Source organism: Mesorhizobium sp. EU05-FHT14A09, from assembly GCF_058790995.1.
Genome location: NZ_JBYTDF010000001.1, coordinates 733213 through 845341 on the forward strand (window position 1 = coordinate 733213; position 112129 = coordinate 845341).

General features: G+C 61.2%; 110 protein-coding genes and 1 tRNA gene (2 of these 111 running past the window's edge). 66 read left to right on the plus strand and 45 right to left on the minus strand.

Going from position 1 to position 112129, the window contains the following annotated elements:
* The 12 genes from AC3WTO_RS03275 to AC3WTO_RS03330 all read left to right on the plus strand — a co-directional run.
* Positions 1-412: the 3' portion of a response regulator transcription factor gene (locus AC3WTO_RS03275; RefSeq protein ID WP_129410493.1), read on the plus strand. Its footprint begins 254 nt before the window's first position; the window shows 412 of its 666 coding nt (coding positions 255-666); its start codon lies off the left edge, out of view; its stop codon occupies positions 410-412.
* Positions 396-1838: an ATP-binding protein gene (locus AC3WTO_RS03280; protein ID WP_492459250.1), complete on the plus strand. Its 1443-nt coding sequence runs from the start codon at positions 396-398 to the stop codon at positions 1836-1838. The genes AC3WTO_RS03275 and AC3WTO_RS03280 overlap by 17 nt, the downstream gene beginning before the upstream one ends.
* A 103-nt stretch (positions 1839-1941) precedes the next feature.
* Entirely contained in the window at positions 1942-2376 is a 435-nt protein-coding gene (locus AC3WTO_RS03285; protein ID WP_492459251.1) for an RT0821/Lpp0805 family surface protein, read from the plus strand.
* Positions 2377-2515: 139 nt separating this feature from the next.
* The gene (gene ccmI, locus AC3WTO_RS03290; protein ID WP_492459252.1) at positions 2516-3637 is read left to right on the plus strand and encodes a c-type cytochrome biogenesis protein CcmI; all 1122 of its coding nucleotides are present in this window, start codon (positions 2516-2518) and stop codon (positions 3635-3637) included.
* A gap of 3 nt (positions 3638-3640) precedes the next feature.
* Positions 3641-4084: a cytochrome c maturation protein CcmE gene (gene ccmE, locus AC3WTO_RS03295; protein ID WP_492459253.1), complete on the plus strand. Its 444-nt coding sequence runs from the start codon at positions 3641-3643 to the stop codon at positions 4082-4084.
* A gap of 11 nt (positions 4085-4095) precedes the next feature.
* Positions 4096-6078, plus strand: a complete 1983-nt coding sequence (locus AC3WTO_RS03300) for a heme lyase CcmF/NrfE family subunit (protein WP_492459254.1) — start codon at positions 4096-4098, stop codon at positions 6076-6078.
* A gap of 2 nt (positions 6079-6080) precedes the next feature.
* Positions 6081-6542, plus strand: a complete 462-nt coding sequence (locus tag AC3WTO_RS03305; protein ID WP_492460024.1) for a cytochrome c-type biogenesis protein — start codon at positions 6081-6083, stop codon at positions 6540-6542.
* A gap of 132 nt (positions 6543-6674) precedes the next feature.
* Positions 6675-8198, plus strand: a complete 1524-nt coding sequence (locus tag AC3WTO_RS03310) for a Do family serine endopeptidase (protein WP_492459255.1) — start codon at positions 6675-6677, stop codon at positions 8196-8198.
* A gap of 312 nt (positions 8199-8510) precedes the next feature.
* Positions 8511-9188, plus strand: a complete 678-nt coding sequence (locus tag AC3WTO_RS03315; protein WP_492460025.1) for a response regulator transcription factor — start codon at positions 8511-8513, stop codon at positions 9186-9188.
* A gap of 6 nt (positions 9189-9194) precedes the next feature.
* The gene (locus AC3WTO_RS03320) at positions 9195-10679 is read left to right on the plus strand and encodes a sensor histidine kinase (RefSeq protein ID WP_492459256.1); all 1485 of its coding nucleotides are present in this window, start codon (positions 9195-9197) and stop codon (positions 10677-10679) included.
* Entirely contained in the window at positions 10676-13642 is a 2967-nt protein-coding gene (locus AC3WTO_RS03325; protein WP_492459257.1) for a bifunctional [glutamine synthetase] adenylyltransferase/[glutamine synthetase]-adenylyl-L-tyrosine phosphorylase, read from the plus strand. The genes AC3WTO_RS03320 and AC3WTO_RS03325 overlap by 4 nt, the downstream gene beginning before the upstream one ends.
* 63 nt (positions 13643-13705) lie before the next feature.
* Positions 13706-14161: an EF-hand domain-containing protein gene (locus AC3WTO_RS03330; protein ID WP_492459258.1), complete on the plus strand. Its 456-nt coding sequence runs from the start codon at positions 13706-13708 to the stop codon at positions 14159-14161.
* Between the two features lie 90 nt (positions 14162-14251).
* Here the strand turns inward: AC3WTO_RS03330 and AC3WTO_RS03335 are convergent, their stop codons facing one another.
* Both AC3WTO_RS03335 and pepN read right to left on the minus strand, forming a co-directional pair.
* Entirely contained in the window at positions 14252-16570 is a 2319-nt protein-coding gene (locus tag AC3WTO_RS03335) for a PAS domain-containing sensor histidine kinase (protein ID WP_492459259.1), read from the minus strand.
* A gap of 173 nt (positions 16571-16743) precedes the next feature.
* Positions 16744-19386, minus strand: coding sequence for an aminopeptidase N (gene pepN / locus AC3WTO_RS03340; protein ID WP_492459260.1), 2643 nt, complete (start codon positions 19384-19386; stop codon positions 16744-16746).
* A 154-nt stretch (positions 19387-19540) separates the two neighbouring features.
* Here pepN and AC3WTO_RS03345 point away from each other — a divergent pair, with 154 nt between their 5' ends.
* Positions 19541-21847, plus strand: a complete 2307-nt coding sequence (locus AC3WTO_RS03345) for a xanthine dehydrogenase family protein molybdopterin-binding subunit (RefSeq protein ID WP_492459261.1) — start codon at positions 19541-19543, stop codon at positions 21845-21847.
* Positions 21844-22794: a DMT family transporter gene (locus AC3WTO_RS03350; protein ID WP_492459262.1), complete on the plus strand. Its 951-nt coding sequence runs from the start codon at positions 21844-21846 to the stop codon at positions 22792-22794. The genes AC3WTO_RS03345 and AC3WTO_RS03350 overlap by 4 nt, the downstream gene beginning before the upstream one ends.
* Here AC3WTO_RS03350 and AC3WTO_RS03355 read toward each other — a convergent pair whose 3' ends face one another.
* A complete protein-coding gene (locus tag AC3WTO_RS03355; protein WP_492459263.1) occupies positions 22795-23613 on the minus strand; it encodes a helix-turn-helix domain-containing protein in 819 nt (272 codons plus the stop codon). It abuts the gene before it with no gap.
* 199 nt (positions 23614-23812) lie between these two features.
* On the opposite strand from AC3WTO_RS03355, the gene AC3WTO_RS03360 reads away from it, so the two are divergent.
* A complete protein-coding gene (locus AC3WTO_RS03360) occupies positions 23813-24202 on the plus strand; it encodes a hypothetical protein (RefSeq protein ID WP_492459264.1) in 390 nt (129 codons plus the stop codon).
* 50 nt (positions 24203-24252) lie between these two features.
* Here AC3WTO_RS03360 and AC3WTO_RS03365 read toward each other — a convergent pair whose 3' ends face one another.
* Both AC3WTO_RS03365 and AC3WTO_RS03370 read right to left on the minus strand, forming a co-directional pair.
* A complete protein-coding gene (locus tag AC3WTO_RS03365) occupies positions 24253-25107 on the minus strand; it encodes a uracil-DNA glycosylase (RefSeq protein WP_492459265.1) in 855 nt (284 codons plus the stop codon).
* 122 nt (positions 25108-25229) lie between these two features.
* Positions 25230-25874 carry a hypothetical protein gene (locus tag AC3WTO_RS03370; protein ID WP_492459266.1) on the minus strand — a complete coding sequence of 215 codons (645 nt, stop codon included), beginning with the start codon at positions 25872-25874 and terminating at the stop codon, positions 25230-25232.
* A gap of 225 nt (positions 25875-26099) precedes the next feature.
* Between AC3WTO_RS03370 and AC3WTO_RS03375 the strand changes: the two genes are divergently transcribed.
* The 3 genes from AC3WTO_RS03375 to AC3WTO_RS03385 all read left to right on the plus strand — a co-directional run bounded on the left by AC3WTO_RS03375 (position 26100) and on the right by AC3WTO_RS03385 (position 29298).
* Positions 26100-27779, plus strand: a complete 1680-nt coding sequence (locus AC3WTO_RS03375; RefSeq protein ID WP_492459267.1) for an electron transfer flavoprotein-ubiquinone oxidoreductase — start codon at positions 26100-26102, stop codon at positions 27777-27779.
* A 215-nt stretch (positions 27780-27994) separates the two neighbouring features.
* Positions 27995-28597, plus strand: coding sequence for a DUF922 domain-containing protein (locus tag AC3WTO_RS03380; protein WP_492459268.1), 603 nt, complete (start codon positions 27995-27997; stop codon positions 28595-28597).
* Between the two features lie 92 nt (positions 28598-28689).
* Positions 28690-29298: a DUF922 domain-containing Zn-dependent protease gene (locus AC3WTO_RS03385; protein WP_492459269.1), complete on the plus strand. Its 609-nt coding sequence runs from the start codon at positions 28690-28692 to the stop codon at positions 29296-29298.
* Positions 29299-29325: 27 nt separating this feature from the next.
* Here AC3WTO_RS03385 and AC3WTO_RS03390 read toward each other — a convergent pair whose 3' ends face one another.
* The 4 genes from AC3WTO_RS03390 to AC3WTO_RS03405 all read right to left on the minus strand — a co-directional run bounded on the left by AC3WTO_RS03390 (position 29326) and on the right by AC3WTO_RS03405 (position 31893).
* Positions 29326-30786: an AMP nucleosidase gene (locus tag AC3WTO_RS03390; protein WP_492460026.1), complete on the minus strand. Its 1461-nt coding sequence runs from the start codon at positions 30784-30786 to the stop codon at positions 29326-29328.
* A gap of 134 nt (positions 30787-30920) precedes the next feature.
* Positions 30921-31115: a hypothetical protein gene (locus AC3WTO_RS03395; protein ID WP_492459270.1), complete on the minus strand. Its 195-nt coding sequence runs from the start codon at positions 31113-31115 to the stop codon at positions 30921-30923.
* A 21-nt stretch (positions 31116-31136) separates the two neighbouring features.
* Positions 31137-31295: a hypothetical protein gene (locus tag AC3WTO_RS03400; protein WP_492459271.1), complete on the minus strand. Its 159-nt coding sequence runs from the start codon at positions 31293-31295 to the stop codon at positions 31137-31139.
* A gap of 256 nt (positions 31296-31551) precedes the next feature.
* Complete coding sequence (locus AC3WTO_RS03405) at positions 31552-31893, minus strand: DUF2147 domain-containing protein (protein WP_492459272.1); 342 nt, start codon at positions 31891-31893, stop codon at positions 31552-31554.
* 451 nt (positions 31894-32344) lie between these two features.
* Between AC3WTO_RS03405 and AC3WTO_RS03410 the strand changes: the two genes are divergently transcribed.
* The 3 genes from AC3WTO_RS03410 (at position 32345) to AC3WTO_RS03420 (ending at position 35368) form a co-directional block, all read left to right on the plus strand.
* The gene (locus AC3WTO_RS03410; protein WP_492459273.1) at positions 32345-32611 is read left to right on the plus strand and encodes a sel1 repeat family protein; all 267 of its coding nucleotides are present in this window, start codon (positions 32345-32347) and stop codon (positions 32609-32611) included.
* Positions 32612-32899: 288 nt separating this feature from the next.
* The gene (locus AC3WTO_RS03415) at positions 32900-34021 is read left to right on the plus strand and encodes an ABC transporter substrate-binding protein (protein WP_492459274.1); all 1122 of its coding nucleotides are present in this window, start codon (positions 32900-32902) and stop codon (positions 34019-34021) included.
* Positions 34022-34243: 222 nt separating this feature from the next.
* Positions 34244-35368 carry an ABC transporter substrate-binding protein gene (locus AC3WTO_RS03420; protein ID WP_492459275.1) on the plus strand — a complete coding sequence of 375 codons (1125 nt, stop codon included), beginning with the start codon at positions 34244-34246 and terminating at the stop codon, positions 35366-35368.
* A 79-nt stretch (positions 35369-35447) separates the two neighbouring features.
* On the opposite strand, the gene AC3WTO_RS03425 is transcribed toward AC3WTO_RS03420, so the two are convergent.
* The 8 genes from AC3WTO_RS03425 to olsE all read right to left on the minus strand — a co-directional run bounded on the left by AC3WTO_RS03425 (position 35448) and on the right by olsE (position 44595).
* On the minus strand, positions 35448-37400 hold the full coding sequence (locus tag AC3WTO_RS03425) for an acetyl/propionyl/methylcrotonyl-CoA carboxylase subunit alpha (RefSeq protein WP_492459276.1): 1953 nt from the start codon (positions 37398-37400) through the stop codon (positions 35448-35450).
* Between the two features lie 171 nt (positions 37401-37571).
* A complete protein-coding gene (locus tag AC3WTO_RS03430; RefSeq protein WP_492459277.1) occupies positions 37572-37979 on the minus strand; it encodes a VOC family protein in 408 nt (135 codons plus the stop codon).
* A 127-nt stretch (positions 37980-38106) separates the two neighbouring features.
* The gene (locus AC3WTO_RS03435; RefSeq protein ID WP_492459278.1) at positions 38107-38475 is read right to left on the minus strand and encodes a hypothetical protein; all 369 of its coding nucleotides are present in this window, start codon (positions 38473-38475) and stop codon (positions 38107-38109) included.
* Between the two features lie 131 nt (positions 38476-38606).
* Entirely contained in the window at positions 38607-40214 is a 1608-nt protein-coding gene (locus AC3WTO_RS03440) for a carboxyl transferase domain-containing protein (RefSeq protein ID WP_492459279.1), read from the minus strand.
* Positions 40215-40253: 39 nt separating this feature from the next.
* A complete protein-coding gene (locus tag AC3WTO_RS03445; RefSeq protein WP_492459280.1) occupies positions 40254-41672 on the minus strand; it encodes a hypothetical protein in 1419 nt (472 codons plus the stop codon).
* Between the two features lie 60 nt (positions 41673-41732).
* Positions 41733-42896, minus strand: a complete 1164-nt coding sequence (locus tag AC3WTO_RS03450; RefSeq protein WP_492459281.1) for an isovaleryl-CoA dehydrogenase — start codon at positions 42894-42896, stop codon at positions 41733-41735.
* The gene (locus AC3WTO_RS03455; RefSeq protein ID WP_492459282.1) at positions 42877-43509 is read right to left on the minus strand and encodes a TetR/AcrR family transcriptional regulator; all 633 of its coding nucleotides are present in this window, start codon (positions 43507-43509) and stop codon (positions 42877-42879) included. Before AC3WTO_RS03455 ends, AC3WTO_RS03450 begins: the two co-directional genes overlap by 20 nt.
* Positions 43510-43641: 132 nt before the next feature.
* Positions 43642-44595 carry an ornithine lipid hydroxylase OlsE gene (olsE, locus tag AC3WTO_RS03460; RefSeq protein WP_492459283.1) on the minus strand — a complete coding sequence of 318 codons (954 nt, stop codon included), beginning with the start codon at positions 44593-44595 and terminating at the stop codon, positions 43642-43644.
* 219 nt (positions 44596-44814) lie between these two features.
* Between olsE and AC3WTO_RS03465 the strand changes: the two genes are divergently transcribed.
* Positions 44815-45399: a histidine phosphatase family protein gene (locus AC3WTO_RS03465; RefSeq protein ID WP_492459284.1), complete on the plus strand. Its 585-nt coding sequence runs from the start codon at positions 44815-44817 to the stop codon at positions 45397-45399.
* A 39-nt stretch (positions 45400-45438) separates the two neighbouring features.
* Here AC3WTO_RS03465 and AC3WTO_RS03470 read toward each other — a convergent pair whose 3' ends face one another.
* Both AC3WTO_RS03470 and AC3WTO_RS03475 read right to left on the minus strand, forming a co-directional pair.
* Positions 45439-46551 (minus strand): pyridoxal phosphate-dependent aminotransferase, encoded by a 1113-nt coding sequence (locus tag AC3WTO_RS03470; protein ID WP_492459285.1) that lies wholly within the window; start codon positions 46549-46551, stop codon positions 45439-45441.
* 203 nt (positions 46552-46754) lie between these two features.
* A complete protein-coding gene (locus tag AC3WTO_RS03475) occupies positions 46755-47906 on the minus strand; it encodes a porin (protein ID WP_492459286.1) in 1152 nt (383 codons plus the stop codon).
* A 416-nt stretch (positions 47907-48322) separates the two neighbouring features.
* Here AC3WTO_RS03475 and AC3WTO_RS03480 point away from each other — a divergent pair.
* The 3 genes from AC3WTO_RS03480 to AC3WTO_RS03490 all read left to right on the plus strand — a co-directional run bounded on the left by AC3WTO_RS03480 (position 48323) and on the right by AC3WTO_RS03490 (position 50998).
* Positions 48323-48413, plus strand: a tRNA-Ser gene (locus AC3WTO_RS03480).
* A gap of 203 nt (positions 48414-48616) precedes the next feature.
* Positions 48617-49708: a porin gene (locus AC3WTO_RS03485; protein ID WP_492459287.1), complete on the plus strand. Its 1092-nt coding sequence runs from the start codon at positions 48617-48619 to the stop codon at positions 49706-49708.
* A gap of 246 nt (positions 49709-49954) precedes the next feature.
* The gene (locus tag AC3WTO_RS03490; protein ID WP_492459288.1) at positions 49955-50998 is read left to right on the plus strand and encodes a tyrosine-type recombinase/integrase; all 1044 of its coding nucleotides are present in this window, start codon (positions 49955-49957) and stop codon (positions 50996-50998) included.
* A 37-nt stretch (positions 50999-51035) separates the two neighbouring features.
* On the opposite strand, the gene AC3WTO_RS03495 is transcribed toward AC3WTO_RS03490, so the two are convergent.
* Complete coding sequence (locus AC3WTO_RS03495) at positions 51036-51920, minus strand: alpha/beta fold hydrolase (protein WP_492459290.1); 885 nt, start codon at positions 51918-51920, stop codon at positions 51036-51038.
* 119 nt (positions 51921-52039) lie between these two features.
* Entirely contained in the window at positions 52040-54097 is a 2058-nt protein-coding gene (locus tag AC3WTO_RS03500) for a lytic transglycosylase domain-containing protein (RefSeq protein ID WP_492459291.1), read from the minus strand.
* 269 nt (positions 54098-54366) lie between these two features.
* Between AC3WTO_RS03500 and dapA the strand changes: the two genes are divergently transcribed.
* From dapA to AC3WTO_RS03515, 3 genes are all read left to right on the plus strand, one after another.
* Positions 54367-55248 carry a 4-hydroxy-tetrahydrodipicolinate synthase gene (gene dapA / locus AC3WTO_RS03505; RefSeq protein WP_492459292.1) on the plus strand — a complete coding sequence of 294 codons (882 nt, stop codon included), beginning with the start codon at positions 54367-54369 and terminating at the stop codon, positions 55246-55248.
* A gap of 207 nt (positions 55249-55455) precedes the next feature.
* On the plus strand, positions 55456-55935 hold the full coding sequence (smpB, locus tag AC3WTO_RS03510; RefSeq protein WP_492459293.1) for an SsrA-binding protein SmpB: 480 nt from the start codon (positions 55456-55458) through the stop codon (positions 55933-55935).
* Between the two features lie 54 nt (positions 55936-55989).
* On the plus strand, positions 55990-56691 hold the full coding sequence (locus AC3WTO_RS03515; protein ID WP_492459294.1) for a glycoside hydrolase family 25 protein: 702 nt from the start codon (positions 55990-55992) through the stop codon (positions 56689-56691).
* 4 nt (positions 56692-56695) lie between these two features.
* On the opposite strand, the gene AC3WTO_RS03520 is transcribed toward AC3WTO_RS03515, so the two are convergent.
* Positions 56696-57358 carry a uracil-DNA glycosylase gene (locus AC3WTO_RS03520; RefSeq protein ID WP_492459295.1) on the minus strand — a complete coding sequence of 221 codons (663 nt, stop codon included), beginning with the start codon at positions 57356-57358 and terminating at the stop codon, positions 56696-56698.
* Positions 57359-57405: 47 nt separating this feature from the next.
* Positions 57406-57996 carry a LabA-like NYN domain-containing protein gene (locus AC3WTO_RS03525; RefSeq protein WP_492459296.1) on the minus strand — a complete coding sequence of 197 codons (591 nt, stop codon included), beginning with the start codon at positions 57994-57996 and terminating at the stop codon, positions 57406-57408.
* 258 nt (positions 57997-58254) lie between these two features.
* Between AC3WTO_RS03525 and rpoZ the strand changes: the two genes are divergently transcribed.
* From rpoZ to AC3WTO_RS03570, 9 genes are all read left to right on the plus strand, one after another.
* A complete protein-coding gene (rpoZ, locus tag AC3WTO_RS03530; RefSeq protein ID WP_492459297.1) occupies positions 58255-58656 on the plus strand; it encodes a DNA-directed RNA polymerase subunit omega in 402 nt (133 codons plus the stop codon).
* Positions 58657-58765: 109 nt separating this feature from the next.
* Positions 58766-60997, plus strand: a complete 2232-nt coding sequence (locus AC3WTO_RS03535) for a RelA/SpoT family protein (RefSeq protein ID WP_492459298.1) — start codon at positions 58766-58768, stop codon at positions 60995-60997.
* A 15-nt stretch (positions 60998-61012) separates the two neighbouring features.
* Positions 61013-61591 (plus strand): orotate phosphoribosyltransferase, encoded by a 579-nt coding sequence (pyrE, locus tag AC3WTO_RS03540; protein ID WP_492459299.1) that lies wholly within the window; start codon positions 61013-61015, stop codon positions 61589-61591.
* A 23-nt stretch (positions 61592-61614) separates the two neighbouring features.
* Positions 61615-62205, plus strand: coding sequence for a DUF2062 domain-containing protein (locus AC3WTO_RS03545; RefSeq protein ID WP_492459300.1), 591 nt, complete (start codon positions 61615-61617; stop codon positions 62203-62205).
* On the plus strand, positions 62202-62615 hold the full coding sequence (gene acpS, locus AC3WTO_RS03550) for a holo-ACP synthase (protein ID WP_492459301.1): 414 nt from the start codon (positions 62202-62204) through the stop codon (positions 62613-62615). The genes AC3WTO_RS03545 and acpS overlap by 4 nt, the downstream gene beginning before the upstream one ends.
* Before the next feature lie 197 nt (positions 62616-62812).
* Entirely contained in the window at positions 62813-63562 is a 750-nt protein-coding gene (gene lepB, locus AC3WTO_RS03555; RefSeq protein ID WP_492459302.1) for a signal peptidase I, read from the plus strand.
* Between the two features lie 3 nt (positions 63563-63565).
* On the plus strand, positions 63566-64294 hold the full coding sequence (gene rnc / locus AC3WTO_RS03560; protein WP_492459303.1) for a ribonuclease III: 729 nt from the start codon (positions 63566-63568) through the stop codon (positions 64292-64294).
* Positions 64291-65205 carry a GTPase Era gene (gene era / locus AC3WTO_RS03565; RefSeq protein ID WP_492459304.1) on the plus strand — a complete coding sequence of 305 codons (915 nt, stop codon included), beginning with the start codon at positions 64291-64293 and terminating at the stop codon, positions 65203-65205. Before rnc ends, era begins: the two co-directional genes overlap by 4 nt.
* Positions 65206-65288: 83 nt before the next feature.
* Positions 65289-66071, plus strand: a complete 783-nt coding sequence (locus AC3WTO_RS03570) for an antitoxin Xre/MbcA/ParS-like domain-containing protein (RefSeq protein WP_492459305.1) — start codon at positions 65289-65291, stop codon at positions 66069-66071.
* 180 nt (positions 66072-66251) lie between these two features.
* Here AC3WTO_RS03570 and AC3WTO_RS03575 read toward each other — a convergent pair whose 3' ends face one another.
* Positions 66252-66419 (minus strand): hypothetical protein, encoded by a 168-nt coding sequence (locus tag AC3WTO_RS03575; protein ID WP_492459306.1) that lies wholly within the window; start codon positions 66417-66419, stop codon positions 66252-66254.
* Between AC3WTO_RS03575 and AC3WTO_RS03580 the strand changes: the two genes are divergently transcribed.
* The 7 genes from AC3WTO_RS03580 to AC3WTO_RS03610 all read left to right on the plus strand — a co-directional run bounded on the left by AC3WTO_RS03580 (position 66412) and on the right by AC3WTO_RS03610 (position 74103).
* Positions 66412-67557 carry a porin gene (locus tag AC3WTO_RS03580; protein ID WP_492459307.1) on the plus strand — a complete coding sequence of 382 codons (1146 nt, stop codon included), beginning with the start codon at positions 66412-66414 and terminating at the stop codon, positions 67555-67557. The genes AC3WTO_RS03575 and AC3WTO_RS03580 overlap by 8 nt on opposite strands.
* Positions 67558-67683: 126 nt before the next feature.
* On the plus strand, positions 67684-68445 hold the full coding sequence (gene recO / locus AC3WTO_RS03585) for a DNA repair protein RecO (protein WP_492459308.1): 762 nt from the start codon (positions 67684-67686) through the stop codon (positions 68443-68445).
* Entirely contained in the window at positions 68442-68960 is a 519-nt protein-coding gene (locus tag AC3WTO_RS03590) for a PaaI family thioesterase (RefSeq protein ID WP_492459309.1), read from the plus strand. The genes recO and AC3WTO_RS03590 overlap by 4 nt, the downstream gene beginning before the upstream one ends.
* A 45-nt stretch (positions 68961-69005) precedes the next feature.
* Positions 69006-71714 carry a DUF2339 domain-containing protein gene (locus AC3WTO_RS03595; protein ID WP_492459310.1) on the plus strand — a complete coding sequence of 903 codons (2709 nt, stop codon included), beginning with the start codon at positions 69006-69008 and terminating at the stop codon, positions 71712-71714.
* A gap of 235 nt (positions 71715-71949) precedes the next feature.
* Entirely contained in the window at positions 71950-72573 is a 624-nt protein-coding gene (locus tag AC3WTO_RS03600; protein ID WP_492459311.1) for an outer membrane protein, read from the plus strand.
* A 223-nt stretch (positions 72574-72796) separates the two neighbouring features.
* Positions 72797-73315: a sigma-70 family RNA polymerase sigma factor gene (locus tag AC3WTO_RS03605; protein WP_492459312.1), complete on the plus strand. Its 519-nt coding sequence runs from the start codon at positions 72797-72799 to the stop codon at positions 73313-73315.
* The gene (locus AC3WTO_RS03610) at positions 73312-74103 is read left to right on the plus strand and encodes an anti-sigma factor family protein (protein ID WP_492459313.1); all 792 of its coding nucleotides are present in this window, start codon (positions 73312-73314) and stop codon (positions 74101-74103) included. The genes AC3WTO_RS03605 and AC3WTO_RS03610 overlap by 4 nt, the downstream gene beginning before the upstream one ends.
* 17 nt (positions 74104-74120) lie before the next feature.
* On the opposite strand, the gene AC3WTO_RS03615 is transcribed toward AC3WTO_RS03610, so the two are convergent.
* Entirely contained in the window at positions 74121-74489 is a 369-nt protein-coding gene (locus AC3WTO_RS03615; RefSeq protein ID WP_492459314.1) for a hypothetical protein, read from the minus strand.
* 242 nt (positions 74490-74731) lie between these two features.
* On the opposite strand from AC3WTO_RS03615, the gene AC3WTO_RS03620 reads away from it, so the two are divergent.
* On the plus strand, positions 74732-75838 hold the full coding sequence (locus tag AC3WTO_RS03620; RefSeq protein WP_492459316.1) for a peptidase C39 family protein: 1107 nt from the start codon (positions 74732-74734) through the stop codon (positions 75836-75838).
* Positions 75835-77298, plus strand: a complete 1464-nt coding sequence (locus AC3WTO_RS03625; protein WP_492459317.1) for a RimK family ATP-grasp domain-containing protein — start codon at positions 75835-75837, stop codon at positions 77296-77298. Before AC3WTO_RS03620 ends, AC3WTO_RS03625 begins: the two co-directional genes overlap by 4 nt.
* Here the strand turns inward: AC3WTO_RS03625 and AC3WTO_RS03630 are convergent.
* Entirely contained in the window at positions 77295-77666 is a 372-nt protein-coding gene (locus AC3WTO_RS03630; protein ID WP_492459318.1) for a winged helix-turn-helix transcriptional regulator, read from the minus strand. The genes AC3WTO_RS03625 and AC3WTO_RS03630 overlap by 4 nt on opposite strands.
* A 92-nt stretch (positions 77667-77758) precedes the next feature.
* Here AC3WTO_RS03630 and AC3WTO_RS03635 point away from each other — a divergent pair, with 92 nt between their 5' ends.
* Positions 77759-78076 (plus strand): DMT family transporter, encoded by a 318-nt coding sequence (locus AC3WTO_RS03635; RefSeq protein ID WP_129410434.1) that lies wholly within the window; start codon positions 77759-77761, stop codon positions 78074-78076.
* Between the two features lie 70 nt (positions 78077-78146).
* On the opposite strand, the gene AC3WTO_RS03640 is transcribed toward AC3WTO_RS03635, so the two are convergent.
* Positions 78147-78758, minus strand: a complete 612-nt coding sequence (locus AC3WTO_RS03640; protein ID WP_492460027.1) for an HD domain-containing protein — start codon at positions 78756-78758, stop codon at positions 78147-78149.
* Entirely contained in the window at positions 78755-79639 is an 885-nt protein-coding gene (gene ygfZ / locus AC3WTO_RS03645) for a CAF17-like 4Fe-4S cluster assembly/insertion protein YgfZ (protein WP_492459320.1), read from the minus strand. The genes AC3WTO_RS03640 and ygfZ overlap by 4 nt, the downstream gene beginning before the upstream one ends.
* Positions 79640-79709: 70 nt before the next feature.
* Here ygfZ and AC3WTO_RS03650 point away from each other — a divergent pair, with 70 nt between their 5' ends.
* The 3 genes from AC3WTO_RS03650 (at position 79710) to AC3WTO_RS03660 (ending at position 81755) form a co-directional block, all read left to right on the plus strand.
* Positions 79710-81041, plus strand: a complete 1332-nt coding sequence (locus AC3WTO_RS03650; RefSeq protein ID WP_492459321.1) for a dihydroorotase — start codon at positions 79710-79712, stop codon at positions 81039-81041.
* A gap of 28 nt (positions 81042-81069) precedes the next feature.
* Complete coding sequence (locus AC3WTO_RS03655) at positions 81070-81348, plus strand: hypothetical protein (protein WP_492459323.1); 279 nt, start codon at positions 81070-81072, stop codon at positions 81346-81348.
* A 77-nt stretch (positions 81349-81425) separates the two neighbouring features.
* Positions 81426-81755, plus strand: a complete 330-nt coding sequence (locus AC3WTO_RS03660; protein WP_492459324.1) for a YMGG-like glycine zipper-containing protein — start codon at positions 81426-81428, stop codon at positions 81753-81755.
* A gap of 78 nt (positions 81756-81833) precedes the next feature.
* Here AC3WTO_RS03660 and AC3WTO_RS03665 read toward each other — a convergent pair whose 3' ends face one another.
* From AC3WTO_RS03665 to AC3WTO_RS03680, 4 genes are all read right to left on the minus strand, one after another.
* Positions 81834-82643 carry a hypothetical protein gene (locus AC3WTO_RS03665; RefSeq protein ID WP_492459325.1) on the minus strand — a complete coding sequence of 270 codons (810 nt, stop codon included), beginning with the start codon at positions 82641-82643 and terminating at the stop codon, positions 81834-81836.
* 91 nt (positions 82644-82734) lie between these two features.
* Entirely contained in the window at positions 82735-82992 is a 258-nt protein-coding gene (locus AC3WTO_RS03670) for a hypothetical protein (protein ID WP_101934884.1), read from the minus strand.
* 139 nt (positions 82993-83131) lie between these two features.
* Complete coding sequence (locus AC3WTO_RS03675; protein ID WP_492459326.1) at positions 83132-83509, minus strand: TIGR02301 family protein; 378 nt, start codon at positions 83507-83509, stop codon at positions 83132-83134.
* Positions 83510-83556: 47 nt separating this feature from the next.
* Complete coding sequence (locus tag AC3WTO_RS03680) at positions 83557-83982, minus strand: NUDIX hydrolase (RefSeq protein WP_492459327.1); 426 nt, start codon at positions 83980-83982, stop codon at positions 83557-83559.
* A 130-nt stretch (positions 83983-84112) separates the two neighbouring features.
* Between AC3WTO_RS03680 and AC3WTO_RS03685 the strand changes: the two genes are divergently transcribed.
* A complete protein-coding gene (locus tag AC3WTO_RS03685) occupies positions 84113-84898 on the plus strand; it encodes an SOS response-associated peptidase (RefSeq protein ID WP_492459328.1) in 786 nt (261 codons plus the stop codon).
* Positions 84899-85046: 148 nt separating this feature from the next.
* On the opposite strand, the gene AC3WTO_RS03690 is transcribed toward AC3WTO_RS03685, so the two are convergent.
* The gene (locus tag AC3WTO_RS03690) at positions 85047-85202 is read right to left on the minus strand and encodes a hypothetical protein (RefSeq protein WP_129410428.1); all 156 of its coding nucleotides are present in this window, start codon (positions 85200-85202) and stop codon (positions 85047-85049) included.
* 389 nt (positions 85203-85591) lie between these two features.
* On the opposite strand from AC3WTO_RS03690, the gene cysS reads away from it, so the two are divergent.
* The 8 genes from cysS (at position 85592) to rarD (ending at position 92425) form a co-directional block, all read left to right on the plus strand.
* Complete coding sequence (gene cysS, locus AC3WTO_RS03695; RefSeq protein ID WP_492459329.1) at positions 85592-87028, plus strand: cysteine--tRNA ligase; 1437 nt, start codon at positions 85592-85594, stop codon at positions 87026-87028.
* On the plus strand, positions 87025-87408 hold the full coding sequence (locus AC3WTO_RS03700) for a VOC family protein (RefSeq protein ID WP_492459330.1): 384 nt from the start codon (positions 87025-87027) through the stop codon (positions 87406-87408). The genes cysS and AC3WTO_RS03700 overlap by 4 nt, the downstream gene beginning before the upstream one ends.
* Positions 87408-87908 carry a GFA family protein gene (locus tag AC3WTO_RS03705; RefSeq protein ID WP_492459331.1) on the plus strand — a complete coding sequence of 167 codons (501 nt, stop codon included), beginning with the start codon at positions 87408-87410 and terminating at the stop codon, positions 87906-87908. Before AC3WTO_RS03700 ends, AC3WTO_RS03705 begins: the two co-directional genes overlap by 1 nt.
* Positions 87905-88384: a GFA family protein gene (locus AC3WTO_RS03710; protein ID WP_492459333.1), complete on the plus strand. Its 480-nt coding sequence runs from the start codon at positions 87905-87907 to the stop codon at positions 88382-88384. The genes AC3WTO_RS03705 and AC3WTO_RS03710 overlap by 4 nt, the downstream gene beginning before the upstream one ends.
* The gene (locus AC3WTO_RS03715; RefSeq protein WP_492459334.1) at positions 88381-88857 is read left to right on the plus strand and encodes a GFA family protein; all 477 of its coding nucleotides are present in this window, start codon (positions 88381-88383) and stop codon (positions 88855-88857) included. The genes AC3WTO_RS03710 and AC3WTO_RS03715 overlap by 4 nt, the downstream gene beginning before the upstream one ends.
* Positions 88854-89810: a prolyl aminopeptidase gene (gene pip, locus AC3WTO_RS03720; RefSeq protein ID WP_492459335.1), complete on the plus strand. Its 957-nt coding sequence runs from the start codon at positions 88854-88856 to the stop codon at positions 89808-89810. Before AC3WTO_RS03715 ends, pip begins: the two co-directional genes overlap by 4 nt.
* Complete coding sequence (cimA, locus tag AC3WTO_RS03725) at positions 89807-91429, plus strand: citramalate synthase (RefSeq protein WP_492459336.1); 1623 nt, start codon at positions 89807-89809, stop codon at positions 91427-91429. Before pip ends, cimA begins: the two co-directional genes overlap by 4 nt.
* Before the next feature lie 87 nt (positions 91430-91516).
* Positions 91517-92425: an EamA family transporter RarD gene (gene rarD, locus AC3WTO_RS03730; protein WP_492459337.1), complete on the plus strand. Its 909-nt coding sequence runs from the start codon at positions 91517-91519 to the stop codon at positions 92423-92425.
* A 78-nt stretch (positions 92426-92503) separates the two neighbouring features.
* Here rarD and AC3WTO_RS03735 read toward each other — a convergent pair whose 3' ends face one another.
* Entirely contained in the window at positions 92504-93115 is a 612-nt protein-coding gene (locus AC3WTO_RS03735; protein WP_492459338.1) for an LOG family protein, read from the minus strand.
* 116 nt (positions 93116-93231) lie between these two features.
* Here AC3WTO_RS03735 and AC3WTO_RS03740 point away from each other — a divergent pair, with 116 nt between their 5' ends.
* The 6 genes from AC3WTO_RS03740 (at position 93232) to pssA (ending at position 99034) form a co-directional block, all read left to right on the plus strand.
* Positions 93232-94557: a LysM peptidoglycan-binding domain-containing protein gene (locus tag AC3WTO_RS03740; RefSeq protein WP_492459339.1), complete on the plus strand. Its 1326-nt coding sequence runs from the start codon at positions 93232-93234 to the stop codon at positions 94555-94557.
* Between the two features lie 63 nt (positions 94558-94620).
* On the plus strand, positions 94621-94962 hold the full coding sequence (locus AC3WTO_RS03745; protein WP_492459340.1) for an ArsR/SmtB family transcription factor: 342 nt from the start codon (positions 94621-94623) through the stop codon (positions 94960-94962).
* 10 nt (positions 94963-94972) lie between these two features.
* Positions 94973-96862: an ABCB family ABC transporter ATP-binding protein/permease gene (locus AC3WTO_RS03750; protein ID WP_492459341.1), complete on the plus strand. Its 1890-nt coding sequence runs from the start codon at positions 94973-94975 to the stop codon at positions 96860-96862.
* An 83-nt stretch (positions 96863-96945) separates the two neighbouring features.
* Entirely contained in the window at positions 96946-97335 is a 390-nt protein-coding gene (locus AC3WTO_RS03755) for a YciI family protein (protein ID WP_492459342.1), read from the plus strand.
* 129 nt (positions 97336-97464) lie between these two features.
* Positions 97465-98190: a phosphatidylserine decarboxylase gene (locus AC3WTO_RS03760; protein WP_492460028.1), complete on the plus strand. Its 726-nt coding sequence runs from the start codon at positions 97465-97467 to the stop codon at positions 98188-98190.
* A 10-nt stretch (positions 98191-98200) separates the two neighbouring features.
* Positions 98201-99034, plus strand: coding sequence for a CDP-diacylglycerol--serine O-phosphatidyltransferase (gene pssA / locus AC3WTO_RS03765; RefSeq protein ID WP_492459343.1), 834 nt, complete (start codon positions 98201-98203; stop codon positions 99032-99034).
* 34 nt (positions 99035-99068) lie between these two features.
* Here the strand turns inward: pssA and AC3WTO_RS03770 are convergent, their stop codons facing one another.
* The 6 genes from AC3WTO_RS03770 to AC3WTO_RS03795 all read right to left on the minus strand — a co-directional run bounded on the left by AC3WTO_RS03770 (position 99069) and on the right by AC3WTO_RS03795 (position 105611).
* On the minus strand, positions 99069-101288 hold the full coding sequence (locus AC3WTO_RS03770; protein WP_492459344.1) for an AMP-binding protein: 2220 nt from the start codon (positions 101286-101288) through the stop codon (positions 99069-99071).
* Between the two features lie 276 nt (positions 101289-101564).
* On the minus strand, positions 101565-102473 hold the full coding sequence (locus tag AC3WTO_RS03775; RefSeq protein WP_492459345.1) for a DMT family transporter: 909 nt from the start codon (positions 102471-102473) through the stop codon (positions 101565-101567).
* Positions 102474-102542: 69 nt separating this feature from the next.
* Entirely contained in the window at positions 102543-103433 is an 891-nt protein-coding gene (locus tag AC3WTO_RS03780) for a DMT family transporter (protein ID WP_492459346.1), read from the minus strand.
* A gap of 242 nt (positions 103434-103675) precedes the next feature.
* Complete coding sequence (locus AC3WTO_RS03785) at positions 103676-103927, minus strand: hypothetical protein (protein ID WP_492459347.1); 252 nt, start codon at positions 103925-103927, stop codon at positions 103676-103678.
* A gap of 198 nt (positions 103928-104125) precedes the next feature.
* The gene (locus AC3WTO_RS03790; protein WP_492459348.1) at positions 104126-104755 is read right to left on the minus strand and encodes a hypothetical protein; all 630 of its coding nucleotides are present in this window, start codon (positions 104753-104755) and stop codon (positions 104126-104128) included.
* Between the two features lie 94 nt (positions 104756-104849).
* Positions 104850-105611, minus strand: coding sequence for an SDR family NAD(P)-dependent oxidoreductase (locus tag AC3WTO_RS03795; protein ID WP_492459349.1), 762 nt, complete (start codon positions 105609-105611; stop codon positions 104850-104852).
* A 184-nt stretch (positions 105612-105795) separates the two neighbouring features.
* On the opposite strand from AC3WTO_RS03795, the gene AC3WTO_RS03800 reads away from it, so the two are divergent.
* Entirely contained in the window at positions 105796-106221 is a 426-nt protein-coding gene (locus AC3WTO_RS03800) for a DoxX family protein (RefSeq protein WP_492459350.1), read from the plus strand.
* Between the two features lie 114 nt (positions 106222-106335).
* On the opposite strand, the gene purF is transcribed toward AC3WTO_RS03800, so the two are convergent.
* The 5 genes from purF to AC3WTO_RS03825 all read right to left on the minus strand — a co-directional run.
* Positions 106336-107805: an amidophosphoribosyltransferase gene (gene purF, locus AC3WTO_RS03805; protein WP_492459351.1), complete on the minus strand. Its 1470-nt coding sequence runs from the start codon at positions 107803-107805 to the stop codon at positions 106336-106338.
* Positions 107806-107891: 86 nt separating this feature from the next.
* The gene (locus tag AC3WTO_RS03810; protein WP_492459352.1) at positions 107892-108557 is read right to left on the minus strand and encodes a CvpA family protein; all 666 of its coding nucleotides are present in this window, start codon (positions 108555-108557) and stop codon (positions 107892-107894) included.
* Positions 108558-108583: 26 nt separating this feature from the next.
* Positions 108584-109987 (minus strand): DNA repair protein RadA, encoded by a 1404-nt coding sequence (radA, locus tag AC3WTO_RS03815; protein ID WP_492459353.1) that lies wholly within the window; start codon positions 109985-109987, stop codon positions 108584-108586.
* 39 nt (positions 109988-110026) lie between these two features.
* On the minus strand, positions 110027-111517 hold the full coding sequence (locus AC3WTO_RS03820) for a replicative DNA helicase (protein ID WP_492459354.1): 1491 nt from the start codon (positions 111515-111517) through the stop codon (positions 110027-110029).
* Between the two features lie 196 nt (positions 111518-111713).
* A protein-coding gene (locus AC3WTO_RS03825) for a small ribosomal subunit Rsm22 family protein (protein WP_492459355.1) crosses the window boundary here: on the minus strand, positions 111714-112129 show its 3' end. 574 nt of this gene lie beyond the right edge of the window; the window shows 416 of its 990 coding nt (coding positions 575-990); its start codon lies off the right edge, out of view; the stop codon is at positions 111714-111716.

Genomic DNA, 112129 nt, shown 5'->3' on the forward strand with positions numbered 1-112129 from the left:
CGACAAGGTCTCCGGTATCGACGCCGGTGCCGACGACTATGTGACCAAGCCTTTCCATATCGAAGAAGTGTTGGCGCGAGTGCGCGCGCTCATTCGCCGCGCAGCAGGTCACGCCTCCTCCGAGCTCACCTGCGGCCCGCTGCGCCTGGATACCAAAGCCTCCAAGGCCGATGTCGATGGCGTGCCGCTGAAACTGACGTCGCACGAGTTTCGGCTGCTTGCCTACCTCATGCATCACATGGGCGAGGTGGTGTCGCGCACCGAACTGGTCGAGCATCTGTACGATCAGGATTTCGATCGCGATTCCAACACCATCGAGGTTTTTGTCGGTCGGCTGCGCAAGAAGATGGGTGTCGACATGATCGAGACCGTGCGCGGCATGGGTTACCGCATGCGTGAACCGGAGGCGTAAGGCGGAACCGCTTGCCCCCACCAGAAGCACGAACAAGAGGGCGCCGCTGCGTTTCTGGCTGCGCTCGCTAACCTTTCGTGTCGTCGCCTTCTCGTCGATCTGGGCGGTGCTGACGCTGGTCGTCATCTTCACGCTGATCACCACGCTCTACCGCCAGGCTAGCGAACGTGGTTTCGACAGCCTGCTCTCGGCGCATCTGTTCAATCTGATCGGTTCTGTCGGCATTTCCGACAAAGGTGTGCTGATCGGCGCGCCGGACCTCGGCGATCTGCGGTTCTCGGAGCCCTTTTCCGGCTGGTACTGGTCGGTCGAGCCGGCCTCTGAGGGGGTCAGCGGCCATCTGCGTTCGTCGTCGATGATGGCACAGACGCTGCCTTCGCCGGGTATCAGCGAAGTGCCGTTCAATTCCAGTTTCCAGCGCAGCTACTCGACCAAGGGGCTGAGAGGCGAAGAACTGCAGGTCTTCGAGAGCGAGTTCGTGCTCGACGCGAAGAATCACATCGCCCGTTTCAGGGTGATGGGCAACAAAAGCGAACTGGAGGAGGAGATCCGTTCCTTCCAGGGGCGGTTGCTTACCTATCTCTCGCTGTTCGGCGCCGGCATGATCGCCATCAACGCCATCGCCATTCTGCTTGGTCTGCAGCCCTTGCGAAGGGTCCGGGCGGCGCTCGCCATGGTACGGGAAGGAACGGCGCAGCGTCTGGATGGCCGCTTCCCGGCCGAGATCGAGCCGCTGGCCAATGAAACCAACGCATTGATTGAAAACAACAAACGTATCGTCGAGCGCTCGCGGACACAGGTCGGTAACCTAGCGCATTCGCTGAAGACACCGCTTGCCGTACTCCTGAACGAGGGAAGGGCGCTTGGCGGACAGAAGGGGCAGTTGATCACCGATCAGGCTGCGTCGATGCAGATGCAGGTCGAGCACTATCTGCAACGGGCGCGTATCGCGGCCCAACGCGACAGCGTCGTCTATCGCACGCCGGTCGCGCCGCTGGCTGAGCGGATGGTGCGGGTGATGCAGAAGCTGAACCCGAACGTGACGCTTTCGCTGTCGCTGCCTGCGGAAGGCATCATCTTTGCCGGTGAACGCGAGGATCTTGAAGAGGTCATGGGCAACCTGCTCGAGAATGCCATGAAATGGGCGCGCGGCACGGCAAAGGTCACCGTCAAGCCAGCGGCGGCGGCCGGTGAGAGCGGCGAACAGTTCGAGATCCTGATCGAGGACGACGGCCCAGGCATCCCGGAAGACAAGGCGCGCGAGGCTTTGCAGCGCGGCAAACGGCTCGACGAGACCAAGCCGGGCACCGGGCTTGGGCTCGCCATCGTGGCTGATCTGATCAAGGAATATGGCGGCACGCTTGCACTGGAGCGTTCCTCGCTCGGCGGCCTGAAAGCCATCGTGCGCCTGCGCAGTGTCCAGTGAAGAACGTGTTATGGGGGTGGCACGTAGCCCAATTTCAGCCCAATATCAGGACTATCGCCGCGGCAGTCGCCGATTGCGCGGCGAAGAGGGGAATTTTGACAGCATGACGATTCGCATGGGCCTCGTTGCCGGAATGCTGGCGCTTGCCGGCTGCACCACGACCGGGTCGAACGGAAGCGGCCCCGATATCGCGCCGAAGTCCGGCCAGGACGGCACTTCGATTGCGGCGACCGTGCTTTCCGAGATGGGCGGCGGCCTGATCAGCGGCAGCATCGGCGCGAACCTCACCACGGCCGAAAAGCGCAAGGCGCTGGAGGCCGAATACAAGGCGCTGGAATACACGGCCAGCGGCCAGACCGTGTCCTGGAAGAGCGATCAATCCAGCCGCTATGGCGAAGTTGTCGCAGCCCAGCCCTATCGCGTCGGCTCGCAGGATTGCCGCCAGTATCGCCACACCGTCTATGTCGGCGGCGCTGGCCAGATCGCGCGCGGCACCGCCTGCCGCAACTCCGATGGCAGCTGGACGCCGCTGACCTAACAGGCCGCCCCGGCAAACTTTCCGATACCGCTGCGGTCGGGCATTTGCGCTCGATCAAAGTGTTCTGGCCGCAATTCTGTCAAAGCGTCGCAGGACGCTTGTGTTGGCAGGACGAAGCCGGACCGCTATTGGAAGTTCCATGCTGTTTTGGGTCATAGCTGCGGTACTGACGCTGGGAGCGAGCCTGGCTGTGCTGTTGCCTCTCGCCGGAGGCGCGAAGCGTCCGGATTCCCAGAACGCGCATGATCTCGAAGTCTATCGTGACCAATTGGGTGAGCTCGACGGCGACCTGCAGCGCGGGCTGATCCAGCCGGCCGAGGCCGAGCAGGCGCGCGCCGAAATCGGCCGTCGCATCATCCGCCTGGGCAGCGACGATACCGCTGCACAGGCTTCCCGCTCGGGCACAAACATCGTCCGTCTCCTTTCCGTTGTCGCTGTCCTGGCCGTGCCGCTGCTGAGCTGGGGTGTCTATGCGCGGCTCGGCTCTCCCGATCTGCCGTCGCAGCCTCTGGCGCAGCGTCTCGCAAAGAACCCGGCCGACAGCTCGGTCGACGAACTGGTGGCGCGGGCCGAAGCGCATCTGGTCAAGAACCCGACCGATGGTCGCGGCTGGGACGTTCTCGCCCCGATCTATCTGCGCATCGGCCGGTTCGGCGATGCCGTTACCGCCTACCGCAATGCGATCCGGCTGGCGGGAGACAGTGCCGCTCGGCAGACCGGGCTGGGCGAGGCGATGGTCAACGGCGCAGGAGGCGTCGTCTCGGCCGAAGCGCAGGCTGCTTTCGAGGCAGCGCTGAAGCTCGAGCCGAACGATCCGAAAGCGAATTTCTATTTGGCGCTGGCGCTTTCACAGGAAGGCCGCAAGGCGGAGGCTGTCACCACGCTTCAGAAGCTGCAGGCGACGTTGCCGGCGGACTCCCCGTGGCGAAAGGCTGTCGAACAGGCGCTGTCTAGCCTGGTCAACAACTCCGTTCCAACCGGCCCTACGCAAGATGATGTCACAGCCGCTTCGTCATTGTCGGATGAGCAGCGCGGCGCCATGATCGAGACGATGGTGGCCAGTCTCGACGAGAAGTTGAAACAGAACCCGCGCGACACGGAAGGATGGATGCGCCTCATCCGTTCATATGTGGTGCTGGGCAAGGCCGACGAGGCGCGTGCCGCGTTGCGGCGGAGTATCGCGGTTTTCGGCGCCGATAGTCCGGAAGCCAAGCAGTTCACGGCTTTTGCCGGCACACTCGGCCTTGCGGCAACGGAGTAGGCGATGACGCGCAAGCAGAAGCGACTGTCGGTGATCGTGGCGGGACTGGGCTTCCTGGCGCTGGCCGCAGGCCTGACCTTTTATGCCCTTGGCCAGAAGGCTTCCTATTTCTACATGCCTGGCGATCTCGCAGCCGCCAATGTGGCGCCGGGCCAGCGCATCAGGCTGGGCGGGCTGGTCGAAAAGGGCACCATCGTGCGTGGTCAGGGGACCACAGTAGCTTTTGCGGTAACCGACACGCATGACACGGTGAAGGTCACCTACACGGGCATCCTGCCGGATCTGTTCCGCGAGGAGCAGGGCGTCATCACCGAAGGTTCATTTGGCAGCGACGGCGTTTTCGTCGCCGATAGCGTGCTCGCCAAGCATGACGAGCGCTACATGCCCAAGGAAGTCGCCGACGGGTTGAAGGCCAAGGGTGTCTGGCAGGAAACACAGGTCAAATAGCGGGCGCCGCCATGGTAGAGATCGGTCATTTCGCCCTTATCCTGGCTTTCGCGCTCGCGCTGGTCCAGACCGTCGTTCCACTGGTTGGCGCGCGCATCGGCAACGATCGTATGATGGCCGTGGCCGCCCCGACTGCCATCACCGGTTTCGCGCTGACGGCGCTCTCCTTCGCGGCCTTGATGGTCGCCTATGCCGGTTCCGACTTTTCGGTCGTCAATGTCTGGGAGAATTCGCATTCGCTGCAGCCGATGATCTACAAGCTCACCGGAACCTGGGGCAATCACGAAGGCTCGATGTTGCTGTGGGTGCTGATCCTCGCCTTCTTCGGCGCGCTCGTCGCGGCCTTCGGCGCCAATCTGCCGGCCAGCCTGAAGGCCAACGTGCTGGCCGTGCAGGGGTCGATCGGCGTTGCCTTCCTGCTGTTCATTCTGTCGACGTCCAACCCCTTCACGCGGCTGGTCCCGGCTCCGGTCGAAGGACGTGACCTCAATCCGATCCTGCAGGATCTGGGATTGGCGGTGCACCCGCCGCTGCTCTATCTCGGTTATGTCGGCTTCTCCATCTGCTTTTCCTTCTCGGTGGCGGCCCTGATCGATGGCCGCATCGACGCTGCCTGGGCGCGCTGGGTGCGGCCTTGGACGCTGGTCGCCTGGATTTTCCTCACCGGCGGCATCGCGATGGGATCCTACTGGGCCTATTACGAGCTCGGCTGGGGCGGCTTCTGGTTCTGGGATCCGGTCGAGAACGCTTCCTTCATGCCGTGGCTGGCTGGTACAGCGTTGCTGCACTCGGCCATCGTCATGGAAAAGCGATCCGCGCTGAAAATCTGGACGCTGCTGCTCGCCATCCTCACCTTTTCGCTGTCGTTGCTCGGCACCTTCCTGGTGCGCTCGGGCGTGCTCACCTCCGTCCACGCCTTCGCCACCGACCCGTCGCGTGGTGTCTTCATCCTGTGCATCCTGCTGTTTTTCATCGGCGGGTCGCTGGCGCTGTTTGCACTGCGCGCCTCGTCGCTGACGGCAGGCGGCCTGTTCCAGCCGATCTCGCGTGAAGGCGCGCTTGTGCTGAACAACCTGTTCCTGACCACGGCGACCGCGACGGTGCTGGTCGGTACGCTCTATCCGCTCGCGCTGGAAGCGCTCACGGGTGACAAGATTTCAGTCGGCGAGCCGTTCTTCAACCTGACCTTCGGCCCGTTGATGGTGCCGCTTTTGCTGCTGGTGCCGTTCGGCCCGATGCTTGCGTGGAAGCGCGGCGATGTTCTTGCCGCCGCGCAACGGCTGATGGCGGCGTTTGGGGCAGCCTTGCTGGCCGCGCTGGTGACGCTGTTCCTCGTCGACGGGGGCTCGGTCCTCGCGGCCTTCGGCACGGGGCTTGCGGTCTGGCTGATACTTGGGGCGGTCACCGATCTGGCGATGAAGTCGGGTTTCGGCTCAGTGGCGTTTCCGGTCATGCTGCGTCGCTTCATCGGCTTGCCGCGCTCGGTCTTTGGGACAGCGCTTGCCCATGCCGGGTTGGGGGTGACGGTGATCGGCATGGTCGGCACGCTGAATTTCAGTGAAGAGCACATCCTGACCATGAAGCCGCAACAGACGGTCGAGGTTGCCGGACGAACCGTCCGTTTCGACGGAATTCAGCCGATGAAGGGGCCGAACTTCAATGAGGATCGCGCCCTCTTCGAACTGGTCGACGCCGGCCAGGTCACGGGCACGATCCATTCGTCCAAACGTTTCTATCCGGCTCGCCAGATGCCGACGACCGAGGCCGGCATCAAGACGATCGGCTTCAGCCAGCTCTACATCGCGCTCGGCGACGAATCCGCGGACGGCTCGGTCGTTGCGCGTATCTGGTGGAAACCGCTGGTGACGCTGATCTGGCTCGGCGGCCTGGTCATGATGGTGGGCGGTGCAGTGTCTCTGGCCGACCGGCGTCTGCGCGTCGGGGCACCGGCCAAGCGCAAGAGCAAGCCGGTAACGGTGGCCAGCGCGTCATGAAGATGAGTCGTTTTCTTGCCGGGCTGCTGGTGGGACTGGCCTTGCTGGCATCGGGCAGTGCCTTCGCCGTCAAGCCGGATGAGATGTTGTCCGACCCCGCACTGGAAGCGCGCGCGCGCTCGCTGTCGGCCGGCCTGCGCTGCATGGTTTGCCAGAACCAGTCGATCGACGAATCCGATGCCGATCTGGCGCGCGACCTGCGCGTCCTGGTGCGTGACCGGCTGAAGGCTGGCGACAGTGACACCCAGGTCATCGACTATGTCGTCTCGCGTTATGGCGAGTTCGTGCTTTTGAAGCCGCGTTTCGAATGGCGCAACGCGCTGCTGTGGGGGACACCCGTGTTGCTTCTTCTGGTCGGAGGAGTGTTCATGCTGCGCGCGGCACGCCGGCCGAAAGCAGTGGAAACGGCCGGATTGAACGCGGACGAAAAGGCCAGGCTTGACGCGATCCTGAAGCGCGACTGAGGGGCGCTTTCGCACGCCTGTCCAACATTACCAAAGTTTCATCTACCGGAAATGAAGCGGTAATGTCGGCTTCTCTATCTGTTGTCTCGAAGGATGCCGCTTGAGCGTCCAAGTCTAGAGGATAACGGATCCATGACTGCTACCCCCACTTCTTCCCGCACCCGTTCGCGCCTTGCTGCTGCCGCCGCTTCTCTGGCGATCGCCGGCGGCATCGGCTTCGCTGCGGTGACCACTGGCACCGCCCCCGTGATGGCCGAGGCCGTCAGTGTCCAGGCTCCTCAGGTTCCAGGCTTCGCCGACCTCGTCGAGAAGGTCTCGCCGGCCGTTGTTTCGGTTCAGGTCAAGGCCAAGGTCCAGCCGGCCTCTGATGACGGCAGCATGCCTTTCGACGCTCCTGATTTCTTCCAGGACAACCCGCAGCTCAAGCGCTTCTTCAAGGAGTTCCGTGGCCCCAACGGCCAGGGTGGCCGCAGCTTCCAGCATCGTGACAACCCCAATCGCGAGCCGCGTCCGGTTGCGCAGGGCTCAGGCTTCTTCATTTCCGAGGACGGCTACATCGTCACCAACAACCACGTTGTCGATGGCGGCACCGCCTTCACCGTCGTCATGACCGATGGCAAGGAATTCGACGCCAAGCTCGTCGGTACCGACCAGCGCACCGACCTTGCCGTGCTCAAGGTCGACAACAAGGACCAGAAATTCACCTATGTCGAGTTCGCTGACGACTCCAAGGTCCGTGTCGGCGACTGGGTGGTCGCCGTCGGCAATCCGTTCGGCCTGGGCGGCACTGTTACCTCCGGCATCGTCTCGGCTCGTGGCCGCGACATCGGCGCCGGCCCCTATGACGACTTCATCCAGATCGACGCTCCGGTGAACCGCGGCAACTCCGGTGGCCCGACCTTCAATCAGAGCGGCCAGGTGGTCGGCATCAACACCGCGATCTTCTCGCCTTCGGGCGGCAGCGTCGGCATCGCCTTCGACATTCCGGCTTCCACCGCCAAGCAGGTCGTGGACGTGCTGATGAAGGGTGGCACGATCGAACGCGGCTGGCTCGGTGTCGAAATCCAGCCGGTCACCGCCGATATCGCCGAGTCGCTCGGCCTGAAGGCTGAAAAGGGCGCCCTGGTGTCCGGTGCCCAGGACGAGAGCCCCGCCAAGAAGGCTGGCATTGTCGCTGGTGACGTCATCACCCAGGTCGACGGCAAGGACGTCGCGACCACCAAGGAACTGGCCCGCCTGATCGGCGCCTACCAGCCCGGCAAGTCGGTGGATGTCACCGTCTGGCGCGGTGGCAAGGCAGAGACCATCAAGGTCGACCTCGGCAAGCTGCCGAGTGGCGACAAGATGGCATCGGCCGGCAAGCCATCCGAGCCGTCGGGGGCCAACTCGCTCGCCGACCTTGGCCTGACGGTCACGAAGTCCGACAACGGCAAGGGCGTGGTCGTGACCGACGTCGATCCCGACAGCGATGCCGCCGATCGTGGCATCCAGGCTGGCGACATCATCACCGCGATCAACAGCCAGGAAGTAGCCGGCGCCTCCGACATCTCCAACGCGATGAAGGAAGCGCAGAAGGCTGGCCGCAAGCAGGTGCTGGTGCAGATCAGCCGCGAAGACACCAATCGCTTCGTGACGTTGCCGGTCGCCAAAGGCTGATCGATCGCCGCTGGCAAGGGATTGCGCCGCTAACGCCTGGGCAGTGGGGGCACTGACCCAGGCGAGCCGGACAATCCCGTGCCCGTCGGTGTCTTTCGGTTGTCGGTCACTCCGGTGGTCCTGCAACCGGAAACTTTGCTTCCAGAACGGCGGTGTCGCACCCCCGGATCGTCGCGAAGGAAGCATGGTCGGCGTGTCAGTCAGTAGTGTCCGACCTCAGCGGCAGCGGGGCTCTCGTCCCGCTGCCGCAAAATCACAGGATGTCCAGAGATGTCTGCCGCAACGGCTTCGGAAATTGCGTATAACGGCTCCATGAAGATTCTGATCATCGAAGACGATCGGGAAGCCGCCGACTATCTGGAAAAGGCCTTCACCGAGGCAGGTCATACCGCCCATGTCGCCGGCGATGGCGAGGTCGGTTTCGCCTTGGCCGACAGCGGTGAATACGACGTCATGGTCGTCGACCGGATGTTGCCGCGACGTGATGGGCTTTCAGTGATCGCGGCGCTGCGCTCACGTGGCAATACCACGCCTGTGCTCATCCTTTCCGCTCTGGGCGAGGTCGATGACCGCGTCACCGGACTGCGCGCGGGCGGAGACGACTACCTGACCAAGCCTTATGCGTTCTCCGAGCTGTTGGCGCGTGTCGAGGTCTTGAACCGCCGCGCCGGCGTGAAGGAGAGCGAGACGGTCTACAGGAGCGGCGATCTTGAGCTCGATCGGCTTTCCCACTCGGTCAAGCGTGCCGGCAAGGAGATCGTGCTGCAGCCGCGCGAGTTCCGTCTGCTCGAATATCTGATGCGTCACGCCGGCCAGGTGGTGACACGAACCATGCTGCTCGAGAACGTCTGGGACTATCATTTCGATCCCCAGACCAACGTCATCGATGTGCACGTGTCGCGGCTGCGCGGCAAGATCGAAAAGGGCTTCGAAAAGCCGATCCTGCACACCATTCGCGGTGCCGGCTATATGCTGAAGAGCGGCGGTTAGGTCTCGATGGCTCTGACCGTGCCAGCCATCATGAAGACGACGGCGGCGCGCCTTTCCGCGCTGTACCTTCTGCTGTTCGCGATCTGTGCGATGCTGTTGGTCTTCTACATGACTTCACTGTCGGCGCGCATGCTGACGGCGCAGACGCAGGAAACCATCAACGAAGAAGTGGCCGATCTCGCTCGTTCCTACCAGCGCGGCGGCCTGCCGTTTCTCGTGCGCACCATGGAGCGGCGCTCGCGTGCGCCGGGCGCGAACCTCTATATGATCGCTGATCCCAATGGCGAAGTCCTGGCCGGTAACGTCCAGAGCATCGAGCCAGGGGTGATCGCCCGCGAAGGCTGGACGGAGATCCCGTTTTCCTACGAACGCTACGGCGAGAGTGGCGGCGAACAGGCGCAGGGCGCCAACGATGCCAATAAGCCGTCTGGACCGCTGCAACCACAGGTCCGGCGCAACAAGGGCCATGACGCCATTGCGCTTGTGGTGCGGCTGCCCAACCAGATGATCCTGCTTGTAGGTCGCGACCTTGGCGAGCCGGAACGGTTTCGCAGTGTCGTGCGCCGGGCACTGACCCTGACGCTTGGCATGATGGGACTGGGCGCATTGCTGATCTGGTTCCTAGTCGGCCGTACAGCCCTCAAGCGCATCGACAATGTTTCGGAAGCAAGCCGCCGCATCATGGGTGGCGATCTGACCGGGCGGCTTCCGGTTACCGGAACCGGCGATGAATTTGATCGGCTTTCGGAAAATCTCAACGCCATGCTGGCGCGCATCGCCACCTTGAATGAAGGCCTGAAGCAGGTTTCGGACAACATCGCCCATGATCTCAAGACGCCGCTGACCAGGCTGCGCAACCGCGCCGAGGCTGTTCTGTCGGGCAAGCACAGCGCCGCCGACTACAAGGCCGCGCTTGAAGGCACGATCACGGAGTCCGACCAGCTCATCAAGACCTTCAATGCCATCTTGATGATCTCGCGCCTGGAGGCGGGCTATTCTTCCGAGAATGTGACGCAGGTCGATCTGGCCGCCACCGTGCGTGATGTCGTCGAGCTTTACGAGCCTGTTGCGGAGGAGGCCGGCGTGGGGCTGGAGACCAATGTGACTGGGCCGTTCCTGATCGACGGCAATCGCGAGCTGGTTGGCCAGGCACTTTCCAACATCGTCGACAATGCGATCAAATATTCGATCGACGCGACGGCCAGCCCCATGGTCAAGGTCACGCTCGAACGGATCGCAGGCGAGATCAGGCTGACTGTGGCTGACAATGGCCAGGGCATTCCGGACGATGCCGATCGCGCGCGCGTCACCGAGAGATTCGTTCGCTTGGAGAAGAGCCGTTCGCAGCCGGGATCTGGACTTGGGCTCAGCCTCGCCAAGGCAATCATGAAATTCCACAAGGGTACCCTTGATCTGCGCCCCGCCGATCCTGGACTATGCGTCGTCATGAGCTTTCCGGCGCGGGAAGCGATGTCGGGGAGAAACGGATGACGGCAAGTGCGGCGGCTGAACGAGGGAAGGTCGGGTGGCGGCTGCAGCCGAAGATGAAACTTGCGCCGGTGGATGACGGCCATTCGCGCGAAGAACTGGCTGACATCGCTGCTGCTGCCAAGGAAGACGAACTCCCGCGCCTGGCGAAATTCCTGGCGGATCGTGGAGGAGCACAGGATTTCCTGGCGGCAGTCTTCGATCTTTCTCCATTCCTGCGCGATGTCGCGAGACGGCGGCCACAGATACTGGACGCCTTGTTTGACGAAACGGTCGAACAGCGTCTTGCTGCTGCCAGCGAGGCGATGGCGGCAGCGGCGCGCGCCGAAAATGTCTCCGAGCAGAGCCTGATGATGGAGTTGCGCCGCCTCAAGGCTGAGGCCCATTTCCTGATCGCGCTCGATGATCTCGCCGGCGTTGCCGAAACTGCTTTGACGGTACGCAGGCTTTCCGACCTGGCCGACGCTTCGATCCGTGCTGCGGTCGATTTTCTGCTGCGTGACGCGCACGAGCAAGGCAAGCTGAAGCTGGTCGATCCGAAGAACCCGACACTGAAATCCGGCTGGATCCTGCTTGGCATGGGCAAGCTCGGCGCGCATGAGCTGAACTTCTCGTCCGACATCGACCTCGTCGTCTTCTTCGAACCGGAAGCGCCCGCGGTGCTCGATCCGCTCGACGCCACCGAGCTGTTCTCACGGTTGACCCGCCGCCTGGTTCGCATCCTGCAGGATCGTACCGAGCACGGTTATGTCTTTCGTACCGATCTCAGACTGAGGCCCGACCCAGGCTCGACGCCGTTGGCCATTCCGGTGGAAGCAGCACTGACCTACTACGAGGGCAGGGGCCAGAACTGGGAACGTGCCGCGATGATCAAGGCACGGCCGGTTGCCGGCGACATCGCCGCCGGCAAGGCTTTCCTCAAGGAACTTCAGCCGTATGTCTGGCGCAAATACATGGACTATGCGGCGATCGCCGATGTCCATTCCATCAAGCGCCAGATCCATGCCCACAAGGGGCATGGTGAAGTCGCGGTCAAGGGCCACAACGTCAAACTCGGCCGTGGCGGCATCCGCGAGATCGAATTCTTCGTTCAAACCCAGCAACTGATTGCCGGGGGCCGCTTCCCGGAATTGCGCGGGCGTGAGACGGTTCCGATGCTGGCTGAGCTTGCAGAGCGCAGCTGGATCACGCCCGAAGCGCGCGACGTGCTGGCCAATCAGTACTGGTTCCTGCGTCGTGTCGAACACGCCATCCAGATGGTGGCGGATGAACAGACCCACATGCTGCCGGAAGACGACGAGGGGCTTGAGCGCATCGCTCACATGCTGGGCTACAAGGATGCCGAAATCTTCGCGGCTACGCTGCGCGCCGCCTTGCAGCAGGTGGAAGGCCACTATGCAGCGTTGTTCGAAGCGGCCCCCGAATTGTCGGCCGGCGTCGGCAATCTGGTCTTCACGGGCGACGTCGACGATCCCGATACCTTGCAGACCCTGCTTGGGCTGGGTTTCCAACGGCCAAGCGACATCTGCCGTGTCATCCGCACCTGGCATTTCGGCCGCTACAAAGTGACACGCTCGGCAGAAGCGCGCGAGCGGCTGACCGAGCTGACGCCTGCGCTGCTGGAAGCTTTCGGCAAGACACGCCGCGCCGACGAGGCGCTGATGCGCTTCGACGAGTTCCTGTCGGGCTTGCCGGCAGGCATCCAGCTGTTCTCGCTGCTGCAGTCCAATCCGGGATTGCTCCGGCTGATGGCAACCATCATGGGTGCTGCGCCGCGGCTGGCGGCGATCATTACCCGCCGCCCGCATGTGTTCGATGGCTTGCTCGATCCCGCGCTGCTCGCCGAACTGCCGAACCGCGCCTATCTCTCGGCGCGGCTGGCTGCTTTCATCGACGGTGACCGCGCCTATGAAGAAGTGCTCGACCGCCTGCGCATCTTCGCAGCCGAGCAGAAGTTCCTGATCGGGGTGCGGCTGCTCGCCGGCTCCATCGATGCGGCGCGCGCAGGCCGGGCCTTTTCCGATCTCGCCGACCTGACCATCGGCGCGGCACTGGAAGCGGTGGTCGACGAGTTCGCACAGCGTCACGGTCGGATTCCGGGAGGCCGGATCGCGCTTCTGGGGATGGGCAAGCTGGGCAGCCGCGAACTGACGGCTGGCTCGGATGTCGATCTTATCCTGCTTTATGATCACGACGAGCAGGCAGAGGAGTCCGACGGCGAGAAGCCGCTGGCGCCCTCGCACTATTTCGCCCGCCTGACACAGCGCCTGATCGCGGCCGTTTCAGCGCCGACCGCCGAAGGCGTGCTCTACGAACTCGATCTGAGGTTGCGGCCATCAGGCAACAAGGGGCCGGTGGCAACACATGTCGACGCGTTCCGCAAATATCAGCGCCAGGAAGCCTGGACCTGGGAACAGATGGCGCTGACGCGGGCGAGGGCCGTTGCCGGCGACAGTGCTCTGTGCGCCGAGATTGAGCAGGAGGTGGAAAACATTCTCGGCCAGCCGCGCGACCGCGCCAAGGTGGCGGCGGAGGCCATCGAGATGCGCAAGCTGATCGAAGAGGAGAAGCCACCGCACGATCTTTGGGACATCAAGCTCATCCCCGGCGGTCTGATCGACCTGGAGTTTATCGCCCAGGTCGCGACCATCACGGGTCAGCTCGAAGGCGATACGCGCACACCCGGCACCGCACAGACTTTGGCGAGATTGGCACCGAATTTTGCTGATCCTGAGATACGGCACGCGCTTTCCGACGCATATTCGCTGTATTTGTCGGCTACCCAGATGATCAGGCTGTGCCTGACCAGCACGTTTGAACGTGATGACGTCCCGCCGGGGCTGGTCGATCTTCTATTGGCAGCAACCGATCTGCCGGATTTCACGGTGCTGGAAGCGCACCTCAAAGAAACGTCGCGAAAGGTCCGAAAGGATTTCGACCTTTTGCTGCGTGGGAAACGCTCGTGAGGAACTGACGCCTCAAGAGTGATTTCCCAAGCATCGGGGGTGACGATGCAACAGGAGAAACCGATGAAAAAGTCGACGAAACTTGCCTTCGCCTTCGCAACCCTTGCTGGCCTCGTTGGAACGGCAGCCTATGCCGAACAGCATAAGGGCGGCGACATGCGTGATGGCACGCGCTGGCGCCTCCAGAAGGCTCTGAAGGATAACGACGGCGGCATCACCTTCGATCAGTTCTCGGAGGCGATGAACCCCGAGCTGAAGAAAATCCTTGCGGACAATGGCGGTAAGGTCACCGTCGAACAACTGGCTGCGGCGCTCGAAAAGGCGCGGTTCGAACGCATGGCGAAGCGCATGATCGAACGCTACGACAGCAAGGGCGAAGGCGTTCTGACCCAGGAAGATGTCGCCGCGCATCAGAAGAAGATGTTCGCTCTGTTCGACAAGAACAATGACGGCAAGATCGAAAAGACCGAATTGCCGAAGCATGGCGGTCGCGATCATCGCCAGAGCGAGGTCGAGTAATCCTCGCCAGGGCAATTCTAGCAAAAGTGCGTCCGGGGAATTACGCCAAAATAAAAGACATCCGGCGGCAATTGCCGCCGGGAGTCCCTTTTAGGCGGCGGCCTTTACCGGCTGCGGTGCCCTTCGCAATGGGATGCGCACCGACACGATGGTACCCGAGCCCTCGGTGGAGCGGATCTTCAACGCGCCGCCATGGAGTTCGGCCAGGGACCGCGAAATGGCCAGGCCGAGCCCCGAGCCGGTGTGGTTCTTCGAGAACTGGTTCTGCACCTGCTCGAACGGTCGGCCGAGCTTGCCGAGTGCCGCCTTCGGAATGCCGCAGCCATTGTCCTCGATGGTCAGCGTGAGTGCGCCCGACGCATTTCGTGCCTTCACCACGATATGCCCACCCTGGCCGGTGAATTTCACCGCATTGGAAAGCAGGTTGATGACGATCTGCTTGACGGCGCGGCGGTCGGCAACCAGCGACAGGCTGTCGGCAATGCGTGTTTCCACGGTGATCGCCTTCTGGGCCGCCTGGAGCGAGACTACCCGGACGGTTTCGGAAATCAGCGGCCCAAGATCGATCTGTTCGCGGTCGATCGAGAACTGGCCGGCTTCGATCTTCGACATGTCGAGAATGTCGTTGATAACGCCAAGCAGGTATTTGCCGGACGAATTGATGTCGGTGGCATACTCTTCATAGCGTCCCGAGCCCAGTGGCCCGAACAATCTCTGTTCCATCAATTCCGAGAAGCCGATGATCGCGTTGAGCGGCGTGCGCAGCTCGTGCGACATGTTGGCGAGGAATTCCGACTTCGCCTGGTTAGCGGCTTCGGCGCGATCCTTCTCGCGGATGTATTTGCGGTTCAGTTCGACCAGTTCGCGCGTGCGTTCTTCCTCGGCGCGGCGGGCCAGGCTGAGATCATGAATGGTGGCCATCAGGCGTCGCTCGCTGTCCATGAGCTTGTCCTGATGCTGCTTGATCTGGGTGATGTCGGATCCGACCGAGACAGTGCCGCCGTCGCGCGTCTTCAGCTCGTTCACCTGCAGCCAGCGGCCATCGCCCAGCTGACGCTCGATGGTGATGCCGCTGTTCGGACCGTTGGTGTTGGCCAGGCGGCGTTCGGCGGCGAAAGCCAGCATGCGCTCTTCGATTTCGTAACGCGCCGTGCCGGGCATGACGCTGCGGTCGGAGAGGCCGTTGTCGTGCTGGAATTTGGAATTGCACATCACCAGCCGTTCCGACGCATCCCACAGCACGAAGGATTCGTTGATGTTCTCGATTGCCGTGCGCAGCCTGAGATCGGCGGCTTCGGACCGCAATGCCAGATGCCGCTGTTCGGTGACGTCGACGGCGATGCCGATGAGCTGGATCTCCGGCGCATCAGGATCCATCACCTGCGCCCTGGCGCGCATCCAGACCCATTGTCCGTCGGCGTGGCGCATGCGGAACACCTGGTCGATCTGGTCGATCTCTCGCGCCACGATACGCTCGGCCAGCTCGAACAGATTGCCGTCTTCGGGATGGATGATCTCATCGACCTCGCCGAAGGACAGCATCGTGTCGCAAGGCTCATAGCCGAGCATGTCGTACATGGAGCGCGACCAGTACATCTTGCCGCGGACCATGTCCCAGTCCCAGAGGCCGCAGCGGCCCCTCACAAGCGCCATGTCGATGCGCTGCAGGGAATCCCCCAGGATCCGGTCGGCGCTCTTGGCGCGCGATACCTGGCAGAAATACGCGTAGAGCACGATCAGCAGCACGCCGGCGGTGAGAACGAACAGCGTTACGTTCAACGAGACGGATTTGCGCCACTCGGCAAACACTGCTTCCTGCGGAACGAGGACGGCTGCTGCACCTTTACCATCCGGACGCAGGTCGACGGCGGCATACCATTCGGTTTCGCCGATGCGCACGCTGAGCACGCCAGCGCGCTCGCCGAACAGGAACAGCGGCTGTCCTCCGGAGATGACGCTGTCGAGTGCACGCCCTTGCCAGCGGGTTGACTTCGGCGACACGGCGAGCACCGTGAATGCCTTGTCGGTTATCGCCAGCACGTGATCCGTGCCGAGAGAACCCTGACGCACGGCATCTTCGAGCAGTTCCTGCGCGTCGGTCGCAGGCGCGGCAGCGCCAGCCTTGGCGAGTTCGCCTGCGGAAAGCGTGAGGATCGTCTTGGCATTGCGCTCGATGTCGTCATGCCAGCTCATCATAGACAGGAAGCGCAGGCAGGCTACGACGATCAGGAAAAGGATGATCAGCGAGGGGATAAGGCGGCGCAGCACCGGTTCCGCGGCCAGCAGCTTGCCATAGGCAGGGCCCGCGATCAGGCGCGCGTTGCCGATCAGGGCGTTGCTGCGGCGCGGACGGCTGCGCCACTCAAAAGCTGTCCGTCCGGGCGCGCGCAACGCGTCCGCCTTGGCCATGGAATGGCTCTCCCCGAAATTTTCCCCGATGATGATCCGGCAACACCGTACTTCCGAATCGCCATTAAAGAATCAAACGTGATTCGCCTTGTCCAGTGGGTGAGGAGAAAAAAGATTGAAGATTCAGTAAATCGGCCGGCGTTTTGCGCATCGGCCGATTGTTCAGGGCCCGGCTAAGCCAAAGTGCGTTCGACGATGTCTTTCAGGTCCGCCGACAGCTTTTCGTGGCCGAGGATCGACACAAGGGCTTCGCGCGCCTTGCCTTGCCGCACCGGCTCCAGAGAGCGCCATGACCGCATTGCCGTCGCAAGCCGGGCGGCGACCTGCGGGTTGCGCTTTTCGACCTCCAGGACGATGTCGGCAAAGAAGCGGTAGCTTTCCCCATCCGCACGGTGGAAGCCGGTCTGGTTGGCACCCGCAAAGGTTCCGATCAGCGCACGCACGCGATTGGGGTTGGCAATCGAAAAGGCAGGATGTCTGGTGAGTGCCCGGACTGTTTCCAGCGCCCTCTGCCCCGGCACTCCGGCCTGGATGATGAACCATTTGTCCATCACCAATGCATCGTCCGAATACTGTTTTTCGAACTGTTTCAAGGCTTTGTCGGCCTGGGCGGAATCAGTGTGACGGTTGGCGAGAACAGCGAGGGCTGCCGCCCTGTCCGTCATGTTGGTGGCATTCTCGAAATGCTTGGCAGCGAGGTCGGCGCCACCAGGCAATAGCGCGAGGTAATCGAGAAGTACGTTGCGCAAGGCGCGGCGGCCCGCGCCGTCTGCGTCTGGCTGGAACGGCCCGTCGTCGCGCAAGTTTTCGTAGAGATGCCGGAAACCTTGTTCATTGGCCGCTGCGATCAGCAGGGCACAGGCATGGCGCGCTGCCAGGATCGAGTCCGGGTCGATCCCCTTGCCGATCTCGCGCGCGATGTCGGCTTCACCTGGCAAGGTCAGCGCCAGCGCGCGAAATGCCGACTCCAGTGAGACGTCTGTCGCGATGCGCCCGGCCAGGGTCGGGAGATGCTCGCCGACCCCCGGCTTCTTGCTGCCCAGGACATTGCGGAAACCCGCGATCAGCGCATCGGTGAGCAGTGTGTTGAAGGCTTGCCAGCGCGAAAAGGCATCGCTGTCGTTGCCGGCCAGAAAGATCAGGTCTTCCGGCTTCTGCTCGATCGAGAGCGTTACAGGTGCGGAGAAACCCCGATTGAAGGAGAGCACGGGTCGCTCGCTGATGCCGTTGAAACGCACCGACTGGTGCCGCTTGCGCAGGTGGATGATACCATGTTCGACCGTCGCGCCTTCGGCCCCGCTGTAGGACAGGTCCTTACCGTCGGCCCCGACAAGACCGAAGGCGAGCGGAATATGCATCAGCCGTTTGCGGCTCTCCGACGGGGTCGGAGCAAGCGACTGCTCGATCTCGAGCGTGAAGGTGCGGGCAGCCTGATCATAGCTGGAACTGACAGTCACATGCGGCGTGCCGGCCTGATGGTACCACAGCGCGAATTGCGAAAGATCGCGGCCTGAAACGTCCTCGAACACCTTGAGGAAATCGTCGATGGTGGCGGCCTCGCCATCATGGCGTTCGAAGTAGAGATCCATGCCGGCACGGAAGGTTTCCGTGCCCAGGATGGTGCGGATCATGCGCACCACCTCGGAGCCCTTCTCATAGACGGTGGCCGTATAGAAGTTGTTGATCTCGCGGTAGCGGCGCGGCCGCACCGGATGCGCCAGCGGACCCTGGTCTTCCGGGAACTGGTGGGCGCGCAGCGTGCGAACTTCGGCAATGCGCTTGACCGGTCGCGAGCGTTCGTCCGCCGAGAATTCGTGGTCGCGATAGACCGTCAGGCCTTCCTTCAGACAAAGCTGGAACCAGTCGCGACAAGTGATTCTGTTTCCTGTCCAATTGTGGAAATACTCATGCGCGATGATCGCCTCGATGTTGGCGAAGTCGACATCCGTGGCGGTCTGCTCGTCAGCCAGCACATATTTGTCGTTGAAGATGTTGAGTCCTTTGTTCTCCATCGCCCCCATGTTGAAATCGGAGACGGCGACGATGTTGAAGACATCGAGATCGTATTCGCGACCGAATTTTTCCTCGTCCCATCGCATCGAGCGCTTGAGAGCATCCATGGCGTATCCCGCCAGCGCTGCCTTGCCGTGCTCGACATAGATGCCGAGATCGACCTTGCGCCCCGACAGGGTCGTGAATTCATCGGCCACTTTACCAAGGTCGCCGGCGACAAGTGCGAACAGATAGCTGGGTTTCGGGAACGGATCGTGCCAGACGGCAAAGTGTCTTCCGCCGTCGAGATCACCTTGCTCGACCGGGTTGCCGTTGGAGAGCAGCAGCGGCGCTTCGCTTCGGTCAGCCTCGATGCGCACGGTGTAGACCGACAGGATGTCGGGCCGGTCGAGAAAATAGGTGATGCGGCGAAAGCCTTCGGCCTCGCATTGCGTGCAGTAGACGCCGCTGGAGCGATAGAGCCCCATCAGCGTGCTGTTCGTCGATGGGTTGACATCGGTTTCGATGGTCAGCCGGAAGGCTCTGGCAGGTGGTGTGAAGATGGTGAGCTGGTCGGCCGTCACTGCGTAGTCGGGCGCGGCAAGCGGCCTGCCGTCGATCGAGACACCGATAAAGCTCAGTTCATCGCCATCGAGTACCAGCGGATTTCCTGCCGCCACACCTTGCCGCAGCTCGATGGTGAGGTTGGCGGTAATGCGGGTATTTTCCTTGGAGAGCGAGAAGGTCAGCTCGGTCTTCGGGATCAGGTAGTCGCTGGGACGATAGTCTTCGAGCCTGAAGACCTGGCCGGTGTCTGTACGCATCCGTCGATTTTTCCTGATAAATTCGGCGTAGCCAGCATTTGCTGGGGCAAGATAAAAGGGGTTGCGGCTCTTTACACGAAACCATCCCTCGACAAAACTGTCGGTACACGTCTCGCAAGGCTTCGAGCCTTCTCCGATCCCCCGTGAGGTTGCCATGACTGTCGTCACACCCAAATTCGGGATGGGCGCTTCGGTCCGTCGGGTCGAGGACAATGCCTTCATCCTTGGACAAGGACGCTATACCGACGACATCAGCCCGGACGGCGTGCTGCATGGCTATGTCGTGCGTTCTCCCGTCGCCAAGGCGCTGTTTTCGATTGTCTCCACAGAAGCGGTGCTGACCGCCCCTGGCGTGCACCTGGTGCTCACCGGAGCCGATCTCAGTCATCTGCGTGATCTGCGATCCGGTGTGATGCAACTGCAGCCAGACGGCACACGTGCGCCGACGCGCGACATTCCGATCCTTTGCCGCGACGAGGTGAATTATGTCGGCGACGCCATCGCGTTCATTGTGGCCGACAGCCGCGAGCAGGCGCAGGACGCCGCCGAGTTGATCGAACTCGATTTCGAGACGCAGAATGCCGCCGCTGTGACGGCCACGGCGCTCGACGAGGAAACGCCGCTGGTCTGGCCGGAACTCGGGTCGAATCGGGCCTACTCCTATCATATCGGCGATACGGCCAGGACGGATGCGGCCTTTGCGAGGGCCGCCAAGGTCACGCGCATCGACTTCGTCAACAACCGGCTGGTCTGCAACTACATGGAAGCGCGGGCTGCCATCGGCGAGTGGAAGGAGCAGGAAGGGCGCTTCGTACTCACCACCGGCTCGCAAGGCGTACATTCGATGCAGAAGATCATCAGCGGCGCGTTGGGCGTTACAAAGGATGAACTACGGGTTGTCACGCCGGATGTCGGTGGTGGATTCGGGCCGAAGACCTTCGTCTATCGCGAACACCTGCTGGTTCTGGAAGCGGCCAAGCGGCTTGGCCGGCCGGTGAAGTGGACCGGGGACCGTACCGAGCATTTCCTGACCGACGCACATGGTCGCGACAATGTCACGACTGCGGAAATGGCAATGGACAAGGAAGGACGTTTTCTCGGCCTGCGCGTCAAACTGGTTGCCAATATGGGTGCCTACATTTCGCAATACGGTCCATTCATCCCCGTCGTCGGGGTTTCGATGTCGACCGGTGTCTACGACATCCAGGCACTCGATGTTTCCGTAACTGCCGTCTACACCAACACCACGCCGGTCGACGCCTATCGTGGCGCAGGCCGCCCGGAGGCCGCTCTCCTGATCGAAAAGCTGGTAGACGCCTGCGCACGCGACATGAAACTTTCGGCCGACGAGATAAGACGCCGCAACTTCATCCGGCCAGAACAGATGCCTTATCGCACGCAGACTGGCCGTCTCTACGACACGGGTGAATTCGAAGGCCACATGAACCAGGCCATGCAACGGGCTGAGTGGACTCAGTTTTCCGCACGGCTCGAGGAGGCGAAAGCGCGCGGGAAAATCCGCGGCATCGGCATGGCGACCTATGTCGAAGCCTGTGCTTTCGCCGGTTCCGAGCCGGCGCATGTCGAACTGAACCGGGACGGGACGGTCACGCTGAAGATCGGTACACAGACCAATGGCCAGGGCCATGCCACGGCCTATGCGCAGCTCCTGGCCGAAAAACTCAATCTGCTGATCGAACAGGTGCATGTCCGGCAGGGCGACACCGACGAACTGAAGGCTGGCGGTGGCACCGGCGGGTCACGCTCCATCCCGCTCGGCGGGGTTTCGGCAGCGCGCGCCGGCGAGGACCTTGCTGAAAAGATCAAGCGTATCGCAGCCGACGAAATGGAGGCCTCGAGTGCCGACATCGAACTCGAAGAAGGCATTGCGCGCATCGTCGGTACCGACCGTGCAATCGACTTTGCGGCCATCGCCAAGGCTGCGAAGCAGCCGGAAGACCTCAAGGGTTTCGGTGAGTTCGTGCAGGACGAGGCCACCTATCCGAACGGCACCCATATCTGCGAGGTCGAGATCGATCCAGACACCGGCACCACCGAGATCGTGCGCTACACCATCGTCGACGATTTCGGCGCGACGGTGAACCCGCTGCTTCTCGCAGGCCAGGTGCATGGCGGCGTCGTCCAGGGCATTGGCCAGGCGTTGACGGAAGATACGGTCTACGACGAAGACGGCCAGCTGTTGTCCGCCAGCTTCATGGACTATGCCATGCCGCGCGCCGACAGCGTGCCGTTCTTCCATTTCGAGACCCGCAACGTGCCGTCGACTACCAATGCGCTCGGCATCAAGGGTGCAGGGGAGGCCGGGACGATCGGCGCCACGCCGGCGGCACTCAATGCCGTGACCGATGCGCTTTACCGTGCCTGCGGCATCAGGCATATCGACATGCCGGCGACACCGTCGCGCATCTGGGGGGCGATACGGGACGCCGGCATGCAGTGACGTCAGATACACCTTCTATCCAGCCGCGTACGCTGGTCGGCATCACGCTGAAGATCCTGTCGGTTTCCGTTTTCGTGGCGATGTCATCGCTGATCAAGGCGGCCGGCGAACTGCCTGCCGGCCAGATCGTCTTCTACCGATCCTTCTTCGCGATCTTCCCGATCCTGATCTTTCTCGGTTTCCGGCGCGAACTGCGCACGGCCTTCTCCACCAAGCGTCCGCTGAATCACATCGCGCGGGGCGTGGTGGGCGTCTGCGCGATGGGCTTCGGTTTCTTCGCTTTGACCCGCCTGCCGCTCCCTGAGGCCATAACGCTCAACTATGCGCAGCCCCTGCTGGTCGTGGTGTTCAGTGCCATCTTCCTGGGCGAGACCATTCGTATCTATCGCTGGGGAGCGGTCATCGTCGGGCTCGTCGGTGTCGTCATCATTTCCTGGCCGACGCTCACCTTGCTGCGCTCCGGCGCGGCGCTGGGCGACCAGGAAGTGCTGGGTGTGATCGCGGCGTTCATCGCCGCGGCGATCTCGGCGGTCGCCATGATCCTGGTGCGAAGCCTGGTGCACAGTGAACGCACGGCAACCATCGTTTTGTGGTTTTCGCTGACGGCGAGCATCCTTGCCCTGCTGACCATTCCGTTTGGCTGGCAGGTGCTGGCGACCAGACAGGTCGTGCTGCTCATCCTGGCCGGCTTTTGCGGGGGGCTCGGGCAGATCCTGATGACCTCGGCCTATCGCCATGCCGAGGCCTCGGTGGTGGCCCCGTTCGAATACACCTCGATGCTGCTCAGCATCGTGGTCGGTTATCTTGCCTTCGGCGATGTGCCGACCTTGCACATGCTGGTGGGAGGCGCGATCGTCGTGGTCGCCGGTCTCTTCATCATCTGGCGCGAGCAGCGGCTCGGCCTCGAGCGGGCGTCGGCGCGGAAGGCATCGCAGCCGCCCGGTTGATCAGGCTTGCCCCGCCGCTTTCGTCCGCTCGAGCGCAAGGCGGGTCAAAGCCTGCCGTGTTTCTTCGTCGGCAGGAAAGAAGGTTTCGATCGCAAGTTCCGAAAGCGTCACGTCGAGCGGTGTACCGAAAACCGTGGTCGTGCTGATGAAGGACAAGACCGTGTCGCCGAGCCGCATCCGCAGGGGATGAACGATCGCGTTGGTCTCCGGCTTCGGCGGTCTTGTGTTTGAATGGATGGGATAAGCGCGCAATTCCTCTTCAAGCGCTTCGAGAACAGGGTCGCCGGAGGCTTCGACCTGCTGCTTCAGTCGTTCCAGGAGATGTGCGCGCCATTCGGCGAGATTGGCGATGTTGGGTGCGACGCCCTTCGGATGCAGGCTGAGCCGCAACACATTCACTGGCGCCTGCAGGAGAGACGCGTCGCTGACGCCCGCAAGCATGGGGGCAAGGGCGTCATTGGCGGCAACGAGATTCCAGTGTCGGTCGACGGCGAGGGCGGGAAAGGGTTCATGCCCCTTGAGCACGAGTTTCACGGCCTCCTTTGCCGGAGCCAGGTCGGGGTCGTTCAGCGAGCGCTCGCCGAAGGAAGGGGCGAAGCCGGCGGCGAGAAGGATCTGATTGCGCTGCCGGAGCGGGACCGAGAGCTGCTCGGAAAGCCGCAGCACCATTTCGCGCGACGGCATGGCCCGCCCACTTTCCACGAAGCTCAGGTGCCGTTGCGAGATTTCGGCTTCCATGGCGAGGTCGAGCTGGCTCATGCGCCGACGGGTACGCCATTCGCGAATGAGGGAGCCAGCGGAGGTATGGGGCGTGCTCATCGATATCCTGCGTGTCGAAATGAGGTGGTGGCTGCTGTCGCCCATCAGGGACGATACCTGTCGGGATAGCCGCAAATCTATGGTGGCGGAAAATTCATTTCCATTACCTGGCGCGTAATCGCCGTCGCTGGGGCGGCCTGCCAACCTTTACCCATCAGATGCCGGACGGTCCGCAGCATCACGAGCCTGGAGAAAGATCATGCAGATTTCCGTTTCCCCGTTCCTGCGCAATGTGCTGCTGCTCGACGCGCTGGCCAGCGGTGCGACTGCCATCATCCTGCTTGGCGGAGCTCACATGCTGGGCCCGTTGCTGGAGATCCCTCAGGATCTGTTGTTCTGGGCGGGTGTGGTGTTGGTGCCTTTTGTGCTGATGGTGCTCGCGGTGTCGCGGCGGGAGAGTGTGTCGCGCATCATGCTGCTCGAAATCATCGCGATCAATGCGTTGTGGGTCGTCGCCAGTTTTGGCCTGTTGGTGTCAGGCGTCGTCGCGCCGAACCTGCTCGGTATCGCCTTCGTCGGGGCTCAGGCTATTGCGGTGGCCTTGTTCGCGGAGCTGCAATATGTCGGGTTGCGCCGCCTGGCGGCTTGAGAAAAGCCTGGGCCGCAAGGACTATCGTCTGCCCGGATCCCGGGCAGATCTCACGAGAGCGAGCGCAGTTTCATCTTCACTTCGACGAAATCGCGCCAGGCCAGCCGTTTGTGCGCCGGTGTGCGCAACAGATAGGCAGGATGCAATGTCGGCATCGCCGGAATGACGGTGCCGCCGGCCGTGGTATGCGCACGCCAATTGCCGCGCAGCCGCAGGATACCTTCGGTGGTGTTGAGCAGCGTCTTTGCCGAGGGGCCACCGAGATTGACCAGCACCTTCGGATTGACCAGTTCGATCTGCCGCTCGATGAACGGCCGGCAGATTTCCGTCTCGTGGGGGGTCGGCGTGCGGTTGCCAGGTGGCCGCCATGGAATGACGTTGGCGATATAGGCCGAGGTGCGGTCAAGACCGATCGCCGTCAGCATCCGGTCGAGCAGCCGGCCGGAGCGGCCGACAAAAGGCAACCCCTCCAGATCCTCGTCTCGGCCTGGCGCTTCGCCAACCAGCATGAGAGAGGCAGTCGGACTGCCATCGGCGAAGACGAGATTCTTTGCGGTGAATTTCAGGTTGCAGCCGTCGAACCCGGCCATGGCTTCGCGCAATTCGTCCAGGTTGGACGCCTGGCTGGCGAGTTGGCGTGCGAGCTGCACCTGCGCTTCGTCCGGCACCGCCGCAGTGGCGGGCGCGCGTTGAGGGATCAGCGCAGCCGGGCTGCTTTCCATGGTCCGCGCGTTGCGACGATCCTGGGTCTGTTCCGGAGCGGAACTTGCAGCGCTTCGGGCTTGCGCCATCTCGGCGAAACGATCCACCGGATCTTCGGCCAAGGCGTCGTCGACACCGGCTTCCATATAGAAAGCCAGCAGCTCGTAGAGCTCCGGTCGGTCTTGAGGTGAGGGGGCAATCATGGCCGCACCATCTTCCGATGGCGCGGGATTTTCAAGCCTTGGGCGCAATTTGTCCGGTGCATGACGGGCGGTGGATATCGCCCTTCACTGTCTGAAAAGCGGGGCTTTGTTCAGGATTGTCCCTAGCTTGACGGGATGCGTGGCTCCTGCATCAGGTAGAAGGTCCAGCGTGGCGTGTAGTCGGTGATCAGGAATTCGAATTCAGCTGTTTCCAGCGGATCCACCTTGCCCTTGGTGAACAGCAACCGGTCGTAGGGCTCGAAATTGCGGTCGAAGGTCGCAAAATTCGACGAGGCGATGTTTTCGGGCGTCTTGTTGCGTTGATCGAAGGAAAGGCCATCGCCGAACACGCTCGGCTGGTCGAGAATTTCCTGTAGTTCGAACTGAAACTCAATCCAGGCATGGCCGGTGCCGTTGAGGGCGTTGATGCGCATGTAGATGATGCCGCTGGCATAGTCGCCTGTGCTGTCGAAAGGCTGGATCGGCTTGATGGTGCGGATTGTCAGCGTCACCGGCGCCGCCGAATTGAATTCCTCGTCAATGACGATCGGATCGGCGCGCGTGCCCTTGCCGGAAACACCCCTGATGTGAAAGCCGCCGAGTTCGTCGGAAAAGGAATAGGCTCCGCTTTCCCAAACCTTTTGCTTCTTTTGAGCGAGGCCCGGAGAGGCTAGCAGGAGAAAACAGAGGACAGCCGCTGGCCACAATGAGCCTGAGGCGGAACGGAGGCGCGACGTTGCTAAGCCGGCTGGCCCATGAATGCGCATGAACAGGACTATGACCGATAACCGCTGCCTCGAAAAGCGACAGTTTTCAGGTGGAACCTATAATTGACGTTTACGTGAACGTAAAATATTCTGCAGAAGGTGGCTGCTTTGCCTGTTGTGGATGCGACGCCGTCGCTCCATGCCGGTTTCGCGTCGCGGAATGATGCGCTATGGAGCGCATGAGCCAGCAATATGCCGGAACGGCGAGCCAGTGCGGAGGGACCTATGAGCGAGATCGAACGCGAGAGCATGGAATTCGACGTGGTGATCGTCGGAGCCGGGCCGGCGGGGCTCGCCGCAGCGATCCGGCTCAAGCAGCTCAATCCCGATCTTTCCGTGGTCGTGCTGGAAAAGGGCGGCGAAGCGGGCGCGCACATCCTCTCGGGCGCTGTCGTCGATCCGATCGGCATTGATCGCCTGCTGCCGGGTTGGCGCGAGGACGGGGATCATCCCTTCAAGACGCCTGTCACGGCCGACCATTTCTTGGTGCTTGGGCCAGCTGGCTCTTTCCGGCTGCCGAACGTCCTCATGCCGCCGCTGATGAACAATCACGGCAACTATATTGTTTCGCTCGGCAATGTCTGCCGTTGGCTCGCTGGCAAGGCGGAGGCTCTTGGCGTCGAGATTTATCCGGGCTTTGCCGCAGCCGGCCTTCTCTACAACGATGAAGGTGCGGTTACCGGTGTTTACACCGGCGACATGGGCGTGGAGAAGGACGGTACGCATGGGCCGAATTTCGCTCCCGGCATGGCGCTGATGGGCAAATATGTGCTGATCGGCGAGGGCGCGCGCGGCTCGCTCACCAAACAGCTTATCGCGAAGTACCGGCTCGATGCGGGCCGCGAACCGGCCAAGTTCGGCATCGGGCTCAAGGAGCTCTGGCAGATCAAGCCGGAAAACCACAAGCCTGGCCTTGTCCAGCACTCCTTTGGCTGGCCGCTCGATCTGAAGACCGGCGGCGGCTCCTTCCTCTATCATCTCGAGGACAACCAGGTGGCGGTTGGGTTCGTTGTGCACCTGAACTACAAGAACCCGTATCTGTCTCCGTTCGAGGAATTCCAGCGCTTCAAGACACATCCGGCGATCGCGCCGACTTTTGCCGGCGCCAAGCGTCTCGGCTATGGCGCACGTGCGATCACCGAAGGCGGTTATCAATCCGTGCCGAAGATGTCCTTCCCGGGCGGCGTTCTGATGGGCTGCGCCGCTGGCCTCGTCAATGTGCCGCGTATCAAGGGTTCGCACAACGCCGTCCTGTCCGGCATGCTGGCGGCGGAACACGTCGTGGAGGCTGTTGCCGGAGGTCGCGCCAATGACGAACTGGTCTCTTACGAGGAAGCCTGGCGTGACAGCGATATCGGCAAGGACCTCAGGAAGGTACGCAACGTCAAGCCGCTGTGGTCACGCTTCGGTACGCTCGCCGGGGTCGGTCTTGGCGCTCTCGACATGTGGCTGAACACGCTGTTCGGCTTCTCGCCTTTCGGTACGCTCAAGCACGGCAAGACCGACGCCGCATCGCTCGAGCCGGCCTCCAAGCATCAGAAGATCGTCTATCCGAAACCGGATGGCGTGCTGACGTTCGACCGCCTGTCTTCGGTCTTCCTGTCCGGCACCAACCATGAGGAGGATCAGCCGGTCCATCTCCAGGTCAAGGATGCCGCGCTGCAGGTCAGCTCGGAGCACGATGTGTTCGCAGGTCCGTCGACGCGCTACTGCCCGGCCGGCGTCTATGAATGGGTGGACGCTGAAGGCAATGCTGCGGCCGATCCATCGGCCAAGGACGTGCGTTTTGTCATCAACGCGCAGAACTGCGTGCACTGCAAGACATGCGACATCAAGGACCCCAACCAGAACATCAACTGGGTGCCACCGCAGGGCGGCGAGGGGCCTGTCTACCAGAACATGTAGTCTCGGGTTGTGTACAACGGCCTGAAATGGGGATCGATTCCGAAAACGCGGTGCGTATCCGGGACGTATCGCAACGACTTTCGCGCGTTTGCTAGGCGCGTGCTCTAAGGCGCTAAAAGGATCCTAAGGGCCTTAATTTGACCGTATGGCAGCGTCTATGATCCTATGCTCGCACCCGAAGAGCGATAAGCTGGGCGAGCGTGGGAGGATATTTGATGGGTCGGTCTGTTTTCTGCGGTCTCGCCTTGCTGGCAGCGGTAGTCGCGCCGGGTGTTGCGACGGCCGGGGCTAAAGTCGTTACCCATACAAGCACCTACGATATTGCCGGCGAGAGTGGCCGGGCGCTGATCGCCGCCATGGACAAGAGTGGTCCCAAGCAGGGCCTTCTCACACGTGCGATCGCCCGGACCTCGTATCCCGCCGTGGACTGGGATTTCGACCTCAAGGCCAAGGCGGGCGTCTGCCATCTCAGGGCTGCCAATGCCAAGCTGGACATTACCTACATGTATCCACGCGTGACATCGCCCATGTCTCCGGCATTGAGCAAGCGCTGGCAACGTTTCCTTGCCGGGATCCGGACGCATGAGGAGACACATGGCCGTATCGTCAGGCAGGGGGTTGCCGCTGGTGAGCGCGCCGTTGCCGATCTTGCCGTGGCCGGCGATCCTCACTGTATCAAGACGCGGCGTGAAGCGCAGCGTCGGGTGGAAACGGCCTACGAAGAATATGAAGTCAAACAGGTCGCATTCGACCGGCGTGAGCATAGGCCAGGTGGCAGGGTCGCGACCCTGGTCGCCAACCTCGTGCGCGAGCGCTGAGATTTAGCGGTCTACAATCTCGGTTTCCATTTTGATCATCGCAAGCTCGGTCTCTATGGTACGCGCGCAATGGCACCATGGCGGCGGACGGCATGATTTCGAAAACTGGGTTTGGCTTGCGGGCTCTGATTGCGTCAGCGGCAGCATTTCTTGTGGTTGCTGCTGCCGTGGCCAAGACCATCGAGCAGGAAAAACCCTACGTCATCACTGGCACCACCGGCGCTGAACTCTACGCATCAATCGGCCAGAACGGCCCGGAAGTGGGAAGAAGCGGCGGGCGCGTCATCGCGCACACCTTCTTCAAGCTCACCTGGAGACGCAACTATGAGCCCGAAAATGGTGGCTGTACGCTGAAGTCGGCAACCCCGACGCTCATCATCACCTACACGCTGCCAAAGCCCGCGAATCCATTGCCGCCTTCGGTGCAGAAGCGCTGGGATGTCTTCATCGACGGGCTTCGTCGCCACGAGAAGGTCCATGGCGACCATATCAAGGCGATGCTGGCACAGATCGAACGGACCACAATCGGCGTAACCGTGGCCAACGATCCCGGTTGCCAGAAGATCCGCCAGCAAATCCAGAAACCGCTTTCCGATGCTTCCATCATGCAGCGCCAGCAAAGCCGCGATTTCGACCGCGTCGAGATGGGGAACGGTGGCGCCATCCAGCGGCTGGTTCTCGAACTGGTGAACGGCAACTGAAGTCGCAGGCCGATCGGTGTCTATTTCTTATTGGAATGCTGTTTCCGAGAAGGAACGCAGCTTGCGGGAATGCAGGCGCTCCATCGGCATCTCGGCCAGCTTCTGCATGGCGCGGATGCCAATGGTGAGATGCTGCGACACTTGTCGCTTGTAGAACTCGGTCGCCATACCCGGCAGTTTCAATTCGCCATGCAACGGCTTGTCGGAAACGCACAGCAGCGTGCCGTAAGGCACGCGGAAGCGGAAGCCATTGGCCGCGATTGTTGCCGATTCCATATCCAGCGCGATCGCGCGGGACTGCGACAGCCGCTGCACCGGGCCACGCTGGTCGCGCAGCTCCCAGTTGCGGTTGTCGATGGTGGCAACGGTGCCCGTGCGCATCACGCGCTTCAGATCATAGCCCGAAAGCCCGGTCACTTCGGCGACGGCTTCCTCCAACGCCACCTGGACCTCGGCCAGTGCCGGTACAGGCACCCATACCGGCAGGTCGTCGTCCAGCACGTGGTCCTCGCGCACATAAGCATGTGCCAGCACATAGTCGCCCAGCGCCTGCGTGTTGCGCAGGCCGGCGCAATGGCCAAGCATGAGCCAGGCATGTGGGCGCAGCACAGCGACATGGTCGGTGATGGTCTTGGCGTTGGAAGGGCCAACACCGATATTGATCATGGTGATGCCGCCGTGGTCGCCACGCTTCAGATGATAGGCCGGCATCTGTGGCAGGCGTGGTGGCGCAGTTCCGTCACTCGGCGTGGCGGCGCCGGGCTTCGTAACGACATTGCCGGGCTCGACAAATTCCGTATAGCCCTCGCCACCCTTCGCCATCAGGTCGCGCGCCATGGCGCAGAATTCATCGATGTAGAACTGATAGTTTGTGAACAGCACGAAGTTCTGGAAATGCTGCGGGCTCGTCGCTGTGTAGTGGGTAAGCCGGTGCAGTGAGTAGTCGATGCGCTGCGCGGTGAACGGCGCCAGCGGACGTGGATCGCCCAGCGCCACTTCGAACGTGCCATTGGCGATCTGGTCGTCGGTGCCATCGAGATCCGGCACATCGAACAGGTCGCGGATCGGCCGGCGGATACGCTCCGCAGCGGCGCTGTCGACATAGGTTCCTTCCAGGAACGCGAAATGCACCGGGATCGGCGTCTCCGATTCCGAGACGATCACCGGGACGCCATGGTTGCGCATGATCAGTCGCAACTGCTCGGTAAGATAGCTCTGGAACAGGTCCGGCCGGGTGATCGTGGTCGAGAACTGGCCAGGCGTCGGCAAATGCCCATAGGCCTGACGCGAATCCACCTGGGTGAAGGAATTCGTGACCACGCTCACCTCTGGATAGAAGGCGCGGTAGCGTTTGTCGTTGTCGCCACCGGCGGCCAGTGCCGAGAAGGAGTCGCGCAGGAATTTGGTGTTGCGTTCATAGAGCGCACGCAGCGCCTCGACGGCCTTGCCGGCATCGTCGAAGGATTGCCGGGCATAGGGCTCCGGCATGACCACGGTTTCAATGGCTTGTGGGTAGATTCGCTTTTCCATGACCCATTATAGAGATGGAAAATGACAGTTGGGAGGGGGCTCCACGGACGGTTCGCGATTTGCATGTTTGGATGCATCGCGAGCTTGGGAATTCAGGCGCGTCGCAGGCTTACTAGCAGAACCAGGCCAAGCCCCTTCTTCTGGAGTGCTGGTGCTTCGATGGTCGAACCGGCATCGGCACGCATCGTCGGTACGGCAAGAACCGGTGCTGCCAGCAGCATCAGGATCAGCGTCGCACGCGGCAGAAGCTTCAGGACGGCGATGGCGTTTTGGGCGAACGGGGTCATGGCGATTTCGTCTGTTGTCGATCAATCGGAGGCAGATGACGTGGAGCAGGCGATGCCGCATCGAAGGCCGATCTGGCTCCAGCCATGGTCCAGGCGGGCATTCTCTGCGACGATGATGGCAAAACCCATTCCGAACAGCGCCGTCAGCAGGCATACGATGGTGAAGCGGCGCGCGAGCATTGGGGGTCCCACTCTTTGCTGGAGAATGATCCTTTTCGAAAACCGGTTCAGGATCACACTCTGATGCCGTGAGAATGCATCGACGCGGCTGAACCTCTTCTGAGGTTGCCGTTCATCCAGGGTTCAAAATGATTGACGGGAATTAGAACGGCATGCCCTTCGCGCGGGCAGGAGAGCCGCTATGGTCGGCTGCACAAGAAAAAGGCGCTTCCGCGTGGCGGAAGCGCCTTGCCGTTATTCATTCGAGGCTGATCGACTACAGCTTGGTCCAGGTCTGGCTCTTGCAGATCAGACCGCCCAGCACGCAACCGCTCATCTTGAGCGAGCTGCCGGAGAGCGAAGCCTTGCCATTGTAGGTCTTGTCGGTGTCCGGGTCCGTGATCGTGCCGGCATATTTGCCGTCGCCGGCAGCCTTGAAAGAGCCGATCGTCTTGCCGGCATGCTTGCCGGTCTTCAGCGTGATGGAGAACGAGCCACCGCCCGAGATCGCCGCGGTGGCGCCGGATGCCGTCTTCCAATTGCCTTCGATCGGGTCGGCGAGCGCCACACCCGACATGATCAATGTGGCAGCGAGTGCCAGGCTCACTTTGCGAAACATCGAGTTCCTCCCTTTGCGCTACTACTGGACGCCGGGTCCAGCCTCTCCATCCCTTACGCTCAGGTAAGCTAATCCAGTCCCCGATAAAACAAAAGCCGTGCCGCTGGGGAAGGAAAGCGGGTTTTATTTTTGACCTTTGGGAGACCTTCAAACTGCAGGATTTCGATTTCTTACCAAAATGGAAGCTTCGCCGTGGTTAGCGAAACCTTGTTTTTTGAACCGAGAATTTTCATCGAATTTGAGCGGAAACCCAGCAATCGGGCGCTTCCTATCCTTAACGGTTTCTCACGTTTACTTCTTGTTTTAGCTTTGTTTTCCTCAAATTAAGCAAGCCATTTAACGGCAGATTCAAGCGTCCCCGGCATCCTTCGAAGCATCGGAAGAGCGCACGTCCACACCAAGAACGGACGGCGGCTTTCAGGAGCAACAGGGTCAAGCAAGGGGATTTCAAATGGCACGTTTCGAGATGCTTGAAGCAGGGGTCGGCACGATGGGCGCTACCGCGCAGTCCGACATTCTCTTCGAACTGGGTGTGATGTATGCGACCGGTCGCGATTGCGAGACCGACGTCGTCGCTGCCCACAAGTGGTTCAACATTGCCGCTATCAAGGGTTCGCTGCGCGCCGCCGAATGGCGCTCTGAACTCTCGTCCTCCATGTCCAAGGGCGAGATTGCCCAGGCACTGCGCGACGCTCGCGAATGGATGACCACGCACTGATTTCTGTCCCGGCAGGGATGGTGACGCCGCTCCAACGGCGACGACCAAAGAAGGCGACCGGTTAGCCGGATTGTCCAGACAACAGGGAAGAAAGCCTCCACCAAGCCAGGCGCGGAAGGAGGTAACGAGAAAAACCGCGACCGGTCACAACAAGACCGGCGCGGTTTTCGTTTTTCTGCACGAATGGACCATACATTGCTGTATGGTTGGGCTTGACGAGCGGGTTCTTTTTCTCCCAATTCCGGTTCTGCGCCATCAAGCAGAGCGCAACAAAGGGGAGAGTTCGACTTGAAAACAAGATTCCTGGGTGCGGCCCTGTTTGCCACCGCCCTTAGTGCTTCAGCGGCCTACGCCGAAGACATTTCTATTGCCGTCATTGGCCCAATGACCGGACAGCTCGCCACGATCGGCGATCAATTCAAGCAAGGCGCGCAAGCCGCGGCTGAAGCCATCAACGCCGCGGGCGGCGTGGATGGGCGTCAGATCAAGCTCGATATCGAGGACGATCAGTGTGATCCGAAGCAGGCGGTTTCGGTCGCCAACCGCGTTGTCGGCAACGGTGTGAAGTTCATCGATGGCCACGCATGCTCGGGTTCGAGCATTCCCGCTTCCGCCGTCTATGCGGAAGCCGGCGCCCTGATGATGAGCCCCGCCTCGTCCAATCCTGTAATGACCGACGATGCGGCCAAGAAGGGCTGGTCGACGATCATGCGCCTCTATACCCGCGACGACGCTCAGGGGGCCTTTATCGGTCCCTGGATCGCGAAGAAGTACGCCGGCAAGAATGTTGTCGTCCTGCACGACAAGAGCGCTTACGGCCAGGGTGTCGCCGACGCCGTGCGGAAAACCATGAATGAGGCGGGTCTGAAGGATGTCCTTTACGAAGGCATCAACGCCGGCGACAAGGATTATTCGGCACTCGTCACCAAGCTGAAGGAACTGAAGGCCGACGTCGTCTACTTTGGCGGCTATCACCCTGAAGGCGGCCTGATCCTGCGTCAGGCAGCCGAACAGAACGTGAAGTTCCAGCTCATCATGCCGGATTCGATCGCCAGCCCGGAATTCTGGCAGGTTGCCGGTCCGGCGGGCGAAGGCACGATGTTCGTGTTCCCGTCTGACCCGCAGGCGCGGCCGGAAGCCAAGGAAGCCGTCGAGAAGATCAAGGCCAAGGGTTTCGCACCGGAGGGCTTCACACTGTTCTCCTACGCAACGATCCAGGCCTTCGCCGAGGGCGTCAAGCGGGCAGGCAGCGATGATCCGGCCAAGGTTGCCGCCGCGCTGAAGGACGGCAAGCCGATCAACACCGTCGTGGGCGAGGTGGTGTTCGACGAGAAGGGTGACCTGAAGAACGCCAAGTACGACATCAACCAGTGGCATGACGGCAAGTACGCGCCGATCAAGCAGGACTGATTTCTCCGAAAGGCAGTTGTTTGCTCAGAATGGCCGGGTAGTTCCGGCCATTCGATACTTCGGTGAGACGGGGATGGCTGGTTTAGATCACAGGAATTGATCGTTGCATTAACCGGACACATGCAATGCCGCCCTGATGGGCTTGACGAAAAGCAAATTTTTGCGCCCATTGCACGCAAGCGCAGCCGGGAGGGCTTGCGCAAAGCAATGGGAGGCTTTGAGTTGAAATCAGCAAAATTCCTGGGCGCAGCCCTGTTCGCCACGGCGCTCAGCGCGTCGGCGGCCTACGCTGAAGATATTTCCATCGCGGTGGTCGGTCCGATGACCGGCCAACTCGCTCCGATCGGCGATCAGTTCAAGCAGGGCGCCAACGCCGCTGCCGCGGCAATCAACGAAAAGGGTGGCATCGGCGGCAAGAAGATCAAGATCGTCGTGGAGGACGACGCTTGTGATCCCAAACAGGCCGTCTCGGTCGCCAACCGCATCGCTGCTGCCGGCATCAAGTTCGTTGACGGTCACGCCTGTTCGGGTTCCACCATTCCGGCGTCCGCCATCTATGCCGAGAACGGCATCGTCATGATCACGCCGGCTTCCTCCAATCCGGAACTGACGGAAGCTGCCTTCAAGAAGGGTTGGCCGACGATCCTGCGCCTCTACATCCGTGACGACGCCGGCGGCAACTTCGTCGGTCCTTGGATCGCCAAGAAATATGCCGGCAAGAATGTCGTCCTGCTGCACGACAAGAGCGCCTACGGCCAGGGCGCTGCGGACGCGGTCAAGAAGACCATGAACGAGGGTGGCCTGAAGGAGATCGCCTACGAAGGCATCAATGCCGGCGAGAAGGACTATTCGGCGCTGGTCACAAAGCTCAAGGAACTGAAGGCCGATGTCGTCTATTTCGGCGGTTATCATCCGGAAGGTGGTTTGATCAAACGTCAGGCCAAGGAACAAAACTTCGATTTCCAGCTGATCATGCCCGACAGCCTTTCCAATCCGGAGTTCTGGCAGATCGCCGGCCCGGCTGGCGAAGGCACGATGTTCGTGTTCCCATCCGATCCGCAGGCCAAGCCTGAAGCCAAGGAAGCCGTCGAAAAGATCAAGGCCGGCGGTTTCTCGCCGGAAGGCTTCACGCTGTTCTCTTACGGCGTCATCCAGGCGGTTGCCCAGGGCATCGAGCGCGCCGGTTCGGAAGATCCGGCCAAGGTGGCGGCGGCTCTGAAGGATGGCAAGCCGATCAATACGGTGGTTGGTGAAATCACCCTGGACGAGAAGGGTGACATCAAGGATCCGAAGTTCGACATCAACCAGTGGCACGACGGCAAATACGCGCCGATCAAGCTGGACTAAGCTCTACGAGCCGATCTCAAAAAAATGGCCGGGCTTGTCCCGGCCATTCTTTTTGTGAGGGCTTGTTGGGTGCTGCCGCTCAGGCGTCGGCTTCGACGAACTTCACAAGCACGGTGCCATCGGTGACCTGCGCACCCTCGGCAGCGATCTCTGCGATGATGCCGTCATGGGGAGCGGCGATCGTGTGCTCCATCTTCATGGCCTCCAGGATCAGCAGCGGCTGTCCTTTGACCACGGCTTCGCCGGCGCCAGCGCGGACCACCTTGACCAGGCCGGGCATCGGAGCGCGCAGATTGCCGGCGCCTGCGCCGGCATCGTCGGCTTTGGCCAGCGGGTCCGGCACGCCGAAATTGTAGCCGGCGGCACCGGAGAAGACGGTGACATGCTCCGGCCAGCGCGCAAGCCGTTTGCCGCCACCGGCGCGAAGCGCGTGGGTGCCGTGCTCCGTCGCCACGTCAAAACCGCCATCCGAACGCGCCGTGATCCGGGCCGTGATGGTGTTTTCGCCTGACTTCAATGCGATGTTGCGGGCACCGGCATGGAAATGGGCATAGCCGATAAGCGATGCCCACGGGTTGGATGGATCCCGGTTCTCCGCCACATCGGCGGCGGCAAGTGCCGCTGTCGCGACAATCTCGTCGCCGGCGACCGGAATGGTGGTCAGGGCTTCCTGCTTGCGACCGATCAGGCCGGTATCGACGTCACCGGCGGCAAAGTCCGGATCGGCGGCAAGGGTGGCCAGAAAGGCCGTGTTGGTGACCGAACCGGCGATTTCCGTTTCCGTCAGCATCGCTTCCAGCGCGGAAAGTGCCGTTGCGCGGTCGTTTCCGTGCACGACGAGCTTGGCGATCATCGGGTCGTAGTAGGGCGAGATGGCATCGCCTTGGCGCACGCCTGTCTCGATGCGCATTGTGGTTCCCGCGGGCGCCCGTTGCGGGAAGCGGAGATGGTGCAGTGTGCCGATTGCGGGCAGGAAGCCTTTGGTGGCGTCTTCCGCATAGAGCCTTGCCTCGAAGGCGTGTCCTGAAAGCGCGATCTCGTCCTGTGTCTTCGGCAATTTCTCGCCAGCGGCCACGCGCAACTGCCATTCGACGAGATCGACACCAGTGATCATTTCCGTCACCGGATGTTCCACCTGCAGGCGCGTGTTCATCTCCATGAACCAGAAGCGATCGGCCTTGAGTCCTTGTGACGCGTCGACGATGAACTCGATGGTGCCGGCGCCGGAGTATCGGATTGCCTTGGCGGCCTTGACCGCAGCCTCCGTCATCGCCTTGCGCAAGGCGGGTGTCATTCCAGGAGCAGGCGCCTCCTCGATAACCTTCTGGTGACGGCGCTGCGCGGAGCAGTCGCGTTCATAGAGATGCACCGCGTTGCCGAAATTGTCGCCGAATACCTGCACTTCGATGTGGCGCGGCTTGTCGACATACTTCTCCACCAGCACGCGATCGTCACCGAAGGCCGCCTTGGCCTCCCGCCGGGCGCCGGAAAGCGCTTCCGAGAAGTCGTCGGGATTGTCGACGCGACGCATGCCCTTGCCGCCGCCGCCGGCGCGCGCCTTGATCAGCACGGGATAACCGATCTCGCGCGCCTTGGTGGCGAGCAGCACGATGTCCTGTGCCTCGCCGTGATAGCCGGGTACCACAGGCACGCCAGCCTTTTCCATCAGCCGCTTGGCGGCATCCTTGAGGCCCATGGCGCGAATGGAATCGGCCGATGGGCCGATGAAGATCAGGCCGGCGGCGGTCACCTGGTCGACGAAGCCAGGGTTTTCCGAGAGGAAGCCGTAGCCCGGGTGGATGGCCTGGGCGCCGGTCCGTTTTGCCGCCGCGATGATGCGATCTGCTTTGAGGTAGCTTTCGCCGACTGGAGAAGCGCCGATATGCACGGCCTCGTCCGCCATGGCGACATGCAGCGAGGCCGCGTCAGCATCGGAATAGACCGCAACGGTGGTCACCCCCAGCCGACGCGCCGTTCGGATGACGCGGCATGCGATCTCGCCACGGTTGGCGATCAGAATCTTTGAGAACATCAGGGCCTCCATCGGCGAAAAAACGGCTCAACCGTTCTTCGCGAACTCCACCAGCAACGAATTGAACCCTTGTGGTTTTCGCGAAGCACCGGCGTGCGCTTGCACAAAGCTGTCCCTTACGAAATCCGTCTCGACGAAACCTGTCTTGGGCATTTCTGCTTCCACTCGCATCTACTTCGGCGTGATCACCACAGAGGACGCGGAACGCTCGAACGGGCCATGGAAGACCGCCTCGATGTTGTTGCCGTCCGGATCAAAAAGGAAGGCGGCGTAGTAGCCCGGATGATAGCTGCGTTCACCCGGACCGCCATTGTTCTTGCCTCCGGCTGCCAGCCCGGCCTCGTGGAACTTGGCCACGGTTTCCCGGTCCGGGACCTGGAAGGCGAGATGCACACGGGATGTCTGCCCGCTCGCGGCATCGATCCACAATTCGTCGGCTGAAAAGAATGTATCGCCCTCATGAATGGAATCGGTCCGACCGATGGCGGCGAGAACCGCGCGATAAAAGCGCTTCGTCACCTCGAGGTCGGCTGCCCTCAGGTGGATATGGTCAATCAGGCGGCCGCGATGGAATTGCATGATTTCCTCCGCTGTTTCGCGACTGGGGTGGAATGTGGCCGAATAAGAATGCGCCAGCCACTCTGCGATGACGAAGCCAGCGCAGAGCCGAATGTTTTTCCGTTAGAGATTGGTTTGTCGGAACCGCTTATTTCGAGGCAGCGATTTCGCAGCGGCCACCGTTCCTGACCTTGTAGTGTTCGCGCGTGCGGACGCAGGATTCCAGGGCCTTTTTTTCTGCGACTTCCTGTGTCTTCGCATTCAGTGAGGTGCCGCAGATCATGTAGAGATCTACCACCCTCGAATAGGGCGTGGTGGCGTAGGCCGAATGACCACTGGCTGCCACATAGCCGTTCCAGGCCTTGGTACAGGGATCTTTCGCATTGCCCGACATCGTCGGTGGAAAGCGTTTGTCTCCTTCGCTTCCGGTCAATGATCCGGCGGTTGTTATGTTTGCTGAAGCAGCAAGAAGTGCAAATGCGAGAGAGGATATATTCAAGAGATGAAGCTGTTTCAATTTTTCCCCCACGTATCCTGTATGGAACGAGGGAATGAGTAGATGAAATTATTCTTTTCGGCCAACTGAATTCTTTGATCCAGTAGACGATCTTTGTGTGTGTCAGCCTTGTATAGAGTAACGGCACAGCGTCACATCCTGAACACGCCGAACTTGGTATCATCGATCGGCGCGTTGAGTGCGGCCGACAGGGACAGCGCCAACACTTCGCGTGACCTTGCAGGATCGATGATGCCGTCGTCCCACAGGCGGGCAGAGGAATAGAGTGGGTGGCCTTCGCGTTCGTATTTTTCGAGCGTTGGGCGCTTGAATTCGGCCTCTTCGGCCGCCGACCATGTGCCGCCTTTGCGCTCGATATTTTCGCGCCGCACCAGTGCCAGCACCATTGCGGCCTGCTCGCCACCCATCACCGAGATGCGCGCATTCGGCCACATCCACAGGAAGCGGGGTGAGTAGGCACGGCCACACATGCCGTAGTTACCGGCACCGAACGAACCGCCGATGATCATCGTCACCTTCGGCACCTGCGCGGTTGCCACGGCTGTCACCAGCTTGGCGCCGTCCTTGGCGATGCCGCCGGCCTCGTATTTCTTTCCGACCATGAAGCCGGTGATGTTCTGCAGGAACACCAGCGGGATCTTGCGCTGGCAGCAGAGTTCAATGAAATGCGCGCCCTTCACCGCACTTTCCGAAAACAGCACACCGTTGTTAGCGATGATGCCGACGGGCATGCCGTGGAGATGGGCGAAGCCGGTGACCAGCGTGGTACCGTAGTTCTGCTTGAATTCGTCGAGTTCCGAGCCGTCGACAATGCGCGCGATGACCTCACGCACGTCATAGGGCTGGCGCAGATCCGCCGGCACGATGCCGTGGATCTCGCGAGGATCGTGGAGCGGGGCGATCGGCGTGCGCAGGTCGAGGCCGATCTGCTTCTTGCGGTTGAGGTTGCGCACGATGCGGCGGCAGATCGCCAGCGCGTGTTCATCGTCCATGGCGTAGTGGTCGGCCACGCCGCTTTCGCGCGTGTGCAGGTCGGCGCCACCAAGTTCTTCGGCGCTGACATCTTCGCCGGTTGCCGCCTTCACCAATGGCGGACCGCCGAGGAAGATGGTGGCCTGTTTGCGCACCATGATCGATTCATCCGCCATTGCCGGCACATAGGCGCCGCCGGCGGTGCAGGAGCCCATGACGCAGGCGATCTGCGGAATGCCTGCAGCACTCATATTGGCCTGGTTGTAGAAGATGCGGCCGAAGTGCTCACGGTCGGGAAACACCTCGTCCTGGTTCGGCAGGTTGGCACCGCCCGAATCGACCAGGTAGACGCAAGGCAATCTGTTCTGCAGGGCGATCTCCTGCGCCCGCAGATGTTTCTTCACGGTCAGCGGATAGTAGGTGCCGCCTTTGACGGTGGCATCGTTCACAACCACCATCACCTCGCGGCCTTCGACGCGGCCGATGCCGGCGATCATTCCGGCGGCTGAGATCGCATCGTCATACATGTCCCAGGCTGCAAACTGTCCAATCTCCAGGAAGGGCGAGCCCGTATCCAGCAACTGCGCCAGCCGGTCGCGCGGCAACAGTTTTCCGCGCGCTGTGTGGCGGGCGCGCGCCTCTTCCGAGCCACCGCGCTGCACCGTTGCGGCCTTTTCCGACATGTCTGCGACCAGCGTCTGCATGCGTTCGGCATTGGCACGGAAGCTTTCGGAGGAGGTCGAGATAGAAGACTGGATGATCGGCATCTGGCTGTTGTTCTCTTTGGCTGGCGGCGGCCCGAGTGGCTAGTTTTCGAAGCGAAAGATGCTCTCTTGTGCAGGTTGTGTTGGTCGCAAGAAGTGCTGACAGCGTCGATCAAGACGACGCATGAGGTCATGGGCAATTGCCCGAGCTTGCTTTTGATCAGTGGCGGACTGTAATTCTTCAAGCGAGCGTATGGGCTTACTGGCATCTTCCAGCAATTGAGCGGCGACTATTTTATCTTCTGGCGCAATTGGCTCGGCTTTGCGTAACTTCACCGCGATCCGGCTCCAGCGAGCCCAGTCGAAATCGGGAGCGAGTTCCGCTGGGCGCTCTGGTACAGAATCGGTTTTTCCCAAGGCAATTGGCGATAGCGCATTGCGCGCGACGGCCTGATTCAGAAGAGTGATGCCATCCAGCCGAGAACCGGGAATGCCACTTACCAGCTTGGTATTTGCCAGGCGCACATCCCGTCCCCATAGCGCATCGAGCTTGCGAATCATGCTCGCCACTGCTTCGTCTGGAGACATCGCCGGGTTCAGGTTTCCGGACGAGAGGTCGGCGTCCAAGCTTAGCAGAACTTTCCCAGCCAAGCGGATATCGCCTGTCCCATTGAGCAATGCCAAAACAAGATAAGCCTCGGGGATTCTGTAGATAACCGCACCTGCTGGCCGCATCAGAGTGCGAAACGGCTGCTTGCCAAAAAGTGCTTGAACAACGGCAGGTTGCCTCGAGACATCCAGTGGCTGTATGCGCATGCTGCTTGCACCGACTGCGCGCTCAATTCGGATCTTTCGCTGTTCTTCATTGGAACGAATTCCGATTTGTAACTTCTCTGGCGGCACGCGATCGACGAGGCTTACATAGTCAGCAAGATTGGATTTCATCATGCTGAATCCGAGTGCAAACTCCCAAAGGTTTTTTTGCTCGGCTTTGTCGGCCAGCCTGCCCAGGATATCGTCGCCAACATCTGCGACAGAGGAGATAGCACTGTCGAAGTAAGTCCCATACCAATCCTGATGCGACAACTTTTGAAATAGCCATTCACCGTTATCATCGAGCATTAAGGCTCGCAGTCCGGATGGGCCAATTGAGACCAGTGCTTGTTTAAAACCGCCTGTCTTTTCGAGTTCCTGCACTCGAGCTCGCCGTTCCGGGCCGTCGAGTTGAGCAACATTTAGTTCCTCGATCCGTTGCGGTGGGTGTTGTCTTTGAGCAAGTGAATTGATCAGTGCATGGGCTTCGGTTGTGTCCAAGGGGGCGTATCGGATCTTCAGATACGCTGCGTCATCACTTTCGACGTCACGCCAGAAACGAGGAGCCTCTGTAGGGGGGGTGAGCAAATAGTCGGCGGTCGCCAAAATCGTTGGTGCTGACTCGCACTCAGGTGCTTCCTGCGCCATAGCTGCGCCAAAACTCAACCCGAAAAGGATGGCAGCAACACAAGGAGCTGTTGGATACATTTTTCCACTCCGCATGCTTCGCAGCGTAACGCGAAAAACCCATTCGCGCATGTGGGCTTGCTACATGCCTTCTGCCATCATTTCGCGACCGATCAGCCAGCGGCGGATTTCACTGGTGCCGGCGCCGATCTCGTAGAGTTTGGCATCACGTAGCAGGCGTCCGGTCGAATAGTCGTTGATGTAGCCATTGCCGCCCAGCAACTGGATGGCGTCAAGCGCCATCAAGGTGGCTTTCTCTGCGGCGAACAGGATGCAGCCGGCAGCATCCTTGCGCGTGGTCTCCTTGCGATCACAGGCCGCGGCCACTGCGTAGACATACGCGCGGCAGGCGTTCATTGTCGTATACATGTCGGCCAGCTTGCCCTGGACGAGCTGGAACGTGCCGATCGGCTGGCCGAACTGCTTGCGCTCATGCACATAGGGCAGGACGACATCCATGCAGGCAGCCATGATGCCGAGCGGGCCGCCGGCAAGCACGGTTCGCTCATAGTCGAGACCGGACATCAGCACTTCAACACCGCGTCCTTCTTCGTGCAGTACGTTCTCGAAGGGCACTTCAACATCTTCGAACACCAGCTCGCCGGTGTTAGAGCCGCGCATGCCAAGCTTGTCGAGTTTCTGCGCTACCGAGAAGCCCTTGAAGCCGCGCTCGATGAGGAAGGCAGTGATGCCGCGGGAATGTCGCTCCGGATCGGTCTTGGCATAGACCACCATGGTCTCCGCGTCGGGGCCGTTGGTGATCCACATCTTGGTGCCGTTCAGCACGTAGCGGTCGTTTTTCTTTTCGGCGCGCAGACGCAGCGATACCACGTCCGAGCCCGAGCCGGATTCTGACATGGCCAGTGCGCCGACATGTTCGCCCGAACAGAGCTGGGGCAGGTACTTCTCCTTTTGCGCGGATGTCGCCCAACGGTTGATCTGGTTGACACAAAGATTGGAGTGGGCGCCATAGGAAAGGCCGACCGAGGCAGAAGCGCGGCTGATTTCTTCCATCGCCACCACATGCGCCAGGTAGCCCATGCCGGACCCGCCATAGTCCGGGTCGGCCGTCATGCCGAGCAGGCCGAGCGCACCCAGCTCCGGCCAGAGCTGCGGCGGAAACTCGTTGCTCGTATCGATCTCCGCCGCCAGCGGCGCGATTCTGTCCTGGGCGAAGCGTCGCGTGAGATCGCGCAGCGCTTCAATGTCTTCGCCGAGCCCGAAATTAAGCGTGTTCGTGTACATGCCTTTGCTCCCCAGCAGGCTGTGGCGCGCCGACAAGGCGCATGGTCATGGCTAGATAGGTTTCGGTCACGCCGCGGATCGACAGGCGTTCGCCGGGCCGATACCAGACGATGACGCCGGTCATCATTTGGATCAGCGCCATCGCGCTAAGGCCAATGTCGTCGACGGAAAAGATGCCTGTTTCGGCTCCGTCGCGCAGGATGGCGCGCAACTCTTTTTCGTAAGCCGTGCGCAGCTTCAGGATGTGGGTCAGCCGCTCCGGCGCCAGGCTGCGCAGCTCCATGTTGGAAACATGCGTCGAAGCCCGGCGCTCGATGTGGAAGGCGATGTGGTTTTCGACATAGGCGGCGAGACGCGTCGCCGGCTCCGCGGTTTCGGGGCGCGAACTCTGCCAGGCCGCCAGAAGCCCCGTCATATGATCTTGCATCAGTGTGTAGAGCAGGTCTTCCTTGGTCGGGAAGTAGCGATAGAGCGCTGCAGCCTGCACTCCCACTTCGGCGGCCAGCTGGCGCATCGAAACCGCCTCGTAGCCATGGCGTGCGATCAATACCAGCGCCGCTTCGCGGATCGCCGCTTCTGTTCTCTCGCCATCCGAGCCCGTCGTTCTGGCCATCGCCTTCTCCCGATAGTCAAAATAATAAAACGAACGTTCAATTAATTCAAGGGTACGGGCTTTCATTCGAAGCAAATTGGACGAAAGACGTATGAAGCGCCGGGCGGTGGCCGATGGCGAAGCCGGGCCCGGTTAGGTTTCCTGGCGTCCAGTCTTGTCCTGGCCTGCCTGCCGCGGAGCCTTGCCGAGGATGCGCCGGACACCAGCCTTGGAAAAAGGCTGCACGATCTGGCCGAGGAAGCTTCTGTCGATCGTGCCGCTGATACCGATGTCAGTCGAAGAAGGACGGGCAGGGTTGTGATAGGTGCCGAACACCTGATCCCAGATAACGATGTTCTCGCAGTAATTGGTGTTGCCTTCGCGCAGGTCCCGCGAATGGTGCCAGCGATGGATGCATGGCGTGGTGAAGATCCGGTCGAGCAGGCCCGTGCGCATGTCGATGTTGCAATGGGTCAGGAGACCGATGAACACCGACGCGGCGCCGAGCCACAGGAACACCGGCAGCGGTGCCCCGAGCAGATAAAGCGGCAACTGGCCAAGCAGCATCTTGATCAGTGAATCGACGAAGTGGAAACGCCCGGTGTTGAGCACCCAGAGCCGCTCGACGCTGTGATGCAGGGCATGAAAACGCCAAAGCAGCAGGCGTTCGTGGCTGAGGCGATGCGCGAAGTAGAGTCCGAATTCGGCGATGACGAGGCCGAGAACTGCCTGAACGAACATCGGTGCTTCGCTCGGCCAAAATGAATAGGAATGTTGCAGTGCGGGCTGCGCGAAAGTTGCAAACAACATCGGGAACGAGGTCGTCACCGCCGCTGCTATCTGTGTCAGGCCCTTGGTGACCAGAGTGTGCGCGACATTGTTGAAGGTCTCGCCGTCGGGCTCCAGCCAGCTTCTCTCATAAGGCATGATACGTTCGAAAAAGGCGATCACAGCGATGGTCGCCAGATAGACGACATTGAACCAGAGGATGGGATGACCGCTGTCGAATGCGAAATGGCTGCCGATCATGCTGCCGGCAAAAATCAACGGCCACAGGGCGATCGACAAAATCCTATAGAGCACGCTTTCACGGTTGAACGCCTGCATGCGGTCTCTTTCCAGTCCGTTTGTCTGTAGCTGCAGGCGCACTATGCCTGAGAGATTGCGTCAGCGTTGCATTCTATTGTGATTCTGCGACGAAAATTTCAGCCGACGCTAAGCTAGCCCATCGTCGTCCTTTCAATGTATCTGCAACCTCGCCGATCTGTTTCGACCAGCGCCTGAACGACATCTGCAACACTTGATTGGCATATGAGGTCATCCCGCATGCTCGTTCGTCTCACCATGATCTGCTGCGGTATGACTGCAGCCAGCCGGCGTGGCTTTTTTCCTGCGGACGAGCCGCTCGAAGGCAAGGCACGTGTCGGCCTGTCTGCGTTGGCGGCACGGTTGGATTCGGCCGACCGGGTCTGGACAAGCCCGGCGCTTCGGGCCCGCCAGACAGCCGAGGCCCTTGGATTGTCGGCGATCGATAGGCCTCTGCTGCGAGACCAGGGCTTCGGTAGCTGGAGCGGCAGGGCTTTCGATGATGTCCATCACGTGCAGGCAGATGAAGCGCGCGCCTGGCTGGTCGACCCTGAAGCAGCACCACCGAATGGCGAGACCTTCAAAGGTGTTGCCGAGCGAGTCGCCTTTGTGTTCGGCGAGCTTGGCACTGAAGGCGGCCACACGATCGCGTTTACTCACCCTGCCGTCATCAGGGCGGCGATTCTGCATGTCCTGCAGGCGCCGCTCACCGGGTTCCGCTTCATCGATGTCGAGCCGCTCAGTCTGACGGATTTCCGTAGCGACGGCGCCCGCTGGCAACTGCGGGCAACCGGGGTGACGGAACCGAAAGCCCGGAGTCGTTAAGCGTTTGCGTCAGGCCGCGAAGCACCCCGGTACGCGGTCTCAATTGCCCTTGGCCGCGGCAACGGCACCTGGCAATTCTTCCGCCAGGATATCGAGTTCGTGATCGAGACCGACGCTGATACGGATGCAGCGGTCCAGTCCTGCTGCCATCGGTTTGCGGATGAACACGTCACGCGACAACAGTGACTGCAGGATCCTGGCGGCAAAAGCGCCGTCGCGGCCGCAATCGACGGTGACGAAATTGGTTGCAGAGGGCAGGGGAGTTAGCCCGTTGTCGCGGGCGATCGTTGCGATTCGCTGGCGCCCTGCCTCGACCTTGGTCACGACTTCCTGCAGCCAGCGCTGATCGGAAAGTGCCACGACGCCCGCCTCCTGTGCCATGCGGCTCACGCCATAGTGGTTGCGGATCTTTTCGAAGTCGCTGATGACCTGTTTTTCGCCAAAGGCATAGCCCAGCCGAATGCCGGCCAGCCCGTAGGCCTTGGAGAAGGTGCGCATGCGGATAAGATTAGGCCGCTTCACATCGACGACTGGCGATGCCGAGGCTGGCCCGAGTTCGCCATAGGCTTCGTCCAGGATCAGCATCGTGGTTTCGGGGAGAGCTTCCGCGAATCGATTGACTTCATCCGCTTCCCACCAGCTTCCCATCGGGTTGTCCGGATTGGAGAGGTAGACCAATGGCGCGTTTTCGCGTCTTACCGCCGCAAGAAGGCCGTCGAGGTTTTCGTGGTCATTCTCATACGGCACTGTCACCAGCCGGCCACCGGTGCCGGCGACGTGGAAGTTGAAGGTTGGATAAGCGCCGAGCGAGGTCACCACAGGATCGTTCGGCCCGACATACATGCGTGCGAGCAAGCCAAGCAGGCCGTCTATGCCTTCGCCGACCACGACATTGTCGGCCGAAATGCCGAGATGTGCAGCCGCGGCCAGCCTGAGGTCGTGATTGTCGGGATCGCAATACATCCACATGTCGCCGGCAATGGCCTGCATGCGTTCGACCACACGCGGGGAGGGGCCAAAGCTGCTTTCATTGGCACCCAGGCGAGCGCGGAACGGCTTGCCGCGATCGCGCTCCTGCGCTTCGGGGCCGACAAAGGGTACGGTGGCCGGCAGTGCCGCGACAATTGGCGAAAGCGGTGGGAGTTTTGGCATGGACGAGCCCCGGATTGCGTTCCGGTTCTGGCTACAGCGGTGGGCGTAACCACGCAAGCATGGAGATTGCCTGAAGCGTATGTCGCCTTCACCCTCTTTGGAAACGGTAGCTTCCGTGTTGGCGGCTTGTCTGATGCCTGCACGCCATAAATGAAAAAAACCCGGCGGTTTCCCGCCGGGTTTTTCCAAAAGTCTATTAAGACTTAGAAGTCGCGCTGGAAGCGGAGCAGGCCACCGACGCTGCTCTTGTCCGTAGCGCCAGTCCAGCCGCCCATGTAGTTGGCTTTGCCGTAATCACCTTCGTTGACGTAATCAACTTCGGCCGTGACGGTGAAGCCCGGAACCAACTGGTGAGCGACGTTGACGGCAACACCGAGGGTGCTGGCGTCGTCATACGAAACCTGCGCGTTCAAAGAGGTCTTCTCGTTGAACTTGTAGGTGCCGCCGCCCCAGATCGCCCAGTTGCCGCCCCATGGCTTGTAGAAGCTGCGAGCGACATTGTCGTCGGTGCCGTAGCCGCCCATGACGAACAGCGAGATCTGGTCGGTAGCGTTCACGTCCAAGCGAACCTTGCCAGCCCACTCTTCCCACGACGAGTCGTAAGCGACGACGCCGGTGATGCCACCCCAGCCAGCGGTGTACTTCACGCCGCCAACGACGTTCGGAACGTAGCTGTCGATCGTGTTGTTGGTCGTAGCAGCAACCCAGTTGCCAGCGCCGTCCTTAACGAAGGTGTTGTAGCCACCCGAACCCTGTTCGAGCGACACGATCGCCGAGAAGCCGTTGCCGGCATCGAAGGTGTAGCTGATCAGGTTGGTGTCGAATTCGCCGTAAGGAACCAGAGTATCCTGGATGACGTTGCCGGCGTAGCCCGAGAAGGTGTCGTAAGCCGACTCGTCCTTACCGACGCGCAGACCACCGAGCTGAATCCAGGCGAAGTTCAGCGAGCTGCTGTTCTTGGCAACTGCGCCACCGTCACCGTTGCCGAAGTTGAAGCGGGTCTCGGTGTAGGTCTTCAGGGTGCCGAGCTCGGTTTCCTGACCGGTCCAGGTCTTGAGCGCGAAACGGCCCTGCTTCTTCCAGGTGTCCTGCGACTTGCCATTGAGACGGTCGTTTGCACGAGCGCCATCCAGCGAAGCAACGTCACCGAAGCCAGCGTCGTAACGGATGTAACCGCCGATGCGCAGGCAGGTCTCGGTGCCCGGGATGTAGAAGTAGCCAGCGCCGTAGACGTCGCAGATCTTGACGTATTCAGCGGGTTCCGGCTCGGCGACGACGACAGCGTCGGCGGCGCGCGCACCGGAAACTGCGAGCAGTGCCGCAGCCGAGCCGAGGAGAAGGCTCTTAATGTTCATTTTCTGACCTCCAGTCAAAAGTTTAAAAACGGGTCTGGGTATTTTTTGCTGAAGGACAGCGTTCCCTGCCCCATCCCCTTGCTGAAAAAGATGCGCTGCGCGCCGCTTCTTCGATGTCGACATTACCCATCGGGCTGTCCGGTTCAACAAGGAACGTATCGGTGAAAGCGATGCCTGGGCGCTATCGGATAGCGTTGTTGCACAAATGACACGATTTTGCCCATGGCCGAAAGCTCTCGTTAACCATGAGCCCGCGATCGTCTCTTGCGGACAGCATTTTTCGCCGGATTCGCGCAGAATCACGACCTAGGCGACGCCGAGATGCGCGGTCATATCTTTATTGGTCATTTTTTATGGGCTCTACGTGTGCTGGCTTATTGATTGTGCCGGCCCTTTTCTTTATCCAGCGCCGCAACGGAGAGGTGGCCGAGTGGTCGAAGGCGCTCCCCTGCTAAGGGAGTAGACCTCAAAAGGGTCTCGTGGGTTCGAATCCCATCCTCTCCGCCACCCCCACCAAATTTCTTCTTTTAACAGCCGTTGTGACGAGCGTTTCCGACGTTTTCTCGTCGCTATTCTCACGCTGATGGGCGCGCTGCTGCCGCTGTGATGCAGGCTCCCATCCGATTAAAATATAATAATAACAATGTGTTGACTGTCGAAAGAGCCATATTTTTCAAAAATCGTATTCGATTCTGACTGGAGGTCAGAAAATGAACATTAAGAGCCTTCTCCTCGGCTCGGCTGCGGCACTGCTCGCAGTTTCCGGTGCGCGCGCCGCCGACGCTGTCGTCGTCGCCGAGCCGGAACCCGCTGAATACGTCAAGATCTGCGACGTCTACGGCGCTGGCTACTTCTACATCCCGGGCACCGAGACCTGCCTGCGCATCGGCGGTTACATCCGTTACGACATCGGCCTCGGTGATCGTGAAGGCACCACGAATGTTCGTGACGTGCAGACCGGCAAGCTGCAGGACACCTATTGGAAGCGTGGTCGTTTCGCGCTGAAGACCTGGACCGGTCAGGAAACCGAACTCGGCACCCTGAAGACCTACACCGAGACCCGCTTCGATTTCGCCAATGAGTCTGGCAATCAGGCTGGCCTTGCAAACGCTGCCGTCAACAAGGGCGTTTCGCTGAACTTCGCCTGGATCCAGCTCGGCGGTCTGCGCGTCGGTAAGGACGAATCGGCTTTCAACACCTTCATCGGTTATGCCGGTAACGTCATCGACGATACGCTCGTCGGTTATGGTCGCTTCGACACCAACCTGATCAGCTACACCTTCGACGCCGGCAACGGTTTCTCGGCGATCGTCGCGCTGGAACAGGGTGACAAGGCCTACACCATCGACAGCTACGTGCCGCATATCGTTGGCGGCGTGAAGTACACCGCTGGCTGGGGTGACATCATTGGTGTTGTCGCTTACGACAGCAATTACGAAAAGGTCGCCGGTAAGGTTCGCCTCGACGTTAAGGCCACCGACCAGATCGATCTCTGGGTGATGGGCGCCTACGGCGACGAAGACTTCGCGCAGAATGGCGGTCTCACCTACTACAAGCAGTGGAATGGCAACTGGGCCGTCTTCGGCGGTGGTACCTACAAGTTCAACGAGAAGACCTCGTTCAACGTCCAGGCATCGTATGACGAAGGCAAGACCTTCGGTCTGGCCGCCAACATCGCTCACCAGCTGGTTCCGGGCTTCACCATCACGGCTGAAGTTGACTACTACAACGTCGGCAACAGCAAGTATCACGCCAAGACCGACGGTGTCGGCGGTATCCTGCGCTTCCAGCGCGACTTCTAAAGAGATGCGTTCTCTTTAGACATCTATCGAACCCGGGCGTTACGCGCCCGGGTTCTTTTTGTTTAGCGTCGGGCTTGGGAACTAAAGAAGGTAACAGGGGGTGGAACGGTAACTGGAAGCAGGTTTGTGGACGTTTTCGAAGGGATTCCGGTCATGCCGGAATGAGATTGTTGCAAACTGCTCTCTTGAAAGGATGTCTCCTTGTGGTTAAGCCTTAGCGCATCCACAGGGGGGTGTGGCAAAAAGATGTCTCAAGACGCGCTGCAGGAGGGCATGCTCTCCGATCGATTCGCTGCATTTACGTCTCAAAATGTCCGGATAAAATACAGTACCGGCAATATACGAGAGGTAAAGTCCTATCGTATCAGTGAACTGTTCTCAGCCTATCGCGATATATTGTGGGATGACGGACGGCATAAATACAATGTCAGTTCGTTCATCGGCGAGATAGACGAGATTCTGCTTGGCGAACGCTTCAGCGCTTTCGACGAGAGCACCCTGGACAACCTGATCGGTACCCTGCGCCAACGCGGCAACAGCAACGCAACCATCAATCGCAAGATGGCTGCACTGAGCAAATTGCTGCGCAAGGCTCATAAGATGGGGGATATCCACAGCTTGCCCGAATTCCGCCGCCAGAAGGAGCGGGCAGGGCGCATTCGTTTCCTCGAGAAAGACGAGGAGGCACGGCTGTTTGCTGCCATTCGCAGCCGCAGCGAGGATGCCTACCGGCTTTCCGTTTTTCTGGTCGACACCGGCTGCCGCCTCGGCGAAGCGCTTGGCTTGATCTGGAACGACCTGCAGCCGACACGCGTGAGTTTCTGGATCACCAAATCCGGCCGCAGCCGCACCATCCCGCTGACGTTGCGTGCGCGGGAAGTCGTCGCGTTTTCAGGCGAGGGGCGCCGGCCGAAAGGTCCGTTCGCCATGCTCAACCAGCCGCAGTTCCGCCAGATCTGGAATGAAGCGAAAATGGAAGTCGGCCTTGGTGCTGACGAACAGGTGGTGCCGCACATCCTGCGTCATACCTGTGCTTCCAGACTGGTCCAGGGCGGCATAGACATCCGGCGCGTGCAGATGTGGCTCGGCCACCAAACCTTGCAGATGACGATGCGCTACGCCCATCTTGCAACCAACGATCTCGACAGCTGCGTCGTGGTGCTGGAAACCAGGCCTGCCGGTTTTGCCGACGGTGCTGGTCTGTCGCCCTTGGACAGCGCTGCAGCCAAGCCGCGCAAGCCTCGGGCGAAAAAGACCTCAGTAAAGACCGAGGACAAGAAGCGCGCCTGACCACGCACGACCTGTTCCGATCTTGGGTAGGGCGCGCTTATAGTCGCGATCGCTCAGCGGTTTCGATAAAGCCAGCGATGATCTCGGGCAGGTTGCCGGTTTCCAGGAATGGCGCGTGACCCTGGTCTGCTACGGTCATAGCCTGCAGCTTGGCGTGGCGGCGCGCCATTTCCTGCAAAGTCTCCTCTGACAACAACCTTGAGTTGGCACCTCGAATTGCCAGCGTCGGCACATTGGCGAGTGCTTCGAACTGTGGCCAAAGGGTGGGGAGGGGTTTCGACAGGTCCAGCCCCGCCAGCGTCTCGACGAGGCTCGGGTCGAAGTCCGGGGCGAGTCTGCCATCTTTTTCCCGGTAGATCGCGCCGACCATGCGTTCCCAGTCAGCAAGCGTCAGGGCCGGGAAGTCCGGGCCATGAGCCGCTTTCTGCGCTTCGACCGATTCAGCAAGGTTCTTCGGTGTTTGCGCCTTTTCGAGATAGGACTTGATGTGTGCCAATCCCGCGATTTCGAGCGCAGGACCGACATCGTTGAGCACGATCGCTTTCAGGATCGCAGGCCTCAGCACACCCAGAACGTGAATGATCAGGCCGCCGCGGGAGGTTCCGATGAACACCGCTTCCTTGATGCCCAACTGATCGAGACCGGCCAGAACGTCGTTGGCTTCAACGCCCACCGTGTAGTTGGCGATGTTGGTATCGTAGGCCGATTCCCCGCGTCCGCGATAATCGAAGCATGCAACTTTTCGTTGTATATGCGCGCTTGTCGATAGATGGATTGCGAGTTCGTGGAAGTCGCGCGCATTTCGCGTCAAACCCGGCAGGCAGATGACCGGCAATCCATCGTTCTCTTCGCCATAGAGTCTGGCATGCAGCTTCAAACCATCAGCGGAAGAGTAGAAAAAATCCGAAAAGCCTGCTGCCACGCTGAGCACCTCTGCCGTGATCGTCTTTCAACAGGGCTACAGTCGGGAGAGGACTGCGTCAAATCGGCTTCGTCACAGATAGCAAACCGATAGTCGCAAACCAGGACAGGCCTTGCTGTTCACTTCCGTCCGTTGACGAGATCGCCGACGATGTCGAATTCACCCGAGATCCGCATCTTGTAGACCTCGTAATTTTCCATCACGCGCTGGATGTAGCTTCTCGTCTCGGCGTAGGGGATCCGTTCGATCCAGTCGACAACCGTATCGATGTCCTTGCCGCGCGGGTCGCCGTAGCGTTTGATCCATTGGTCAGCCCGACGCGGCCCGGCATTGTAGCCAGCAAAAGTCAGTACATAGGAGCCATTGTAGCGGTCCAACTGCTGGCCGAGAAAAGCTGCGCCCAGCGTGGCGTTGTAGCCCGGGTCGGTGGTGAGTTTGGTTTGCGAGAACGCCATGCCGGCTTTTTTCGCCAGCTGTTCGGCAGTGCCCGGCATCAATTGCAACAATCCAAGCGCGCCAACCCGGGACACCGCACTGATGTTGAATTCGCTTTCCTGGCGGGCAATGGCGTAAGCCAGTGCTTTGCCGGATCCTGAGATGTTCGCGGTTTCGGGAATCACCCCAATGGGATGCGACAACGCCCCGACATTGACACCATTGGCCGCCGCGATCTTGCCAATCCTCAGCGCGAGGAAATGGTTGCCTTGTTTCTCGGCCATTCCGGCAAGCAGAGCCACTTCGCCGGGACTGGTCAACTGGCCGGCCAGGTCGACATAGAGCGTGTTTGCGTAGCGCTCATATCCGGCCTCCTGCAGCCGGCCAATCGCGGACACCGCTTCCCGTTTTGAGAAACTCTGTTGGTCGACGTCACTGGGTTGCGGAGCGGCGATGTTCAGCGTGCGGTTGCCGACTCGCTCGCCCGCCAGCTGGCCGTAGAAAGTCGTGCCGAATGCCGAAGCTTTCGTGAAATACTCCTTCGAATCACCTGGTCCGCCGGCTTCAGCTGCGCGGCCCAGCCAGTAGTAGGCGCGCGACAGGGAAAGGCTGCCCTGAGCGAGATTGGCGATACGGGAGAAATGTTCAGCGGCCTTGGCGGGATCTTTCAAGCCGCGCAAGGCATACCAGCCGGCATGGAATTCGGCGTCGACGGCATTGGTCGGACTTTCCGCCATATGCGCCGCAACGATTCGATAGGCCGTCTTCATGTCGCCCTTGTCGACCAGTTCGCGCGAAAGCACGCGCCGTTCGACCCACCAGGCGTCGGGATCGACGAGCGCGGCACGATCGGTGGGAACCTTCAGGATCAACGCAGCCGCGTCGCCGAATTTCTTGCGTTTGCGCAGATATTCGGCCTCAGCGAACAGATAGCCGGCGGAGCGTTGCTCGGTCGGAACGGCTGCCAGCAGCTTCGGCGTGTTCTTGTCGCCTTGCGAGGCGGCTGCCCAGGCGTCGGCCAGTTCCTTCGCTCCGGCCAGCATGGCGACGCGCTCTGCCGAGCCAACCCGGTCGGCATAGAACATGCGCTCCATGCGATAGCGATGATCCGCCGTCGGAATGATCGGGCCGAACTCGTTGATGATTGCTGTCTCGTCCCTGGCTTCCAGCTTTTCGGTGCGCCAGAACGGTGAAAGCACGGATTGCGCGGCTTTTGTGTCACCCTTGGTGACATAGGCGCGCGCGAGAGCAATGATGCCTTCCGGCGTCTGTGGTTGACTGCCGTCAAAAGCTTTGATGACAACGTCGGAGGTCGGGTTTTCCCGAGCGAGTGCGCGTTCGCTGTTCCGACGCAATGTCGCCACGCCAGGCCAGCCGGGCAGCAGTTCGGAAGCGGCGGCGATTTCACCGGACGGCACGCGGTCGCCGCCATAAAGCGCGATGGCCCAGGCCAGGATGTGATGGTCGAGCGAGGAAACGGGCAGGCTGTCGCGGGCCGCGCGTGCGCCATCGAAATCCTTGGTGGCAAGCGCGTCGAGACCGAGCTTCAGCTGCCCAATCTTAGGCTGCCCAATCTTAGGCTGCATTGAGTTGAAAGCCGGCAGGTCTTGCTTGCTTGGTGCAGGAAACATCGGCAACGCACCCGACAGCCGTTTGTCGATGCCGCTCCCGATCGCGATTGCCGGCACCAGCACCACAACCGCTCCGAGGATAGCAAAACGATAGAGCCGTCTGGCGGTCATGATTCCAGTCTGTTCAAGGTGTCGACGCGCTACAGATAGGCTGGGATTGTGAGGACCCCCAGCAGTCGCCTGCGCAAAGCCGATAAAAGAAAGGTTACCGGTTCCGTTTCCTGTGCCGTCTTCAGCGCCGGCTCTACTTGCTCCAGAACAGTGTCGAGACTATGGTGCCCGGCCTTTCGATGGGCTAGAGCCGTTCAGGATCGGCTCGGTTCGATCGATACCCTGAAAAAGAAGCTTGGAAACCGCTGGGTTCCGTGGAGTTTGAAGACATGCTGAGAGGCTCGCTGACTGCGCTCGTGACACCGTTCGAAAAGAACGGGCGCTTCGACGAGAAAGCCTTTCGCGCGCTCGTTGCCTGGCAGATTGAAGAAGGCACCCGGGGACTGGTGCCGGTGGGCACCACCGGTGAGTCGCCGACGCTGTCGCATGAAGAGCATCGCCATGTGGTGAAGACCTGTATCGAGGTCGCCAAGGGCCGCGTGCCTGTGGTGGCCGGCGCCGGGTCCAACAACACCGAAGAAGCGGTAGGGCTGGTGCAGTTCGCCGAACAGGCCGGTGCCGACGCGGCTCTGGTCGTGACGCCCTACTACAACAGGCCGACCCAGCGCGGCCTTTACCAGCACTTCGCAGCGGTCGCGAAGGCGACCAAGCTGCCGATCATCATCTACAACATCCCGCCGCGCTCGGTCATCGACATGATGCCGGAGACGATGGGCCAGTTGGCCAATGATTTCAAGAACATCGTCGGTGTGAAGGATGCCACCGGCAAGATCGAGCGTGTGTCCGAACAGCGCGCCAGCTGCGGCAAGGATTTCATCCAGTTGTCCGGCGAGGATGCAACGGCGCTCGGCTTCAATGCGCATGGCGGGGTCGGCTGCATCTCGGTTACGTCCAATGTTGCGCCGCGCCTGTGTTCCGAGTTCCAGGAAGCCACGCTTGCCAATGACAAGGAACGCGCTTTGGAACTGCAGGATCGGTTGCTGCCCCTGCACAAAGCGATCTTCATCGAGCCGGGCGTTTCGGGTGCAAAATACGCGCTTTCCCGGCTTGGTCGCGTCGAGAACGCAGTGCGCTCACCGCTTATGACGGTCGAGGAAAGCACCGCTGCCAAGATCGACGCGGCGATGAAATTCGCGGGTCTGTTGAACTAGCCGTTATCGCACCGGAGCGTTTCACGGAAACGTGGAAACGCTCTAACTCTTTGTTTTTTAGCAATTCCGGACGAAAGCCGCTGCACACCTTTCCCGGAATTGCTCTTGCGGAATTCGGCTCGCATTGCCATTTGATGGCTTCTTTTCCGATGCGCCTGGGCGGCAATGCTACCCACGACGCCTCGGCAGTTGATTGAATTGAATGCCATGAACCAGGTGAAGAAAGCCGACCCCAACAACAAGACCGCCGCGGAAAACCGCAAGGCGCGGTTTTCCTATGAGGTGCTCGACACGGTCGAGGCCGGCCTGGTGCTGACCGGCACCGAGGTGAAGTCCCTGCGTCAGGGCCAGGCGAACATCCAGGAATCGTATGCTTCGGTGGAAGATGGCGGCATCTGGCTGATCAATTCCTATCTGCCGGAATATCTGCAGGGCAATCGTTTCAACCACGAGCCACGGCGGCGGCGCAAATTGCTGCTCAACAAGCGCGAAATCGCCAAATTGGGACAGGGTGTCTCGCGCGACGGCATGACATTGGTGCCCTTGAAAATCTACTTCAACGACAAGGGCAGGGCGAAGCTTCTGCTCGGCCTGGCACGCGGCAAGAAGCTGCATGATAAGCGCGAGACGGAAAAGCAGCGCGACTGGGCTCGCGAAAAGGGCAGGTTGCTGAAGGAAAGGGGATGAGCCGACAGCGCCAGTCCCAACCACGAGGGGCCGCCACCGTGCGGCGAAGCTGACATGGCAGGTCGCCTGCTGCGCTGGGTTGCTGCTGGCTTGATCATCTCAGGCGCCTCTGCTGCCGCAGGCTATTGGTATTTCACAGCTTTCTCTCCTGACCGGCAGAAATACCCCGTGCGCGGAATCGATGTTTCCCACCATCAGGGAAAGATCGATTGGCGTCGTGTCGCTGCAGACGATGTGGCCTTTGCCGTCATAAAGGCGACGGAAGGCGGCGATCATGTCGATGATACCTTTGCGACCAATCTGAATGAGGCCCGTGCCGCCGGCCTTGTCGTTGGCGCCTATCACTTTTTCACCTTCTGTCGCCCCGGAGCGGATCAGGCCCAGAATTTCCTGACCGTTGTCCCACGCGGCCAGCCGATGCTGCCGCCCGTGGTCGACATCGAGTTTGGTGGAAATTGCCCACGCCGCCTGACCCCGGACGAACTGCGCTCGGAGCTCGATGCATTTTTGCAACCGGTCGAGGCTCAATTCGGCAAACCGGCGATCATCTACCTGATCGGCGAGGCGGTGGACCTCTACGACGCGGTCATGCCGGCGCGCGAACGCTGGGTGCGGTCACTGGTGCTTCACCCGGGTCATGAGACGTGGGTTTATTGGCAGTACCACAATCGCGGCAGCGTAGACGGCATCGAAGGTCCGGTTGATCTCAATGTGTTGCAAGGGCCGCACGCCCGTTTGATCGAACTGGCGCGATAGCAGCTTACTTGTCGAGGAATTCGGCGATATTTCCGAATACCTTAACGAACATCTCCGTCGTGAGCACGCCGGTGTTCGTGTTGTAGCGTGAGCAATGGTAGCTGGAGAACAGCTGGAACTTGCCCGCGTCGTAGCTGGTGCCGTGCTTGAACGGAAAGGCCGCAACACGCAGTCCGAGCGCCCGAACGGTTGATTGATGTGCGATCGCTCCAAGCGTCAAAATGGCACGCAGATTGGGGAAGCGCTCTATCGTCGGGACCAGAAAAGTCCTGCAGGTGGAAATTTCCGGACCTGTCGGCTTGTTTTCCGGTGGCACGCACCGCACCGCGTTGACGATGGCCGTGTCCACCAGTTCCAGGCTGTCGTCGGGCCGTGCTTCGAAGTGACCGCGAGCGAAACCATGGGCAATCAGCGTTGAGTAGAGCAAGTCGCCGGCATAGTCGCCCGTAAACGGCCGCCCTGTGCGGTTGGCCCCCCGCAAGCCGGGCGCCAGGCCAACGATCAGCAGGCGCACATCGTCTTCGCGACCCGACATATTGCCTTTGGGCAGGAACGCCGGGACAGGACCGTTGAACCAGCCTGGCTCGCGTTCACGCCAACCGGCGATGAAATCGTGCAGGCGCGGGCAAAGCGGACAGTCGTGACTTGGTTCGGCTGAGGCGAGCATGCTCGGGTGCTACCACCAGCCGGCCCCCGTCATCAATACCAACCCGATCAATACTGGTCGTCTTCCTCGTCCTGGGCCGCCGCCGGTTCGGGGCGCCGGACAGGGCGTTCGGCGGGGTCGCGACCGACTTCGTTCTTGAGCGTCATCAGGTCGATGAAATGATCGGCCTGGCGGCGCAGGTCATCGGAGATCATCGGCGGTTGTGAGGCCATGGTCGAAACGATCGAGACCTTGCGGCCGCGCCTCTGCAAGGCTTCCACAAGGGTGCGGAAATCGCCATCGCCGGAAAAGAGGACATAGTGGTCGACGACATCGGCAAGTTCCAGCGCGTCTACCGTCAATTCTATGTCCATGTTGCCCTTGATCTTGCGGCGACCAGCCGCGTCGGTGAATTCCTTGGCTGGCTTGGTCACGACCTTGAAGCCATTATAATCGAGCCAGTCGATTAGAGGTCGGATCGACGAGTATTCCTGGTCCTCCACCAAGGCCGTGTAGTAGTAAGCGCGCAGGAGGTAGCCGCGCTTCTGGAAGCTGGCCAGAAGTTTGCGGTAGTCGATGTCGAAGCCGAGGGAACGGGAAGTGGCGTAAAGATTGGCGCCGTCGATGAAAAGAGCGATCTTTTCGCGTGGGTCGAACATGGCAATATCCTTCTTGAAAATAGGCAATGCGATAAGTACGTCTGGCAAGGTTTTTTAAGAAAACCGCCAAGCCCTTATTCTTTCGGAAATAACGCCGGGATGATGGCATTCCAAGGGTAGGCCGGGATTGAGCAAGAAATTGTGATCGACAAAGGCCCGTGCGGGTGCTTGAGATGCGCCGTGCTTGTATTCCGGGCTGGTTCGGGCTATGGAGCCCGCCAGATTTCCAATAGATCAAGAGCATGAAAGGGGCATCGAATGGCCCGCGTAACCGTTGAAGATTGCATCGACAAGGTCGACAACCGCTTCGAGCTGGTGCTGTTGGCTGGTCATCGCGCCCGCCAGATCAGCCAGGGTGCGATGATCACCGTGCCGCGTGATAACGACAAGAACCCTGTCGTGGCGCTGCGCGAGATCGCCGATGAGACGCTCTCGCCAGGCGATCTCAAGGAAGATCTGATCCATTCGCTGCAAAAGCATGTCGAGGTCGATGAGCCGGAAGCGCCGGAAGCCGAGGCGATCACCGACCAGACCGGAGCGGCTGTTGCGGCCGATGCCGATGAGCCGGAAGAGGCCATCACCTTCGACCGTATGTCGGAAGAGGATTTGCTGGCTGGTATCGAAGGGCTGGTGGCTCCGGAAAAGAACGACGATTATTGATAGCCGGTGGGGCTTAAGCCCTTTCGCGCCTTAGTTTTCGTGGCTATTTGTGACATGCGTCGCCTGCTTGGCGGCGCATGATTCATTTCAGCGTTGCGAGAATCCGCCCATGATGCGTCAGTATGAGCTTGTCGAGCGCGTCCAGCGCTACAAGCCGGACGTCAACGAGGCGCTGCTCAACAAGGCCTATGTCTATGCCATGCAGAAGCATGGCCACCAGAAGCGCGCTTCCGGCGATCCTTACTTCTCGCATCCGCTCGAAGTCGCCGCCATCCTCACCGACATGCATCTCGACGAGGCGACCATAGCCGTTGCCCTGCTGCACGACACAATCGAGGACACCACGGCCACGCGCGCCGAGATCGACGAGTTGTTCGGACCCGATATGGGCAAGCTGGTCGAGGGGCTGACCAAGCTCAAGAAGCTCGATCTCGTCTCCAAGAAGGCCGAGCAGGCGGAAAACCTGCGCAAGCTCCTGCTGGCGATTTCCGAGGATGTACGCGTTCTCCTCGTCAAGCTCGCCGATCGTCTGCACAACATGCGCACGCTCGACCATATGCGTGAGGACAAGCGCCTGCGCATTGCCGAGGAGACAATGGAGATCTATGCGCCGCTGGCCGGGCGCATGGGCATGCAAGGCATGCGCGAGGAACTTGAGGAGATCGCGTTCCGCTATATCAATCCGGAGGCTTACCGCACGGTGACCGCAAGGCTCGCCGAAATCTCGGAACGCAACAAGGGAGTGCTGACCGAGATCGAGAATGCGCTTTCGGCATTGTTCGAGAAGCATGCCATGAAGGCCAGTGTCAAAAGCCGCCAGAAGAAGCCATGGTCGGTGTTCCGCAAGATGGAAGCCAAGGCGCTGTCCTTCGAACAATTGTCGGACATCTTCGGCTTTCGTGTCGTCATGGACACGGTCGAAGACTGCTACCGCGCGCTTGGCCTCATCCATACCACCTGGTCTATGGTTCCCGGCCGCTTCAAGGATTACATTTCGACGCCGAAGCAGAACGATTACCGGTCGATTCACACCACGATCGTCGGCCCCTCGCGGCAGCGTGTCGAGCTGCAGATCCGCACACGCGAAATGAACAAGATCGCTGAATATGGCGTCGCCGCCCATTCGATCTACAAGGACGCCGCCGGCAAGACCAATGGCGGCACTCACATCATTTCCAAGGAAACCAACGCCTATGCCTGGTTGCGTCGCACCATCGAGCAACTGGCCGAAGGCGACAATCCGGAAGATTTCCTGGAGAACACCAAACTGGAATTGTTCCAGGACCAGGTGTTCTGTTTTACCCCAAAGGGTATGCTGATCGCGCTGCCGCGTGGCGCCACGCCGATCGATTTCGCCTATGCCGTTCACACCGATGTCGGCGACACCTGCGTCGGCGCCAAGGTCAACGGGCGTGTCATGCCGCTGATGACCGAACTGAAGAACGGCGACGAGGTCGAGATCATCCGCTCCAAGGCACAGGTGCCGCCGGCAGCCTGGGAATCGATCGTGGTCACCGGCAAGGCGCGCGCCGCCATTCGCCGCGCCACCAAGAATGCCATCCGCAAGCAATATTCGGGGCTTGGCCTGCGCATCCTCGAACGCGCCTTCGAACGTGGCGGCAAAACCTTCTCGAAGGAAAACCTCAAGTCGGTGCTACACCGGCTGGCGCGCAAGGATATCGAGGACGTCCTGGCTGCCGTCGGGCGTGGCGAGCTCGCGTCGGCGGATGTCTTGAAGGCCGTGTTTCCCGACTACAAGGACGAGCGTGTCACTGTCGCGCCGCCGAAGCAGCGTGAGGAAGGCTGGTCGCGAATCCGCAACGCTGCCGGCATGCTGTTTCAAATGCCGGGGCGAGCCGCGCGCCGCGACAAGACACAGCCGCGGGACGATGCGGCGGTGCCGATCCGTGGCGTGCGCGGCGACCTGCCTGTGCGCTTCGCCCCGGAAGGCGCGGTCCCTGGAGATCGCATCGTCGGTATCATGCAACCTGGCTCCGGCATCACCATCTACCCGATCCAGTCGCCGTCGCTGACCGCTTTCGACGATCAGCCGGAGCGTTGGATCGACGTTCGTTGGGACATCGACGAAAACAACCGCGAGCGCTTCCCGGCGCGCATTTCTGTCACGGCCATCAATGCGCCGGGTTCTCTTGCCGATATTGCGCAGGTAGTGGCCTCCAATGATGCCAACATCCATACACTCTCGATGGTGCGCACGGCGCCCGACTTCACGGAAATGCTGGTCGACCTGGAAGTCTGGGACCTGAAGCACTTGAACCGGCTGCTGTCGCAGCTCAAGGAAAACTCGAGCGTCAGCGATGCGCGGCGTGTCAACGGATGATGGGAACGGCAAGGCATGAACACGGCTGAAGTGCTTGATATCTTCCGCTCGGCGGGCGCAGTGCTTGAAGGGCATTTCATTCTCACCTCCGGCTTGCGCAGTCCGACTTTCCTGCAGAAGGCGCGGGTTTTCATGCATGCCGACAAGACCGAGCGCCTGTGCAAGGCACTGGCCGAAAAAATCCGCGCCGAGGTGAAAGGCCCGATCGATTACGTCGTGGGCCCTGCCGTAGGTGGTCTGATCCCGGCCTATGAGACGTCGCGCCATCTTGGCGTGCCGGCGATCTGGGTCGAGCGCGAGCAAGGCGTGTTCAGGCTGCGCCGTTTCGAGATCGAGAAGGGCGCGCGTGTCGTCATCGTCGAGGACATTGTCACCACCGGTCTTTCGATCCGCGAGACCATCGAATGCCTGCGTGATCTCGGTGCCGAAGTGCTGGCGGCTGCCTGCATCATCGACCGTTCCGCGGGCAAGAGCGATGTCGGCGTGCCGCTGATTGCGCTCGCGCAGTATGAGGTTCCGGCGTATCCTGCCGACCAGTTGCCGCCCGAACTTGCCGCTATTCCGCCGGTGAAGCCCGGCAGCCGTACACTCTGAGCGGCCCGGGTGGCCTGATCGTTATGCTGTTCAAGCGCAGAAAAGAAGAAAGTTTTGGCGAGCGCCTGCGGGGTTGGCTTTGGCCACGCCGCTCGCTGTCGCGTTCGCTGCGCTACTATGCCAAGCGGATCGCGCGGCTGAAAGCGACCCCGCACGCTGTCGCCGCGGGGGTGGCGGCAGGTGTGTTTGCGTCTTTCTTCCCGCTTGGCCTGCATTTCGTTGTTGCCGCAGCCGTATGCTGGCTGGTTGCAGGCAACCTGGTGGCTGCAGCTATCGGCACCGCGCTCGGAAATCCTCTGACCATGCCATTTCTTTGGGGCGCGTCCTGGGAGACCGGCAAACTGATTCTGCATGAGCACCTGCCGCGCAAAGGCGCTCCGGAGCATCTCGGTGCGATGATGGAGCATTTGAGCCTGTCGCAGCTTTGGGAACCGGTGCTGAAGCCGATGACGATCGGCGCTGTCCCGCTCGGTCTTTTGGCCGGCATTGTCGCTTACGGGCTGACGCGCTGGGGGATGACGGTGTTTAATGAGCGCCGGCGTCGGCGACTTGCCGAACGTGCTGCGCATCACCGGGTCTCCAGCCCAGATGCATTGGGTTCGGCGACACAATGATCATCGGCATCGGTTCGGACCTGATTGACATCCGTCGCATCGAGAAGTCGCTGGAGCGGCATGGCGAACGGTTCATTGCGCGCGTCTACACCGACGTCGAGCAGGCGCGCTCCGAGGGACGCAGGAGCCGGGCTGCCTCCTATGCCAAGCGTTTTGCCGCAAAGGAGGCCTGCGCCAAGGCATTGGGAACGGGTATTGCACAAGGCGTCTACTGGCGTGACATGGGCGTCGCCAACCTGCCAAGTGGCAAGCCTACGATGGTTTTGACCGGCGGTGCGGCAGCACAGCTTGAGAAGCTTCTGCCGGCAGGGCACCAGGCGATGATCCATCTCACGATCACTGACGATTTTCCACTCGCTCAAGCCTTTGTGATTATCGAGGCAATGCCGGTCGCAGAAGCGCCACAGTGATGGAGGCTGGAGGGGTTTGGCGTTGTCTGGCAAGACAACGGCGTTGCCCGGCGGACAGTGACCCCGTATATGAACCCGCGAGACAGCACATTGGCTTGAAAATCAGAATCGATTTTTGGCAAGCATGATGTGTAGATAAAGTTTTAGAGCGTCCCTTGCGCGTCCGAATAAACGCGCGGTGCTCTTGTGAGGATGAGATGAGCGTGGCTGACAAATCCGAGAAGAAAAGCGGCGGACTTGGCGAGACCGTAAGCGTTATCGTGCAGGCGCTGCTTCTGGCGCTCGTTATCCGCACATTGTTCTTCCAGCCTTTTTCGATTCCTTCCGGTTCGATGCGGCCGACTTTGCTGGAAGGCGACTATCTCTTTGTCACCAAGTGGGCCTACGGTTACTCGCGCTATTCGCTGCCATTTGGGCCCGATCTGTTTTCGGGCCGCATCTGGGGTTCGGAACCCAACCGCGGCGATGTGGTCGTCTTCAAGTTCCCGCCGGATCCCTCCGTCGATTACATCAAGCGTGTCGTCGGCCTTCCCGGTGACAAGATCCAGATGAAAGGTGGTCAGCTCTTCATCAACGGCGTCGGCGTGCCGCGCGTCAAGGTTGGTCAGATCGACAATCCCGACATCACCGAGCAGAACAGGCCTGTCGATGTTTATCGCGAGACGTTGCCGAATGGCGTGAGCTACGACACGCTCGACCTGACCCCAAATGGCATTGGCGATGACACTCGCGAATTCGTGGTGCCTGAAGGCCACTATTTCATGATGGGCGATAACCGCGACAACTCCAGCGACAGCCGCTTCAGCGTCGGTTACGTGCCCGCGGACAATCTTGTCGGTCGCGCCAACATCATCTTCTTCTCGATCTCCGGTGGCGCCAGCCCGCTCGAAATCTGGAAATGGCCGTCCGAGATGCGTCCGTCGCGCCTCTTCACCTTTGTTCACTGACCGATGACGGCGCCAAAACGCTTAACGCCCGAGGCACTGGCCGCCGTCCTCGAAAGCCGAACCGGTCATAGCTTTCGCGACCCAAAGCGTCTGCAGCGTGCGCTGACACATGCCAGCGCGCGCGGCAGCCATGCCGGTGTCGATTATGAACGTTTTGAATTTCTGGGTGACCGCGTCCTCGGTCTCGCTGTCGCGGACATGCTGCTCGCCGATTTTCCAGATGCGCCGGAGGGAGAGCTTTCGGTGCGGCTGAATGCTCTGGTCAATGCCGAGACGCTGGCGCAGATTGCCGACGAGATCGGCCTGGCCGACCTGATCCGCGCGGGCAGCGAGGTGAGGAATCTGGCCGAGCGCAAGCGGGTCAATCTGCGCGCCGACGCGCTGGAGTCGCTGATTGCCGTCATCTATCTCGACGATGGCCTGGATGCCGCCCGGCGTTTCATCCACACCTACTGGAGGCCGCGCGCCAAAGCCGTTGGCGCGGCCAGGCGTGACCCCAAGACCGAACTGCAGGAGTGGGCGCATCAGGTGGCCGCGGCCACTCCGGAATATCGCATCGACAGCAGGGAAGGGCCCGATCACGACCCGCTGTTCACCGTGACCGTGAGCATCACCTCCAAGGAGCCGGCGACAGGCACCGGCCGCTCCAAGCGCGAAGCGGAACAGGCTGCCGCCACGTCGCTTCTGGTCCGCGAGGGCATATGGGCCGTCGAAGGAGACAATGCACAATGACGGCTGACACGAACGCAGAGACGACGCATTCCGGGTTTGTCGCGCTGATCGGCGCGCCCAACGCAGGCAAGTCGACACTCATCAACCAGCTCGTCGGCACCAAAGTGTCGATCGTCACCCACAAGGTGCAGACAACCCGTGCTCTCGTGCGCGGGATTGCCACCCATGGAGCCGCACAGATCGTGCTGGTCGATACACCGGGCATCTTCAAGCCGAAGCGGCGGCTCGACACGGCGATGGTCACGACCGCCTGGGGCGGTGCCAAGGATGCCGATATGGTTCTGGTGCTGATCGATGCCGAACGCGGTATCAGAGGCGATGCCGACGCGATCCTCGACAGGCTGGCCGATGTGCGCCAGCCGAAGATACTGGTTCTGAACAAGGTCGATCGCGTGAAACCCGAAACGCTGCTGACGCTGACGAAAGCTGCCAACGAACGCGTTGCGTTCGAGCGCACCTTCATGGTTTCTGCGTTGACCGGTTCCGGTTGCAAGGATCTGCTCGACTATCTCAGCGAAGCTCTGCCGGTCGGTCCCTGGTTCTATCCGGAAGATCAGATCTCCGACCTGCCGATGCGCCAGCTCGCCGCCGAGATCACGCGCGAGAAACTGTACCTGCGCCTGCATCAGGAGCTGCCTTACTCCTCCCATGTCGAAACCGAGAAATGGGAGGAAAAGAAGGACGGTTCGGTGCGAATCGAACAGGTGATCTATGTCGAGCGCGACAGCCAGAAAAGGATCGTGCTGGGCCACAAGGGCGAGACCATCCGCGCGATCGGCGAAGCCGCGCGCAAGGAGATCGGCGAAATCCTGGAGCAGAAGGCCCATCTCTTCCTGTTTGTGAAAGTGCGCGAGAACTGGGGGGACGACCCCGAGCGTTACCGCCAGATGGGACTGGATTTCCCGCATTGAACCGGGCTGTCCACCTGCCGCATAACTGTCATCGGTTCGTCATGTAACTGTCATGTGTCGCACCTATAGCCATCGGTGCCCCGATGGCGTTCGTTCTGCGCCGGGGCTACGGCGGAATGATGCGCATGAATGGACATACCCCTACCACGGGCGGCTTGTCTCGGCTTGACCTCGAGCGCGCTACGGTAGCTGAGCTTGAGCGTGTCTTGCGGAGCGGCGTTGATCCCTCCAGTGAGGATGCTATTGGAGCTGCCGCATTTGTCGGTGGCAGCATCGCCACCGCTATCGTCAATCTCTCTCCGCGCCAGCACCGGGCACTTGACCGATGGCTCAAGGACCAATCCAAGCTTGCCGCCAAGATTGTCAAAATCTTGCTGGTTGATGCCGCTCAGGCATCGGAAGGGACGCTGCAGACACAAGGTGGCGCTTCCTTGCTGGGAAGCCCGCTGTCTGAACCAGCTTCAGAGCTTATTACGCCGCAACGCAACGGTCTGACGTCCGTTCTGGTTGAAGAATGGGCAGGCCCGGTGGCGGGTTCGACATATCTCGAAGAAACGCTTCGCATTCCACGCTCGACCTTGCACCGTTGGCAGCGGCGGGAAGAGGTGATTGCCCTGCGCACCGGGGGCAGAAAACACGTCTTTCCGCTCGCGCAATTCGTTGACGGTCGGCCTGTGCCAGGGATTCGTGAAGTGCTCGGACGTATCGGCCATCCCAGAACCGCATGGTCGTGGCTGATCCGGCCGGCATCGGAGTTTGGCGGTGAAGCTCCGCTTACCCTGCTGATCAGAGATCAGGCGCACGATGTCATCCGCGCCGCCGAGGCCCTCGCGGCAGGTCCTGGCCAGCCCAACGAAGCCGCCTGATGGCCCTTTTCGTTTCGGGTTCCGTTTTTCGATTTTTGATTGGTCGGCGAAAAGTTATTCGACGAATGATCGGTCTTTTGTGACAGATTTCTGTCGATGTGCCGTATGTGCCAAAAATCTTTATTTATCAATAAGTTAGTTGTAAATATACAACAAGCTGACGGCGATTGCCCCAGCGGTTCATTGTGCGATGCAATATTCGTTGAAAGTGAGGCTTTGATGGGTAATGTCCTGATCAGAAAGGGGCGCTCGGGCGTCGCCTTTCGAGTGGCGGTTGGTGGTTACGGCCTTCAGCCAGAAATCTGAAAACACATTTTGAAAATTGACTGGAGAGGTCAAAATGAACATCAAGAGCCTCCTTCTCGGCTCGGCTGCGGCACTGCTCGCAGTTTCCGGTGCGCGCGCCGCCGACGCTGTTGTGGTCGCCGAGCCGGAACCCGCTGAATACGTCAAGATCTGCGACGTCTACGGCGCCGGCTATTTCTACATCCCGGGCACCGAGACCTGCCTGCGCGTTGGCGGTTACATCCGTTATGACGCCGGCTTCGGCGATATCGGCACGTTCGATGGCTCGACCGCTACCGACCGTCTGGATGGCGACCGCAACCACACCTACGCCAAGAACGCTCGTTTCGCGCTCAGGACCTGGACCGGCCAGGAAACCGAACTCGGCACTTTGAAGACCTTCACCGAGACCCGTTTCCAGTTCGGCAACACCCCGACTGCCAGCGAAGCGATCAACAAGAACGTGTCGCTGAACTTCGCCTGGATCCAGCTCGGTGGCCTGCGCGTCGGTAAGGACGAAACGGCATTCGATTCGTTCATCGGCTACGCCGGCAACGTCATCCAGGACACGCTGATTCCTTACGGTGGCAAGGACACCAACCTGATCAGCTACACCTTCGACGCCGGCAACGGCTTCTCGGGTATCGTGTCGCTGGAACAGGGTTCGGGCAGCTACTCGCGTACCAAGCGCGTCGGTGACACCTGGACTGCCGACAACAACACCATCGACAGCTACGTTCCGCATGTGGTCGGTGGTCTGAAGTACAAGGGCGACTGGGGTTCGGTCACCGGTGTTGCCGCGTACAACAGCGCTTACGAAGAATGGGCTGGCAAGATTCGCTTGGACGTCAACGCCACCAGCGACCTCACTCTCTTCGTCATGGCTGGCTACGGCTCGGACGACAACATCGACCGCAATCAGTACAAGCCTTGGGGCGGCAACTGGGCCGTCTGGGGTGGTGGTACCTACAAGTTCGACTCCAAGACCAAGTTCAACGCCCAAGTTTCGTATGACGACAACCATAGCCTCGCTATCGCGGCCAACGTTGCCTACGAAATCGTTCCTGGCTTCGTGATCACGCCTGAAGTCGACTTCGTCAATGAAGGCCGTTACGGCAAGGCCGGTTACCTCGGCAGCTGGACCAAGGCCGACAAGAAGAACAGCTTCGGCGGCATCATCCGCTTCCAGCGCAACTTCTAATCGACCTCCAGTCGATCTCTTGCGGCCCGCAGCATTCGCTGCGGGCCGTTTGTTTTTGGCGGGAGGTTTTGTCGGCCTTTCCGCCCGCTTCTTGATTTCGTCGCCGAAGCCGTCAAATCTCCCGCCATGGAATGGCGCGACGAGGGAATCATACTCGGCACCCGCAAGCATGGCGAAACCAGCGCCATTCTCGAGGTGATGACGCGTGCGCACGGCCGGCATCTTGGTCTGGTGCGCGGCGGTCGTGCGCGCAAGATGCAGCCGGTGCTGCAGGCTGGAAACCGCGTCGACCTCATCTGGCACGCCCGGCTCGACGAGCACCTCGGAACCTTTCAGGCCGAAGCCATCGAAATGAACGCGGCACGGCTGATGGACAGCGCGGTCGCCGTATATGGCTTGCAGCTGCTGGCCGCGAATCTCCGGCTCCTGCCGGAGCGCGACCCGCACGATGCGCTTTATGAAACGCTTGCCCTCATCATCGCGCATCTGGAGGATGCCGAGGTCGCCGGCGGCCTGGTCGCGCGATTTGAGCTGATGATCCTCGACGAGCTCGGTTTCGGCCTCGACCTTTCGCAATGTGCTGCGACCGGGACCAGGGAGGACCTCGCCTATGTCTCTCCGAAATCGGGCAGGGCGGTGTCGCGCGAAGCCGGCGCACCCTGGCATGACAAGATGTTGGCGCTGCCCATGTTCCTGCAGCGCGGTGCCGGGCTGGACGCGGATCTGCACGCTGTGGAACAGGCTTTCCGACTGACTTCGTTCTTTTTCACCCGTCACGTCTACGAGCCGCGCGGCGTCGAGCCACCGGACGCTCGATCCGGCTTCATTGCCGCTTTGCGCAAGCACCATGCTCATCATGGTGCTGCGAAAGGAGATAATGCCGCATGAGTGCCGTTGAACTTTATCCGGGCCGGATATCGCCTATGGGCGTCGGTACCATTCCACATGCCGACATGCTGACCTATTCAGGTTTGGAACTGCTGCAGCGTGTCATTGATGGCGGTTACCCGGCACCACCCATGGCCTATCAATTGAGTTTCGCTCTCACCGAGGCGGAAGAGGGGCGAGTCGTCTTCCGCGGCATGCCCAACGAGAAGCATCTCAATCCCATGGGTGGGGTGCATGGCGGTTGGGCCGCGACACTGCTCGATTCAGCACTCGGCTGCGTGGTGCAGACTTTGCTGGCCAAGGGGGAGGCTTATGCGACGGCCGAATTCAAGGTGAACCTGATGCGTCCCATCACGCCAAAGACCGGTGAGGTGGTGTGCGAGGGCAAGATCATGCACAAGGGCCGTACGCTTGCCGTATCGGAAGCGACTTTGAAGGATAGCGAAGGCAGGCTGCTGGCTTTCGGCACCGAAACCTGTTCGATCTTTTCGGTGGCCAATTTGGCGACTCGGTAGACGAACAGTCGACCGAGTGGGACGCGGCTTCAGGGGGACGCCACGGTGGATGTTTTCAGTCTTGTCGGTTTTGTCGTGCTGCTTGTTATCGTGGCGCGTCAGCGCTCGCAGCTTGCCAGGATCGACCGCGAACTCGGTGAGTTGCGCAAGCTGGTCGTGCCCGGAGCACTGACGGCCGCTCAAACGCCAGCGGAGGCCTCCGTAGCCGGGCCATTGGCCTCGGATAACAGCTTGATCGAAGGCAGTCCGGGTAGCGTCGCCGAGCCGTCGGAGCCGGAAGAAGCAACACAATCTGGTCCCTGGGGGAACGCGGCTGCGGCTCGGGAAGAAGAAACGATTTCCGAACCGGTCGGCGAAGGCGAAGCCGCGAAACCACAACCGAAGAAACCCGACATCGAAACCGCGCTCGGTACGCGGTGGGCGGTATGGGTGGGTGGCATCGCGCTTGCCCTGGGGGGTCTTTTCCTGGTCCGCTACAGCATCGAGGCGGGTATCTTCGGACCGGGGGTACGGCTCGCCATGGCTGCCATCCTCGGCATCGTTTTGACCGGTGGCGGCGAATTCATTCGGCGTACCGGCTTCAAGGTGCCGGTAGAAGGCGCTGCCGCAGCCTACATTCCCGCGATTCTCACTGCCGCTGGTGCCTTCACATTGTTCGGTACTGTTTATGCCGCGCATGGCATCTACGGTTTCATTGGTCCTGCGGTGGCTTTCATATTGCTCGGGTTGATCGGGATCGCGACGATTGCTGCGGCACTGGTGCATGGCCAGGCGCTTGCCGGTGTCGGACTGCTCGGCGCCTTGGCGACGCCGATGCTGGTCGCTTCCCAATCGCCCAATCCGTGGGCGTTGTTCGGTTATCTGGCGGTTGTGCTCACGGCGACCGGCTTCATTGGACGTATCCGCCATTGGTCGGTTCTGATGGCCGCCGCCTTCGCCGGCGTCGGCTTGTGGATCGTGCTCTATATGGTCGAAGCGCCGATGCCCGGCTTTGGCGTCCTCGTCTTCATCAATCTCGTCGTGCTGGCAGTTCTCGGGTTTGTCTGGCTCGGCGGAGAGCTTCGCCCGATCGAGGCACGAGCGGGTTTCGACCTGAGCTCGATCGCTCCGGCGATCTTCGTGGCTGCCGCAACACTGTTGTTATTTGCAGAGCCGCGGTTCGCCGCCGAGGGCGGTGGCTGGCCCGCGGCTTTGATCGTGGCGGCGATGATCGGGACCGTGGTGTTTCGACCACAAGCCTTGCCTGTCCTGTACGGTGCCGCGCTGGCAACCGTCTTTGCCTACCTCCGAATCACACCGCTGGCCGAGACGTCCGTCGATCTTTCAGGCTACGCGACGATAGACACCATGCCTGTGACCGTCGTTGCTGATACCGCGATGGTCCGCATCGGCATTGTTCTCGGTTTGCTGTTCCTGGGCACGGGTCTGTGGAGTGCCAGGCGGCATGTCGGGACGAGCCTTGCTCAATCGGCCTCCTGGGCTGCATGGGGCACGGCTGTGCCCCTCGTGATCGTGCTGTCGCTTTGGGTGACTTTCGGCGACATCGATCGGGATTTCGTCTATGCAGCCGTTACCTTGATGTTGCTCGCTGTCCTGGTGGCTAGCGGGGAATGGATCGCGCGGGCCGAAGAGCCTCCGCTAACCGGTGGCCTCGCCGTTTCCTTCGTGCTGGCCAGTGCGGGGCTGGCGGCGGTGCTGATGCTGCATATGGCGTTCGGCTCCGGCCTAACCACGGTGCTGTTGGGCGCCGCTGCCGCGTTGCCGGCTCTGGCGACCCGTTGGCGCAGCTATCCTGTACTTGGTTGGCTCGCAGTCGGCGCTGTCGTGGCTGTTCTTGCTCGGATCGCCTTCGATCCAACCATTGTCGGCGCCGAATTCCTGTCCACGACACCCGTCTTCAACTGGCTGTTGCCTGGTTACGGGGTGCCGACGCTCGCATTTGGCTTTGCTGCGTGGCAGTTGGCGCGCACCACCAATGGCCGTCCGCGTCTGGCAATGGAGGCTGGAGCAGCGCTGTTCGCGCTGCTCGGCGTTGCCATGCTGGTGCGGCACGCCATGCATGGCGGTGTCATCGATGACGGGCATGTCTCGCTCGCCGAGCAGGCGATCTACACGCTCATCGCGCTTGGTGCCGGTGGCATTCTGATCAGCATCGACATGCGCTCGCCAAGTTCAGTGTTGCGTTACGGCTCATTGATCATCGGTGTCATGTCGGCGCTTGCCATCGTCGGCCAGCATTTTGTCATCCTCAACCCGCTCTTCACCGATGAGTCCACGGGCCGGATACCGGTCTTCAATCTGCTTTTCCTGGCTTATCTGTTGCCAGCCGTCGCGGCCGGGGCGCTGGCCTACTACGCGCGCGGCAAGCGTCCGAAATGGTATTCTGCCATGCTTGCCCTGATCGGAGCCTTGCTGGCCTTTGCCTATGCAACCCTGTCCGTGCGGCGCTTCTTCAAGGGCGAGTTCATCGGCCTGTGGAGCGGCATGGAGCAGATCGAGACCTACAGCTACTCTGCCCTGTGGTTGCTGCTCGGCGTCGTGCTGCTCGTGGTCGGCGTTCGCCTCAGTTCTTATGTCTTGCGCATCGCCTCGGCTGCGTTGATTGCGATCGCCGTGCTGAAAGTCTTCCTGTTCGACATGTCGGAGCTGGAAGGCGTGCTGCGGGCGCTCTCCTTCATCGGCCTGGGTGCCGTGCTCATCGGTATCGGCCTGTTCTACCAGCGGCTGCTGTCACGGGCACCGAAACAGGGGTAACATTCAGAAACGCTTAAGAAATCTTACTGAAACATTACCCGTAAATATTTGTTTTCACTAAACTTTGCGCAATGTTGGCGTAATCCACCCCGGTCATTGTCTTCATGCAACCAGCGCGCTGGTGCACGGGGCCCTGCCGGCGGATTGCTTCCCCAGTCGCCGACCGGTCGCCAGCCCCGTCAACGGGCTGCGGAGCTAAATGCTCCGCAGCTCAATCATTTTCGGAGCTAAAACCATGTCCAAGCGAAATCTGTTTCTCGTCATGTTCGCTGGCCTTGCACCTCTCGCCGTGCCGGCCATGGCGGCCGACTTCGTATCCGAGCAGCCCTATTCCGATCCTGCCTACAACTGGTCCGGCAGCTACATCGGTGGCCAGTTGGGTACGTCTTCCTCGGGCTTCCCCAACCCGTTCTCCAGCAAGAGCGGCTGGCAGTTCGGTGGCCAGGTCGGCACCAACTTCCAGAGCGGCGCATTCGTCTATGGTGCGGAACTTGACGGTGCTTATTCCAAGGGAACCAAACACAAGCTGGACGACGGCGCTGAACTGAAGCGCACCTGGACAGGTGCGGCCAAGGTTCGTGCCGGCGTCTCCTTCGACAAGACGCTCGTCTACGGCACCGCCGGCTATTCGATGACGAAGGTCAAGCCGGGCGGCACTGTCGCCTCGGGCGGCAAGTGGGAAGGCGGCTATCTGTTCGGCGGCGGTATCGAGCAGGCATTCGCTGGCAACATCTCGGCCAAGGTCGAGTACAACTATGTCAACTATGGTGACGTCGACTACACGTTGCGCAATGGCTCAAAGCGCTCCGAGGATCTGAAGAGCCATACCGTCAAGATGGGCGTCAACTACCGCTTCTGATATTGGTTGTAGCGTCTCTCAAACGCCGTCGGCTCCATGAGCCGGCGGCGTTGTTTTTTGCACTATCCGCCATTGTGTTGGGAATAATTGTTGCGCTGGCCTCGTTCTGTTCGTGAAGGCAACAACGGGCATTTTCGGGGTCATGCGCCAGCACGGCTTGCGCCGGCCCGCGAAGGCGCGTTCAATCGCCGGGGCAACGGGAAAGATTGGCGAACCGCCACCCATGGACGACAGGAAGGCCGCGATCCTTGGCGAGATTCCGCGCCTGCGCCGCTATGCGCGCGCGCTGTTGCGCGACCGCGATTCCGCGGACGACCTTGTCCAGGATTGCCTTGAGCGCGCTTTGGCTAGGCTGGACAACTGGCAAACCGGCGAGAGCCCGAGGAAATGGCTGTTTACGATCATGCACCATCTTTTCATCGATCAGATGCGCAAGGTGAGCCGCCGCGGGGAAATGGCAATGCTGCCGCTGGATGGCGACGAGGCGCTGGCGGTGCCATCGGTTCAGCTCGAAAACATCGCATCCCGGGAAATCCTGGATGCCTTGCAGGCGATCGCTCCCGAGCGTCGCGCGGCGATCGTGACCGTTGCCATCGAGGGTTTCTCCTATGCCGAGGCGGCCAATATTCTGGACATCCCCGCAGGCACGCTGATGTCGCGGATCTCACGCGGCCGTGAGGACCTGCGTGCACTGCTCGACGATCGGGCGCGGCGCCGTTCGCTGAAGGTGGTCGAGAAATGACTGCGCGCGATTTCACCGAACGGGACATCCATCTGGCGCTCGACGGCGAACTACCCCACGAGGAACGTGGCGCCTTCGAGACATGGCTCGACGCCAATCCGGAGATGAAGGCCAGAAACAACCGCTTCAGTTCCGATCGCGATGCGTTGCGCAGCGCCTTGTCGGCGACCCTCGATGAGCCGGTTCCTGTACGCTTCACCAGCTTGGTCGCGGGCGAGGGTGGCTCCCGGTCACCATCGCGGTCCCGCTGGTGGCAGGCTGCTGCGGCGGCGTTGCTGCTGGCGACGGGAGGCGCAGGAGGTTACGTTGTCGGCTCCCGCGGCATTGGCGTTGAAGACCCTTCGGCGGACAGATTCGCCGAGGAGGCGGTTGCAGCATACCTCGTCTATGCCGCCGAGAAACGTCATGCCGTCGAGGTGCCCGCCTCGGACGGGGAGCATATGCGCAATTGGTTGTCGGCGCGGATCGGTTTGCGGCTGGTAACCCCGGATCTCACGGCCGATGGATTCCAACTGGTCGGTGGCCGGCTTTTGCCGGCCGGCGCTGGCAAGGCGGCGATGCTGCTTTATGAAGATGCCGAGGGCAATCGCATCTCGCTGTTCGTGACTTCGGAATCAGGCAGCTATGCCAAGGGCACCTACGTCGAGAAAAACGGTCCGATAGCGGTCTATTGGCTCGACAAGGGCTATGGTTGCGCCGTTGTCGGCTCCTTGCCGCAGGAACGGCTCGCTACCGTGGCCCGCAACGCCTACCGCCAGTTGATCGAAGGCGCAGAAAGCAAGGTCTGAGCAAATTGCTCGGCAGCCTATCGACAGGATTCGGCATCGCGCTCCAGATACGCCTGTTCCTTGATGCCGGTGGCCGTATTGGCCACAATCAACACACAGGCAAGTGTGCAGATGACTGCACAGACTTGGTTGAGCCGGTCACGACGATAGCGGCCATTCATGATCGCGCCGGCCCCGTAGACCAGCAGGGCAGGGACCGCATACAGATAGACCGAGATCGGCCCATCGCAATCGACCGCATTCACGCCCCAGGCCTTGTATTCATTCGCGGGTATCGTCATCGCGGCCAGTGCCAACGGGCTTGCCGCAACCAGAATGGCAATGCCGAACCAGCCGAGCCATTTCGGCCAAGGGCGGGAAGGCTGGTGTCGTGCGCCATCGATCATGCCCTTTGGTTGCATGGCTCCGATCGGTAGCAAAGCCCGGGGTTCGATATTTTTCCCGAAGGCCGCTGCCCAGCGGCGCCCGGCGAACGAAGTTGTTCGACGTCTTGGCAAGCAAGCCGAATCTGTCACAATTCAGCCGAAATCGAAGCGCGAAACGCTGAGCATGCGTCGGCTTTCCGGTCGGCGTTGTCACGTTTCGACAGACCTCTTTCCTGCCACGCACCGAGGTTCTTCAAGCCTTCATGCCTGCCGAAGTCCGCACGGCCCGCGCTTCCGACGTCGATGCTCTCGCCGCCATCGAGAATGCCGTCTTTGCAACCGACCGCATTTCGCGCCGTTCCTTCCGCCAACTCATAGAGCGCGAAACAGCCGAGACGCTGATCGCCGAGAGCGGCGGTCGGATAGCAGGTTATGCGATCATCTTGTTTCGCAAGGGCAGCCGGGTGGCACGGCTTTATTCGCTGGCCACCGGCCCGGATTTCGGTGGTCAGGGTATTGGCCGTCAACTGCTGGAAGCAGCGGAAGACACGGCCTTCGAACACGATCGTATGATGTTGCGCCTGGAGGTGCGAGAAGACAATTCCCGCGCCATCCGCATCTATGAGCACTCCGGTTATCGCAAGATCGGTCGCGAGAACGACTACTACGAAGATGGCGCGCCTGCGCTGCGGTACGAGAAGATGCTGCGCGGCCATGTACCCGTCGTTACCTCTGTGCCGTTCTATGAGCAGACCTGTGATTTCACCTGCGGGCCTTGCTGCCTGATGATGACGATGGCGCATTTCGATGCCGGGTTCAGGCCGGATCCGGTCATGGAAGTGCGGCTGTGGCGCGAGGCGACCACCGTTTTCATGATGTCGGGTCCTGGCGGCTGTGAGCCGTTCGGACTGGCGGTCGCTGCCTACGAATACGGCCTTTCGGCCGAGATTTTCGTTTCGTTCGACGGGCCGCTGTTCCTGCAGTCAGTGCGCAGCGTCGAGAAGCGCCGTGTCATGGAGCTGGCGCAGATCGATTTTCAGCGTCGCGCCAGGGAATATGGCATTCCGGTGCGCTACAACGCCTTTTCCATCGACGACATCCGTGCGGCAATCGCCACCGGCAAGCTGGTCGTGGTCTTGATCAGCGGCTTCCTGATGTTCGGAAAGAAAGTACCGCACTGGGTTCTGGCGATCGGTGACGATGGCGACCATATCCTCATTCACGATCCATGGGTCGAGGACGAGCAGGAAGAAACCCAGGTGGATGCCGCCAACATTCCAGTGCCGTACGACATCTTCATTTCCATGGCGCAGTTCGGCCGCGACGGACTGCGTGCTGCCATCATTCTTGGAGCGCGCGCGAAACAATGACCTGGGTCATCCTAACCGGCAGGCAGAACGATCTCGACCAGGTGGCAACACCGCACAAAGTGATTACCAATCGCGACTATCTGGCCCATCCGGGCCTGTTTCGCGGCCAACGCCCGAAGGTGATCAACCTTTCCAACCGCTATGACTATCAGAGCCGTGGCTACTATGCCTCGCTGCTGGCGAGTTCGCGTGGCCACAAGGTTATTCCTACCGTCGAGACCATGATCGACCTCTCCGAGCGCAAGCTCTACGAGCATGCATTGCCGGAACTGGAACTGGCGTTGAACAAGTGCCGCAAGGATCTCGGCGGCGCCTTCCCAGCCAAGGTTCACATCTTCTTCGGTATCGGTCCCGGCAAGGCCTGGGATCGTTTCGCCAAACTCCTGTTCGACTGGTTCCGTGCACCGGCGCTGGAAGTGGCTATAACCGACGCCGGCGAATGGGCGGCGATCCGCAAGATAGGCTTCTATCCGTTGGCGCGGATGAGCGAGGTGGAGGAAAAGCGCTTTCTCGAGTGCCTCGACGTTTACACCGGCCGGGAATGGCGCGACAGCAAGGCGCGCACCCCGGCACGCTACACGTTTGCAACGCTGGTCGATCCGCATGAGCAATTGCCGCCTTCGGCGATATCTTCGCTGCGCTATTGGGCGCGCATAGCCGAGAAAATGGGCGTCGAGGTCGAGCCGATTACCAGGAAAGACCTGGCCAGGGTTGCCAACTACGACGCGTTGTTCATCCGCGAGACGACCTCGATTTCCAACCATACCTATCGGTTTGCCCGCCGTGCCCAGCAGGAAGGCATGCCGGTGATCGACGATCCGCTGTCGATGATCCGCTGCACCAACAAGGTCTATCTGAACGAATTGATGGCTTTCAACGACGTACCGGTGCCGCCCACCGTCATGATCGCCGGTCCCTCCGACCTGGAAGTGGCGGCCGACACGCTCGGCTTCCCGCTGGTTCTCAAGATCCCCGACAGTGCGTTTTCGCGCGGGGTCAAGAAGTGCAAGGATTTCGGCGAGTTGAAGAAGCTGGCGACCGAATGGCTGGAGGATTCCGACCTGCTCGTCGCGCAGAAGTTCATCCCGACCGACTATGACTGGCGCATCGGCGTGCTGGGCGGCGAGCCGCTGTTCGCGGTGCAGTATCTCATGGCCAAGCAGCACTGGCAGATCGTCAACCACGATCGCGCCGGGAAGCCCGACGAGGGCGGTTTCAAGACTTTCACCTTGAAGGATGCGCCCACACATGCGGTGCAGACAGCCGTCAAGGCTGCCCGTTGCATCGGCGATGGCCTCTACGGCGTCGACCTGAAGGAAACCAAGGACGGCGTTTTCGTTATCGAGGTCAACGACAATCCGAACCTCGACCACGGCTGTGAGGATACAGGCGAGAAAGACGAGGTCTGGGTCCGGTTGACGCAGTGGTTCCTGGATCGTTTGGAGCGCCAGGGGCGCTAATCAAGAGACTTCTGGTCAGCGTCGAAGCGCTCGCGGGCGGCGTCGAGATCTCCCGAATGATGTTCCGCCCAGCGGTCGAGCGTGATCAGCGCTTCGCTGAGCGAACTGCCGAGCGCGCTAAGCCTGTATTCGACATGCGGCGGCACCGTCTGCATGTCCTGGCGGATCACCACCCCGTTACGCTCCAGGTCTTTCAGCGTCTGTGTGAGCATCTTCTGCGAGATGCCACCGATTTTCCTGAGCAGCGCGCTGTTGCGCATTGGCCCTCCAGATAGGGCCGGCAGGATCAGCATCGCCCATTTGGACGCGATAAGTTCCAATGCATCCCGTGCGGAACAGGCGGAATCATAGACGTTTGGCGCGGCCATCGAAAACCCATAGGCACCAAAAGGTGCGTAATTGCCCTTTGGTTCCTGTTATCACACATGAGCCTGCATCAGAATATCAAAGGAGGGCCGGGATGGCTTGGTTGCTGCTTCTTGTCGCGAGTGTCATCGAGATCGCGATGGGCGTTTCGCTGAAATACGCCGAGGGCTGGACGCGATTCTGGCCGAGTGTCGGCGGAATTTTCTTTGCGCTGCTCAGCGTCTTCGTGCTGACATTCGCCATGCGCCACCTGCCGGCCGGCACCGCCTATGCCGTGTGGACGGGTATCGGCGCGGTTGGCATCGCCACGCTGGGTATCGTGTTGTTCGGCGATCCGGCGACGCCGCTCAGGCTCGGCTGCATCGCCCTGATCATTGTCGGCGTCGTCGGCCTGCGTTTCGTTGAGGGTTGAACGAAGTCTGGGGCGTGACGGAAACGCCCGATCAAACCCGAAATCGCTACGCAGCCTGGCTGGAGTTGCTCTACCGCAATCCGGCTTCGATCTGATGGAAGCGGGCCGTAAAGGCCTTTTCCACATGCTTGGCAGGTCTGGGCGTGAGATCAAACTGATCGGTGGATAGGCCGCGCGGGCGACCGAAGAACTCTGCCGCCTCCGCCAGCCCGAAACCGGCCAGCACCGTCGCCTCGAAATAGGCTGCGATCTGGTCGGCGCGCTTGATATCCTTTTTCAGGCTTTGGCTCGTCGAAGCGGGCAATCCGTAGCGCAGGTGAATGGCATGCTGCAGCCGTTCCTCGCACGACTTGTAGCCGCCACCGACCACCGATTTGAAGGGTGAGATCATGTCGCCGATGACATATTCCGGCGCATCGTGCAGCAAAGCCGTCAGCTGTGCTGCAGGCGATGCCGACGGCACGATGGCGCGGAAGATCTCTTCGACCAGCAACGAGTGCTGCGCCACCGAAAAGGCATGGTCACCAGACGTCTGGCCATTCCAGCGCGCGACGCGGGCAAGGCCGTGCGCGATGTCGCCGATCTCGATGTCGAGCGGAGATGGATCGAGCAGGTCGAGACGGCGTCCCGACAGCATGCGCTGCCAGGCTCGCGGTGGTGCGCCGACCCTGTCCGCCATCAGGCATCTTCCGAATTGGCGGCCTCAGGAAAGGTGAAGCGCGCCCAATTTGGGATGGTCAGCGATACGGCAATGCCTCCGGCGCTGATTTCCTGGCCGGCATCCATTGCCGCCTTGACGCGGTCGATGCGGGCAATGGCCAGTCCGTGCGTGCCTGAAACCGAGCCCAGCGCGCCGACCGGGCGATCATTGACGGTCAGTTCGGTACCCGAAGCGGGCAGGGCGTCGGCGGCTTCCACCAGCAGCACGCGCCGGCGCGCGGTGCCGCGATGCTGCATGCGCGACACCACTTCCTGCCCAATGAAGCAGCCTTTCGTGAAGCCGATACCGTCCAGCTGGTCGAGCAGAACGTCGTGCGGGAAGGCGTCATTCAAGGTGTAGTCGGGACCGCTTTCGGCAACGCCATGGGAAAGGCGGAAGGCATCCCATTCGGCTGGCGTGGCGTCTGCCGCGGGCAGCGGCGTTTGGTAGAAGCGCATGACCGGCACGGAGAAGCGGCGGTCGCGCACGCCTGCTGCTGATTCACTGGTTGAGGTTGCGGAATCATTTTGCGAGGGGTTTGAATCGGACCGCCACCAAACAGCCACAACATCCTGTTCCTGCTTGGAAATATCGACCTTCGCGCGCAGCCGGTAGAACATCAGCCGCTTGATGAAATCATCGGCGATGTCGGAACGGCACTCCAGTCGAAGGGCATTGTCGCTGATGCGCGAGACCAGGAAGTCGAACAGGATCTTGCCTTGCGGTGCCAGCAGAGCACCCGGTTTGGCTTCGCCTTGGCCAAGCGGGTCGAGATCGACGGTCAGGATATTCTGCAGGAAGTGTTCGGCCTCTGGGCCGGAAACGGAGATAACAGCACGGTCGGCGAGAATGACTGTCGGCATGGACCTGATCTTGCATTTCGAAGAGCCATTACGTAAGCCGCAGGCAATTCCCACACAAGGGCCGGATCGGATGGCAGTGACCTACGACCTCATCCTCAAGGGCGGCATCGTCGTCAATCACGATGGCATTGGCCAGCGCGACGTTGGCGTGCTGGACGGAAGGATTGCCGCAATCGGGGATCTCGGCGCCGCTTCTGCCGGAGAAACCATCGACTGCCTTGGCCTGCACGTGCTGCCTGGCGTCGTCGACAGCCAGGTGCATTTCCGCGAGCCGGGCCTCGAGCACAAGGAAGATCTCGAGACCGGGTCCCGTGCCGCCGTGCTGGGCGGCGTCACCGCGGTCTTTGAAATGCCCAACACCAATCCACTCACCACCAGTGAAGCGACGCTGGCCGACAAGGTTGCACGCGCTACCGGGCGCATGCATTGCGATTTCGCTTTCTGGGTCGGTGGAACGCGTGACAATGCCGGGGATGTCGCTGAACTGGAGCGCTTGCCGGGGGCTGCCGGGATCAAGGTGTTCATGGGCTCGTCGACCGGCGACCTGCTGGTGGAAGACGATGAAGGCGTCGCTTCCATCCTGCGCAACATCCGCCGCCGTGCAGCGTTTCATTCGGAAGACGAATTCCGCCTGCGTGATCGTCTTGGCCTGCGGGTCGAGAACGACCCGTCTTCGCATCCGGTGTGGCGCGACGAGATCGCGGCACTTCAGTGCACGGAGCGCCTTGTGCGCATCGCGCGCCAGACCCGCGCGCGCATCCATGTGCTGCATATCTCGACGACCGAGGAAATCAGCTTTCTCCAGCAGCACAAGGATGTCGCGACCTGCGAGGCGACGCCCCATCACCTGACCATGAGCGCCGACGACTATGCCCGTCTTGGCGCGCTCCTGCAGATGAACCCGCCGGTGCGTGCTGCCCGCCATCGTGACGGCATCTGGCAAGGCATCGACCAGGGCATCGTCGATGTGCTCGGTTCCGACCATGCTCCGCACACGCTGGCCGAGAAGGCGAAACCCTACCCGGCTTCGCCGTCTGGCATGACGGGTGTGCAAACACTGGTCCCGATCATGCTGGATCACGTCAATGCCGGCCGGCTTACGCTGGAACGCTTCGTCGACCTCTCCAGCCACGGTCCGAACCGCATCTTCGGCATGGCGCGCAAAGGACGCATCGCTGCCGGTTATGACGCCGATTTCACCGTCGTGGACATGAAGCGGCGTGAAACCATCACCAACGCGCAGGCGGGATCGCGGGCCGGCTGGACGCCTTATGACGGCAAGGAAGTCACCGGCTGGCCGGTCGGCACCATCGTGCGCGGCACCCGCGTCATGTGGGAAGGCGAGATCGTCAGGCCATCGCAGGGCAGGGCGGTCGAATTCTCGGAAGCTGTCGTCGGCTAGTCGAGTTGGCGATGATCGGCCATGTTGCATGATTGAAGCCGCGATCTTGTGCGCCGTCGCTTCCGGCGGTTTGGCCGCTGTTCTCCACAAGATCGGCTGCAACAATGTCGGCGCTGTCTTCGTGACCGCCGTTGCCGCCTGCGTCGTATTCTATTGGCTGCTTGAGATTGAACTTTCCCGCAGCACCAACGGCAATGCCTTTGTCGTCTGGCCGGTTTTGCTGATGATCTATCTGGTTATCGTCGTGGTTTTCGCGACGCTGGGTGTCGTGATTGCCAACAAATTAGGGGCCAGCAAGCTTCGCTGAGATTTAGACAGGCTGCGTTCATGTTGGATCCGTAAGGTCGCGCCAACGTCCGCACGGACCAAACGGAGACTGTCCTGATGAATCTGATGAAACTCGCCACTGCCACGACCTTGCTGATGACGCTGGGCATCGCTGCTTGCTCGCAGACGGCCCAGCAGCAGCGTGCGACCGGTGGCGCTGCCCTGGGCGCGGCTGGTGGTGCGTTGGTTGGCCAGGCGATTGGCGGCAACACCGAAAGCACGCTGATCGGCGCCGGCGCCGGGGCGCTGCTGGGTGCCGTTCTGGCAACCTCGGGTGGCCCGCAGCCACGTGACCGTGGTCGCGAGTTGTGCCGCTATCAGGATCGTTACGGCCGCGTCTTCACCGCACCTTGTGACGAGCGCTACTACCGTCGCCGCGGCTACTGACGGTTTTGCCTGGCGAGGCGTTTTGTCTCGTCAGGCGCATCTTTGCGGATGAGGGCCTTGTCTTGAGGCGGCTTCGGTTCAATCGCCGGCGACGAAGAAGGTCCAGCGGCCCTGCGGCGTGATGCCGACACGATAGAAAATGTAAGTGCCGTACTGCTTCATGTCTTCGTAATCGCCTGCGGTGACGATCTTGAAGAGTTCCACCCGCTGCTTGGCGTCGAGCTTGGCCAGCGGATAAGCAAAGAAATAGGGCCAGACATAGAGCTCCTGCGGTGTGCCGGGGTCGAGCTGCACATAACCCGCGTCGAGAACTTCCTGCAGGATGGCGAGGATTTCCTGGCCCTCGGTATCGCCGGACAGTCCCTTGAGGAAGGCGATAGGATCGCCTTCTATATCGGTCAATGAAAGCTGCGTCAGCGAATCGCCAACCCCGATCAGGGGGCGGAGTTTTTCGATATCGCCGCTCTTGCAGGCGTCGATGATCAGATCGCGCATGCGCCGCACCGGTTCCGGCAGTTTGGCAAGGTCATATTGCACCGGCGGCAACGACGCTGTGGGATCGATCTGCGGTCGGGCGAGATTGCCGCTACCCTCTCCGGGCTTGGCGGGCTCGACCTGTTCGGGCTCGTCCTGGCCCGGCGGCGTTGTCTTCTGGGGTGGCGGAACGGTCTGGATGGGATCCGGCAGTGGTACGATACCGGGCTTGGGCGCTTCCGGTCCCATTTGCTGACGCTTGCCGGGGACCTGCACGTCGTCATGCTTGATTTCGCTGAGCGCGATGGCCGGCCGGGCTGTTGTGAGCAGAACCGAAGGTGTCGTGAGTGTCAGCGCGAGGAAACCAGCGCCAAACGCCAGGCCGCGGGGTCTGTCGAAGGACGAAAATTTCAACGGCCGCCTCTCCATGCTGCCGGGCAACACCCGGTCGGTATGCCGCCGCGCGGCGGAAAGGCTATTCCGCCGGTCGGCGCCGGGCGTCAGTTCAGTGCCGCACTTGGTCGGGCTCGAACGCTCCGGCAATCACCTTTTCACGCATCCTGTCGAGCAGGGCAAGGGCTGCTGTCTCGCCATTGGCGCGCAGCATCTCGCAAAACGCTGTTTCCAACGCCGCCTCGGCGATGATATCCGGCTCGATACCAGCGGAAAGCCCTTCCGCCCACGCTTCGCTATGGCTCTCGACGGCGGTCAGGCGCTTTTCTTCCCTGACGAGGGCATCGATATCGTTGGCTGTGTGTCCCATACGCAACTACCACCCTTGTTCAAGCGGCGATCCTTCAAATGAGGATCAAACTTGACCCGTCCCTTTAATGTCCCATTAAGGTTCCTACCACAGGACTTTGGTGCTGTGCTGCCACAATGGTGAAAAAGTTAACAGCTCGCTAATTGCCATAGCGCGACGCGATGTCGCGCGAGAGCTTCTCGCCCTCTCTCATGTAACGGTTGATCGCTTCGCTGGCCGAAGACGTACATTGCGTATAGGTGCTGCCGAACGAACGATAGCCCCGGTTGAATGCCGCGATGAAGCGTGCGCGCCGTTCAGGATCGGGGTTTTCGGACTCCAGCAGTTTCTCCATCTCGCCGCGCCACTGGTCACCCTTTTCACCGCAGAGATTGCGCAGGAAATGCAGGGATCCCAGAACTTCGGCCAGCCGCATCAGCCCCGGCTCGAACGGCGCCTCGGTCGCGGCCGCAGGGCGCGCCGAAACTCCCGCCAATATGGCGAGACTAAGTAGGGAAAGAACGAATGCACGGATCATAAGCCTTTGTGAAGAAACAATTTGTCCGCTGCAAGGCGTTGCGGGGCTTAGCCCAACGGCTTTTTGTCCGGCTGCAGCAGATCCTGGGCAACGGAAAGGACGGAACCGGCCAGAGGCATCGTTTCCATGTCGCCCAGCGTGTAGAAGGCGGCTGTCTCGGCATCGTCGTCGGCCTGGGCTTCGCCCCCGATGTAGCGGGCGCCGAACACAGTCAGGCGATAGTCCGAAGGATGGCCTTCGACGGAGCCATCGATGAAGATCTCGATCAGCGGCCGCAGGTCGGCGGCCGCGAGGCCGGTTTCTTCCAGAAGCTCCCGTTTCGCCGCAGCTTCCAGGCTCTCGCCGGCTTCGACCTTGCCGCCCGGAAAGGCGTAGACACCCTGGGAGGGCGGCCTGGCGCGCTTCACCAGAAGCACTGTATCGCCACGCACGACAGCTACGGAAACCGACGGTATGGTTCGCCTAGGGGGCATTTCTCAGCATCTTCCCATGTCTGTTGGACCGAACGATGACTGTGGATCGCGGCACCAAACCGAGCTTTAGCGGTTGCGGCGACGCCCTTCCACCACCACTTTCGGGGCCAGACGAAGATGAGATTACGCCATGTGCGGACGTTTTGCCCTGACCGCGACGCCGGACCAGACCACAACCTTCCTCGGCCTGGACGATATCGAGCCATTTCCGGCGCGCTACAACATCGCGCCGACCCAGCCCATCACGATGGTGCTTGCCGGTGCTCCGAAAGCACCTGGTTCGAATCGCTCCGATAGAACCTCTATGCTGGTTCGCTGGGGGCTGATACCGACCTGGGTCAAGGATACGCGACAGTTTCCGCTCCTCATCAACGCGCGCTCCGAGAGCGCGGCCGAGAAAGCCTCTTTTCGTACCGCCATGCGCCATCGGCGCACATTGGTGCCGGCCAGCGGGTTCTATGAATGGCGCCAGGCAGGCAGCAGGAAAGGGCAGGCCTACTGGGTGCGGCCGAAAGACGGCGGCATCGTCGCCTTTGCCGGATTGATGGAGACCTATGCTGAACCGGGCGGCTCCGAGATGGATACCGGCGCCATCATGACCACGTCGGCAAATGCCGACATCGCCCATATCCACGACCGTATGCCGGTCGTGATTCATCCCGGGGATTTTTCGCGCTGGCTGGATTGCCGGAGCCAGGAACCGCGTGCGGTCGCGGATCTTTTGCGCCCCGTCGATGAAGGGTTCTTCGAGGCGATCCCGGTTTCCGACCTCGTCAATAAGGTCGCCAATTCGGGGCCGGAAATCCAGGAGAGGTTCGTCGCGCCGGCTGAAGATCCAGCGGGTCGGCAAGAGCCGGCAAAACCGACGCGCAAGAAACCTGGCGGCGACGATTCTGATCAGATGTCGCTATTCTAGTCTCTGCCGCAATTCCAGGAAAAGTGTGTAGCGGTTTTCCGTCCGGAATTGCGTAAAAACAAAGTCAGAGCGTTCCGCGTTTCCGTGAAAAACGGAAACGCTCTGCCGCTGAGCGAGCATCGGCTCGTCAGCGACCACAGACCGTTTTTCAGGCCGCGCGTGGCGAGGTGATCTTGTGCGCGGGCTTTTTCTTCTTAGCCGTGTGGAGCAGAGCCGCCACCACTGCCGCCGGGCCGATTGCCCGATATTGGCTGGCGAGTGTCGGTTGCTTGGCTCGACTGGCTTCCTGTTTGCTGCGTGGCATTTCGACTTCCCCAAGGTCAAGGGTCACTGGAAGGCGCTGCAGATGATGGCCGATTCCGACCAAATCGTGGCGTTTTCCACGTGAGCCGACGAATATTATAGCACTGAACGCACATGCTTAAGAAAATGTTTCTTCAAATGGTTTACGCCTGTCAGAGCGCCCGGTCTGTGAAAGTTGCGACTTGACGGCAACACGGGCGAGCGCGATAAAGCCGCGCATGAGAACGTCTTTCGCCATTTGTGGCATCTGCATTATTGGCTAGCGCTCGCGCTGGTCTGGACGTTTTCGCCTCAACTTTCTCTCTGAGTGGACAACGCCCCGGCCAGCAGGCTGGGGTTGGATTGTGCGCGAAAATGCGCTGCGGCCGGGATCGGTCGGGAAGGGGATGAATGTCTGAGGGCTCGAAAGGCTTGCGCCTCTACAACACGCTGAACAGGGCGAAGGAGGATTTTGTCCCCATCGATCCCGACAATGTGCGTATGTATGTCTGCGGCCCGACGGTCTACGACCTCGCCCATATCGGCAATGCCAGGCCGGTGATCGTGTTCGATGTGCTGTTCAGGCTGCTACGCCATGTCTACGGTTCCGAACACGTCACCTATGCGAGAAACATCACCGACCTCGATGACAAGATCAACGCGCGCGCGTTGCGCGATTTTGGCGATGACATCGCTTCTGGAAAATTGTCGCTCAATCAGGCGATCCGGCGGGTAACCGAGAAGACCGCGGACCAGTTCCAGAAGGACGTCGCCGCGCTGGGCTGCCTTGAGCCGACGCATGAGCCGCGTGCCACGGAATTCGTCGAGCCGCGCGCCGACGGCAAGACCGACATGATCGGTCTGATCCACCAACTAATCGACCGCGGCCACGCCTATGCTGCGGAAGGCGAGGTTCTGTTCGATACCGCCTCGATGCCGGACTATGGCGAACTCTCCAAGCGCCCGCTGGACGAACAACAGGCCGGCGTGCGCATTGCCGTCGATGCGCACAAGAAGAACCCGGGCGATTTCGTCCTGTGGAAGCTCTCAACCGCGGAAGAGCCGGGCTGGCAAAGCCCATGGGGTAGGGGACGGCCCGGTTGGCACATCGAGTGCTCGGCCATGAGCGCCGCCTATCTCGGCGAGGTCTTCGACATTCATGGCGGCGGTCTGGACCTGATCTTTCCGCACCATGAGAACGAGATCGCGCAGTCGCGCTGCGCTCACGGCACCGACGTGATGGCCAATGTCTGGATGCACAACGGGTTCCTGCAGGTCGAAGGCCAGAAGATGTCCAAGAGCCTGGGCAATTTCTATTCGATCAACGAACTGCTGGAGACGGAGACATTCGGCGGCCGCAAATGGCCGGGCGAGGTGCTGCGCCTGGCCATGCTGATGACGCATTATCGCGAGCCGATCGATTTTTCGGTCCGCAAGCTGGAGGAAGCCGAGAACACGCTGCGCAAATGGAAGCGTGGCGCGGACCTGGCGACCGGTGAGGCTGGCGATGTCCCACTGGCCGTCATCGAGGCGCTGGCGGATGATCTCGGCACCTATCAGGCCTTCCAGGTGCTGACGCAGCTGGCATCGGACGCCGATCAAGGAAACGACGCGGCGGCAAGCCTGAAGGCCGCGCTGCAGTTCCTTGGTTTCAGCCTTGCGACCGCGGCGATTGACGAGCAGGCTGTTTCGAAGACCATAGCCGAGCGCCTTGCCTTCATTGCGGCCAAGAACTGGGCCGAGGCGGATCGTGTCCGTGACGCATTGCTGGCGCAAGGTATCCAGCTGAAAGATGGCAAGGATCCGGCAACGGGCGAACGCGTGACGACCTGGGAGGTGAAGAGATGATCGACCACACCGGCATTTCCGTCGTCGATTTCGAGGCGGCGAAAACATTCTACGACAAGGCAATGGCACCGCTTGGCGCTTCGCTGCTCTACATGGTGCCGGAGCAGTATACGGGCGGCGCCAAGGTTGGTGGTTACGGCCGCGACCGGCCGGTGTTCTGGCTGCATGAGACGAGGACGTCGGCGCCCGGCCGCCACTATGCTTTCACGGCCAACAGCCGGGCTGATGTCGATGCCTTCCACGCGGCGGCGCTGGTCGCGGGCGGCAGGGACAACGGGGCTCCGGGGCTGCGCCCGCACTACCACGAGCACTATTACGCGGCTTTCGCCTTCGACCCCGACGGCAACAACATCGAAGCCGTCTACCACGGGCCGGCGTGATGAGCCTCGACAACAAACCCACCTATACCGGCGGATGCCAGTGTGGCGCGGTGCGTTTTCGCGTCGAAGGCGTTCTGGGGGAAGCCTCGATCTGCCATTGCCGGATGTGCCAGAAGGCGAGCGGCAATTTTTACCAGCCGTTGGTCTCCGTCGCCGCCGCAAGGCTGACATGGACGCGCGCAGAGCCGAAGCTTTTTCAGTCGTCCAGTTTCGCCACGCGCGGTTTTTGCCCGGAATGCGGCACGCCGCTGACCTTTGGCGATCCTCATGGCATCGCGCTGGCCATCGCGGCCTTCGATCATCCGGAAGAAATTCCGCCGACGGTACAGTGGGGTATCGAGGCGAAGCTGCCCTATGTGGATGCGATTCCCTCATTGCCTGGCGGCATAACAGAGGACGATCCCGTCTCCGTCCCGTTCATCGCCTCGATGGTGAACCACCAGCACCCCGATCATGAAACCGAGGTCTGGCCGCCGGTCGACAAGGAAACGCACGCATGAGAGGGGAAGCCTCGACCGGAGGCTGCCAGTGCGGCTCGGTGCGCTACCGCATCGATGGCGCTCTCGAGAATGCGCATGTCTGCCATTGCCGCATGTGCCAGAAGGCATCGGGCAATTATTTCATGCCGCTTGCGCGCGTGCCGAAGTCGAAATTTACGATGACGCGCGGCGAAGTGGGTTGGTTTCACTCATCCGATCTCGTGCGTCGCGGATTCTGCCGGGATTGTGGAACGCCGCTGCTTTTCGACGTGCTGGACCGCAATACGATCAACGTCGTGCTCGGCGCACTCGACGAGCCGGCAGCCGTGAAACCCGCTTTTCAATGCGGATTGCACGCGAAGATGCCGTGGTTCGATGAGATCGGCTCCTCCGAGCCCTCTTCCGACGAATCTGAATGGTACGCTGCGATTGTGCCGTCCGCCCGGCAGCACCCCGATCACGACACCGCAACCTGGCCCCCGGAGGACAGACCATGACCGATGCCATCAGAACCGGCGGCTGCCAGTGCGGAGCCGTGCGCTTCCGCATACAGGGCAAGCTCGGGCGTCCGTCGATCTGCCATTGCCGCATGTGCCAGAAGCAGTTCGGTTCGTTCTTCGGCGCTTTCGTCACGGTGCCGTCGGACGGTGTCGAATGGGTGCATGAGGAACCGAGCTACTTCCAGTCGTCCGTCAACATTGCGCGCGGCTTCTGCAAACGGTGCGGTACGCCGATGACTTATAAGAGCCCCGATGCGCTGGAGATTTCGATCGGCAGTTTTGATGATCGTTCCGACTTGGCGCCGACGCATCAGGTCAACCACGCATCGCGTCTGCCCTGGGTCGAGAAGATCTTCGAGGCGCCGGTGCATCAGGACCTCGACTATTATGCGCGGCAGGAGCACATCATCTCCTTCCAGCATCCCGACCGCGAAACCGAGAATTGGCCTGAGAAAGGGCTGAAACTGTGAGTCTGGAATTGCGTACGCTTTATCCCGAGATCGAACCCTTCGCGAGCGGTATGCTGGATGTGGGCGATGGTCACCAGGTCTATTGGGAGCGGGTTGGCACCAAAGGCGCCAAACCTGCCGTCTTCCTGCATGGCGGACCGGGCGGCGCCATTTCACCGAGCCATCGCCGGCTGTTCGATCCGAAGCTCTACGATGTCATCCTGTTCGACCAGCGCGGCTGCGGCAAGTCGACGCCCAACGCTTCTCTGGAGGCCAACACGACCTGGCATCTGGTCGCCGATATCGAGCGCTTGCGTGATCTGGCCGGCTTCGACAAGTGGCTGGTCTTCGGCGGGTCGTGGGGCTCCACGCTTGCGTTGGCCTATGCCGAAACACATCCCAGCCGCGTCAGCGAACTGGTGGTGCGCGGCATCTACACGCTCACCCGTGCCGAACTCGACTGGTATTATCAGTTCGGTGTTTCGGAAATGTACCCAGACAAGTGGGAACGGTTCCTGGCGCCGATCCCCGAGGATGAGCGCGGCGACATGATGGGAGCCTACCGCAAGCGGCTGGTTGGCAGCGACCGCCAGAAGCAGGTCGAGGCGGCCAAGGCCTGGTCGATCTGGGAAGGCGAGACCATCACGCTGCTTCCGGAACCGGCGACCAGCGATCCCTTTGCGCAGGATGACTATGCCCTCGCTTTCGCTCGCATCGAAAACCACTATTTTGCCCATGCCGGCTGGCTCGAAGAGGGGCAGATCCTTCGCAATGCCTACAAGTTGAAGGATATTCCGGGCGCCATCATCCATGGCCGTTATGACATGCCGTGCCCGGCAAAATATGCCTGGCAGCTGCACAAGGCCTGGCCGAAGGCCGATTTCCACCTCATCGAAGGTGCCGGACATGCCTATTCCGAACCCGGTATCCTCGACAGCCTGATCCGCGCCACGGACAAATTCGCCGGTAAATGACCATGCAACGCGACCGCCTCTACCTCTTCGACACGACATTGCGTGACGGCCAGCAGACGCCGGGCATCGACTTTTCGGTCGAGGACAAGATTGCGATCGCCGGCATGCTGGACGAGTTCGGCATGGATTATGTCGAGGGCGGCTATCCCGGCGCCAACCCGACCGACACCGAATTCTTCACCAGAAAACGCACGGCGCGCTCCAGCTTCGTTGCCTTCGGCATGACCAAGCGCGCCGGCGTTTCGGCTTCGAACGACCCAGGTCTTGCCGCTTTGGTGCAGGCGCGTTCGGATGCCATCTGCTTCGTCGCCAAGAGCTGGGACTACCACGTCCGCGTCGCGTTGGGCTGCAGCAACGAAGAGAACCTGGAGGCAATCCGCGCCTCCGTCGCCGCCGCCATTGCCGCCGGTCGCGAGGCGATGGTCGATTGCGAGCACTTCTTCGACGGTTTCAAGGCCAATCCTGACTATGCGCTGGCCTGCGTCAGGACCGCCTATGAAGCCGGCGCACGTTGGGTGGTGCTGTGTGACACCAACGGCGGCACCCAGCCGTCCGAGGTCCACGTCATCGTCGAAAAGGCGATCGCAGCCGGCATCCCGGGCGATCATCTCGGCATCCATGCCCATGACGACACCGGCCAGGCCGTGGCCAATTCGCTGGCCGCAGTCGAAGCCGGCGTGCGGCAGATCCAGGGCACCTTGAACGGCATCGGCGAGCGCTGCGGCAACGCCAATCTGGTGACGCTGATCCCCACGCTGATGCTGAAACCAGCCTACAAGGACCGTTTCGAGACCGGGGTCTCGGCGGAACAGCTTGCCGGCATTTCACGCCTTTCCCGTGCATTCGACGAGTTGTTGAACCGCGCTCCGGAAGCGCAGGCGCCCTATGTCGGCTCCTCCGCCTTCGCCACCAAGGCTGGAATTCACGCCTCGGCTCTGGTCAAGGAGCCGCAGACCTATGAACATGTACCGCCGGAAGCCGTCGGCAACCGTCGACGCGTCATGGTCTCCGACCAGGGCGGCAAGGCGAACTTTCTCGCCGAGCTGAAGCGGCGCGGCATCGACGTGCCGAAGGACGACGCGCGTCTCGACGCCCTCATCGCCGTCGTCAAGGAACGCGAGGCTGAAGGCTACGCCTATGAGGGCGCCGACGCTTCCTTTGAACTGCTGGCGCGCAAGATGTTGTCCGGCCTGCCGGAATTCTTCGCCGTTACCTCGTTTCGCTGCATGGTCGAGCGCAGGTTCGATGCCAACGGCCAGCTGAAGACTGTCTCGGAAGCCATTGTGAAGGTGATGGTGGACAATGAGGAGAAGATGTCGGTGGCCGAGGGCCATGGTCCGGTCAACGCGCTCGATCTCGCGCTGCGCAAGGATCTCGGCAAGTACCAGAACGAGATTGTCGATCTCGAACTTGCCGACTTCAAGGTGCGTATCCTCAATGGCGGCACCGAGGCGATCACCCGCGTGCTGATCGAATCGCACGATTCCACCGGCGCGCGCTGGTGGACGGTCGGTGTGTCGGAGAACATCATCGATGCCTCGTTCCAGGCTCTGATGGATTCCATCATCTACAAGCTGATGAAGAATCGCGAGATGGCGGGGCTGGTTGCGGCCGAATAGCACCCTGCAAATCCATCAGCGAAAATCCACAATGCATCAGAATTTGTTGATGGTCTTGGCGCGTTCGCTGGCGCATAGCTTTGGGCCATGACCACCCAGACTGTACCAATCGAAACCGAAGCAGGCGCCCGTCGTGGCTTTTTCCTGGCTCTGGGCGCCTATCTCCTGTGGGGGCTGTTGCCCTTCTACATGAAGGCCGTAGCCCATCTGCCGCTGGCCGAGGTCATCGCACATCGCATCATCTGGTCCGTGCCGATCGCGGCGATCGTACTGATCTGGCTTGGCCGCACCGCCGACTTCAAAATTGCGCTGCGTTCGCCGCGCATGTTGGCGATGGCTGCGCTGACGGCGACGTTGATCACGGTCAACTGGAGCATCTACGTCTGGGCGATCGCCGTTGATCGCACGGTAGAGACCGCGCTCGGCTATTACATCAATCCGCTCGTCAATGTTTTGGTTGGCGCGCTGCTGCTTGGGGAACGGCTGAACCGCCTGCAGATCGTGGCAGTGGCGCTGGCGGCAATCGCTGTGATTGTGCTGACCGTTGAAAGCGGGACTTTGCCCTGGGTTTCGCTGGCCCTGGCCTTCTCCTTTGCGGCCTACGGGTTCTTTCGCAAGACGCTGCCGATCGGCCCGAGCCAGGGTTTCCTGCTGGAAGTGCTGCTCCTCTCCATTCCGTCGCTGGCCTATATCGTCTGGCTGGCGTTGAAGGGGGAAGGGCATTTCGCGACCGGCAACACGACGGACACGCTGCTGTTCATGGGCAGTGGCATCGTCACCGCCGTCCCGCTGCTGCTCTTTGCCTTCGGCGCCAAGCTGCTTCGGCTCTCGACCATCGGCATCATGCAATACATCGCGCCGACCATCGTCTTCCTGATCGCCGTCTTTATTTTCGGCGAGCCGTTCGACACGACGAAAGCCGTGGCCTTCGGCCTCATCTGGGCTGCGCTGGCCATCTACACATGGTCGATGCTGGCTGCCAGCCGGCGCGGCTGATCCACTTCGGGAAAGAGCAGGGGTGTTTCCGCGTTTCCGTCGAAAACGGAAACGCTCCGGCAGTCAGCCGCGGCCCACTTACATCTTGTCGATGACGGAAGCGACGCCGCTTGTTGGCGCGTCGACGGCAGCGCCCGTCGCTAGAATGGTCGCGACAATCTTGTCGGGATCCTCCACAACCAGAGGCTTCACATTATGAGCCGTGTGGATGAAGCCCTCAGCCGCCATATGGTCGATCAAGGCCAGCATCGGGTCCCAGAAGCCCTTGATGTTGGCGAACACGATCGGCTTGCGATGATGACCGAGCTGCGCCCAGGTCATGATCTCGACGATTTCCTCGACCGTGCCGATTCCACCTGGCAGCGCCACGAACGCGTCGGATTCTTCGAACATCCTGTGCTTGCGCTGGTGCATGTTCTCGGTGACGACCAGCTCATGCAGCCGGTCGAGCGCGCTTTCCGTCGCCTCCCTGTTCATCAGGAAGCGCGGAATGATGCCCATGACCTTGCCGCCAGAACGCATGGTGCCTTCGGCAACCGCGCCCATGATGCCCTTGGTTCCGCCGCCGTAAACCAGGCGCAGGCCTGAACGGGCAAGGGATTGGCCGAGCTGACGGCCGGCTTCGAGATAGATGCCATCGCGACCGGTTGACGAGCCGCAATAAACACAGACGGATCGAATCGTGTTCATGATTGGATTGGTGATGCCGTCTGCAGGTCCGGTCAAGCCTTGAGGTGGGCTTTTTCTTGTCGATTCCGCCAAAAGCAGTTAGACCGATTGTAGGTGGCTAAGGGGGCTATAAGGATATGACAACGGCGCTTGTCAGGGCATTGCTATTTGCAGGAGGTGGCGCGGCGGCGGTGGCTGGTGTGGCCTATGTTTCCGGCGCGCTCGACCCGTACCTGAAAACCACGCCGCCGGCTCAGATCGCAGCTGTTCAGCCGCCTGCGGCACAGCAGCCCGCAAACCAGCCAGCAACGATACAACAGCCCGCGGCGCAGCAGCCCGCTGAACAGCAGGCCGCGGTGGCACCGGCGCCTGATAAGCCGGCCGAACCTGCGCCGGCGGCGACCGGCCCTGTTGCGCCCACTTTTGATGTGGTGCGCGCCGAAGGTGACGGCTCTGTCGTTGTTGCCGGCAAGGCCGCTCCGAACGCCAAGGTCGACGTCGTGCAAGGCGCCACCGTATTCGGAACCACCAAGGCAGGACCGGATGGCGACTTCGCAATCGTCCTGAACGACCCGCTGAAGCCTGGGAACTACCAGCTGCAGTTGCGCTCGACCTCGCCGTCCAACATCGTCGTTCCGTCCGCACAGACCGCCGTCGTTGCGATCCCCGAGAAAGCGAATGGGCAGGTCCTCGCGCTTGTCGAGGAGCCGGGCAAAGCCGCAACCCTGCTGGCCGTGCCAAAGCCTGAAGAGAAATCCGGCGGTGAAGCCACCGGCCAGCAGGCAGCATCCGCTCCGGCAACGACTCCGCAGGCAACGGCTTCCGCTGCGACCGAGTCGGCAGCCCAGCCGGCGCCGGGTGCAGCGAAGGTCGCAGTCGGGGCCGTCGAGATCGACGGCGGCAATGTCTTCGTCGCGGGCACTGCCGATCCGGGCCGCAAGGTTCGCGCCTACGCCAACGAAATTCTTCTCGGTGAGGCCGTCGTCTCTGAAAAGGGACAGTACCTGGTCGAGGCGACGCGCGACCTGCCGGTCGGAGACTACACCGTTCGGGTCGATCTCTTGGATGCCGACGGTTCAAAGGTGATCGCCCGGGCTACAGTGCCGTTCCAGCGCGAGCCCGGCGAAGCTGTCGCTGCTGTCGCTCCTTCTGCCTCGGAGACATCGGCAGCGCCGCAGCAGGACACGGCATCGGCCGACAGGGCTCCGACCACCGTTGCGCCGAAGCTTGAGCAGGTCGACCACGCCGTCATCATCCGTCGTGGCGATTCACTCTGGCGCATCTCGCGTCGGGTCTACGGGCACGGCGTGCGCTATTCGACCATCTACCTCGCCAATCAGCAGCAGATCAGCAATCCGGACCGCATCTGGCCGGGGCAGGTTTTCAAGGTGCCGCAGAAGTCGAAGGAAGGCGAAACTGCCGACATGAAGACATTGGGCGACCAGGCAACCGTCGCCGAATAGAATTCGTTTCGTCCATCTGGCCAGGTTGCGCAAAATTGGTCCATCGTCTATCGACGATGAACTATGGAATCTCCGCTTGAACTTTGTGGCTTAGGCCATCCCGTCGATACGCGCGCCGTCGCCGCAAAATTTGCGGCGCTGTCGCATCCTGCGCGGATCGAAATCCTGAAGTGCCTGTCCGCCAGCCACTCCTGTTGTTGCGGCGAGGTGGTTGATCATCTCGACCTCGCGCAGTCGACCGTTTCCCAACATCTGAAGATCCTCGTCGAGGCAGGGCTGGTTCGCTTCACGCCCGACCGGCAGCGTTCGCGCTATGAGGTCGACCACAAGGCGCTGGCCCACGTCTCGGCATCCGTCACCGCGCTGGTCGAAGCCTGTCGCCGTACAGCCGAATCGATTTCATAAGGCAAGAACAGTGGCCGAAAAGACCGTTTCCGCCGCCGATACCGGCACCACCTTCCAGACGCTGCGCAATCTGTGGCCCTACATGTACCCGGCCGACCGGCCCGACTTGCGTTGGCGTGTCACCTGGGCCACCTTGCTGTTGGTCATTGCCAAGCTGGTGCTGGTTGCAGGTCCTTATTTCTTCAAATGGGCCACCGACGCCCTGGCCGGCACCGGACAATACAACCCGCCGCTGCCGGCGATCCTGCTCGCGCCGATTGCTCTTGTCATCGCCTACAATTTCCTGCGCCTGGTGCAGCTCGGGTTCAACCAGTTGCGCGACGCCCTGTTTGCGCGCGTCGGCCAGCACGCCGTGCGCCAGCTTGCTTTCCGCACGTTCGTACACATGCATCAGCTGTCGCTGCGTTTCCATCTGGAGCGGCGCACCGGTGGGCTGTCGCGCATCATCGAACGCGGCACGAAGGGCATCGAGACCATTGTGCGCTTCATCATGCTCAACACGGCGCCGACCGTGCTCGAGTTCGCGCTGACGGCCGCCATCTTCGCCTTCACCTATGGCTGGAAATATGTCGCCGTCGTTGCCGTCACCGTCGCGCTTTATGTCTGGTTCACGGTGCGGGCCAGTGACTGGCGCATCGGTATTCGCCGAGACATGAACGACAGCGACACCGATGCCAACACCAAGGCAATCGACTCGCTGCTCAATTTCGAGACGGTCAAATATTTCGGCAATGAGGCGATGGAAGCCCAGCGCTTCGATCGCTCGATGGCGCGCTACGAGACCGCCGCCACCCGCATCTGGACATCGCTTGGCTGGCTGAACTTCGGCCAGGGCGTCATCTATGGCCTGGGCACCACGGTCGTCATGTGCATGTCGGCCTATGAGGTGATGAACAAGACGCAGACCATCGGCGACTTCGTGTTCATCAACGCCATGCTGATCCAGCTCTCTGTACCGCTCAATTTCATCGGTTTCATCTATCGCGAAATCCGCCAGGGACTGACCGATATCGAACACATGTTCGACCTGCTCGGTGTCAAGCAGGAGGTGGTGGACAAGCCAGACGCCAGGCCGCTCGCCATCGGCAGCGGGAGCGTCGAATTCCGTGATGTGCAGTTCTCCTACGATCCCAACCGCAAGATACTGAAAGGCGTCAGCTTCGAGGTGCCGGCGGGCAAGACGGTCGCCATTGTCGGGCCGTCCGGCGCCGGCAAGTCGACGATTTCGCGGCTGTTGTTCCGGTTCTATGACGTGCAGTCGGGCGCTGTGCTGATTGACGGCCAGGACGTGCGCGACGTTACCCAGGAAAGCCTGCGCTCTGCCATTGGCATGGTGCCGCAGGACACCGTGCTCTTCAACGATACCGTTGCCTACAACATCCGCTACGGCCGCATGGATGCCAGCGAGGATGAGGTCCGCCGCGCAGCGGAGCTGGCCCAGATCGGCCCCTTCATTGAACGCCTGCCGGACGGTTATGCCACCATGGTCGGCGAACGCGGGCTGAAGCTCTCGGGTGGTGAGAAACAGCGTGTCGCGATCGCCCGTACCATCCTCAAGGCACCGCCGATCCTCATTCTCGACGAGGCGACATCCGCCCTGGACAGCCATACCGAACAGGAAATCCAGGCTGCGCTCGACCTGGTCTCCAAGGATCGCACCACCATCGTCATCGCGCATCGTCTCTCGACCGTGATTTCGGCGGACGAGATCATCGTGTTGAAGGATGGCCAGATCGCCGAACGCGGCAGGCATGCCGATCTGCTCAGGCAGAATGGCCTCTACGCTTCGATGTGGGATCGCCAGCGCGAAGCCACGGAGGCGGAAGAACGTCTGCGCATCGCCCGCGAGACGGACGATCTCGGCGTCGTCGTGCGCAGGCGCACGGAAGAAGTGTCGTAGGAAAGATATCCGCGCTATACCTGTAGAAGGCCCGGGTGCGCATCGATAGCGGGCATGTACACCGCGAAAAATCTGGGGAACCGATGCTTTACGCCATTCTCGCTTACCACGCTTCGGGCGTGGTCGAATCCTGGACACCGGACGAGGACGCTGTCGTGATGGCGGATCTCGCCGTTGTGCGTGACAGACTGCTTGCGGAGGGCAAACTGGGCCCAGCCGCACGGCTCGGGCCTACGGAAGGTGCCTTCACCTTGCGTGGACCGGGAGCGGGCATGGTCATCGATGGACCATTCGCCGAGACCAAGGAACAGTTGCTTGGATTCTATGTCATCAACTGTGCGACCCGCGAGGAAGCCGTCGAAGCCGCCCGCAGCCTTCGCAGCGCCAATCCGACTGCGGTCTATGAGATCCGGCCCGTTCCGGTCTATTTGCCGGGTGTTCCATTCCCGGTTACGCAAGCCGAAGAAAATTAGAGGGATCTCAATCCTTTAGCCTGATGAGCTGAGGGACATCGGAGCGTTCGCAGCTGCATTTCAGTGGCGGCTGTGGCCCGCGCGGCTTTGGCGCGTTGCGATGACAGGCGCTTTCCGGTAGAGAGGCGCATCCGAAACGGAGCCGCCCCCAGCCCGATGAATCTTGTCGACACGGTCAAGAACGCGTTCGTTCCGATCCATCGCGAAGGCTACCCGTTCATCGCGGGTTTTGCTGCGGCCACGCTGCTGCTTGGCTATTTTTCTTCGACGCTGTTCTGGATCGGCCTGATCCTGACCGCCTGGTGCACCTATTTCTTCCGCGATCCGGAGCGTGTGACGCCGGTCGATGACCGCCTTGTCGTCAGCCCGGCCGATGGTGTCGTCTCGGCGGTCGGGCCAGCCGTGCCGCCGCGTGAACTTGGCCTCGGTACAACCGAAATGACACGCATTTCGGTGTTCATGGATGTGTTTTCCTGCCATGTGAACCGTGCTCCCGTGCGCGGCCGCGTTACGCGTATCGAGCATCGGCCGGGGAAGTTCCTCAACGCCGAACTCGACAAGGCGAGCCAGGAGAACGAGCGCAACGGTCTCGTCATCGAAAGCCCGAACGGTACAGTGGCTGCGGTGCAGATCGCCGGCCTGGTGGCACGACGTATCGTCTGCTGGGCCGATGCCGGCGGTACGCTGGCTGTTGGTGAGCGTTTCGGGCTGATCCGTTTCGGCTCGCGGGTTGATGTCTTCCTGCCTGCCAATGCCGCGCCGCGCGTCGCCGTTGGCCAGACCGCGGTTGCCGGAGAAACCATCATTGCCGAATTCGGCGGCGCACAGGCGGCGCCGCTGGTGCGCATCTCGTAAGGACGGCGCGATGGGCGCTCCCTTCAAGAAGTTCGAACCGCATGGTCACGGTGGACCGCGTATCACCGAGATCCCGCTGCGCATGGTCCTGCCGAACCTGGTGACCGTTCTGGCGATCTGCGCCGGTCTTTCGGGCATTCGTTTCGCTTTCGAAAACCGTTTCGAGACCGCGGTGGTCATGGTGCTGATCGCCGCCTTTCTCGACGGCATCGACGGTCGCCTGGCGCGATTGCTGAAGGCGACGTCGAAGTTCGGTGCGCAGATGGATTCGCTGGCAGACATCGTCAATTTCGGTGTCGCGCCGGCTTTGGTCCTCTATGCCTATCTGCTCGACAGGGCAGGTTCGCCGGGCTGGATTGCCGCACTGCTGTTTGCCATCGCCTGCGGCATGCGGCTGGCGCGTTTCAACGTGCTCGACGAGCAGACCGACCGGCCAGCCTGGCAGGCTGATTATTTTGTCGGCGTGCCGGCGCCGGCGGGGGCTGTGCTTGTCTTGTTGCCCCTTTACCTGTCGTTCCTGGGCATGCAGCCGACACGGCCGATCGCCTTCGCGGGCGTCGCTTTCACCGTGTTGATCGCCTTCCTGCTGGTCAGCCGACTGCCGGTCTATTCCGGCAAGAGCCTCAAGATTCCGGGCGATCGCGTGCTGCCGGTGATCCTGGCCGTCGTGCTCTATGTGCTGCTGCTGGTCAGCTACCCGTGGCACACGCTGACGGCATCGGTTGCGGCCTATCTGGTTTTCCTGCCCTTCAGCGTGCTGGCCTATTCGCGCCGCGCCAAGAAGGAAGGCGAGGCCATCCTGCCGCCGGATGTGGATCACAAGGGGATTGAGGGCGAAGGCTGAGCCGCAATCGTCAGCTCGGAGAACCCAGGAAGCGTCACACGGCAAGCCCCAGTTGCTCCATCGCCAGCTTTCGCGCGGCGACATAATCGGTCTTGCCGGATCCCAGGACCGGCAGGGCGTCGACCTTGACGATGTCGTGCGGCACCATAAGTTCGGCCGCGCCGTGCTGTTTGCTGAATTTGCGCAGATCCTCAGGGTCAGCATCGTCGGCGGTGGTCACCAGCACGATACGTTCGCCCCGCCGCTTGTCTGGCACGGCCACGGCGGCATGGTTGTCTTCCGGCCAGAGCGACCGCACAAGCATCTCGACAGCCCCCAACGACACCATCTCTCCGGCGATCTTGGCAAAACGCTTGGCGCGCCCGCGGATGGTGATGAAGCCATCCCGGTCGACGGAGACGATGTCGCCGGTGTCGTGCCAATTCTCCAGCTTCTGCAACTCCCCCGGCCGGTCCGCGGTCATGTAGCCCATCATCATGTTCGGTCCGGCCAGCCACAGCCTGCCGCCATCCTTGACGCCCTCGACAGCGTCGAGGCGCATGCGAATGGCTGGCAGCAGCCTGCCGACCGTGCCGTCACGGCTGTGGATGGCGGTGTTGACCGCGACGACGGGGGCAGCCTCCGTCAGGCCAAAACCCTCGACGATCTCGGCCTGGAAGCGGTCGCGATAGGTACGGCGTGTCTCCGGCTTCACCGGTTCGGCGCCTGCCACGATGAAACGCAGGCTGGAGAAGTCACCGTCACCGGCGTGGCGTGCATAGTTTGCCAGGAAGGTGTCCGTGCCGAGCATTGCGGTAGGATGCTTCTTGCCAGCGATTTCGGGGATGATCTTGTAGTGCAGCGGCGAGGGATAGAGGAACGTCCTCATGCCGCTCAGCAGCGGCAGGATGACGCCGCAGGTCAGGCCGAACGAATGGAAGGCCGGCAATACGTTGAGCAGCATGTCCTTTGGCGAAAGCGAAAGGCGCGCCTCGGCCTGCATCGCGTTGGCCACCAGGTTGCTGTTGGAGAGCACGACGGCTTTCGGCTGCCCTTCCGAGCCGGATGTGAACAGGATCACTGCCGGCTTTTGGGCATCCTGTGGCTGCAGCGGCCACCGCCAGAGGGCGGCTGCGGCAAGCTTTTCGACGCTGGACGTGGTTTCGCGAATGTCCTCGAGCCACAGGAATTTGGCACCGCCTTCTTCGGCGGCAGCGACAACGTCGGCAAGGGATGCCTTTTCGATGAACGCGCGCGAGGAGACCACGGTGTGGATCATCGCGGTGCGCACCGCCGACGTCACATTGGCCGGACCCGCCGTGTAGTTGATCATCGCAGCCACCCGGCCAGACGACCACATTCCCAGCAGCGAGATCACCATGGCGTTCGTGTTGGGCAGCAGAAGGCCCACGGCCTCGCCGGGCGCGGTGCGAGCCTCGACGCGCTGACCGAAGACGCGGGCGCCGGCAAAGAGTGTCCGGTAGCCGAGCGTTCCACCGACCACGTCTTCGATGACCGGATGGGAGGTGCCGAAGCGGTCGGCAGCATCGCGCGCCGCTTGAAACAGGCTGCGGTTGAGATCGGTGGCGCCGAAACGCGCTTCTGCGACGTAGTCGAACAAGGCGTTGCCGCGATTTCGCGCGGGCTCTCCATCGCGTGCCGCCAGCTGCTCAAGTGTCATGGGCGGCATGACGCTGATCGTGAGCTTTGGAAAGAGGCTGCGCGGAGCCTGTTCGGCAGGCGTGAATGAATTGGGTAGCCAGCGCGCGCCACCGATGAAGATCGGCACGATACGGGCGTCGGCCTGAAGGGCGATGCGCGATACCGCGCGGTAGAGCCGGAAAGATTTCACATCGGGTTCGATGGCGTCCGGAAAATAGACGGCGAGGCGACCGCGTCCCTTCAGGACCCTCACCAGGCGCCGGCTGACAAAGACATGCTCGGCATTGAAGGCGATGGTACGGGCGAGTTCGCGCCAGGGTTCCAGCCAGAACGAGCGCGCGGAGGTTTCATCGAGGATATGCAGCGTGTTCTCTGGCAACAATGACAGCATCAAGGCCGGATCAAGCTTCGACTGATGCACGATCGCATAGATCACAGGAGCGTCGGCGCCGTGGGCGATCCTGAGTTTGTGATCGCTGATGCGGTAAGCAAGCTTGAACGGTGTGTAGAGAAACGCCTGGGCGAAGCTCAGCCGCAGGCGGACTTTTTCGATGGTTGCGATGATCAGCCAAGCGGCCGCGAGAGCTGCGAAAAGGGCAACAGCCAAAATCATACCGCGTCACTCCCAACACAGTTCAGGGTGTCGCGCGCCCGTTCGGACGCTCCATGCGATCCGGTTGCCGTCCGCACCGCGCAGACCCTATCGAAAGTGGCATCAAGGTCAATGCGAAACGGGAAGCCAGGGCGAAACGGGACGGCGAAGTCTTGCCCAAGAAAAAGCCGACCATAAGGTCGGCTGGAGGGGGACGGGCCGAGGGGTTGGGGGGACTAGAGCATGGCCCGCTCATCGATAATGCTTGGGCTCCATGATGGTTCCATGACAACGCAACTATTTTACAGCCTTACCTGTGGAAAGCTGTGCCAGGCGTTGCGCGACACTCCAGTCATGCCAGCCATGGGCGAGGACAGCGGCGAGCACGATCGCACCGCCGATGAGGCTGGCATAGGGTGGTATCTCGGATAGGAAAAGCCAGGCGAACAGGACGGCCGATGGGATCTCAGCGGCACCGAGCAGCGCCGATTCCGGAGCGGGGATCAATCTGCTGCCTTCGGTCCACAGCACCGAGGCCAACGCAAAGGCCGCACCGAAAACGACAAGCAGGAGAGCATCCTGGCGGCTGACGGCCAGGGGATCGGTAACCAGCCAGCCGAACAGGAACAGCAGCAGCGACGAAACGGCACCGGCCCAGACAACGGGTGTATCGCGGAAACCGCGAACCATGATCATGTAGAGTGAACTGCCGATTGTCATCAACAGCGCCAGCCCATCTCCGAAAACCTTGCCGGTGCCGAGGCCGGAATGCACCATGAGCGCAACACCGGCCAGCGACAGGACAGCTGCAGCCATGGTCGGCAGCCGGAACGGTTCCCGCACCAGGGCCCAGGCGAGCAGGGCGGTCACGAACGGCGCCGTCGCATAGATCACAGCGACATTGGCGACATAGGTGAATTTGAAGGCCGAGATGAAGGCGATGCTGGCGGCGGCGCCTTCGATGGCCAACAGCCAGCCCCGCCAGCCAAGCCGCATGTCGGGACGCCGGCCGGCCTGCCCGGGTCGCCAGCGCACATAGGCTCCGATCAGCAGGAAACCGACAAACCCGCGCCAGCAGGTCACCGTCAGCGCGTCGGCGGCGATCGATTTGGTCAGCACGCCGCTGAGGCCGAACACGATTGCAGAGCCGGCCACCAGCAGGATCCCCAGTGCGCGCTTCCCGTCAGCCTCGTTCGCTTGCACCATGTCGATTCTCTCCCGCGCTGATCATGTTAGCGCCGGGCTCCTGACAGCCTTCTGACAGGAATGTCGTCGTCAAGCGGCCGGTTTGCGGAAGCGTTCGCTGGCGACGACGACGAGACCGGCAAGCACGATGATGGCTGCTCCAACAAACACGGCGTCACGCGGTACGTCGCCCCAGATCAGGAACCCAAGTGCGAAGGCCCAGAGCAGGGCCGTGTATTCGAATGGAGCGATGATGGAGATCGGTGCCCGCTTCATGCCCTCGAACAGGAAATATTGGCCAAGCCCGCCAAGCGCGCCGACGGCGATCATCAGGAGGAGTTCCTGCCAGCCGGGTGTCTGCCAGGTCCAAAGCATAGGCACGCCGGCAATCACCAGGAAGAAGGCATTGTTGAGGACGAGCTGCACCGTCGTGCGCTCCTGTGTGGCAACCTTGCTGAGCAGCACGATTGAGAGTCCCCAGAACCCTGCCGCCGCCAGCACCAGCAGTACGGGCAGCGAAAAGCCGAGGCTGGCAGGGTCACAGGCGACGAAAACCCCACCGAAGCCCATCAGCACTGCCGTCCAACGCAGCAGCGGGACTTTTTCCTTCAGGATTACGATCGACAGCGCGGTCACGATGATTGGTGCGGCGAAATAGATGGTGGTGAGTTCGGCGAGCTGCAGGTCTTTCGCAGCCGTGTAGTAGCAAAGCCATGCCGCGAGGATGAGGAAGCTGCGCAGGAGCATGGATTTGAGGATCGGCGAACGCGCCGAATCGACGACCAATCGGCTGCCGCCTGCTGCAAGACAGCCCACGAGGATCGTGGCGCTGCGGATGAACAGGATCTGCCAGACCGTGGCGGTCGTCACCAGCAATTTGATCGAGGCGTCCTGCAGCGAAAACAGCAGATAGGCTAGGCTGGTCAGCAGAATGCCGGCCAGCACCTTGTCGCGCGTGTCGGAGAGAACGACGTCTGTCATTGTGAGCTCGGTTGCGGAATGCGCGGCCGAGCCAGGATCGTCATTGGTCCAGGCCCCTCCGTAGCCGCTAGGCTACACGAGAGGCTGGTTCAGCGCTGCTGAGCCAGACATATGCTTGCGTTGGCGCAGTCTTGGAGCGTTTCCGTTTTTCACGGAAACGCTCCAATTTTTGTCTAGGCAATTCCGGACGGAAAACCGGTACACTTTTCCTGAAATTGCTGCAGCGCCGAAGCCTGCTTAGATTATTGCGCGGGGGCCGCCGGCTGCTGGGGCTGCTGCTCGGCGCCGGGCTCGTCGTCACCCATGTCGGCATAAGGCGAGGCACTCGGCACACACTGGACCGTCCAGCCGGTCGGGGCGGGCTGCTGCTTCTGGAATTCGGTGATGGCCGCCGCACACTGCTCGCGGTTGTCGAAGGTGCTGGGCAGCACGACCATGCCGCCTTGCGGGCCGGCAACCACGAGATACCAGACCAGAGCAACGGTCGATGACATGGAAAGTCCTCACTTTGGGATTGGGAATGAATGAGTTGACGGAACCTAGCAAGTCTTGGCCGCACGTGAAAGCGCGCCCATGACGCATGGCTCCGAAAGCTGAATCAACCTTCGGAGCCCGCTGCCTTCAAAAGTGAACACAGCAACCGAACTTGGATTTAAGTGTGGCTTAAATCTCCGCCGTTGCAGTGAGGTCGATCATTCGGCTGCAAAACAGTAAAACAATCCGTCGCCGCCGGTACCTTTCAGCGCATCCTGGCTGCAGCCGCCACGCGAGCCGTGCGATGAGTTCCAGGATTTGGCCGCCGCCGAATCATCCAGGCCGGTACGGTCGGAGTGGCCCATCAGGGCGACCCCGTCGCCTCCACTCAGTGTCCAGTTGCCGCAGGTCTTGTCGGCAGCCTTGGTGCCGTCGGGATTCGAACCCGTCAGGATATCGTGACGGTTCGGCTTGTCGCCGCGGCCATTGATGACCTGGCCCTTTTCGTCGAGCGCAGTCTGTTTGGTGATGTTGTTCTTGTCGCTGTGCAGGGTAGCGACATCATCCGCGATTTTCTCGCCCTTGGCGTTGAACCACGGTCCCTTGCCGATGCGGTCGCGTGCATCCGCGTCCTTGGTTGAAAGATAGGCATGCCAGGTCTTGCCAGTTACGCCGGCGGCGTCAGCCAGCTTGCCGCAATGGGCGTCCGCACCGGCCAGCCCGCCAAGATCGGCGCCTTTGCCCGAACCGACGCTGGTGACGAAGAAACTCATCGTCTTGTCCTGGGCATGGGCGGTACTCGCGACGAGCATCGCCATGGTTGCGGACAGGAAAAGCAAATTGCGCATGGAAATCCCTCCCGGTGCAGCCCCTGCTTGCTGCAACGATACCGGGGAGGGAATTCATCCCGCAACCATGATTTGGTTATCGAGTGGCTTGGTCTCAGGCCGGCATCTGGTAAGACACCCAGCGATCGTGCTTGGCCTGGAAAATCATGCCGGTCTCGGTGACCGACTGGCCCGCCAGCGGCACGATGCGTGCGGCAATCTCCGAAGGGTGGGGGAGCGTATCCGGGTTTTCGCCGGGTACCGCCTGCGCGCGCATGGCGGTGCGTGTTGCGCCGGGGTCGACCATGTTGACACGCAGCGCCGAATTGCGGGTCTCGTCGGCCCAGGAACGCCCCATAGCCTCGAGCGCGGCCTTGGAAGCAGCATAAGGACCCCAGAAGGCGCGCGCCGAATGGGCAGCCCCTGATGAGAGCAGGATGGCGCGGCCCGCATCGGAAAGCCGCAGCAGCGGATCGACCGAGCGGATCAGTCGCCATGTCGAGGTGACGTTGACGTTGATCACCTTCTCGAAGGTCTTGGCTTCGACATGGCCGATCGGGGCAATGACGCCGAGCACGCCGGCATTGGCGACCAGGATGTCGAGCTTGCCCCAGCGTTCATGGATCGCACCCCCCAGGCGGTCGATGCCAGCCATGTCGGCGAGATCAAGCGGCACCAGCGTCGCATCGCCTTTACCGGTGCGGGCATGTTCCGCCTTGATCTCGTCGTCCAGCTCTTCGAGCCCCCCGACGGTCCGGGCTACCGCGATGACATGCGCGCCGGCAGCTGCCATTTGCTTGGCAATGAAGTAACCGATGCCGCGCGAAGCGCCGGTGACGACCGCGAGGCGGCCGGTGAGGTCTGGAGTAGCAGTCATGCGGTCATCCAATATGGCGAGAACGGTCAGCGCGACCAGATAGGACGAAATCCGCGCAAACGAAACCCCGCGGGCCCTTGCCTATGGCTGGTTCGACGAATGGTCGCAGCATTTCGTGGGCCATGTCGGGAAAGTCGAAGTCCAGACGTCCTTGAAGCGAACACGGCTTGCAAAGGAGGACAAGATGGGCCGGACTGCTGCAATTCTCATCGCAAGACTGATCTTCGCCGGCGTCTTCGCCATGGCCGCAACGTTCAAGTTTGCGGGGACGGCCAATACGGCCGCTTACATCGCGGCGGCGGGTTTCCCGATTCCGCTGCTCCTGGCCTGGCTGGCGGCGATCTTCGAAGTCGCGCTGGTGCTGGCTTTCCTGAGCGGCGCCTTCTTTTCGGAAGCAGCCTTGCTGGCTGCTGCCTATGTGATCTTCCTGGCGCTCTCGTTCCACGGCCCGTCACACTGGCAAGCAAACCAAGCCGAATTCGGCTTCTTTGTCGACCACTTCACCTTTTTCGCGGGGCTGCTCTACGCCGCGGTTCATGGTCCGGGTGAAGTTCTCGTCGTCAAGCAACGTCTGACCAGGCGAACTCAGGCGGCCAACGCGCGGTCGTGACCAGCCATCAAAGGCCGGGTACCAGATGCCACGCAGAAAGAACCTGGAAGGCGCTCGAAGTCTTCTCATCAAATTCGATCCAGAAGACGTCGAGCGGCACCTATTGTGCCCGACTTACTGTCCGCCGTTCGCCAGCAGCGACAGCGTGCGCACATTGTCCGCGCCTTCGTGGTCGAGCAAGCGTGTTGGATACTGCCCGGTGAAGCAGGCATCACAGAACTGCGGTTGCTCTTCATTGCGGCCGTCCTCGCCGACGGCGCGGTAGAGCCCCTCGATGGTGAGGAAACCGAGCGTGTCGACGCGGATGAATTCCGCCATTTCCTGCACCGACATGCGGGAGGCGAGTAGCTTCGACTTCTCTGGCGTGTCGACGCCGTAGAAACAGGAAGCGCGGGTCGGCGGTGAAGCGATGCGCATATGCACTTCCTTGGCACCGGCATCGCGCACCATCTGCACGATCTTCTGCGACGTGGTGCCGCGCACGATCGAATCATCGACCAGCACCACGCGCTTGCCTTCGATCATGCGGCGGTTGGCGTTGTGCTTCAGCCTCACGCCCATATGGCGGATGGAATCGCCAGGCGAAATGAACGTGCGTCCGACATAGTGGTTACGGATGATGCCGAGTTCGAATGGAATACCGGCTTCCTGACTGAAGCCGATCGCCGCCGGGGTTCCGGAATCGGGCACCGGCACGACGATGTCGGCCTCGACCGGATTTTCGCGCGCCAGCTCCGCACCGATGCGCTTGCGCACATCATAGACGTTGCGGCCCTCTATCGAAGAGTCGGGGCGGGCAAAATAGACATATTCGAAGATGCAGAAGCGGGTCTTCTGCGGCTCGAACGGGAAATGGCTTTCGATGCCCTTGGTGGTTATGACGACCATTTCACCGGGCTTGACGTCACGAACGAAGCGGGCGCCGATGATGTCGAGGGCGCAGGTTTCGGAAGCGAGGATCCAGGCGCCGTCGAGATCGCCCAGCACCAGCGGGCGGATACCCAGCGGATCGCGCACGCCGATCAGCTTCTTGGAAGTCAGCGCCACCAACGAGAAGGCGCCCTCTAGCTGGCGGATGGCCTCGATGAAGCGCGAATTGATGTCGCGTTCCTTGGAGGTGGCGACCAGATGCAGGATGGTCTCTGTGTCGGATGTCGAGGAAAAGATCGAACCCTGCTTCTGCAAGGTGCGCTGCACGGTCAGCGCATTGGTGATGTTGCCGTTGTGGGCGACGGCGAGGCCGCCGGTGGAAAGCTCGGCGAAGAAGGGCTGCACGTTGCGCAGGCCGGCGCCGCCGGTTGTGGCATAACGCGTATGGCCGATGGCGCGGTTACCCTGCAGCCGGTCGATCACCGATTGCTTGGTGAAGGTGTCACCGATCAGGCCAACATGCCGTTCGACATGGAACTGACTGCCGTCATAGGAAACGATGCCCGCTGCTTCCTGGCCGCGGTGCTGCAAGGCATGAAGTCCAAGGGTGACGATGGCGGCCGCATCCTGGCGGCCGAAAATGCCGAAGACACCACATTCATCGTGGAAGTGGTCATCTGCCTCGGCGCAAAGCACGTCGTTTGCGTCTGCCATGCCGGAAGCCTCTTGTCCGCTAAAACCGCGATATAAGGCCATGACGCCGCGAAAGCAACGTGCTCGCGCGGCGTTTCACATGATCGTCAGTTGTTTGTAGCCGGCGCATTGCCACCAGCCGGCGGCTGGTCGGCCGGAGCTTCGTCGTCCGGTGCCGGTGCCTCGTTGTTCTCAGGAACTGTGCCCTCGGGAGCCGGAGCCTGTGTTCCGGCAGGCGGCGTCCCGGTATTGGGCACCACGCCGCTCTTGTTGAGCTGCTTGAGGATCGTCTTTTCCGGATCTTCCGGAAGCACGCTTTCGATGTACTTGCCGATCGATTCCAGCAGCGGACGCGATTTCGATTCGGCAACCCAGTTCGGTGCCTTGTCACCGGCCAGCCAGTTGAAGAACATCAGGCCGACAGCGACGACAAGGATGCCGCGTGCGGCGCCGTAGAGGAAGCCGAGCGTGCGATCCAGCGCGCCAACCCTGGAATCGATGATCCAGTCGGCGATCTTCATGGTGATGATCGACACGACGATCAGCGCGACGAGGAAGACGATGCCTGCGGCGGCGCCCATCGCGATCTTTTCGTTGTCGATATAGGGCTGAACGTAGGGGATGACCGGCTTGTAGAACAGGTAGGCTGCAACCGCCGCCGCCGCCCAGGATGCGATTGACAGCACCTCGCGGGAGAAACCGCGCACCATGGCAAGCATTGCCGAAACGAGGGTGAAGCCGGCGAGAATCCCGTCTAGCAGCGTAATCGGCATGTCCTGCGCCTACTCCATATGCCCTGTTATTCGTCCTCGGTGGCGCGGCCGCGGCGGGTGCCGGCGATGCGCGCCACGAGATCGGCGAGCTCGGTAGGCTGGAAAGCGCCGGCGCCTATACCCCCGGCAATTTCCTCACTGCCCACGGGCAGGACTGCACTTCCGAAGCCCAGCTTTTCGGATTCCTTGAGACGCTGTTGCGCATGCGCAACAGGCCTCACGGCGCCGGAAAGGCTGATTTCGCCGAAATAGACGCAATCGGCGGGAAGGGCAAGACCGGTGAGCGACGACACCAGCGCCGCGGCCACCGCGAGGTCGGCGGCCGGTTCCGAAATCCGATAGCCGCCGGCGACGTTCAGATAGACGTCATGCTGGCCAAAACGCACGCCGCAATGGGCCTCCAGCACCGCCAGGATCATCGACAGTCGTGCGCCGTCCCAGCCGACGACAGCGCGGCGTGGCGTGCCAAGAGACGAGGGCGCGACAAGCGCCTGGATCTCGACCAGCACCGGCCTCGTACCTTCCATTCCGGCGAAAACCGCGGCGCCGGGCGACTTTGCGTGCCGTTCACCGAGGAAAAGCTCGGATGGGTTGGCGACTTCCCGCAACCCCTTGTCCGACATTTCGAACACGCCGATCTCGTCGGTCGGGCCGAAGCGGTTCTTCACTGTGCGCAGGATGCGGAAGTGGTGACCGCCTTCGCCTTCGAAGTAGAGAACGGCATCGACCATGTGCTCGACGACACGCGGTCCGGCGATCTGTCCTTCCTTGGTGACATGCCCGACAAGCACCACCGCGGCACCTGTGGATTTCGCGTAGCGGATCATCGCCTGGGCGGCTGCACGCACCTGCGTGACGGTCCCTGGGGCCGAATCGGCGAGGTCCGTCCACAGGGTCTGGATCGAATCGATGATGACGAGGTCCGGCCGCTTGCCGTCGGCGATAGTTGCCAGGATATCCTCGACATTGGTCTCGGCGGCGAGTTCCACGGGCGCGGAAGCGGCACCCAGCCGCTGCGCGCGCAAACGGATCTGCGCGACGGCTTCTTCACCCGACACATAGACGATGCGGTGACCCTGGTTGGCCAGCGCCGCCGCGGCCTGGGTGAGCAAGGTCGACTTGCCGATGCCGGGATCACCGCCGACCAGCAGTGCCGAGCCGCGCACGAAGCCGCCGCCGGTGGCTCGGTCCAGTTCGCCGATGCCAGAGGCGATGCGTGGTGCATCCTCGATGTCGCCCGACAGCGTGGTCAGCGCGACGGCCCGGCCTTTGCGGGCGCTCTTCAGCGATGCCGGCCCCGAGCCGATGCCGCCGGCGGTGCCTTCTTCGATCAGCGTGTTCCATTCGCCGCAGGCATCGCATTTGCCCGCCCAGCGCTGATGCACGGTGCCGCAATTCTGGCAGATGAATTGAACGCGCGACTTAGCCACGAGCGCGACCAGTTCTGCGCTGAGATGCCGGGATACGGATCAATGTTCGAACCGCTCGGGCAACTGATGCTCTTCCGCGAGGTCGGAGAAGCGGGTGTACTGACCCTCGAAGGCAAGCTCGACCGTGCCGGTCGGACCGTGACGTTGCTTGGCGATGATTAGTTCGGCCTTGCCCTTCACCTTCTCGAATTTGATCCGCCAGTCTTCATATTCCGGCGTGCCTTCCTCAGGCTGCTTGTTTTGCATGTAATATTCGTCGCGATAGACGAAGAGAACGACGTCGGCGTCCTGCTCGATCGAGCCCGATTCACGAAGGTCGGACAGCTGCGGGCGCTTGTCGTCGCGGCTTTCGACCTGACGCGACAGCTGCGAAAGCGCGATGATCGGAACATTGAGTTCCTTGGCCAGTGCCTTCAGGCCGGTGGTGATTTCGGTGATTTCCTGTACGCGGTTCTGCGAGGACTTGGCGCTGCCCTGCATCAGCTGCACGTAGTCGATGACGATGACTTCCAGGCCGCGCTGGCGCTTGAGGCGGCGCGCACGCGCGGCAAGCTGGGCGATCGAGATACCGCCGGTGGCGTCGATGTAGAGCGGGATCTTCTGCATGGTCTGCGCGCAGGCGACCAGCTTCTCGAAATCGGTCTCGGTGATCTCGCCGCGGCGGATCTTGGATGACGAGATTTCGGTCTGCTCCGAGATGATACGGGTCGCCAGCTGTTCCGACGACATTTCGAGCGAGAAGAAACCGACCACGCCGCCATTCGCGGCCTTTATCGAACCATCGGCCTGCTGTGCCGGCTGGTAGGCTTCGGCGATGTTGAAGGCGATGTTGGTAACCAGCGAGGTCTTGCCCATGGCCGGGCGGCCAGCAAGGATGATCAGGTCGGAGGGCTGCAGGCCGCCGAGCTTGCGGTCGACGTCGCGCAGGCCGGTGGAGATACCGGACAGGTGGCCGTCGCGCATGTAAGCGGCGTTGGCCATGTCGACCGCGGTTTTGACGGCGTCGGTGAAAGCCTCGAAGCCACCATCGTAGCGGCCGGTCTCGGCCAGTTCGAACAGGCGCCGCTCTGCGTCCTCGATCTGCTCCGAAGGCGACATGTCGACAGGTGCATCGTAGGCGATGTTGACCATGTCTTCGCCGACGGTGATCAGCGCGCGGCGGGTGGCCAGGTCATAGATGGCGCGGCCGTAGTCGGAGGCGTTGATGACGGTGACGGCCTCGGCGGCGAGCCTGGCGAGATATTGCGCGACGGTCATGTCACCGACCTTCTCGTCGGCGGGCAGGAACGTCTTGATGGTCACCGGATTGGCCATCTTGCCCATGCGGATCAGTTCCGAGGAGACCTCGAAGATCTTGCGATGCAGCGGCTCGTAGAAATGAGCGGATTTGAGGAAGTCCGAGACCCGGTAGAAAGCGTCGTTGTTGACGAGGATGGCGCCGAGCAGGGCCTGTTCGGCCTCCATGTTGTTGGGGGCTTCGCGATAGAGCGGCGTTTCCGCCGTGCCGAACTTGAGAGCTGCCTCTGCCATGATATCCCCAATCTACTCAGGCGTTTCGTTAGCAGAACGATCGCGGCTACGGTTCATTCAGACGTCCCGAACGACCAACCAATACCCGTGATTCACAGAACCGCCGCATCGTCCACAGGACGATATTCCCGCACCCCGAATCCGATTGACTCGGTGGGGCATAAAGCCTAGCCGAGCAACGGGAACGGATCAAGAACTATTGGTTTGGCCGTGCAGATTCGAGATCGAGCGCGTCGCCCCAATCAAGGCGTCGCGCCTGCTTGAAGATCTCGCCGTCACGCTTGGTGAAAAGCCGCTCCGCGACGGATCCGTCAGTCTGGCACAGCTTCAGCGTTACCTTGCCCGATCCTGCTTTCGGCGGCGCCAGCACGCGTGCCGCTCGTGTACCCGAGGCGGTGCGGGATGCGGCAAGATAGATGAATTTCTCGTCTTCCCACGGCACCTCCGCATCCTTGGCCAGGCGGTGCAGGCGCGAGCGTGCGACCCGCCGTGAAAAATGGCACCAATCCGGTGGCGCAAGCGGGCACTGCGTCTGATGCGGGCAAGGGGCTACGACGACAGCGCCGATCTCGATCAGCCGTGTTCTGGCGTCGAGAATGCGCTGCCAGCCGG

Excerpts from the sequence above, each read along its gene's own strand:
- AC3WTO_RS03285 (WP_492459251.1), top strand. The coding sequence starts at position 1,942 with ATGACGATTCGCATGGGCCTCGTTGCCGGAATGCTGGCGCTTGCCGGC.
- ccmI (WP_492459252.1), top strand. The coding sequence starts at position 2,516 with ATGCTGTTTTGGGTCATAGCTGCGGTACTGACGCTGGGAGCGAGCCTG.
- ccmE (WP_492459253.1), top strand. The coding sequence starts at position 3,641 with ATGACGCGCAAGCAGAAGCGACTGTCGGTGATCGTGGCGGGACTGGGC.
- AC3WTO_RS03300 (WP_492459254.1), top strand. The coding sequence starts at position 4,096 with ATGGTAGAGATCGGTCATTTCGCCCTTATCCTGGCTTTCGCGCTCGCG.
- AC3WTO_RS03305 (WP_492460024.1), top strand. The coding sequence starts at position 6,081 with ATGAGTCGTTTTCTTGCCGGGCTGCTGGTGGGACTGGCCTTGCTGGCA.
- AC3WTO_RS03310 (WP_492459255.1), top strand. The coding sequence starts at position 6,675 with ATGACTGCTACCCCCACTTCTTCCCGCACCCGTTCGCGCCTTGCTGCT.
- AC3WTO_RS03315 (WP_492460025.1), top strand. The coding sequence starts at position 8,511 with ATGAAGATTCTGATCATCGAAGACGATCGGGAAGCCGCCGACTATCTG.
- AC3WTO_RS03320 (WP_492459256.1), top strand. The coding sequence starts at position 9,195 with ATGGCTCTGACCGTGCCAGCCATCATGAAGACGACGGCGGCGCGCCTT.
- AC3WTO_RS03325 (WP_492459257.1), top strand. The coding sequence starts at position 10,676 with ATGACGGCAAGTGCGGCGGCTGAACGAGGGAAGGTCGGGTGGCGGCTG.
- AC3WTO_RS03330 (WP_492459258.1), top strand. The coding sequence starts at position 13,706 with ATGAAAAAGTCGACGAAACTTGCCTTCGCCTTCGCAACCCTTGCTGGC.
- AC3WTO_RS03335 (WP_492459259.1), bottom strand. The coding sequence starts at position 16,570 with ATGGCCAAGGCGGACGCGTTGCGCGCGCCCGGACGGACAGCTTTTGAG.
- pepN (WP_492459260.1), bottom strand. The coding sequence starts at position 19,386 with ATGCGTACAGACACCGGCCAGGTCTTCAGGCTCGAAGACTATCGTCCC.
- AC3WTO_RS03345 (WP_492459261.1), top strand. The coding sequence starts at position 19,541 with ATGACTGTCGTCACACCCAAATTCGGGATGGGCGCTTCGGTCCGTCGG.
- AC3WTO_RS03355 (WP_492459263.1), bottom strand. The coding sequence starts at position 23,613 with ATGAGCACGCCCCATACCTCCGCTGGCTCCCTCATTCGCGAATGGCGT.
- AC3WTO_RS03360 (WP_492459264.1), top strand. The coding sequence starts at position 23,813 with ATGCAGATTTCCGTTTCCCCGTTCCTGCGCAATGTGCTGCTGCTCGAC.
- AC3WTO_RS03365 (WP_492459265.1), bottom strand. The coding sequence starts at position 25,107 with ATGATTGCCCCCTCACCTCAAGACCGACCGGAGCTCTACGAGCTGCTG.
- AC3WTO_RS03370 (WP_492459266.1), bottom strand. The coding sequence starts at position 25,874 with ATGCGCATTCATGGGCCAGCCGGCTTAGCAACGTCGCGCCTCCGTTCC.
- AC3WTO_RS03375 (WP_492459267.1), top strand. The coding sequence starts at position 26,100 with ATGAGCGAGATCGAACGCGAGAGCATGGAATTCGACGTGGTGATCGTC.
- AC3WTO_RS03380 (WP_492459268.1), top strand. The coding sequence starts at position 27,995 with ATGGGTCGGTCTGTTTTCTGCGGTCTCGCCTTGCTGGCAGCGGTAGTC.
- AC3WTO_RS03385 (WP_492459269.1), top strand. The coding sequence starts at position 28,690 with ATGATTTCGAAAACTGGGTTTGGCTTGCGGGCTCTGATTGCGTCAGCG.
- AC3WTO_RS03390 (WP_492460026.1), bottom strand. The coding sequence starts at position 30,786 with ATGCCGGAGCCCTATGCCCGGCAATCCTTCGACGATGCCGGCAAGGCC.
- AC3WTO_RS03395 (WP_492459270.1), bottom strand. The coding sequence starts at position 31,115 with ATGACCCCGTTCGCCCAAAACGCCATCGCCGTCCTGAAGCTTCTGCCG.
- AC3WTO_RS03400 (WP_492459271.1), bottom strand. The coding sequence starts at position 31,295 with ATGCTCGCGCGCCGCTTCACCATCGTATGCCTGCTGACGGCGCTGTTC.
- AC3WTO_RS03405 (WP_492459272.1), bottom strand. The coding sequence starts at position 31,893 with ATGTTTCGCAAAGTGAGCCTGGCACTCGCTGCCACATTGATCATGTCG.
- AC3WTO_RS03410 (WP_492459273.1), top strand. The coding sequence starts at position 32,345 with ATGGCACGTTTCGAGATGCTTGAAGCAGGGGTCGGCACGATGGGCGCT.
- AC3WTO_RS03425 (WP_492459276.1), bottom strand. The coding sequence starts at position 37,400 with ATGTTCTCAAAGATTCTGATCGCCAACCGTGGCGAGATCGCATGCCGC.
- AC3WTO_RS03430 (WP_492459277.1), bottom strand. The coding sequence starts at position 37,979 with ATGCAATTCCATCGCGGCCGCCTGATTGACCATATCCACCTGAGGGCA.
- AC3WTO_RS03440 (WP_492459279.1), bottom strand. The coding sequence starts at position 40,214 with ATGCCGATCATCCAGTCTTCTATCTCGACCTCCTCCGAAAGCTTCCGT.
- AC3WTO_RS03445 (WP_492459280.1), bottom strand. The coding sequence starts at position 41,672 with ATGTATCCAACAGCTCCTTGTGTTGCTGCCATCCTTTTCGGGTTGAGT.
- AC3WTO_RS03450 (WP_492459281.1), bottom strand. The coding sequence starts at position 42,896 with ATGTACACGAACACGCTTAATTTCGGGCTCGGCGAAGACATTGAAGCG.
- AC3WTO_RS03455 (WP_492459282.1), bottom strand. The coding sequence starts at position 43,509 with ATGGCCAGAACGACGGGCTCGGATGGCGAGAGAACAGAAGCGGCGATC.
- olsE (WP_492459283.1), bottom strand. The coding sequence starts at position 44,595 with ATGCAGGCGTTCAACCGTGAAAGCGTGCTCTATAGGATTTTGTCGATC.
- AC3WTO_RS03465 (WP_492459284.1), top strand. The coding sequence starts at position 44,815 with ATGCTCGTTCGTCTCACCATGATCTGCTGCGGTATGACTGCAGCCAGC.
- AC3WTO_RS03470 (WP_492459285.1), bottom strand. The coding sequence starts at position 46,551 with ATGCCAAAACTCCCACCGCTTTCGCCAATTGTCGCGGCACTGCCGGCC.
- AC3WTO_RS03475 (WP_492459286.1), bottom strand. The coding sequence starts at position 47,906 with ATGAACATTAAGAGCCTTCTCCTCGGCTCGGCTGCGGCACTGCTCGCA.
- AC3WTO_RS03485 (WP_492459287.1), top strand. The coding sequence starts at position 48,617 with ATGAACATTAAGAGCCTTCTCCTCGGCTCGGCTGCGGCACTGCTCGCA.
- AC3WTO_RS03490 (WP_492459288.1), top strand. The coding sequence starts at position 49,955 with ATGTCTCAAGACGCGCTGCAGGAGGGCATGCTCTCCGATCGATTCGCT.
- AC3WTO_RS03500 (WP_492459291.1), bottom strand. The coding sequence starts at position 54,097 with ATGACCGCCAGACGGCTCTATCGTTTTGCTATCCTCGGAGCGGTTGTG.
- dapA (WP_492459292.1), top strand. The coding sequence starts at position 54,367 with ATGCTGAGAGGCTCGCTGACTGCGCTCGTGACACCGTTCGAAAAGAAC.
- smpB (WP_492459293.1), top strand. The coding sequence starts at position 55,456 with ATGAACCAGGTGAAGAAAGCCGACCCCAACAACAAGACCGCCGCGGAA.
- AC3WTO_RS03515 (WP_492459294.1), top strand. The coding sequence starts at position 55,990 with ATGGCAGGTCGCCTGCTGCGCTGGGTTGCTGCTGGCTTGATCATCTCA.
- AC3WTO_RS03520 (WP_492459295.1), bottom strand. The coding sequence starts at position 57,358 with ATGCTCGCCTCAGCCGAACCAAGTCACGACTGTCCGCTTTGCCCGCGC.
- AC3WTO_RS03525 (WP_492459296.1), bottom strand. The coding sequence starts at position 57,996 with ATGTTCGACCCACGCGAAAAGATCGCTCTTTTCATCGACGGCGCCAAT.
- rpoZ (WP_492459297.1), top strand. The coding sequence starts at position 58,255 with ATGGCCCGCGTAACCGTTGAAGATTGCATCGACAAGGTCGACAACCGC.
- AC3WTO_RS03535 (WP_492459298.1), top strand. The coding sequence starts at position 58,766 with ATGATGCGTCAGTATGAGCTTGTCGAGCGCGTCCAGCGCTACAAGCCG.
- pyrE (WP_492459299.1), top strand. The coding sequence starts at position 61,013 with ATGAACACGGCTGAAGTGCTTGATATCTTCCGCTCGGCGGGCGCAGTG.
- AC3WTO_RS03545 (WP_492459300.1), top strand. The coding sequence starts at position 61,615 with ATGCTGTTCAAGCGCAGAAAAGAAGAAAGTTTTGGCGAGCGCCTGCGG.
- acpS (WP_492459301.1), top strand. The coding sequence starts at position 62,202 with ATGATCATCGGCATCGGTTCGGACCTGATTGACATCCGTCGCATCGAG.
- lepB (WP_492459302.1), top strand. The coding sequence starts at position 62,813 with ATGAGCGTGGCTGACAAATCCGAGAAGAAAAGCGGCGGACTTGGCGAG.
- rnc (WP_492459303.1), top strand. The coding sequence starts at position 63,566 with ATGACGGCGCCAAAACGCTTAACGCCCGAGGCACTGGCCGCCGTCCTC.
- era (WP_492459304.1), top strand. The coding sequence starts at position 64,291 with ATGACGGCTGACACGAACGCAGAGACGACGCATTCCGGGTTTGTCGCG.
- AC3WTO_RS03570 (WP_492459305.1), top strand. The coding sequence starts at position 65,289 with ATGGCGTTCGTTCTGCGCCGGGGCTACGGCGGAATGATGCGCATGAAT.
- AC3WTO_RS03580 (WP_492459307.1), top strand. The coding sequence starts at position 66,412 with ATGAACATCAAGAGCCTCCTTCTCGGCTCGGCTGCGGCACTGCTCGCA.
- AC3WTO_RS03575 (WP_492459306.1), bottom strand. The coding sequence starts at position 66,419 with ATGTTCATTTTGACCTCTCCAGTCAATTTTCAAAATGTGTTTTCAGAT.
- recO (WP_492459308.1), top strand. The coding sequence starts at position 67,684 with ATGGAATGGCGCGACGAGGGAATCATACTCGGCACCCGCAAGCATGGC.
- AC3WTO_RS03590 (WP_492459309.1), top strand. The coding sequence starts at position 68,442 with ATGAGTGCCGTTGAACTTTATCCGGGCCGGATATCGCCTATGGGCGTC.
- AC3WTO_RS03600 (WP_492459311.1), top strand. The coding sequence starts at position 71,950 with ATGTCCAAGCGAAATCTGTTTCTCGTCATGTTCGCTGGCCTTGCACCT.
- AC3WTO_RS03605 (WP_492459312.1), top strand. The coding sequence starts at position 72,797 with ATGGACGACAGGAAGGCCGCGATCCTTGGCGAGATTCCGCGCCTGCGC.
- AC3WTO_RS03610 (WP_492459313.1), top strand. The coding sequence starts at position 73,312 with ATGACTGCGCGCGATTTCACCGAACGGGACATCCATCTGGCGCTCGAC.
- AC3WTO_RS03615 (WP_492459314.1), bottom strand. The coding sequence starts at position 74,489 with ATGATCGATGGCGCACGACACCAGCCTTCCCGCCCTTGGCCGAAATGG.
- AC3WTO_RS03620 (WP_492459316.1), top strand. The coding sequence starts at position 74,732 with ATGCCTGCCGAAGTCCGCACGGCCCGCGCTTCCGACGTCGATGCTCTC.
- AC3WTO_RS03625 (WP_492459317.1), top strand. The coding sequence starts at position 75,835 with ATGACCTGGGTCATCCTAACCGGCAGGCAGAACGATCTCGACCAGGTG.
- AC3WTO_RS03630 (WP_492459318.1), bottom strand. The coding sequence starts at position 77,666 with ATGGCCGCGCCAAACGTCTATGATTCCGCCTGTTCCGCACGGGATGCA.
- AC3WTO_RS03635 (WP_129410434.1), top strand. The coding sequence starts at position 77,759 with ATGGCTTGGTTGCTGCTTCTTGTCGCGAGTGTCATCGAGATCGCGATG.
- ygfZ (WP_492459320.1), bottom strand. The coding sequence starts at position 79,639 with ATGCCGACAGTCATTCTCGCCGACCGTGCTGTTATCTCCGTTTCCGGC.
- AC3WTO_RS03650 (WP_492459321.1), top strand. The coding sequence starts at position 79,710 with ATGGCAGTGACCTACGACCTCATCCTCAAGGGCGGCATCGTCGTCAAT.
- AC3WTO_RS03655 (WP_492459323.1), top strand. The coding sequence starts at position 81,070 with ATGATTGAAGCCGCGATCTTGTGCGCCGTCGCTTCCGGCGGTTTGGCC.
- AC3WTO_RS03660 (WP_492459324.1), top strand. The coding sequence starts at position 81,426 with ATGAATCTGATGAAACTCGCCACTGCCACGACCTTGCTGATGACGCTG.
- AC3WTO_RS03670 (WP_101934884.1), bottom strand. The coding sequence starts at position 82,992 with ATGGGACACACAGCCAACGATATCGATGCCCTCGTCAGGGAAGAAAAG.
- AC3WTO_RS03675 (WP_492459326.1), bottom strand. The coding sequence starts at position 83,509 with ATGATCCGTGCATTCGTTCTTTCCCTACTTAGTCTCGCCATATTGGCG.
- AC3WTO_RS03680 (WP_492459327.1), bottom strand. The coding sequence starts at position 83,982 with ATGCCCCCTAGGCGAACCATACCGTCGGTTTCCGTAGCTGTCGTGCGT.
- AC3WTO_RS03685 (WP_492459328.1), top strand. The coding sequence starts at position 84,113 with ATGTGCGGACGTTTTGCCCTGACCGCGACGCCGGACCAGACCACAACC.
- AC3WTO_RS03690 (WP_129410428.1), bottom strand. The coding sequence starts at position 85,202 with ATGCCACGCAGCAAACAGGAAGCCAGTCGAGCCAAGCAACCGACACTC.
- cysS (WP_492459329.1), top strand. The coding sequence starts at position 85,592 with ATGTCTGAGGGCTCGAAAGGCTTGCGCCTCTACAACACGCTGAACAGG.
- AC3WTO_RS03700 (WP_492459330.1), top strand. The coding sequence starts at position 87,025 with ATGATCGACCACACCGGCATTTCCGTCGTCGATTTCGAGGCGGCGAAA.
- AC3WTO_RS03705 (WP_492459331.1), top strand. The coding sequence starts at position 87,408 with ATGAGCCTCGACAACAAACCCACCTATACCGGCGGATGCCAGTGTGGC.
- AC3WTO_RS03710 (WP_492459333.1), top strand. The coding sequence starts at position 87,905 with ATGAGAGGGGAAGCCTCGACCGGAGGCTGCCAGTGCGGCTCGGTGCGC.
- AC3WTO_RS03715 (WP_492459334.1), top strand. The coding sequence starts at position 88,381 with ATGACCGATGCCATCAGAACCGGCGGCTGCCAGTGCGGAGCCGTGCGC.
- cimA (WP_492459336.1), top strand. The coding sequence starts at position 89,807 with ATGACCATGCAACGCGACCGCCTCTACCTCTTCGACACGACATTGCGT.
- rarD (WP_492459337.1), top strand. The coding sequence starts at position 91,517 with ATGACCACCCAGACTGTACCAATCGAAACCGAAGCAGGCGCCCGTCGT.
- AC3WTO_RS03735 (WP_492459338.1), bottom strand. The coding sequence starts at position 93,115 with ATGAACACGATTCGATCCGTCTGTGTTTATTGCGGCTCGTCAACCGGT.
- AC3WTO_RS03740 (WP_492459339.1), top strand. The coding sequence starts at position 93,232 with ATGACAACGGCGCTTGTCAGGGCATTGCTATTTGCAGGAGGTGGCGCG.
- AC3WTO_RS03745 (WP_492459340.1), top strand. The coding sequence starts at position 94,621 with ATGGAATCTCCGCTTGAACTTTGTGGCTTAGGCCATCCCGTCGATACG.
- AC3WTO_RS03755 (WP_492459342.1), top strand. The coding sequence starts at position 96,946 with ATGCTTTACGCCATTCTCGCTTACCACGCTTCGGGCGTGGTCGAATCC.
- pssA (WP_492459343.1), top strand. The coding sequence starts at position 98,201 with ATGGGCGCTCCCTTCAAGAAGTTCGAACCGCATGGTCACGGTGGACCG.
- AC3WTO_RS03770 (WP_492459344.1), bottom strand. The coding sequence starts at position 101,288 with ATGATTTTGGCTGTTGCCCTTTTCGCAGCTCTCGCGGCCGCTTGGCTG.
- AC3WTO_RS03775 (WP_492459345.1), bottom strand. The coding sequence starts at position 102,473 with ATGGTGCAAGCGAACGAGGCTGACGGGAAGCGCGCACTGGGGATCCTG.
- AC3WTO_RS03780 (WP_492459346.1), bottom strand. The coding sequence starts at position 103,433 with ATGACAGACGTCGTTCTCTCCGACACGCGCGACAAGGTGCTGGCCGGC.
- AC3WTO_RS03785 (WP_492459347.1), bottom strand. The coding sequence starts at position 103,927 with ATGTCATCGACCGTTGCTCTGGTCTGGTATCTCGTGGTTGCCGGCCCG.
- AC3WTO_RS03790 (WP_492459348.1), bottom strand. The coding sequence starts at position 104,755 with ATGCGCAATTTGCTTTTCCTGTCCGCAACCATGGCGATGCTCGTCGCG.
- AC3WTO_RS03795 (WP_492459349.1), bottom strand. The coding sequence starts at position 105,611 with ATGACTGCTACTCCAGACCTCACCGGCCGCCTCGCGGTCGTCACCGGC.
- AC3WTO_RS03800 (WP_492459350.1), top strand. The coding sequence starts at position 105,796 with ATGGGCCGGACTGCTGCAATTCTCATCGCAAGACTGATCTTCGCCGGC.
- purF (WP_492459351.1), bottom strand. The coding sequence starts at position 107,805 with ATGGCAGACGCAAACGACGTGCTTTGCGCCGAGGCAGATGACCACTTC.
- AC3WTO_RS03810 (WP_492459352.1), bottom strand. The coding sequence starts at position 108,557 with ATGCCGATTACGCTGCTAGACGGGATTCTCGCCGGCTTCACCCTCGTT.
- AC3WTO_RS03820 (WP_492459354.1), bottom strand. The coding sequence starts at position 111,517 with ATGGCAGAGGCAGCTCTCAAGTTCGGCACGGCGGAAACGCCGCTCTAT.